This is a genomic window from Thalassospira lohafexi, assembly GCF_002844275.1.
GTDB classification, from domain to species: Bacteria; Pseudomonadota; Alphaproteobacteria; order Rhodospirillales; family Thalassospiraceae; genus Thalassospira; species Thalassospira lohafexi.
The window spans coordinates 403,701-519,043 of sequence record NZ_NXGX01000005.1 but is presented as its reverse complement, the minus strand read 5'-3'; the positions used below and the strand labels follow the sequence as shown (position 1 = coordinate 519,043).

The following is a 115,343-nucleotide window of genomic DNA, read 5'->3' as shown; positions in this document are numbered from 1 at the left end:
AAATCCGTCAAACAGGACGAAAACAAATTTATGAAACTTATTTGGCATAAAATGCAAAATAAGTGACGGAATAAGCAAAATCAAATGGGATGTGGTTCGATAAGCTAAATTCATCATTTTGATCAGCAAGAGAGACCGTCATGCCCCTTACCATGAACCGCGAGGTTTTCATCACTGCTGCCGTTACCGGATCGGGTGCGACACAGGACAAATCCCACCATGTGCCAAGATCGCCGGCACAAATCGCCGCCAGCGCGATTGATGCTGCCAAGGCGGGGGCGGCTGTTGTGCATTGTCATGTGCGCGATCCTGAAACGGGCGCGCCGTCGCGTGATCTGGGGCATTATCGTGAATTGACCGAACGTGTCAGGGCGGCGGACGTTGATGTTGTCCTGAACCTGACGGCAGGTATGGGCGGGGATATTGTTTTTGGATCAACTGAGGCACCGCTGCCCGTCAACAAAGATGCCACCGATATGATCGGCGCTACGGAGCGTATGGCCCATATTGCGGACTGTTTGCCGGAAATCTGCACCCTTGATTGCGGGACAATGAACTTTGCCGAAGCCGACTACGTCATGACCAATACACCGGGCATGTTACGTGCCATGGGACAGATGATGACTGATCTTGGTGTCAAACCGGAGATCGAAGCCTTTGATACCGGACATCTGTGGTTTGCCAAACAACTCGTCTCTGAAGGCATCCTGACCAGCCCGGCATTGGTGCAGCTTTGCATGGGGATTCCATGGGGGGCACCAAATGATCTGAATACCTTCATGGCGATGGTCAACAATGTACCGTCTGACTGGGATTGGTCGGCCTTTTCGATTGGCCGTGATCAGATGCCCTATGTTGCGGCATCGGTTCTGGCGGGTGGGAATGTTCGCGTTGGACTGGAGGACAATATCTATTTGTCCAAGGGCGTTCTTGCGAGCAATGCCCAACTGGTTGAACGTGCAGTTGGTATTGTTGAGAGCATGGGCGCAAAGGTGATTGGTCCGGATGCGGTACGCAAAAGGCTTGGTCTGACCAAGCGGGAGCCACGCTAATGTCCAGTACCAATCTAAATCCCAAAAAAGCAGCAGTTGTTGGCGGCGGCGTTATCGGCGGCGGCTGGGTCGCGCGTTTCCTTTTGAATGGCTGGAACGTGTCTGTGTTTGACCCGGATCCGCAAGCAGAACGCAAAATCGGCGAAGTTATTGAAAATGCGCGCCGTAGCTTGCCCGCACTTTATGACCGCGCGCTGCCAGCAGAAGGTATTCTTACCTTTCATGATGACATGGCGAGTGCTGTCGCAGATGCGGATTGGATTCAGGAAAGTGCGCCGGAACAACTGGTGCTAAAACACAAAATTCTGGCGGATATACAGGCCCATGCGCCAAAGGATTGCCTGATCGGTTCGTCGACATCTGGTTTTAAACCAAGCGAACTACAGGAAGAATCAGATAATCCCGGTCAGATCGTTGTCGCCCATCCGTTTAACCCGGTTTATCTGTTGCCGTTGATCGAAGTTGTACCGTCCAAGGCGACGGATGCCGCAGCCGTTGATGCCGGGTGTGAAATACTGCGATCCGTTGGCTTGAAGCCGCTTGTCGTGCGCAAGGAGATTGATGCGCATATTGCCGACCGATTGCTTGAAGCGGTTTGGCGCGAAGGTCTTTGGTTGGTGCATGACGGAGTGGCAACCACGCAGGAAATTGATGATGCCATCCGGTTTGGCTTTGGTTTGCGTTGGGCGCAGATGGGGCTTTTTGAAACCTATCGCATTGCCGGAGGTGAAGCCGGTATGGAACATTTCATTGGGCAGTTTGGCCCGGCATTGAAATGGCCCTGGACTAAACTGATGGATGTGCCTGAACTGACCCCTGAGCTGACCGCCCGGATTGCCCAGCAATCGGACGATCAGTCCGGTCATATGACGATCCGCGAGCTTGAACGTCTGCGCGATGACAATCTTGTAGGCATGATGCGTGCGCTTAAGAAATCTGGCAGCGGTGCGGGTGGTACGATTAATAATCACGAAGCATCCCTGCACAATCATGGGTCAATTGATCACCTTCCTGTCACAGTAGATCGCCAAATCCCACAAAGCTGGACCGATTATAACGGGCATATGAACGAAGCCCATTATGTTGAAATCAGTGCACAGGCAAGCGACCGTTTCATGGAGCTCATTGGTGCAGATGCCGAGTATATAACCTCGGGAAGCAGCTATTTCACGGTTGAAAACCATGTTTGCTATGTGCAGGAAATCACTGCTGGGGATCGTATCTCTGTGACGACGCAGTTGATTAAGGGGCTGGGCAAAAAATTACATCTGTTCCATCGCCTGATGACAGTAGATGGACGGATTGCTGCAACGGTTGAGACCATGTTGCTGCATGTTGATCTTAAAACGCGCCGGACGTCTGAGCCGGGTGGGATTGTTGCGACAAATCTGGCTGAAATCGCGGCCGAGCACGATGGTTTGCCCAAGCCTGAAGAGCTTGGTCGTGCCATTGGGTAACCTTAAAACGGTTTAAGACGGGCAACAATAATGTCGTCACGGCCCCTGCAGTCTTTAACTGCGGGGGCATACGCGTTACGCTGTTGCAACTTATCCCCAAAGAGGTCCCGGTGATGTCGAATTCTGATCAGGTTTCTTCAGGCGTTATGTACGACCCAATGCCCGAAGAAGAAGGCATTCGTTCGTTTATCGCCAAATGCGATGGCTTCTTTCCCCCTGATGCGGTTGCGGCAGGCATTGATCAACAACGCAAATGGTACGATGCCCTTTGTGCGCAATTTTCCTTTCCGCATCCTGCCGGAATGCAGGGCCATGACGATGCGATTGCCGGTGTCCCGGTGCGTCATTATCGTCCCGCAGAAATGAAATCCACGAATAAGATCGTTTATATGCATGGTGGTGGTTTTGTCGTCGGATCACGCGACAGCCATGATTCAATCTGTGCTGAAATTGCCCAAGTTGCCGGGGCGGAACTGATCGCAATCGATTATCGACTGGCCCCGGAACATGTCTGGCCCGCACAGCATGATGATTGCTTTAACGTGGCGCAAAGCTTTTTGTCAGATGGCCATAAGTTGGTTTTGGTCGGCGATAGTGCTGGGGGCATGTTGGCAGCGGGTCTTGCGGTACGTGCCCGGGAAGAAGGATTTGGTGATCAGATTTTAGGGCAGGTGTTAATATACCCCGCCCTTGGCGGCGATTTGAACTGGCCAAGTTATGGTCAGATGGCGAATGCGCCGGGATTAAGTACGGATGACGTGATTTATTACCGGGATGTGCTTAAGGCCCCAATGGATGATCCATTTGCGCATGCGCTGTCAGTCGATGATTTACGCGGTCTTCCGCCAACCTATATTACCACGGCTTATTTTGATCCGTTGCGCGATGATGGGCGTGAATTTACCGCCCAACTGGCCCGTGCAGGGATCGATGTGCAATACCGCGAAGAACCGCAAATGATCCATGGCTGGCTGCGTGCCCGGCATATGAGCCCGGGGGCGAAAACAGCGTTCGGGCATCTGTGCAAAGCCATTTCGGACATGCTGTAGATCGCATAGAATACCGGTTAATTCACCTTGGGTTGAACATACACTCCCAACCAAAAAAGCGACAGAGGGCCTAAAGTCTGCGCGTGGTCGAACCGCGCGTTGTTCTTTGTTTCGCATAAAATGTTGATCTCAATTAAAATTTTAGCTATTGAGGTCACCATTCAACTCATAGTTGCTTGTGGTTAAGCCGCCTTGGTGCGGAATGGTTCGGGGGGACCTTTATGATCAATATCGCTAAATTGCCATCGTCGCTGCTTTTGGCGACGATCATCTTTTGTGGCTTTATGATCGGTGATGGGCGTGACGCATTTGCGGTAACGACGACAATCACCTGCACCAACCTCGCAGGAGCCAATGCAGCGATCGCTCATGTGACCTATGACGACAGTGCTGGCACCTGCGCCGCGGGAAACGGTAGTGACTCCAGCAACGCATTGCGCGACATCGTCTTCGAAAGCAACCTCAACACCGTCGCGATGCTATTCAGGATCGGAACCGGCGCTGCGGCGAGCAACACGGCGCATAGAGGATGTCGTATTGAAGAATTTAACGCCGCAGCTGGTGTTGCTTGCTCAAGTACCCGCAGTTTCAACGTCACTGAAACCGCGACGGTCACCATTGATGGGGAGAACGGGGCGACGATCCGAATGACCGTCAATTATGCGATTTCCGCTGGCGGACTTTCTCTGACCTACAGTAGTGCATCGGTAACCATCACGACCGTTGACGCGGCGTCTTCCGGGAGCTCGACCGCCGCGCTGCGCGCGGTTCAGGGTTCGGTGACACGGTCGCAATCCGTGATCCTCGGCCAGAATTTTGGGGCGCGCGTGGCCAATGTGTCGGCCGGTCCAGATCTCGGAACAGTGCCAGATACCACGACACAGACACAGAAATTCGGTTTTGCTTCGGCGGGCTTGCTTGATGATCCCATGGCTAAGAAAACGCGCACGGAGAGCACAACCCTAGGCGGGCTGGCGGTGCTTGCGTCTTTCGATACGTCGCGTGTGCTTGCGGCGGCGCAAACCGCTGATAGTGCAACGGATGGGCCGGAACAACGCACGCTGCTGTCTCGCGAAAGTCCGATTACGATCTGGGGGCACGGCTCCTTTACCGATATCGAGAATACGCGCAACCGGACGGGTGAGGACAGCCGTTATGACGGCAGCGTCTGGGGGTACAACCTCGGTGCGGACTATCGTTTTTCGCCTGCACTCGTGGCGGGTATGTCCGTTGGCTACGCTCAAACCGACATTACGACCACCTTTGATGGCGGCACGTATGACGAGGATACGTGGAACCTCTCGCCCTATGTGATCTATAGACCGTCGGACATGCTGACCTTCTCGGCTATCGCGGGATATGCGTTCGGGGCTGTTGCCAGAAGCCGCAATAGCACTGTGACGGGAAACACCGACAGCCAGACATGGTATCTGCAGGTCGATGCACGCCAGACTTTCCAGCCAATTGCAGATCGCCCGTTTCGGGTGACGGGCGGGCTGGGTGTATTGACGTCGCGCAATACGCTTGATGCCTACACCGAAAGTGACGGTAGCGAGGTTGCTGAATCCTCGGTCAATACCGTTCAGTTAAAGCCGAATGCCGAGCTGGCTTATTCTTTCCAGATAAGCCAGACATCTCTGACGCCATATGTGAAGGCGGGCTATATCCACGATTTTACCGACCAGACCAATGGTGATGCCGGGGCCTTTGATCTTGGCGGTGGCCTGCGGTTTGCCTCGGGCGGGACAGGTCTGTCGGGCTCAATCGAAGGCACGCGCATGGTCGGGCGTGATGACTACAGCGAATACACGCTGAGCGGTTTGGTTGCTTATGGTATTTCGTTTACGGGTCGGGATGGAAACTTTGCCGGAACTGCGTCGCCTTATGTCCGTACCAGCCTGTCTGATAGCGGCACGCCTGAAATTTCCGCTGGCGCAACGCTGACCGACCTTGATGAAAGATTTTCCAGCAAACTGAATGTCACCGGTGATCCGGCCACACGCAGCGCTGATATTCTGATCACGCTGGATCTGAAGTTCTGAAACTTGCGCAAAGTTATTGGTGTGGTGATTGATCAGGCATAAAAAAGGGCTGGATAACCGGCCCTTTTTTTTAGTTGGCGTTTGGGGATCACATGAAATTACGGGGAATGGTTTTTTCCCATTTCTTTTCAAATATTTGCTGATCATCCTCGTAGGCGATGACCCATGCGCTGACAAACCAGTTGTCACGATCACAACTGAGTTCGGCATGGCAATCTGTGCGTACCGACCATTCATCACGCTTCAAATCGCATGTCCATGCCGCCTCGCCGCGCATGCTATTGGGATCAAGCGGATTGATGGTCCAAGTTTCGCTGCGTACTGAACGGGTGGCAAGACGGGAATCTGGATGTTCGAATAAACCGGTATCTTCATAGATGCGGTATCGTGTTTCGTTCTGTGTGAGGTTGCGCTGCACACTGCGTTCAGTGCGGCTTGGCTTATGTTCGATATAGGTCGGTAACGGATCGGGGTTGTCGGGTTGCTTAACCGTAATTTTTTCATGATCGCCCAAAAGCGGCAGATCAAATTTGATTGATGATGGTGCAATGGTAAGCCCGGCATCAAAGGGCGGCGGCAAAATCATCGGCCAGTAGGATGTCGAAAGTGCCATACGAATACGATGGCCGGGTTTGAAACGATACCCACATGCATCGAGTGTCAGCGTGATTGTGACTTTCTTATCGCGCGGCATCGGTTGCGGATTGTCGTAATTCGCGGCTGGATCGCGATGCGCCAAGTTTAACACGCCAAACGAAACCCGGGTTGCCGTGCCGTCAGGATGAACATCAACAAGACGCGCGCAGAGGTTTGACCAATCTGCGTCGCATTCAAGATCAACGTTCAGCACCGGGCGCCCCAAAAGGTCGACCTCAACGTCCAGCGGGGTGGTTTCAAACACCAGCGATCCGGCATCATCGCCGCGTTGGTCAATGGCCATTTCAACGTCAGGCTTTAGGGTGAAATATTCCCCAGCAGCCGTGCCGGTATCAAGCGGTGATTTCAAATAGACATCGGCAGCGGGTATTTCATCGTCACCGGCCTCAAACGATAGTTTGCCGTTTTCAACATACATTGAACGGGTTTCAGGCGTGCTCCAGCTGTCTTTGGCAATCCAGAAGCCCGGGTCAAAATCGCGGCGTGGTGCCGGTTTGATGCCTTCAAGGATATAGGCGCGCATTTGCGGTAGGGCATCTGCACCATTATCCTCGTCACGCAGCCACTTGTTCCACCAGTTGATTGCTTCACCGGTAAAGTCGGCGCGCGGCTTGGGCCATGCGAAATGCGGGTATTTGTGCACCCACGGACCAATCAGTGCTTTGGAGCGATCAGGCATGCCTTCAATGGCGCGCATCGGCGTATTGCGATAGCCATCGGCCCATCCGGCTAACACCATGGACGGGATTTTGACCGCGTCGAAATCTTCGCAGATTGACGCATGTTTCCAGAATTCATCACGGGTCTGATGGGCCAGCCATTCTTCAAGGAAAAACGGTTCTTGCTCAAGCCGGTGTAACCACATGTTTCGCCAGTCATCACCGACCAGTGCGGGGTCAGGTGTGCGTGATTGATAGGCCAGCATGGTCGCAGCCCATGAAAGTTGCACAGCCAGATGACAACCGTTTTTATAGTGAATATCGTCGTTATATCGATCAACGGTAGAGGCAATAGAAATCACGGCCTTAAGCGCCGGAGGATTAAGGGCTGCGACCTGAAGGCAGTTAAACCCACCCCATGAAATCCCCATCATGCCGACCGATCCATTGCACCAGGATTGTTTGGTAATCCATGCAATCAGCTCAACCGCGTTGGCCAGTTCAAGTTCGGTATACTCGCCGTCGATGACGCCATCTGATTCACCCGATCCACGGATATCAACCCGGACGCCGGCGATCCCGGCCTTGGCGAATTCGGGATATGTGGACTCGTCGCGTGAACAGGTGCCATCGCCCTTGCGATAAGGCAGGAATTCAAAAACGGCTGGAACCGGATCGCTATCTGCACCATCTGGCATCCACATGCGCGCGGCAAGGCGGGTGCCGTCATTTAGGGTGACAAAGGTGTTTTCAATAACGGTAAAACTACGTTCGGACATTGTGGGGCGTCCTTTGGGGCTTAAATGTTGTCGTTCAGGGTGACTTATTAGAAAAGGCGGCCCGTTGGCATGGGCCGCCTTGTTATGAGTGTTTGGGCCGGTTCATCAGTGACCGGCACTTTCCATTTTACGTGTGGCAAGGACATTTTCCAGCCAACCCAGCTTCATTTCCGGAACCGACTTCAACAGGAGGTCGGTGTAATCATCAAATGGTGGGTTCAGGACCTCGGACCGTGGCCCGAAATCGACCAGCTTGCCTTGCAGCATGACGGCAACGGAATCGGCAATCGCGCGTACAATCGCAATGTCATGGGTGATGAACAGATAGGATACCTGGCGTTCTTTCTGCAAACGCATCAGAAGATCCAAAATCCCCTCGGCTACCAGTGGATCAAGGGCCGAGGTTGGCTCATCACACAAGATCAATTCCGGTTTGGCCGCAAGCGCGCGCGCAATTGCAACGCGCTGTTTCTGGCCGCCGGAAAGTTCCGCTGGATAACGATCATAGAACGTTTCGCCCATCTCAATTTCATCAAGAAGTTCGATGACTTTTGCCTTGCGTGCGGCACCGCGCATGCCGAAATAGAATTGCAGTGGACGGCCGATAATCTGCCCCACTGTCTGGCGCGGGTTCATTGCCGTATCGGCCATTTGATAGATCAGCTGAATGCGGCGTAAATGATCACGTGACCGTTTCTTTTGTTCGGCAGAAAGTTCTTCGTCGACGAAGGTGACCTTCCCTTTAAACGGGGGCAAAAGGCCGGTGATGACACGTGCCAGTGTCGATTTTCCAGAGCCAGATTCCCCGACGACGGCCAGGGTTTGGCCACGTGGCACATGCAGTGACACATCGTGGAGAACCTGCACGCCATTTCCATACGCCGCCGAGATGTTTTCAACCTTTAGCAACGCATCGGATTGATCGCGGGCTTCGGCCAGTTTGGTCTGACGCACATTGACCAGCGCCTTGGTATAGTCCTGACGCGGGTTTTCAATGATCTGTTTGACCGGGCCGTATTCAACCGTATCGCCATTGCGCAAGACCATGATGTCATCAGAAATCTGCGCGACGACGGCAAGATCATGCGTGATGTAAAGTGCTGCTGTTCCGGTTTTCTCAATCGCGTTTTTAATCGCAGCCAGAACGTCAATCTGGGTTGTGACATCAAGGGCTGTTGTCGGTTCGTCAAAGACGATTAGTTCCGGGTTGGAACAAAGTGCCATCGCCGTCATGGCACGTTGGAGCTGACCACCAGAAACCTGATGGGGATACCGGTCCCCAAAGTTATGGGGATCAGGAAGTCCAAGAATTTCAAACAGGTAATCAGCGCGCTTTCGTGCTTCTTCGCGCGTCATCAACCCATGTTCAATCGAACTTTCAATCACCTGATCACCCAGCTTATGCGCCGGGTTAAAGGATGCCGCAGCCGATTGCGCAACGTAGCAAACACGTGCGCCACGGATGCTGCGAATGCCTTTTTTGTTCATCGACAGGATGTCTTTGCCATCAAGCAAAACTTCCCCGCCAGTGATGCGGACACCACCGCGGCCATAGGCAAGGGCAGCCAGACCAATGGTGGATTTACCTGCACCAGATTCCCCGATCAGACCAAGGACTTTGCCCTTTTGCAGGTCAAAGGAAATCCCGTGAACAATGTCGATATCCTGCGGGTCTTCACCCGGTGGAAAAATGGTCGCGCCAATGCGCAGATCGCGTACCGATAAAAGATCAGGCATCACCGCGTCCTCCTTTCAGGCTGGACGTACGTTTTAACAACCAGTCGACGACCATGTTCACACAGACGGCCAGTGCTGCAATTGCCCCGCCGGGAATAAGGGCGGCCTGAATGCCGAAAATGATACCGTCTTTGTTGTCTTTGACCATGCCGCCCCAGTCCGCCGCAGGCGGTTGGATGCCGAGGCCCAGAAATGACAGGGTCGACAGGAACAGGATCGAGAAGGCGAAGCGAAGACCAAATTCCGCAAGTAATGGAGAGAGCGCATTAGGCAGAATTTCGCGGAAAATGATCCACATCCGGCCTTCACCGCGCAGCTTGGCGGCTTCGACAAATTCCATGACCGCGATATCAAGTGCCACGGCACGGCCCAGACGATAGACCCGCGTGGAATCCAAAATGGCCATAACAGCAATCAGGATAAAGATATTTTGCGGCAGGACCGCCAAAACCACCAGTGCAAAGATCAATGTCGGGATCGACATCATCAAATCGTTCAGGCGTGAGAGCCCCTGATCAATCGGACCGCCCGATACGGCGGCTGTGAAGCTCAGGAAAATACCGATCGAAAACGACAGGATTGATGCCGCAAGCGATACAAACAGCGTTGTTTGTGCACCGTAAATCAAGCGCGATAACAGATCACGTCCGAGGTTATCTGTGCCCAGAAGGTAAAGCTCATTGGCGGGTTCCCAAACGCCGGCAACAATTTCACGTTCGCCAAAGGGTGCAATAAGGGATGCAAAAACAGCACAGAAAAATGCAAACAGAATGCCCAGAATACCGATCCAGGCGGTCAGCGGGATTTCACGTAATCTCATCGCGGATGCCTCAGTCTCGGATTGGCGATAATGGCGACAAGATCGGCCACCATGTTCAAAAGGATATAAACCGCAGCAAAGATCAGGCCGCAGGCCTGTACCACGGGCATGTCGCGTACCGTAACGGCATCGACCATATATTGCCCCATGCCGGGATAGACAAAGACAACCTCGACCACGACAACACCGACAACCAGGTAAGCCAGGTTCAGTGCAACCACGTTGACGATTGGGGCAATGGCGTTTGGTGCTGCATGTTTGACAATTGCCTTAAAGGCGCCAAGGCCCTTGAGTTCGGCGGTTTCCATATATGCCGATGACATCACACTAATGATGGCCGCACGGGTCATACGCATCATATGGGCCAAGACCACCATAACCAGTGTTGCCGTTGGCAAAGCTATGGCCGCCATGCGTTCAGACCACGGCATGCCGTCATAGACGGTTGATGGAAATGTCGCGACACCCAGCTGAACAGCAAAGAAGACAATCAGCAGATAGCCGATAAAGAATTCAGGCAATGAAATTGCCGCCAGTGAGAGGATGTTAATCACACGGTCGGGAATACGGTTGCGATAATGGACTGCAACCATGCCAAGGCCAACGGCCAGCGGTACGGAAATGGCCGCCGCAAAGAACGCCAAGAATAACGAGTTACCAAGGCGTTTGGTGATTTGTTCGGTTACTGGGGCGCCACTGGCCCAGCTGTTGCCAAAATCCCCCTGCACAACCCCGCCAAGCCATTCGAAATAGCGCGTGGTGATCGGGCGGTCGAGACCAAGATCGGCCCGGATATTTGCAATGGACTGTGGTGTGGCCGATTGACCAAGGTAAGTTTGGGCGAAATCACCCGGCAAGGCTTCGATCCCTGCAAAGATCAGGACTGAAACAGCCCAAAGCAACAGCAAACTCAAACCCAGCCGTTCGACGATCAAGACCGTCAAAGGATGGCTTTCTTTTAGTCGGTGTCGCGCGGCGTACACGCCGGCCAAGGGATTGGCCATAAACACATTCTCCCTGTATGGGCCTGAGCGGAAATTCAAGACGGGTGGGACAACGAAGAATCATCTTCGTAACCAATCTGGAATTTTCGATCAGACCGTCATTCAATCACGTGAGCCAACAACGAGATGGGGATCACGGTGAAAACCGTGATCCCGCATAATCGTAATTGGGATAAATCCCGATCTCGATCTTAGCTATTGAGCCACAGACGTGTTGCGACATAGCCGTTTGACATGTCGTTACCAATGTCCTGAACAAAACCAGAAACATTCGTCGTCGTCGCATTCACAAAGTCGTTAAACATCGGCAGGATTAAACCGCCGGTATCACGGACCATCAGTGCCATGTCGTGGTACATTTCTTTACGCTTGTTCTGATCCAGTTCGGCACGCGCTTCGAGCAACACTTTATCGAAATCAGTGTTGAAGAAACGGGTATCATTCCAGTCAGCGGACGACAGATATGCGGTTGAATACATCTGATCCTGGGTCGGACGACCACCCCAGTAAGAGGTGCTGAACGGTTGAACGTTCCAGACGTTTGACCAGTAACCGTCACCCGGCTCACGTTTGATTTCGATGTCGATACCGGCTTTTTTCGCACTTTCCTGATAGAGAACGGCTGCATCAACAGCGCCCGGGAATGCAACGTCGGATGTGCGCAAGAGAACCGATCCGTCATGACCGGATTTCTTGAAGTGGAATGCGGCCTTATCCGGATCGTACGAACGCTGTTCGATGCCTTCCGGGAACAGGGCATATGTTTCGTTGATCGGGAAATCGTTACCGACTTTGCCATAACCGCCAAGAATCTTTTCGACCATGGTTTCACGGTCCATCGCATGTTTCAGCGCCAGACGCAGATCGTTATTATCGAACGGTGCGGTGTTGCAATGCATGATGAAGACATAGTGACCCCGACCGGATGTGGTCTGGATATCAACATTCGGTGCACGCTTGAGCAGGCTGACGGTTTTTGGATCAACGCGGTTGATGAAGTGAACCTGACCCGATGACAGGGCTGCCATACGGGCGGTGGCATCGTTCATCACGATCATTTCGACGGAATCAACATAGCCGCGGTCACTGCGCCAGTCGTTTTCGTTTTTAACAAATGTCGCGCGGACACCGGCTTCGAAGTTGTCGACTTTGAACGGACCGGTACCGATGCCTGAGCTTGGATCATCATACCCGCCGTCCGGCTGGATCACGAGGTGATAATCGCTCAGCAGCAGTGGAAGATCAGCGTTGCCTTCAGAAAGGGTGATGACCAAGTCGCCACCTTTGTTTTCGATACCTTTGATCGAACCGAGAACACCCAAAGCACCGGATTCCGATTTTTCATCGGTGTGACGGTTCAGGGTTTTGATAACGTCATCAATGGTCAGTTCGGAACCATTGTGGAATTCAACGCCCTTGCGGATTTTAAAAGTCCACACCGATGCGTCGGCATTCGGTTCCCAGGATTCAGCAAGTGCCGGTACAGCCAAGCCGCTTGTCGGGTGCGATTCGACAAGCGTGTCGCCCCAGTTACGGTTCATGGCAAAAGTGAACTGCGAAGAAGATTTCGCCGGATCAATGACGTCGGTTGAAGAACCGCCCTGCAGGCCGAGCTTCAGGTGACCGCCGCGCTTGGGTTCCTGTGCCATGGCAGATTTGCCATAAAGGCTGGTCGCTGCCGCAAGGGTCAGGCCTGCGGCCATGGAACGGCCAATGAATTCACGACGGTTCATTTCGTGTGCACTGACACGTGACGCAAAATACTTGATAGGATCAGTCATCCCAGTTCCTTCTCTGATATGTCATAAACTTGTTGAATTATGTATTGCTGTGGCAGTACCGGCGTAGCGATTGGTCTTGGTTCTTCAAAGCCGGTCTTGGTACCGTTTCGGCACATCGGGCATGGTGCAGTTTTCATTTCTGCTTGTTTGTCATGCCTCTGCTTTTGTGCAGTTGATGAGCCCCCCTTTGGCCACAAAATTGATCCCCTACGGGTGTGTGCACTACCAAGGATGCAACTCCTAAAAGGAAAAACACCCAACAGGTCAACCTCACCGAAACCAATTAATGTCTCGGCGTGGCAGCACGTGTTGTGTGGGACAGACAGTGCACAAATCTGCCGCATGGTGACATGGGTGCCTTGTATGCATCAAGCCGTGGCAGGATGTGTCAGAGGATTTTCGCACCTGAAAATAGATGTTCGACCAATAATCTTCGCGAAAAAATAGCATAGAAAACCGATATGTTTTTCTTTGAAACACCTTGCAGAATAAGGGGTTGATGCCGTGCGAATGCCAATTGGTATATGCGTGAATTATCGGATTAAAAAAAATTGAAATTTTCATGTTCCAACAGGAAAAAGACCAGAACCAACCGACAAAAGTCAGTTGGGTTGATCAAAAAATATTCGAAATTGCGATTCGAAATGGATTGCAGAGATCCAATCCTATCCAGACAGGTTTCATGAACAACTACTGTCAAACGACAGGTTCCTAAATTTCCTCGACTATTTTGCGAATGCGAAAGACAGACTTTGTAAATGGTGATTTTGATTTAGATGCCTGTCGGTGTTACGCTTTCGAAACTGTCCTGCTAATCGTAACGGATCTGATTGTAAGGGTGGTGCACATAACGGAGGAATAGATGTATCAAAAGATGCTCGTGCCTGTCGATTTGGCCCACGTCGACAAATTGGAAAAGGCAATTCAAACGGCCGTCGATCTAGCTCTGCATTACAAGGCGGAAATCTGTTTCCTCGGGGTGGGGGTAAATACACCTTCGGATGTGGCGCATACGCCCAAGGAATTTGAACAGAAATTATCTGAGTTTGCCAAGGATTGCCGTACGAAATTTGGCGTTACTGCAACAGCAATTGCACATATCTCGCACGATCCGGCTGTTGACCTGAGTAAGGCACTTGTTGCAAAGGCCGATGAACTCAAAGCCGATCTGATTGTGATGGCAACGCATGTTCCCGGTATAGCTGATCATGTTTTTACCTCGCACGGAGGATATGTTGCTTCTCACTCGGATCTTTCTGTGATGCTCGTGCGTTAAGCAACTGCCTTATCGAATTTTCGGCTAGGGGTAGCTGTAAATCAAATAAACTTAGGGAGTTTAAAATGGGGTCAGAAGCTGACACGGGCATTGAAAGCCCGGATGGTGCGGCAAACCCGATTCAGACAGATTATGAAATCGGGCAGGACAATATCCAAAAAGAAATCGGGCCCTTTGGTCTTGATGTACATAACCCGGTCTTTTTGATTTCGGGTTTGGCGATTGTTGCCTTCGTCTTTCTCACACTGGCCTTTCAGGAAAGTGTCGGGCCGATGTTTAACGACCTCCGCGGTTGGCTGACATCGACTTTTGACTGGTTCTTCCTGTCGGTTGCCAATGTCTTTGTCGTTTTGTGCCTGTTCTTAATTGTTTCACCGCTTGGCCGCGTGCGTCTTGGTGGGGCAGATGCGACCCCTGATTACTCTTATTCGGGCTGGTTCGCGATGCTGTTTGCCGCGGGCATGGGCATCGGTCTGATGTTCTATGGGGTGTCTGAACCGATTTCGCATTTCACGTCCTCGTTCGGCGGAACTGCGTTTGGCGATGATGGCATGCGGACAGATTGGGCTCCGCTTGGTGGTGCGGCCGGTGACGCAGATGGCGCATTTGATCTTGGCATGGCAGCAACGATTTTCCATTGGGGCCTTCATCCGTGGGCAATTTATGCGACTGTGGCACTGGCACTTGCGCTGTTTTCCTTTAACAAGGGATTGCCGCTTACCATGCGGTCGGTTTTCTATCCGATCTTTGGCGAACGCGTTTGGGGCTGGACTGGTCATTGCATCGATATTTTGGCGGTTTTTGCCACGCTGTTTGGCTTGGCGACCTCCCTTGGTTTCGGGGCAGAGCAGGCCAATGCCGGTCTTAACTTCCTGTTTGATATTCCGGTTAGCGATGGATCAAAGATCTTCCTGATCATTGCGATCACAGGCGTTGCCCTGATTTCGGTTCTGGCCGGGCTTGATGCGGGGGTTAAACGCCTTTCGGAAATCAATATGGTGCTGGCCGCATTGCTGTTGCTGTTTGTTGTGCTGGTCGGGCCGACGATGGATATCATCAAGGGATTCTTCACCAGTCTGGTGGCCTATGTTGAATATCTGCCCGCACTTTCCAATCCGGTTGGCCGTGCCGATACCAACTTCAGCCAAGGTTGGACATCGTTCTATTGGGCGTGGTGGATTTCATGGTCACCGTTTGTCGGCATGTTCATTGCGCGTGTTTCGCGTGGTCGGACCGTGCGTGAGTTCATCACTTGCGTCCTGATCATCCCGTCACTGGTCTGCATTCTGTGGATGACCGCATTTGGCGGGACTGCCGTTCACATGGTTACTGATGGTGTTACCGCAATTGCCGAAGCTGGCCTTCCGATCAAGCTGTTTACGATGCTTGAACAGATGCCATTGCAGGCAATTACATCCTTCCTTGGTATCGTTCTGGTGATTGTATTCTTTGTCACCTCGTCGGATTCCGGTTCGCTTGTGATCGATACAATCACGGCCGGTGGCAAGGTGGATGCACCAGTGCCGCAGCGCGTGTTCTGGTGCACGTTCGAAGGACTGGTGGCCATTGCACTGCTTCTGGGTGGTGGTCTCGGGTCATTACAGGCGATGGCGGTTTCAACCGGCTTCCCGTTTGCAATTGTGCTGCTACTGGCGTGTTACTCAATCATTCAAGGATTGCGTACAGAGCCCAAGGCAGTTGGTGCAAATTCCGAGGCGACCGATAGCACCAAGTGATATCGAGCCCTGCTGAAAACAGGCAGAAATATATGGTGAAAAAGGGGTGCAAATTTGCACCCCTTTTTCTATTTGGCGCTGTTGAAGTGCACTTGTCTCTAATGTCGTCTTCACGGGGTAATCGGGACAAATTCCATGATTGGTTTTCCGTTGGTGTCGCTTAGCACCAGCGCATCTTTGGCAAGCTGCCAATCGGTGACCTTTTCCATCGCATTGTTAAATGCGTTTTCAATCTCCATGGCATCTTCAACGCACATCATTTGCGTGGCGCCAAGTGGCGATAATTTCAGTTTGCCATCGTTTTCTTCATATGTACCAAAGTAACGGTTGCAGCCGGTTGATCCGACAACTTTGCTGTCTTTGGTGAAATTTGCAGTTGCCAGAACGGGTGACATTGGGGTCAGGGTTTTGCTTCCGTCCATGACCATTGAAAGTTGCCAATCCTTGCCTGTTATTGCCGACCAGTTACTTGCCATTCCTGGGTTTTCCGATCTGCTGGTGGTGGTGCAGGCTGCCAGCAACAGGGCACTTGCCAAAGCAATGGAAGAAAGCGTCGTCGATTTGACAGTAAGCATGTTGATTTTCCGTTTTTATCTCCGTCGCGATCCATACCGCACAAGTATGGCCCGACTGTTCCCTATTCTCAGGGACACTGTTGCATATGTTTAAGGCAACATTTTAGCGGAAGGCCTGATCCTAATCATTATCCATATACTGGAATGAAAACGCCTTTGCGCACTGTGGGTGGATTTGGCTATGGTATAGCTCCTGCCAATCATGACAAAATGTCCAAGCCCAAGGTCACCTCATTATGAAAATCTCCTTATCCGATGCGCATGCGCTCGTCAGTGATACATTGATCCGATCAAAGGTCAGTAAAGACAACGCGACATCCGTGGCAACGGCGCTGGTAACGGCTGAGGCATCCGGGCAGGGTGGGCATGGATTTCGTCGTGTACCTGCCTATTGTGCTCAGGCACGTGCAGGCAAAGTCGATGGCTTTGCCACGCCGACAATGCAAAAGCCGACACCGGGCGTTTTGCAGATTGATGCGCAATTTGGTTTTGCCTATCCGGCGTTGGATTTGATGGTTAAACATCTGCCCGAAATGGCACGTCGTCAGGGTATCGCGATTGCATCTATCCATAAATCACATCATGCGGGTGTTATGGGGCTGACGGTTGAACGACTGGCCGAGCAGGGACTGGCGGCCATGATGTTTGCCAATGCACCGGCTGCGATGGCGGCATGGGGTGGGCGTCGCCCAATGTTTGGAACCAATCCGATTGCCTTTGGTGTGCCGGTTGGAAATGCCGGTGACCCGATTGTGATTGACCTTGCCTTGTCCAAGGTCGCGCGCGGCAAGATCATGGCGGCCAAACAAAAAGGTGTTTCCATACCCGATGACTGGGCGGTCGATACAGATGGCAATCCGACAACCGATGCGGCGAAGGCCCTTGAGGGCACCATGGTTCCTGCTGGCGGGGTAAAGGGTGCGGCACTTGCCATGATGGTTGAACTTTTGGCAGCGGGTCTTACCGGCGCACAGTTTGGTCATCAGTCATCATCGCTGTTTGATGATAAGGGCAAGCCACCTGCATTGGGACAAATGATCATTGCCATTGATCCAGTAGCAACCGGTGGGCCCGATATTGCAGATCACCTTGCCAGCATTGCCAATGAAATTGCCGCCGAAGAAGGTGTACGACTTCCGGGGCGGCGCGGTAAGTCCATTAGACTGAAAGCCGAAGTCGACGGCATAGAAATTGAAGAAGACGTCATGGATGCAATCAATAGATTATAGAAGTCAGTCATGTTTGCAGCAGGAATGTAAATTTTATTTATGCTTACGGGGTTTGTTCCTGTCATTGTTTTTGTACTCTGCAATATTCTATGTTCACATTCGCGCAGAGATATGAATATGACAGTTTCCATTTTTTAATGGCTGATTTTTAATTTCAAAATTACTTGATGTATAGACAAGTTTAATTGTTGTTGGGGGAATTGGCCCCCCGTAATCATCGAACTGTAACATCAGTGTCACCATAGAGTCGCCGTTCATGCGTAGGTTCAGCTTCCAGCGAAACATATGCAGGCGAATCTTTGATGCTGGTTGTAGATATATCCGGACTGAACAAAAGCTTTTCCCGTGACAAGCGTGCGCTGAATAATGTCAGGCTCCAGGTTCGGGAAGGTGAAATGGTGGCGCTGATTGGCGCATCCGGTTCGGGAAAATCCACTCTTATTCGCCATATTGCCGGTTTGCTGCGCGGGGACCGTGACGGTGGAAAGATTTCCGTCTTTGGCGAGACCATTCAGGAAAATGGCAAGATTTCCCGTGGTGCACGCAAGGTGCGCGCCGACATCGGTGTGATCTTCCAGCAATTCAACCTTGTGAGCCGCTTGACGGTTCTGACCAACGTTCTGATGGGGATGCTGGGACGTGTGCCAGCATGGCGCGGGTCGTTGTGCATGTTTACAAAATCCGAACGCATGCGCGCCATGACTGCCTTGGCCCGTGTTGGCATCGATGGTCATGCCACTAAAAAAGCCCGCCATCTTTCCGGTGGTCAGCAACAGCGTGCGGCAATCGCACGCACGATTACACAGGGTGCACGCCTTATTCTGGCTGACGAGCCGATTGCGTCGCTTGATCCGGCATCATCGCGCAAGGTGATGAATACGCTTGATCGCGTAAACCGCGAAGACAACGTGACTGTGATCGTATCTCTTCATCAGGTCGATTACGCCAAGGATTATTGCAAACGCACCATCGCCATGCGCGATGGTGAAGTTGTGTTTGACGGACCGTCAAGCCAACTGACACCGGCGTTCCTCCAAGAACTCTATGGTGAATATTCTTCCGAGCTTTTTGCGGATGGTTCTGATGACACGGCAAAGCCCGTGGCCGAGCCGGTTGCGAAAAAGGATCTGGCTGTGGCGACAAGCTAGCCGGGTCACTGATGTGAACTGCCTTACCTTTTTGAATTCATGTCTAAATTAAATATGACAGGGGACTTCTTATGATCCGTAAAACAATTGCGTCTGTTGCACTTGCAGCAAGCATGCTCGCTTCGGGCTTCGCCCAGGCCGATGTTGATTTCAAACCGCTTGAAAATGATCCCGATACCATTGTGTTTGGTTTTATCTCGACTGAGTCGAGTGCAAACCTTAAAGCTCAGTGGCAGCCGATGATCGACGATATGGAAGAAGCACTTGGCAAAAAAGTCGACGCATTCTTTGCACCTGATTATGCCGGTATCATCGAAGGCATGCGTTTTGGTAAGGTTCACGTTGGTTGGTTTGGCAACAAATCCGCAATGGAAGCCGTTGACCGTGCAGGCGGTGAAGTCTTCGTTCAAACGTCCAAAAGCGATGGCACGAACGGGTATTATTCCCACATCATCACGCAAGCCGATAACGACAAGCTCAACACGCTTGCCGACATGCTTAAATGCGATGGTTCACTGAACTTTGGTATTGGCGATCCGAACTCGACCTCGGGCTTCCTCGTACCGTCTTATTATGTCTTTGCACAGAACGGCGTTGACCCGAAAGATTGCTTTAAAACCGTTCGCAATGCGAACCATGAAACCAATCTGATGGCGACTGCCAACAAACAGGTTGATGTTGCTGCCAACAACTCCGAGCAGCTTGCACGGACCAACATGGTCAAGCCTGAAATCACCGACAAGGTCAAAGTAATCTGGACCTCGCCGCTGATCCCGTCTGACCCGATGGTGTATCGCAAAGACCTGTCGCGTGAACTGAAATCCGAAATCAAGGCCTTCTTCTTGGGCTACGGTCGCCTTGGCAATGTTGAAGAAGCCAACAAGGTTCTTGGTGGCATTCAGGACGGCATGGGCAAATTCATGGAAAGCTCCAACGCGCAGCTTTACCCGATCCGTCAGCTCGCTCTGTTTAAAGACAAGCTGAAAATCCAGAACACCGAAGAACTGTCTGCTGACGAAAAAGCAGAACGTGTTGCTTTCATCGACAAGAAACTCGCTGAACTCGACATTCTGGTTTCTTACGAATAATTGGCCTTTTGGCAGGGAGCGCACCAAAAGTGCGCTCCCTGTTTGCATTTACCATCCGGGATTAATACGATGAACAGCAGCATTTCTTCGACATCACTTGCCGCACCGGACCTGCCGCCGCGCGACCTTAAACGGTCGATGGGAAGTATGCTTCTTTGGGCCTTTATTTTTGGTCTTTTGGCATGGTCGTGGGAAGGGGCGGATATGCGCCCGATGGCCCTGATCGAAAACAGTGGCAACATGGTCGATTTCGCAGATGGATTTTTCCCGCCAGATTTTCTGATGTGGAGAACCTATGTCAGTGAAATGTGGATCACGATCCAGATTGCGATCTGGGGAACCGCGCTTGCGATTGTCTGTTCGATCCCGTTTGGCATTCTGTGTTCTGAAAATATTGTGCCGTTCTGGGTGTATCAGCCGGTGCGCCGCCTGATGGATTCCTTCCGTGCGATCAACGAGATGGTTTTTGCCATGTTATTCGTTGTTGCCGTGGGCCTTGGGCCGTTTGCGGGTGTGTTGGCGCTGTGGATACATACAACCGGTGTGTTGGCAAAACTGTTTTCCGAGGCGGTTGAGGCAATTGATCCTGAACCGGTCGAAGGCATTCGGGCAACCGGTGCCAATGGTTTGCAGGAAGTTATTTTCGGTGTGATCCCGCAGGTTCTTCCGCTTTGGATTTCCTATTCGTTATACCGTTTTGAATCAAATGTGCGGTCTGCCACGGTGCTTGGTATTGTCGGTGCCGGCGGGATCGGGATGGTTCTGTGGGAATATATTCGGGCGTTTTATTACGCCGAAACAGCAGCCGTCATGATCATCATCATTATTTCTGTCAGCCTGCTTGATATCGTATCGCAGCGTCTTCGTAAGCTTGTGACCTGATCAATGGGATACAAGATTACGCAAACCAAACCGGCGATGAAGAAATTATCCGAACAGCCGACCCTTGATGAAACTGCCGTTGTTGTTGATTGCGAACTGGGCGCCTGGACCGAGATTGGCCCGCGGACCAGCATACGCGAAACGGTGATGGGTGATTATTCTTATGTCGTCAATGACAGTGAAATCATCTATTCGGACATCGGAAAATTCGTCAATATAGCGGCTCATACGCGCATCAATCCGGGGCAACACCCTATGGATCGGGCGTCCATGCATCATTTCCAGTATCGATCCAGTGCCTATGAGCTGGGCGATGATGACCCGGCGTTTTTTGACTGGCGTCGTGAAAAGCGGGTCAAACTTGAACATGACGTCTGGATCGGTCATGGCGCCATCGTTCAGGGTGGTGTCACCGTCGGGATCGGGTCTGTTGTCGGATCAGGTGCGGTGGTGACCAAGGATGTGGCACCCTATACGATAGTGACAGGCATACCGGCAAAGCCGCTGCGCCCAAGGTTTGACACAGACATTGTCGATGCCTTAATGCGCATCTGCTGGTGGGACTGGAGCCACGACATGCTGTCGGAGAACCTGAATGATTTCCGGATACTTCCTGTCCGTGATTTTTGCCTGAAATTCGATACAGTCTGATCGCGCCCAACATGACACGCAAAGCCAGCCGATGAATTCTTGTTGGCGGCTGGTAACTTCTTTGTTGCGTAACCCTTACTGCCTTCCCAAGATACTTGTCTGTATCAAGACCGCAGTTCGAAGAGCCCCCATGACCGACTATCAACGCTATGCACTTTATTATGCTCCGTCTGCCCAAAGCGACCTTGGCCAGTTTGGTAATGCGTGGCTTGGTCGGGATCCGGTCACGGATGATGAGCTTCCCCGCCCGGCTGTTTCACGGATTGATGCGGATGACGTGATCGCGGCAACCACATCGCCAACCCGATATGGCTTTCACGGGACGCTGAAACCGCCATTCGCCTTAAAAGATGGGCAAAGTCGTGCTGAGCTTGAGGCCGCGGTGGAAAGTCTTTGTACAGAGGCTGCGCCGATTACATGTGGTCCGCTGACATTGAAATCCATTGGTCAGTTTTTAGCATTGCTACCGACCAAGCCGGTTGCACCACTTGAAAATCTGGCTGGAATGCTGGTGCGTGGTCTTGATGATTTTCGCAAGCCTGAAGATATGGCGGCCATGAACAAACGCCGTGCTGCCGGGCTGACAGAACGTCAGGAAGACTATCTTGTCGCTTGGGGCTATCCCTATGTTATGGAAGAATTTCGCTTCCACCTGACGCTCAGCAACAAACTTGCCCCTGAGCAATTGGCAAGGTTTGAAGAATCCCTCGGGCCAATTGTCGCACCGCTTTGTGATGCGCCGTTTCAGATTGATGATATCTGTCTTTTTGGCGATCCCGGAAACGGAAAGCCGTTTCGTTTGTTAAAGCGTTTCGCTTTGGCCGGATAAGAAAATGCTGCAGAGTTTACTGCAGCATTTCTCATGGAATAGTTTCTTCAATATTGCTTCAGACAGGTTCCGAGTTTAGCTGAGGTGCGCGGATCGCCTCGATAAATCGGCTGATCCCGGTTTGCAAATCTGCGTCGTTATGCACCTGCATGACGTTTGGCCCATTAACTTGGTAGGCCGATGCGCGCGCAAGACGTTTTTCAACTTCATACCGGTCTTCGCGTCCCCGTGCTTCAAGACGTTGACGCAAAACATCTGAATTGGCGCAGATGCTGATGACACGGACATTGTCTTCGCCGACAAGTGCGCGTGCATCGTCAATCACGCTGCGCGACACATTGACGATTACTGTTTTGCCATTGGTTACATCATCTTGCACGTGGCGTGGCACGCCATAACACATATCATGCGCCTGCCAACTCAGAAGGAAGGCGCCCTGTTTTGCCATTGACGGGAAATCATCCGGGCGCACCGGAATATGATTTTCACCGATGGTCCCGGCCGGGCGGGTAATACAGCGTCGTGGAAAGCAGCAATGCGTTTCTTTGGAAAGTCGGTCACGGGCACCGTCAAGAAGGCTGTCTTTTCCAACACCGCTGGGACCGACAACAAGAATCAACAGCCCGCGTTTGGGGGCATCATCCAACGGATGATGCCGGTCGTCATGTTCGGTCATGATACCCGTACACCTTCGCGCCAGACACCGCGCACGATCGGATGATGGGGGGAATGATGCACACGGATCAGGTCACCGCGTTTGCCAACGGCGATTTCACCACGGTCAGTCAGATCGACCTGGGTTGCCGGGTTAAGCGAAACGGTGCGAATGGCACGTGGCAGATCATATTCGTTGAAATCATCAAACAGCTTCATCGCCCCATGCAGCAGGCTGTGCGGGACATAGTCGCTGGAAATAATATCAAGATAACCATTCTTGGCGAGATCACCCGCGGCGACATTGCCGTTATGCGATCCGCCGCGCACAAGGTTGGGGCCACCCATCATCACGCCAAGTCCGGCCTCATGTGATGCCTTGGCGGCCGCAAGCGTGGTCGGGAATTCAGCCACCGTCATTTTGTCCGCGACGGCTTCGGCCACATGGGCATTGGTGGCGTCATCGTGGCTTGCCAGCGCAAGCCCCTTAGCATGCGCCGTTTCGACCACATGGCGGCGATGCTTTGCGGAATAGAGTTCGGAATCGCGTCTGCGCGTTGCGACAAATTTGCGCATTTCCTCGTCATTCAGGCCATATTTCCCCTGATAATAGGTGTAATAGGCCTCGAGACTAACGAATTGGCGCTGGCCCGGGGTATGATCCATGACCGACAACATTTTCACCAGTGGCATCTCAACCAAGGTGCCAAGAGCCTCAATCATGCCGGGGAAGGAGGTCTCACAGCGCAGATGCAATTTGTGATCAGCACGCAAAAGATCGTTATCCTGCGCATGGGCAAGGGCCTCGACCGATTCAACCAGCCGGACAATACGTTCTGACCCTTCATTGACATCGCCAATCGATACGGCGTCAAAAACAGTCGTAATCCCGGCACTTGCAACCTGATTGTCATGCGCAATAACCGCAGCAGTGGCTGGCCAGCGGGTTTTCGGGCGTGGGGTCAGATGTTTGTCGAGATTGTCTGTGTGCAGTTCGACAAGACCGGGCATCAGGTAGTCCCCGCCCATATCTTCGGCGCCGGGCAAGTTGGATGCCCGATCCGACACATCGGTAATGATCCCGTCCTTTATCTGCACGGCGCCATCAATGACATCGTTCGCCAACACAATTTTGGCGTTTGTAAAAATCTGTTCAGTCATTGGCCCCAACTTTAAACGATGTCACATCAAATGACCCGGTGCAGACTGCATCACGGGTTTCATGGTCGTGGAAAATACCGGCAATTGCCGCCCCACGGGATTTGGCTTCTTCGATCAATGCCAGAACCGTTGCACGATTGTCGACATCAAGCGATGCGGTCGGTTCATCAAGCAACATGACCGGATAATCGGCAATAAAGCCACGTGCAATATTCACTCTTTGCTGTTCACCGCCTGAAAAGGTCAATGGCGAAAGCTGCCAAAGACGTTCAGGAATACGCAGGCGGGTCAAAAGACCCCGCGCCTTGGCTGTTGCATCGGCGCGTGATGTGCCTAGTGCGACCAGTGGTTCGGCAACAATTTCCAGCGTCGGCACACGCGGAATAACACGTAAAAACTGGCTGACATAGCCCATCGTGCGTTTGCGCATGTCAAGGATCGCATGCGGGCTGGCCGTCGTGATGTCGAGCCATCCGCCATCGTGTCTGACGTTGATTGATCCGTTTGAACATGTGTAATTGGCGTAAAGCATGCGCATGAATGTACTTTTCCCTGATCCGGACTCGCCGGTCAGCGCAATACAGTCCCCTGCCGATAAACTAAACTCTATGTCATTAAAAACCGGGATCGTTACGCTGCCCTGCGTGTGCAAGGTAAAGCTTTTTGAAACGTTTTGAGCATGAAGCATTTCAGACATTTTTTTGCCCCGGGTTCAGTTCTGAAGGATGGAAGAAACAAGCAGCTGGGTATAGGCATGCTGCGGATCATCAAGAACCTGATCAGTCAGGCCGCTTTCAATTACCTTGCCCTGTTGCATCACCATCAAACGGTGAGACAGCAAACGGGCCACTGCGAGATCGTGGGTGACGATAATCACCGCAAGGTTAAGGTCGTGAACCAGCCCGCGCAGCAGATCGAGCAAACGCGCCTGAACCGAAACGTCCAGACCACCCGTGGGTTCGTCCATAAAGACGAGGCGCGGGCTGGTTACGAGGTTGCGGGCAATCTGCAAGCGTTGCTGCATGCCGCCCGAAAAGGTTGATGGCAAATCATCAAGGCGCTCGGACGCAATTTCGACCTTGCCCAGCCAGTTGTCGGCAGAACTGCGAATATTGCCATAATGGCGATCCCCAACCGCCATCAGGCGTTCGCCAATGTTCGCCCCGGCACTGACATTCATGCGCAGGCCATCACGTGGGTTCTGATGGACAAACGCCCAGTCGGTACGCATCAACAACCGGCGTTGGGCTTCTGACATTTCATAAACGTCGCGGGTGCCGTCAATCCGGGTTTGATACTCAACGCGGCCTTTGGTTGGTTCTTGTTGTGCGGAAATGCTGCGCAGCAAAGTGGACTTTCCCGAGCCGGATTCACCAACGATGCCAAGAACCTCGCCTGGGCGGAGTTCAAAACTGACACCCTTGCAGCCAATCCGGTCGCCATACATCATGGTCAGGTTATCAACGCGCAGAAGCGGATCATTCATCTTGGTCATTACTCTGCTGCCTTTTCGCTGCTTGGGCTGCTTTTGGGGCCGCCAAGCGGCTGGTCATGATGTTGCTGGCCACGATGGCCGGCGTCCTGTCGTTCGCTGCAATAATCGGTGTCAGAGCAAACAAACATCCGGTTGCCCTTGTCATCGAGGATGACTTCATCAAGGTAACTGTCACGCGCACCGCACATGCCGCATTCGTCGTCCCATGATTGCACTTCAAACGGGTGATCTTCAAAATCAAGGCTCTTGACCTTGGTGTAGGGTGGCAGGGCATAGATACGTTTCTCACGACCGGCTCCGAAAAGCTGTAACGCCGCCATATTATGCATTTTTGGATTGTCGAACTTTGGCGTCGGTGATGGATCCATCACATAGCGATCATCGACCATCACCGGATAGGCATAGGTGGTTGCAATATGGCCATGACGTGCGATGTCTTCATACAGCTTCACATGCATCAGGCCGTATTCTTCAAGCGCGTGCATTTTCCGGGTTTCGGTTTCACGCGGTTCAAGGAAACGAAGCGGCTCAGGAATGGGCACCTGATAGACAAGCACCTGATCTTCGCGCAGTTCCTTTTCGGGAATGCGGTGCCGAGTTTGAATGATCGATGCCTCGGCGGTTTTTTCAGTGGTCGCCACATTGGCGGTCTTGGCAAAGAACTGTCGAATGGAGACCGCATTGGTGGTGTCATCCGCTCCCTGATCAATGACCTTCAGGGTATCTTTGGGGCCAATGACAGCGGCCGTTACCTGAACCCCGCCGGTGCCCCAGCCATAGGGCATTGGCATTTCACGTCCGGCAAAGGGCACCTGATACCCCGGAATCGCAACGGCCTTAAGCAAGGTACGGCGGATCATGCGCTTGGTTTGTTCATCCAAGTAGGCAAAATTATAGGCCGAGGTGTTATCTGCCGGATTATTAACAGTCTGTTCCATGGCGATTACTCCGCAGCTTTGGATTGGGATTTAGCTTCGTCGGCATCTCGCTTGGAAAGGCGGGCTTCGACTTCGGCCCGCATGCGGCGGACCAGTTCCAATTCACCCTGGAAATCGACGTAATGGGGTAGTTTGATATGTTCGACAAAGCCGGTGGATTGCACATTGTCGCTATGTTCCATCACGAACTCGCTATCCTGTGCTGGGCCCATGATCTGTTCGCCCATTTCGTTGGCGCGCATGGCCCGATCAACCAAAGCCATTGAAATGGATTTGCGTTCGTTTTGACCAAACACCAAGCCATATCCACGAGTGAATTGCGGCAGTTTGGTTTTCGATCCTTTGAACTTATTAACCGTTTCACATTCGGTCAGTTCGATATCGCCAATATCAATAGCAAAGCCAAGTTCTTCGGGCTCTATTTCAACCGAGACCGTGCCATAGCGGATTTCACCGACAAAAGCATGGCTGTTGGCATAGCCGCGCTGTGTGGAATACCCAAGGGCCAGAACAAAGCCTTCATCCCCGCGTGACAGGTTTTGTAAACGTAAGTCACGCCCGGCCGGGAATTTGATCGGCTCGCGGGTTAAATCGGCAACCGGGGCATTTTCATCGACCGGTGTTGGTTCATCTTGAATAAGTCCTTCGTAGTTCAGGATATCATCCAAAACACGCGGCATATGCTCATCAACCGGGTTTTCACCGCTTGGTGCTTCGGCGGGATCTTCGTCATTGGCCATCAGGGTGAAGTCCAAAAGTCGGTGCGTATAGTCAAACGTCGGGCCAAGAATTTGCCCGCCCGGAAGGTCTTTGAACGTTGCGGAAATACGGCGCGACACGTCCATTTCAGCCGTTTTGATCGGTTTGGAAAAGGCAAAGCGTGGCAAGGTCGTGCGATAGGCGCGCATCAGGAAAATGGCTTCGATCAAATCACCGCGCGCCTGCTTGATCGCAAGGGCGGCCAGATCGCGGTCATAAAGCGATCCTTCGGCCATAACCCGGGTGACCGACAGCGACAATTGCTGCTCGATCTGGTCGGTTTCGATTTCGGCGATGTCTTTGTTGCCACGGCGCTGTTCTGCCAGAAGCCGGTGGGCATTGTTGATGGCGCGTTCGCCACCTTTTACAGCAACATACATGGTTACTTGACCTCAATCCGGGTGGTGCGTGAAAGGGCGGCGATTTTGGTGCTGGACGCGAAAATGACATCCACTCCGCATGGGAAAAGATGATGGTTCTCGGTCCGCCACGTATGAAACGCCACCGGAAGACCTTTGATATCCAAGCTATGGGTATCCTTGATCCCCGGACCGCGCAGGCGCATGTTTGGCCCGTCGGTAATGTCATCGACCATCAGGATCAATGTTGCCGACTGGTCGGGGTATTCGGCTGTGCCAACCGGAAGCTGTGCGATAAAGGACAGGTCTTCATCGCTGCGCGCAACGGCAAAATCGGCCTGCGAGACGTCGGGTGTGATAGGGCTGCCGCAATGAAATTTCAAATGCGTGGTGGCCAGGTTGGTCGCACAAGTGGGAGACAACCATACCGTGGTGTCCATATCCGCCATTGCAAGGAGTGCTGCGGTGGCGGATGTGTTTAGGCCATCTGGTGCCGTGATATTAATCGGCAGGTCGTAAATGCGGCCGGGACGGGACATGGCATCAAGCAGCACACGGAAAACAGCGTTTGAATCGAATGCTGCGTGCTCGAAACCGGGCAGTAAGTTACTTGTCTGGGGCTGCAGGGTCATTCGTCTTCTCCGCGGACAAGGGTAAAGAAATCGACTTTGGTTGCGGCAACCTTATGGGCATGGGCGCGTTTGGCTGCGGCCTGTTGTTGAGCAAGGGTATCGATAAAATCACTGGCGGCACCATCACGCAGCATGACAGCGTCAAACAGGGCCGCATATTGCGCCTGAACCCGGTCGCGCCCCTTGATATAGGAATGACCGACCGTGCCGTCCGAAAGCGTTACCGCACAGCGGGTGACGGTCATTTCCCCAAGATTAAACCGCTGGCCTGCCCCCCCAGCGCGTCCGCGGACCATCACCATGCCGATTTGGGGTTCACGCAAATTGTTCCAGATAATGTCGCCGTATTTATTGGACCATTCGGTTTCAAGAACGCTGCGCTCGGTACGGGCAAGAACAGCCATCCAGCGTTGACGCGCCTGTATGGCTTCTTCTGTATTCTGACTTTGGTCTGTTGCGGTGGCGTTGGCGGTATGGGCCGTCATCTTTCTGATCCTTCTTTCCTGCGCATCGACAAATTCAAAATTTGTCTAGACGTCTATACATATTTACGTTATAAGCCGATCCATCGACCTTGGCAAAGGTCTTGCGGTGAAAGTTTTGTGAACGGGGAAAGTTATGGATTGGGAGCCGGGGCTATCTATCTGGAAGCAAATCGAAAAACAGCTTCTGAGCGATATTGCCGAAGGGGTCTTTGCCCCGGGCGATAAGATGCCGACGGAAATGGAGCTGGTGCGTCGTTTTGGGGTGAATCGGCACACGGTGCGTCGCGCGATGGCAGCACTTGTCGATACCAACGTGGTGCGGGTCGAACAGGGACGTGGGGCCTTTGTTCAGGAACAGATTCTTGATTACCCGCTGGGCGCTAAAACCCGGTTTTCCCAGATTGTATCCGGGCGTCACCGCTTGCCGGACAAACGCTTGGTATCGTCCGAGGTGCTCAAGGCAAATGCATTGGTTGCGCAATGTCTGGACGTAAAGCTGGGTACACGGGTGATTGAGCTGTTTTCAGTGTCCGAAGCCGACGGGGTGCCTCTGGCGGTGGCGACAAGCTATCTTCCTGCAGCCCGGTTTGACGGCATTGTCGAGATTTTCATACAAACGAAATCCCTGACCGAAGCACTCAAACGGTTCGGAATTGACGATTATACCCGCAAAACCACCCGTATTTCAGCAGCACTGCCCTCGTCACGTGTGGCAAGCCTGCTAAAGCAGGCCAAAAACCGTCCGGTAATCTCGACCGAAAGCATCGATGTCGATTCGGCCGGTGTCCCAATCGAGTTCGGCGTTACCGCCTTTTCCAGTGACCGGGTGCAGTTGATTGTCGAATAGTGCAGATGCGTTTACTGGGCAGGCTTTCGACACCAGAACTGATACATTGCTCTGAATGTGTCGGGGTTATCAATTTCGTACGCGTGCCATTTATCAAGACGTTTTCCAGCAGAAAATCCACTTAGTTCCTTCCGGAAATTGCCAAGTTGACCTGCGAAATTCATTTCGAAATCGAGAAATTCCAGATTAAGGGTTTTCAAATATTCTTTGATTTCTGGCAAGGTGAAGCGGTGTTCCTGAATATGAAAGATCAGGTCGCGACAAGCACTTAAACTATGAAAGTCTGATCGGCGGCATAATTGAGCTAAGGTCGGATCACCTTTGGCGGCGGCGTTGATAATATATTGTCGGCATGCACGAATGCCATCCGCTGTTGGCTTGAAATTTTGTTCGGCAACAATTTTGCGCCCTGCCAGAACGTCCTGTCGGGCTGCCTCGCTATACAAACCAATTTTCATGAGGCCGCCGGGCTTTACGCGTCGTACAAGTGTTTTCCATCCCGCAAGCGGGTCTTCGAGATGGTGTAAAACGCCGACGCATTCAACAACATCAAACTGCTTCTCTATTTCATCAAGCTGCAGAATGTCGGCTTGGAAAAAGGAAATGTTGTCTATGTTGAGTTTTGCAGATTGCCGTTTGGCATAAGCTAGGCTGGTAAGACTAAGGTCAACTGCGGTTACCTTCGATGCTTTGTAGCGTGTTGCAGGTTGGATGGAATGTTGCCCGGTCCCACAGCCCGCAACCAGTATTTCTGGTGCGTTTGGCGCAACATAATCGCCAAGTTCAAGTAAAATAGGGGGGGATGTCAGGACGTCGGCGATTGACAGATCGTATCTGCGAACTGCTGCGTTTATCCACCTTGGGTATGGGTTCTGCTCATACATGTCGCGTACAGAAGAAGACACGCCATCTGAGATTTTTGTCAGGTGCCCAACAGTAGATTTAATCTCGTTTTCTTCCAGCGGCTCTTTTATCTGCCTTTCTATAACCGGCAGGAGCGAACTGGGCCAATCTTGTGCGGCCAGTTTGCGCGACCACGCATAATAAGATAGTGGCGCGTAGGCGCCTAGAATAGCCAATTCCAAAGGTTCCGGACTTTTGCCATCCGCGACAATTTTCGCCAGTTTGCTTTCAAGTTGGCTTATGGCCTGCTTTTCTGCTTCGGAAACGACATAAGCATGCTCGTTATTAAAGCACTGCAGAGCAAGGCTGATCGCAAGGGGTAGTATTTCATCATCACGTGGCGTTTCCGATGTAAGTATTTCCCTGCGGCACCGTGTCAGAATTCTCTCAAAAGCAATGTTGTCGATTGGGGTCGCAGACATCAGCATCATCAGGGATGTGCATTTGGCCAATGTGGTCATGTCTAACCAAGGCTCTGAAATGCTAACTGCGTCCGTCTTGGCCCAACGGCTGAGTATTTCGGCGACTTGCGTATCGTGCTCTGCTGCGACAATCACGGTTTGCACAAGATCCTGCATCGGTAGAGTTTCGGAGCGAATCAGATGTTGTAACCTAATTTCGACGCCCGCAGAGGAGGGTGCCGACGCGGTCAATATTTTCAGACAGTCAGAAAATAGTTGCCAGTGGCGATTTTTGCCGGGTCGGCGGCTAATGGCGAGGCTGTGAAACTTTAAGGCCTCATTGTACTGGTTTTGTTTTTCAAGTGCGGTTGCGATATCAGACAATACGTCGGGATCTGATGATCTCTGCATCAGTGCCTGTTCTAGATGGGTTAACGCCTGATCCGTGTTCCCAAGAAGCAAGTGCGTTTGGCCGAGAAGTTTATGTCTACTGAACGCGCCTTTGGGTGTGCTTGGGGCATTTTCGAGTATCGCAAGCGCGCGCGAATAGTGTTTCTGCTTTATCAAAAGCGCGCCCAAATTATGATAGGCATCAACATAGCTTGGTTGAATAGCAATAGCGTTTTTGAAGCTGGCCTCCGCGTGTATAAAATCGTTTAAGGCAACCAAAACAACGCCGAGATGGTCGTGAGCTACCGCATTGTTTTGCTGAATAGAAACGGATTCGAATATCAGGTTTCTTGCCTGTTCGTGCGAACCCGTCCGATAGCAACATAGTCCGAGATGATGCAAGGCAACTGGGTGATCAGATTGTATGCGCAACACCTCAAGATATTTTCTTGAAGCCTCGCGAAAGTCGCCTTTCGCAAAAAAACCGTCTGCTGCTTGCAATATAGCCTGAACCGGATCGGACACTTTTTTGCCTGTTTTGAATGATTTCGAAGATAAGTTTATTTTCCAACGTCTTTCGTTTGGGTTTACAAAGCGCATATTTCGTAAAAACCAAAATGATGCTGATCAATACTCCCGTCCCGGACGCGCCTTATATACTGGGAACCCCAGTTTGAACTTGATTGCGCTGGCGCGCAGGATAAAGGCGGCAAAGAATGCGATGAAGGCAATCGGGCCGCGGGGAAGTTCAAGAATATCCGTGCCAACCACATAAATGCTGGCACCTAAAAGAGCACAACTGATGTAAATCTCAGGGCGCAGGATAAGCGGGATTTCATTACAAACCACGTCGCGTACCATGCCGCCAAATGTTGCCGTGATCATGCCAAGGATGATGGCAACAAGTGGTGACACACCAAGGTTTAATCCAATCGCCGCCCCGGTTACGCCAAAAAGTGCAAGTCCGAGTGCATCAAGCCAGATCAGCGCGACATAGCGGCGCTCGACAAGATGGGCGGTAAAATAGGTAAAGATCGCCGCGCCGATACAGGTAATAATCCATGACGGGTCCTTGATCCAGAATACCGGCGTTTCTCCTGTAATCACATCACGCACTGTCCCGCCACCAATGCCGGTAAAGGTCGCGATTAGGACAAAGCCGACAACATCCATCTGGCGTCGGGATGCTTCAAGTGCGCCTGTGATCGCAAAGACCGCAACACCTGCCAGTTCAAGCCAATAAATAATCTGGGTAATGGTCATAGCACCCTGTCAGGTTGTCGGTTGCGTTCGGTAGTGGTTATGTGATTTGGCCCGCGCGGGGCGACCTTTTCCATTTTGATCTCACCACGTGATGGTACGATTAATACGCTGATTTTCAAGCATATCATCAAATACAAAGGTGCGATTATTTCCTTGTCAAAGGCAGGTGTTTTGAATCGAGAGTTCTGGGTTGGCTCTTATCTGGAGAGTACTAAAGTTCGTGGCTTTATTCGGGTTTTCAGTGAAACAGCTGCAGTTTAATTTTGTTTGTAGCGCTTCTAAAAAAATGCTTTGAGGATCCCTACATCTACGATCAAATAAGCGGAAATTATAAAAAGCCGTGACCTGTTGGCCACCAAAATTAAAAAACAATGGCTGACAGTATTGGAGAGTGAGAGGACTAACCTTGAAAAAGTTTCTGCAGGTCGGAATCCGCGTGCAGATTGCTTTGGCGACGGCATTGCTTGTTGTCGGGCTGGCGGTTTTGATGAGTTTTGTGATTGGCAAGCGGTCCGGTGCCGACCTGCGACAGCAGATCGGTATTGGGGTTTCCGACATTGCGCTTCAGATGGCCGATGAACTTGATCGCACGATGTGGACCCATCGGGGCGAAGTTTCTGTTCTCAGTACGCTTACGGCTTTTCAGGATTTTTCCAATACGCAGCAAATGAGTTCGATCATCAACCGGTTGCGTAAGGAAATTCCAATTTTCACCTGGATCGGAATTCTGGATCGCGAAGGTACAGTTGTCGCCTCGACCGGGGATATTCTTCTGGGTGCGAATATTGCTCAGCGACCGGTGTTTCAGTATGGTCGGGTCGGGCAATTTATTGGTGATGTGCATGAGGCAAAATTGCTTGCCGACAAGTTTCCATCCTCAACAGGCGAACCTATCCAGTTTGTTGATATCGCCGTACCGCTGACCAGCGAGAATGATGAACTGAACGGAGTGTTTGCAGCGCACCTGAGTTGGGAATGGGCAAATACGGTTCGGCGCACGTTATTTAGCGGTCAGGGCGTGCATCACAATGTCGATATTTTCGTGATCGCAGAGAACGGTACAATCCTTCTGGGTGCGGATCAGGAAATGGTGGGGGAAACCCTGTCGATTGACGCTCTGGACGAGGCGCGCCGCAATCATATTGGCTGGAAAATCAGCACATGGCCCGATGGGCATGAATATCTGACGGGGTATGCGCCCGCCGACGGGCATCTTGATTATGAGGGGCTCAATTGGTCTGTTCTGGTACGTCAACGGGTCGAGGATGCCCTTCAGCCTGTTTATTTGCTGCGCCGCGATATTTTGATCTGGGGCTTGGTGCTTGCGGTTGTGTTCAGTTCAATTGCTTGGTGGGGGGCCGGTTTCTTTGTTGGGCCAATCACCCGCATGGCAAATTCGATTGAAGCGATGAAACGCGGCGATCTGGATGTTTTGCCTGATATTCGGGGCGCGCGTGAAATCAACATTCTTTCGTCGAACCTGCGCGCCCTTTTGGCCAAGCTGACGGAGAAGGATGTGGCACTTGGTGAAATGGAACGGATTGCTCACCATGACACCCTGACCGGACTTGGTAATCGCATGGCGCTTGATGTTTATTTTGAGCACGCCATTGCACAGGCCGACCGTCAAAAATCCGAACTGGCCGTTCTGATGCTTGATCTCGATGACTTTAAACAGATCAACGACAAACTGGGACATGCGGCGGGTGACGAAGTCCTTTGCGAGGTCGCAAGACGGTTGCGTCGTTGTGTGCGTGGCGGGGATCTTGTCGTGCGTTTGGGCGGGGATGAAATGGTGATTGTGTCTCACGTTGAGGGTGACGGAAAGTCGCAATCAATCACACTGGCCGAAAGAATCCTGCAAGAAATCCTGATGCCCTTTATCACCGGTGGCAGTCGCGTTTCGATCTGTATGAGCATTGGCATCAGCCTTTATCCACGTCATGCCCAAAAACCTGAGCGCCTCCTCAATCAGGCAGATCAGGCGCTTTATGCTGCAAAGGCGCGCGGCAAGAACGGATATGTTCTTTATTCTGATCAAGATATGATTGGCAATGACGCGTCATCACGTGCCTGACGTCTTTGGGAGGCAGGAGGATACAATCCAGTCGGTGGATGGCTGTTATCGCATCGTGGAATGGCAGGTTTTCTTGACTTCGCAGCACAGCATCGCAATAACCATTTAATGACAATTTCATCGGATAAAGAACTCGACCATCTGCGTCGTATTGGCCGCATTTGTGCACGCGCCCGGGACGTTATGGGAGCTGCGGCAGTACCCGGTATCACCACAGCAGAACTTGACCACATCGGGCGAAAGGTCCTTGAAGACGCCGGTGCCGTTTCAGCCCCGGAAAGCGAATATAAGTTCCCCGGTGCGACCTGCATCAGTGTCAACGAAGCTGTTGCCCATGGCATTCCCGGGGATCAGGTTCTTGCGGATGGGGATCTGGTTAACATTGATGTTTCCGCGTCCCTTGATGGGTATTTTTCCGACACTGGAGCCAGCTTTATCTGTGGTGCGGCAAAACCCGAACTGATCAAATTGTGCGACGATGGCAAAAAAGCCATGTGGGCCGGGATCAAGGTTGTCCGCGACAAGGCACCTATCCGCGAAATCGGGCTTAAGGTCGAAAACTTCGCGCGTAAGGGCGGCTATACACTGATCCGTAATCTCGCGAGCCACGGTATTGGTAAATCACTACACGAACATCCTCATACCATCCCGACATGGGATGATCCTAAAGAACGCCGGACCCTTAAAAAAGGGCAGGTGATCACCATCGAGCCGTTCCTGTCGCTTGGCGCAAAATGGGCGGTGGATTGTGATGATGGCTGGACGTTGTTTTCTGATACTGGCGACGCCACGGTGCAATATGAACACACGCTTGTCGTCACCGACAAAGGCTATGAGATCATGACACTGAGTGCGTAGTGATTAAAATGCTGCAATTTATGCTGCAGCACTTTGTGCAATAAAAAGCCGCCCAACGATGTGGGCGGCTTTTGTTTTGGGATCGATTGTAAAGGCGGTGTTTATGCGCCGTATTTCGCTTTGGCTTCGCGGCGACGGGCATGAAGAACCGGCTCGGTGTAGCCATTTGGCTGTTCACGGCCTTTGAAGACCAGATCACAGGCTGCTGCAAAGGCTACACTGTCATCAAAGTTCGGGGCCATATTGCGATAGGTCGGGTCCCCGGCGTTCTGCTTGTCAACGACCGCAGCCATACGTTTGAGGGTTTCCATGACCTGTTCTTTGGTGCACAGCTCATGATGCATCCAGTTGGCGATATGCTGGCTCGAAATACGTAAAGTGGCCCGGTCTTCCATCAGGCCGACATCATTGATGTCAGGCACCTTGGAACAACCAACGCCACTGTCGATCCAGCGAACGACATAGCCCAGAATGCCTTGTGCGTTGTTATCAAGCTCCTCCTGAATTTCGCTTGGCATTGGTTTGATATCGCCAAGACGCGGGATCGCCAGGATATCATCAAGGTGGGCCCGTTCACGTTTGCCGATTTCATCCTGTACTGCCCGAACATCAACCTGATGATAGTGAATGGCGTGCAGGGTGGCGGCGGTCGGTGAAGGAACCCATGCGCATTTTGCACCGGCCTTGGGATGGCCAATTTTGGCATCCATCATTTCGGCCATGCGATCAGGTTTGGCCCACATGCCTTTGCCGATCTGCGCAACGCCTTTCATGCCGCACTGAAGACCAACATCCACGTTCCAGTTTTCATAGGCCGCGATCCAGTATTGATCTTTCATCGCGTCCTTACGAACCATAGGACCAGCTTCCATGCTGGTGTGGATTTCATCACCGGTTCGATCAAGGAAACCGGTATTGATGAAGACAACACGGTCTTTGGCAGCCCGGATGCACTCCTTAAGGTTTACCGTTGTGCGGCGTTCCTCATCCATGATGCCGACCTTAAGCGTGTGCTCGGGCACATCAATCGCATTTTCGACAAAGGCAAACAGGTCGCTGGTCAAGGCGACTTCCTCTGGGCCGTGCATTTTCGGTTTCACGATATAGACACTGCCATGGCGTGAATTGGCCAATTCGTTCTTGCCTTCAACGTCATGCTTGGCAATCAGCCCCGTGATCATGGCATCAAGGAAGCCTTCGGGCACTTCATTGCCGTTGGCATCAAGAACCGCATCTGACGTCATTAGATGGCCTACATTACGCACCAGCATCAAACTACGGCCCGGCAGAACGACTTCGTGACCGTCAACACCCTTATAGGTCCGGTCCGGGTTCAGGCGACGGGTTACGGTCTTGCCACCCTTTTCGAACTTTTCTTCCAGTGTACCCTTCATCAGGCCAAGCCAGTTACGGTAGGCAAGGGTCTTGTCTTCTGCATCAACGGCGGCGACTGAATCTTCGCAATCCTGAATGGTCGTAACGGCCGACTCCATGATCACGTCAGAGACACCCGCGGCATGTTCTTTGCCAATCGGGTGGGTCGGATCAATGCAGATTTCGATGTGCAGGCTGTGCTTGCGCAGCAGAATTTCGGAAAGTGCGCCGTTCTTTTCGTTGTAGCCAATAAACTGGGATGGCTGAGCAAGCGCGCTTTCACTGCCATCAGACAGGGTCACCACCAGCGTCCACCAGCCCGATCCATCATCGCGTACTTCATATTTTGTAACGTCGGCATGATGGCCGGTTGCAAGCGGTGCGGCTTCGTCAAGGAAGTTTGCCGCATAGGCCACCACAGCAGCCCCACGCTTTGGGTTAAAACCCTTGGTCTTTTCTTTGCCATCGGCATCGTCAATGACATCGGTACCATACAGCGCGTCATAAAGGCTGCCCCAACGGGCATTGGCCGCATTAAGCGCATATCGTGCATTCATCACAGGCACAACAAGCTGCGGCCCTGCGACACGGGCGATTTCCGGGTCGACATTGGTGGTGCTGATGTAAAAATCGTCGCCTTCCGGCAGAAGGTAGCCGATGTCGATCAAAAAGTTCTTATAGGCAACCGGATCGCGTGCCTGATCCTGACGCGACACATGCCATTCGTCGATCTTGGCCTGCAGCTCATCACGCTTTGCCAAAAGTGCTTTGTTGCGTGGCCCCAGTTCAGTGACAAGTTTTTCAAACGACGCCCAGAACTGATCAGAACTGATCCCCGTTCCCGGAATGACTTCGTTGGCAACCAGATCATGCAAAACCGATGCGATCTGAAGGCCACCTTTTTGGATGCGTTGGGTCATGTTTACTCTCACCAGACTTGGAACCGTCACGGGAACCGGCATGAAAATCCTGAACCCCGCGATAACGTTTGAGACAACATATGGTCTCAAACCGCAGTGGGTCCACAGCAGGTTTTATTATTTTGGGATGTTTTCCGCATTATGGAATGCTGTCCATAAGATGCGGCAGTGGCGAAAGAACGTTGATTTTCCTGACATTGGCTCAAAAAGGCCGACGTGTTCTCGCGCACAAAGCAGGGGCACGGCCTGTGGCGCGCCATGATCGAACGGCAGCCGGGCACGTATTAAACATGCCATTACATATGGTTGTGTGAACACCAAATAGCGGTGATGCCCCAATTATAATTCAGGCTGCATCCCGATTTGGGACTGCAGCCTGATAAATCTCGTTCTTATTTCGCTTCTGGTTTCGCGCTTTCGTCATCCTCATCGACTGCGACATGCCCATAGTCGTCGGGATGTGCTGTGCCATCCGGCGTCAAAAGGTCGCTGACCTCATCGGTCTCTTGCGAAGAGCCTTTTGTGGAGCCGTCCGCGCCGTCGTCGGGAACTTCATCGGTAATCGATGACAGCTCAAACGCCATAGGGGTTGTGCGCGGAACAGCAACGAACTGACCTTGCTCCTCGAGAGAGATGCGACGACCAAACCCAGCACGGTAAATGGCAAATCCGGCAACCAGAATCCCGATCACGGAAAACAGGAATGGCAGTGCCCAAGGGCCAAAGTACCCGATTGCGCTCGACCCTAGCAATGGACCCGCTGCGGCTGAGCCGCCATAAATAATCAAAAGGCCGCCCGATGCAGGTACGATGTCTTCGGGTTCGAGGTAATCATTCACATAGGCTACAGCCAATCCATAGATCGGCATGATGAAAACCCCGGTGATCCCGCCCCAAAGTGTCAGGTTGTCTTTGATCACGTCGGGGATGACAAGCGGGATCAGCCCGCAAACAGCAAGACCAAGTAAGACAACAATCATCACGTATTGGCGCGGCACAATGTCAGAAAGCTTGCCGATCGGGAACTGCATGATCATGCCGCCCAGAATGACAAAAAACATGAAATAGGCGACGTTTTGCGTGCTTAAACCAAGTTCGGCGGCAAAGACCGGCCCAACACCGTAAATCGCCCCGGACAAGACCCCGGCACCGGATGCTGCGACAAACCCCAGTGGTGAGATTTTGTAAAGACGACGAAACGTCATGCGTTCGCCACTAACCGCGGAAGGCGGTGGCTGACGGGTTAAAGCAAGTGGAACAAGCGACAGCGACAGCAAGACCGAAGCAACGGTAAATAGCTCAAAGCTGCTGATTGGTGACATGTTCAGCAGCAATTGGCCAATTGCCAGACCACCGAGTGACACCGTCATATAAATCGCAATTGTGCTGCCGCGTGACGTGTTGTCGGACTGCGCATTCAACCAGCTTTCCACCACCAGATAGAGGCCGGAAAGACAAAGACCGGTCATGGCACGAAACAGCGACCATGTCAGCGGATCAACATACACAGCATGGAGCAACGTGATCGCCGAACCGGCTGATGCAAGGGCGGCAAAGGTCCGGATGTGACCCACCCGGTTCACAAGGCTGGCACCCCAGACAATCCCGGCGACAAAGCCGATATAGTAGGATGCCATGATGATACCAGTATAAACCGGAGAGAATCCTTCTGCCGAAGCGCGTAGCGCCAACAGGGATGATTGCAAAGATGACCCGCTGTTAAGCGCAAAGGCGGCAAACAGCGTCGCAGACAATGCAATAATCAGGGCAACCGGCGAACGCGGCATGGAATCCTCAACTGAATTCTGGTGATGCAGGAACTACCCTGCGGCAAGGGTGGGAAAGCTGTCAATCATTACAACGTACTGAGCTAAAACGATTTACAACTGTTCCCGAGATCAACGCTGCTCTGTGCGTTATGTTCCCTTGGGAATGCTTGTGTCCCTTTAAGCGTGAAGCCTGGCCGCGAATAGCGTCGGTTTTGCACAACTGCCATGTGAAAACTGACCCGTTTGGCGTAAGGTTTACATCTCTGACAGGCTGTGAAATCGCATAAGCAGCTTGACCTTCATGTACTTCATGCTTTCTATGGCCGTGAATTTGGGTCATTTTTGCCAAAACGCTCCTGAAACGGGGCTGTATTTTGCGCTTATTGCCACCAACGAAAGGTTCGCTGCGAAGTTCGGCATTCAAAGCCGGCACGCGGACTGCTCATACAAGGGGAGGAAGCCTTGAATATTCTGCGTACACTTGGCGTAATTACCGCCGGTATTATGGCACTGTCTGCGGCGTCTGCCGCACAGGCCGAAACCCGTGTCACTCTGAAATCAGCCAAAGCTGCGTCATCCTATTACCAGATGGCCGCACAGCTTTCCGAAGCGATGAAAACCGGCACCAATGGTGACGTGATTATTACGGTTGAAGAAAGCCAGGGTTCGGTCCAGAACGTCATGGAAGCCATGGTCCGTTCGGGCAACTATGTGTTTACCTCCCCGCCCGGTTTGGTCGGACTGGCACAAAACAGCAAAGGCCCGTTTGAGGGGCGCCCGACGGAAAAATTCGAAGCGGTTCGTGCCCTGTTCCCGATCCCGTCCCTGACCATGCATTTTGTGATGCGCAGTGATTCTGGTGCCACCGACTTCGCCGGTCTTGAAGGCAAAACCATCCTTCTGGGCAAGGGGTCCTTCGGGGCAAAAGAAGGTGAAAAATACCTCGATCTGTTTGGTCTGGGCGGCAAAGTTGAACTGGCTGATGCCGAACTTTCCAACGCGGTTGCCGCACTTAAAAACGGTCAGATTGATGGTTTCGTTACCGCGGGATCCTGGCCTGCGCCGAACGTGATCGAAGCAGCGGCCGGAACGGACGTCAATGTCCTGTCACTTTCCGATGAGCAACTTGCACTGACCAAACGTGACAAAACGGTTATTCCAGCGGGCACCTATAGCGGTCAGGACGAAGACATCACAACCGCTTCGCTGTCGGTTGTGGCCTTTGCAACGACCGAGATGGATGACGAAACCGCCTATCAGTTGACCAAGACATTCTGGGAGCAAAAAGCCAAAATGGGTGAAAGCTCGTCTTGGTGGAATGGTGTTTCCCCAGACATGCTGGGCAATATCGGGGGCAAAATTCATCCCGGTGCATTGCGTTATTATGCCGAGGCCGGTTTCCCGGTCCGCGATGATCAGCGCTAACACCTGATTGCTCAAAAACACAACAGGCCCGGCGCACCTGCCGGGCCCTTCTTTATCCAACAAACTGAATAAACATGTCGGCCATTTCTCGCCCCATCTGGATTATGCTTGGTGCAATTTCAATTGCATTTCACCTTTGGCTGATTTTTTCCGGCCTCGTCCCCAATCTTGTCAGCCGTCCGATCCACATGGCGCTGGCTTTGCCATGGGCACTGATCTTTGTTGCCAAAACACGGGCGCAAAATATATCTGGCGCGATCCTTACTGTGATTGGCCTGATCGGGTGTGGCTGGATTGTTTTCAACCATGGCAGTCTTGCTGATCAGTATGGTTTCCTGATGGGCAATGGCCAGATCGCCATTGCCGCCGTCCTTTTAGGGATTGTTCTGGAAATGGCGCGCCGCGCCATTGGCTGGCCCTTGCCGATGGTTGCGGGCATTGCCTTGCTTTATGCGCTGTTTGGCGAATATGTTCCGGGCGAATTTGGCCATGCGGGGCTTCCGGTTGAAAGCATGCTGGGCACATTGACCATTGCCGAAGGTGGCCTTTGGGGCAGCCTGACCGGTGTATCGGTCAGCATTGTTGCGATTTTTGTGATTTTCGGTGCGGTCCTAAATGCTGGCGAAGCCGGGCAGGGATTCATGAATGTTGCCGGTGCGGCTGCAGGGCGTCTTAAGGGCGGTGCGGCAAAAGTATCGGTTATTTCATCTGCTCTGTTTGGCTCAATTTCGGGATCGGCATCGGCCAATGTCGCATCAACTGGTGCGATTACTTTGCCCGCCATGACGCGGCTTGGGTATCCCAAACGCCTTGCGGCTGCGGTTGAGGCGGTGGCGTCTTCTGGCGGGCAGATCATGCCGCCTTTGATGGGCGCTGGCGCCTTTGTCATGGTTGAACTCACCGGGCGACCCTATGTCGATATCATGGTTGCTGCAACCTTGCCGGCATTCCTCTATTTTCTTGCGGTATGGGTTGGAATTAACGCCTTTGCCATGCGGTTTGATCTTCCCGGTGTGCCAAAGGAAGACCGACCAACCATGCGTGCGGTTATCATCACATCGTGCTTTTTCCTTGTTCCCTTCACCATTCTGCTTTGGGGTATGTTTGGTGGGGGCTATACGCCACAATATTCGGCCTGTCTGGCCCTTGTTGTCGGGGCGGCATTGCTGTTCTTGGATGGAAATCTGTCGTTTGATCTGGCGCGCACCAAGGACCGTTTCACCGATGTCTGTCTGAATGCGGGGCGTCAGGTGGCGATGATCGGCTCGATCATTCTATGTGCATCGATTGTGATTGGTGTGCTTGGGCTAACCGGACTTGGGGTGAAAATCACATCGCTGCTTTTATCCGGTTCGGGCGGGATGCTCTGGCCAGCTTTGCTTCTGACCGCATTGGCCTGTTTGATTTTGGGCATGGAAGTGCCAACAACAGCAGCCTATGTGATCTGCGTTTCGGTTGCCGGTCCTGCCTTGATCGAGCTTGGCCTTGATCCTTTGCAGGCACATCTGTTTGTTTTCTGGTTCGCACTTCTCTCGACTATCACACCACCGGTTTGTGGTGCGGTTTTCATTGCTGCGGGCATGGTCGAAGAAAACTGGCTCAAGGTTGCGGGCTCGGCCATGGCGTTGGGTATTGGGCTGTATATCGTGCCGTTGGCGATGGTGGCCAATGCATCCCTGATTGATCTTGGGTCAGACCCCGTATGGGCGATTGCAGCAGGACTTAAGGTGGCCATTGGTTTGACCGCCATATCGTATGGCCTGATATCGCCGCGGCCATTGATTGTGCGGATTGGGCTTGCGCTGGCTGGTGCGATTGCGATTTTCGTGGCAGGTGTTTGAGAATGCACAAAGCCCGACAGAAAACTGTCGGGCTTTGTTGTTTTAGATGCTGGCTTTTGTTTCCAGCTGAAATCTTTCGGGCTTAGGCGCGCCCGCTACGCGGACCGGCAAACAGCCAGATGATCAGGCCCAAGACCGGCAGAACAAGAACAAGTACAATCCAAAGAACTTTTGACCCGGTGCTCGCACCACTGCCCAAAATATTAATGACCGCCCAGATATCGGCGATCAAAATGATTAAACCAAGTATTCCACCATATTCAAACATGTCCAAACCTCATTAATTTGTTGCTGCGGCTATTTGACACCGCGCTTGATCATGAAACGGCCAAGGACTCTATTTGTTCCCGCATGAGGAAACACACACATTATATATGCGCCTAATGGTTGGGGTGTGTAAACGAATTTCGACCTCAGACAACTTGCCCGGCAGACCAGCCAGATGACCAGGCCCACTGGAAATTAAATCCGCCAAGATGTCCTGTCACATCAACAACTTCACCGATGAAATACAGGCCAGGCACACTGCGACATTCCATGGTTTTTGATGACAGCTCGTTGGTATCTACCCCGCCAATGGTGACCTCGGCGGTGCGATATCCTTCGGTTCCGTTTGGCATGACGGCCCATTGATTGACATCCATCGCCAGCTTGCGAAGCGCCTTGTCACCGGTTTCGCCAATCGGGCGTTCAAGGTCATGACGTGCCGTTATCATCTGCGCCAACCGGTTGGGCAGAATGCGTGACAGTACTGTGTGAACGGCTTGTTTTGGGGTTTCGCTTTTGGCCGATTTCAAAAGATCAAAGGCGTCTTCTTCGGGGTTGAGGTTCACCACAATACCGTCGCCTTCATCGCAATAAGATGAAATCTGCAAAATGGATGGGCCTGAAAGACCGCGATGGGTGAACAGCAATCCTTCGCGGAATTGCTTTTTGTTGCATTGAACCACCGCATCAACCGAAATGCCCGATAGCTGGCCCATTTGCGCGCGCAACTCAGGATCAAACGTCAGCGGCACCAAAGCCGCCCGGGTCGGGATGATGTTTAATCCGAACTGACGGGCAATCTGATAGCCAAATCCGGTTGCCCCGATTTTCGGGATTGAAAGCCCGCCACACGCGACCACAAGCGATGCACACGTCCATTGCGCGCCCGTGCGTGTAGTGACGTCAAATCCGCCATCGTCGCGGCGGATAATGTTGGAAATTTCCGTGTTCAGGCGAATGGTGACATCTGCAGCGTCACATTCATCAAGCAACATATCGATGATCTGAAACGAACTTTCATCACAGAACAACTGGCCCAGCGTTTTTTCATGCCAACTGATTTCATGATGGTTCACCATTTCGATGAAATCATGCTGGGTATAGCGTTTCAGGGCGGATACACAGAACCGCTTGTTCTGCGACAGGAAGTTTTCCGGGCTTGTATGGATGTTGGTGAAATTGCACCGTCCCCCGCCGGAAATACGGATTTTCTCGGCGGGTTTGTCGGAATGATCGACCACCACAACAGACCGGCCGCGCTTGCCAGCTTCGATGGCACACATCAGGCCCGCAGCACCCGCACCGATTACAAGAACATCAACATTTTTCACGCAGAACCGACCCGTTTGAATTTTTAAATACCGAACCGCTTATACGGATAAACGTACCCGTTGTCAGTGCGCATACATGCAAGGCTGCAATCATGCTGCAACATAGTTTGGTTGTTTGACTATACCTGTTTGCATTTTTGAAACGCTTTCTATGGGATTCTAAGCGTTACGCGGGTAACGTGACCAAATCATAAAAAGAGGAATACGGGGATGGTGACACTGTCTTTGCGATGGGCTTTACGACGGGCAACTTTTGTTGCATCACTTTTGATATTGGCAGGCATTTTCACCGCACAACCGGGGATTGCCCAAACGTCGGAGCCTGAAACACGTCAGGACACCAAATCGGGCGATGCATTCGATGCAGTACCAGATGTCGATTTCAGCCCCTTGGACGCCAAAGAACGCACCAACATGCCGCCATTGATGGAACGCTATGTTCTTGATGAACTGAAAAGCCTGCGTACTGAAATGCAGGGCATGCGTGCGGAATTGATGCGCGAAGTCGTCAACCGGCAGCTTGAAGCCATCGACAAGGCGATTTCCTATTCATCCAATACTGTGACGTATTTCTTTTATTTCGTGGCCGCTGTTGGTGCGCTTCTGACCATGCTGGGCTGGCAGTCGTTGCGTGAGTTGAAATCAAGCGTGCGCAATCTTGCCAATACGGAATTGCAACGTTTGTCCGAAGAGTTCGAACGACGCCTGACCTCGCTTGAGGATGAATTGCGTTTGAAATCCAAGGTGATCAACGAGCATCAGCACGAAATCGAACGGACTCAGGAAATCCATGCACTGTGGCTGCAAGCCAATCAGGTCACGAACCCGCGTTCAAAAATCGAAACTTATGACAAGATTCTTGAACTGGCACCGGGTGACCCGGAAGTCATGGCCTATAAGGCAGATGCCGCCCTTCAACTTGGTGATCGCGACTGGGCACTGAGCCTGTGCAATCGGTTGCTGGCCGAAGAACCCGGAAGTGCTAATGGTCACTATCAACGGGCCTGCGCAAATGCCGGGCTTGGGTTCCGCGAAGCCGCTCTTGCCGATTTGCAACGTGCGATCGAACTTTCTGAATCCATGCGTCAACCGGCCTGGACAGAAGAAGAATTCGAACCCCTGCGTGACATGCCGGAGTTTAACGAAATTCTTGGCGACAAAAATGACCTGCCGCCTGCTGAATAAGCAAGGGCTTTGGACGGTCATCGGATCGACTAAAATTGCAAAAGCCCCGCAAAGAAAAATTGCGGGGCTTTTGTTTGCTTGCTCTATGAGGCGGTCTTACTGCGCAGGCAGTTCATTCCAAAGCGGGTGGTTTGGTGCGACGTCTTCTTCGATCTTGGTAAAGCGCGCATCACAATCAAAGAAATAGTTATCGGCAAGATCATCATTAACCTGTGAAACTTCGCCGACAATAACCGGACCTTTGCCAACTTCGCCGTAAAAGCGGTGCACAAGGGTCCGCGGCAGGGTTACGCTTTGCCCCGGTTCGAGCACAACCTTGCCGCCCGCGGGCAGGATGTTGAGCTTGCCGTCGGTGCGGACATGTACGTCATTGACCCGGTCCATCTGACCATCTTCGGTCAGGTTGCAAAGCTCAATCACGAGGTTGCCACCGCCGCGCACAATGATGTCTTCCATTTTGACCTTGTGGTAATGCCATGGGCATTCCTGATCCTCACCGACAATCATGATCTTTTCGGCATAGGGTACTTCGCCGGGTTGACGCAGGATGCCATTGCGCAGGCAAAACAGGATCAAACCGCGCTTGGCAAAATTACCTTCGCCATAATCCGTCACGTCCCAGCCCATCTGATGCCCGCGGCACCATTTTGCCAGATCGGGTTCTGCGGCCCACTGGTCCGGGCCGTAATGGCCCCAAACAGGAAGTTTAAAGGAAATGGACGCGTAAAGTTCTTTTGCATGCTCGATGCAGGCGTTGATTTCCGAACGCAGCATGGGGACCTCTTGTGACGTGTGATTGTGACGGGGCAGTATATCCTACCCCTGACGGTATGCGGCGCTTTTATCATGGGCAATCAAAGAATGCGATAGTTTTTGAATGCATTCAAAGTCTGCTTTGATGATGAATTTCCGGCGAATACACTGCCTCTCTGTTGCCGCTTTTTATGTTGATAGATCATAATTAAAGGTATGATTTGCGCAGATATAATTCATTTCGGCGCGCATTGGATTAGGAAGAGGCAAAGTCATGGTTCAGTCGTCTGGTTTGGTCAAGGTCGCCGCCGCCGTAATCGTCGGTGTGGCAATTGCCGGGGCGGGGTGGTTTGTTGGTAACGGTATCGCAAACATGCGATCGCTTGACCGCTATGTCACTGTTAAGGGATTGGCCGAGCAGAATGTGCAGGCAGACCGGGCGGTGTGGCCAATCACCTTTGTTGCAACCGATGATGTATTGCAAACAGCACAGGCCAAAATTGAGTCCGATACCAAAACGCTGCTCGATTTTCTGGCAAGCCACGGCATTTCAAAGGAAATGACCGAACTGCAAAACCTTCAGGTCACCGATCAGCTCGCCCAATCATATCGTTCCGGCCCAATTGAAAGCCGCTATATCGTCAATCAGACCATTCAGGTCCGAACCGACGATGTGAAGGCGGTTGTTGCCGCATCTCAGGATATTGGCAAACTGCTTCAGGGCGGGATCGTTCTGGGTGGGCAGGGCTATAACCCCGGCCCAAGTTATATGTTCACTGGACTGAATGACATCAAACCCGAAATGATTGCTGCCGCGACGGCCAATGCCCGCGAAGCCGCCTTGCAGTTTGCCGCCGACTCTGGTGGTCAGTTGGGCGGGATCCGCCGCGCGACACAAGGACTGTTTCAGATTTTGGCAGCGGACGGTGCACCGAATATGAATGAAGCCAGCCAGATCAATAAAACCGTTCGGGTTGTGACCACCATGGAATATCTGATCCGCGACTGATGTTTGCGAGTTTCGCGGTGGACTGGAACGTGATCCTTTGCCGACAAATTAGCATTTGGCATATGGGGATATGTTGACAGCCGCCGCAAAGCTGGTTTTATGCGCGCCATGGCGCAACTGATCCTTTTTAACAAGCCGTATGGCGTTTTGACCCAGTTTACCGACCGTGAAAACGGTCGGGCGACATTGGCTGACTATATCCAACAGCCCGGTGTCTATGCCGCCGGCCGCCTTGATCGTGACAGCGAAGGGTTACTGTTGCTGACGGACAATGGGCCGCTCAATGCGCAGATTGCCCACCCCAAATACAAAAAACCGAAAACCTATCTGGTGCAGGTCGATGGGGAGCCGACCGATGAGGCGCTTGATGCGCTGCGCGACGGGGTCGAGCTTAAAGATGGCATGACACTTCCGGCAAAGGTGCGCCGGATTGATGAACCGGCAAATCTTTGGGAACGCGATCCACCGGTGCGCTATCGCAAGGAAATCCCGACAAGCTGGATTGAGCTGACCATTACCGAGGGCCGCAACCGGCAAGTGCGCCGCATGACCGCAGCGGTTGGTTTTCCAACCTTGCGCCTGATCAGGCATGCAATTGGCGACTGGACGCTTGAAGGCATTGCGCCGGGCGAACATCGCGTGATCGAAGTTGATGCACCGCCCGCAACCCATCGCCGCCTGTCCCCCGGATCGGCCAAGCCGCCGCGTAAACATCAATCGGGTGGCAAGGCTGATGCGGTGCCAAACAAATCCAAATCCCAGAAACCCGGTCGCCACCGGTCACGTCCGAAGAAAGGATAAGCCGCGATGCTGAGTTATCTGCATGGCTATCACGCCGGAAATTTTGCCGATCTGCACAAGCACGCGGCCCTTTGGTTGATCTTGACGCATCTGCGCAAAAAGAAAAAACCGTTCTGCGTGATTGATACCCATGCCGGTTCGGGATGGTATGACCTTGGCAGCGACCAGGCCGCAAAAACCGGCGAGTGGCATGGTGGTATTGGTGCCGCACAGGCAGGCAAAAACGCGCCTGAAATGCTGCAAGACTACATGGATCATGTCAGCCGCTTTGATCCGATTACCCACGGGCGCGAATACGGTGTGCGCGACACGGATGAATATGCCGGTCCGTTCTATCCGGGGTCACCGTTTATTGTGCGCGAAATGCTGCGTGATGAAGACGAACTGGTTCTGATGGAACTCCATCCGCGTGAAAACGAAACCCTGTATCACCGGGTGAAACGCGATCCGCGCATTCATCTGCATAAACGCGATGGATACGAAGGATTGGTTGCCATGATGCCGCCCGCCATCCGGCGTGGTTTGGTTCTGATGGATCCGAGTTACGACGTAAAACAGGATTATCAACGGGCGGCCCATTCCCTGCAAAGCGCATGGGATAAATGGCCGACGGGCACCTTTATGCTGTGGTACCCGATCCTTGAAGATGGCTTTGATGCAGACCTTCGCAAATCGATTGGCGCGATCAAATCGCAAGGCGGGGTTTTATGTGCCGAACTTGCCGCCGACCATGGTGGGGCCAAAGGACGCATGCGCGGGGCTGGACTTTTGGTGATCAATCCGCCGTGGCAGTTCGATCAGGACCTTGATGTCATCGGAAGCTGGCTGGCAAAAACATGCAAACTGCCGGGACCGGGGCATCACACAACACGCTGGTTGGTGCCCGCGGAATAAAATCGTAAACATGCTTTAAAACAAAAGCCCCGTTGGCAAGTTTGCCAACGGGGCTTTCTGCGTTGGGACGCAGTTGGATTTGGTAATCGTGCCTTAAATGCCAAAGAAAGGTTGTAGCAATTTTGGCAAAAACCCGCTGAATTTCATTGGGGCATCGGTGGCAATCAGGCAAATGCATTCTTCGGCAGTATCGGCAATCGGTTGATGATCAACATCATCATCCAGATCGGCCACATCACCCGCCCGGAACCGCCCGATATCATCGATATAGGACCCTTTAAGCAGCAAAGTCATTTCATGACCGTGATGGCCATGGTCAGGGATCGAAACGCCGGGTGCGATTTTCATCAGGCGTACCGTGCCTTTGCTTTCGACCGACTTCAGCTGAAAATGCTTAACACCCGGTGCAAGCGTCTTCCACGGCACATCTTCAAGCGACAGCACGTTGTCAGGCAAAAATTTGACCAACGGAGTGGGGATGGACGGCATGGCACTGCCGGTGATGCTTTCCCCAACGGCAATCCTGCGCGTCATTGGTAATTCTTGCACTGCCGGGTTTTCATTGGCGGTTTCACGTTCGAGCATTGCCATCACGTGATCAAGCGAATGATCGGCCATTTCCATGCGGGTCACATTTTCAAGAACAGCCCCGCCCATGGTTTCAAATTCGGCAACTTTGTCGCGGCAGTGCGGACACACGGTCATGTGCGTTGCCACAAGAAGTTCCATCGCCTGCGACATCGTGCCACTGGCGTAATCCATCAAGGTTTGGTCTGTTGGATGATGTTTAATATTCATGCGAGATCTTCCAGTCCGCCACGCATCTTGCCAAGAGCCAACCGCAATCGGGATTTTACCGTTCCGAGCGGGATATCAAGGCGTTCAGCAATTTCGCTGTGCGAGCAATCTTCAAAAAACGACAATTCAACAACGATCTTTTGGTCGGTTGGTAATTCTTCCATTGCAGCTTTAACAAGGACCGCGTGCTCATCACGGCTGACAACTTCGTCTGCCAGCGGGTCCGTATCAACAATCAATGCCGTGTCAGAATCATCAACCTCGATATGTTTGCGTTGCCGGAACCTGTCAATGCGAAGGTTCCTGGCGATTGTGAAGATCCATGTACTTGCGGCGGCCTTTGAAGGATCAAACAGGTGTGCTTTACGCCAAACCTGCATCATTGCTTCCTGAGCCAGTTCTTCGGCGGTTTCGGAATTGCCACCAAACCGGAACATGTACGCTTTCACCCGTGGGGCAAAATGCGCGAACAGACGCGCAAACGCCTCCCGGTCACGTATTGCCGCAACGGAAACGATCCAATCGGCACATTTTTTTGCCTCGGCCGGGTCGGCCGGACCGGGGCGTTTGGTAACGGTGCCGCTCATTCTGGTTTCAGGTCCCCCTTGGGGCCGCGCCAAGATCATGTTCATCATGCAAAATCTTACGGCGGCCGCGAACTATCGGATCACTGCGAATTATACGTTTTTTGCCAGTCACTTACAAACTTGGTTGAGGCAAACGAACAAGTGATCCAGAACTTGGTCTCTTGCGTAGTTATATGTAGTTTTAATCATAACACTGCAAGCGGGCCAAACGCATATGAACAACGTCACGTCGGGGAAACTAAATATAGCGGTTGTCGGGTCGGGTATATCCGGGCTTTCCGCCGCGTGGCTGTTAAGCCAGTCCCATAATGTGACGTTATATGAAAAGGATGACCGCCCTGGCGGCCATTCCAACACTGTTGATGCCGGGGATACGCCGGTTGATACCGGTTTCATTGTTTATAACACCCGTTGCTACCCCAATCTTTGCGCATTGTTTGATTATCTTGATGTGAAAACGACAGAAACCGATATGTCGTTTGCCGCCTCCATGGATAATGGCGGCCTTGAATATGGCGGGGCAGATTTGGCCGCGCTATTTGCGCAAAAACGCAACATTCTGCGCCCGCGTTTCTGGAAAATGGTGCGTGACATTTTACGGTTTTACCGTGAAGCCCCGGCCGCACTTGAGGATGGCACCGCAGAAACAACCAGTCTTGGCGATTATCTGCGTGACAATAAGTACTCGCAGTCCTTCATCAACGATCACCTTTTGCCAATGGGGGCCGCGATCTGGTCAACCCCGGTTGATACCATGATGGCCTATCCGCTCGCGGCTTTCGTGCGGTTTTGCCAAAATCATGGGCTTCTGCAAATCAAGGACCGCCCGCAATGGCGCACGGTTGTTGGTGGATCGCGTGAATATGTAAAACGCATGACCGCTGGTATTTCCGGCGGTGTTGTTCTTGATCGTGCAATTGCAAAGGTCGGGCGCACCGCATCGGGCGGGGCATATGTCGAAGACCGATACGGCAAACGTGATGAATATGACCACGTTGTTCTAGCCTGCCACGGTGACCAGGCACTTGCACTGCAAGATGCCCCGGACCCTCGGGTGCGTGGGTTACTGTCGGCCTTCAAGTACGAACGTAATCTGGCGATCCTGCATGATGATGAAAGCCTGATGCCACAAAATCACAAGGTTTGGTCAAGCTGGAACTATCTGGCTGAAGAACAGGATGGTGAACAAAAAGTCTGCGTGACCTATTGGATGAACCGTTTACAGCATCTTGATGATGCAAAACCGCTTTTCGTCACACTGAACCCGGCCCAGCATCCGCGTGACGGAAGTGTCATCCGGTCTTTCCTGTATGATCATCCGTTGTTTGATGCCGGTGCGATGGCCGCCCAGAAAGACCTTTGGTCGATACAGGGGGTGGATAACATCTGGTATTGCGGCAGTTACTTTGGCTATGGCTTCCATGAAGATGGCCTTCAGGCGGGCCTTGCGGTTGCCGAGGCCCTTGGTAACGTGCGCCGCCCCTGGACGGTCGAAAATGAAAGCGGGCGCATTCACGTTACCGAACGCGCCCCTGTGCAAGGCAGCGAGGCCGCATGACACAAAAATTTGCCTCTGCCTTATATGAGGGTGTCGTCACCCATCACCGCCTGCGCCCCAAAAAGCATAAATTGCGGTATCGGGTGTTTTCCTTCCTGCTTGATCTTGATGAAATCGACGATATCGCGGCACGACTTCGATTGTTCAGCCGTAATCGGTTCAACTTGTTTTCATTTCACGATAGCGATCATGGCAGCATCAAAGGCGGCGGCACAGCAGCAGGCGCGAAAACCGATTTGCGCACCCGGCTTGAGACGGTTTTAACCGCCAATGATCTGGGCGGTTGCGCGCACAAGATCGAGTTGCTGTGTTATCCGCGATTGCTGGGGTTCGTGTTTAATCCGCTGTCTGTTTACTTTTGTCACCGGTCTGATGGATCGGTGGGGGCCGTGATCTATGAAGTGTCAAACACCTTTGGTGATCGTCATAGCTATCTGATCCCGGTCGGGGAAAACGATATCGATAAAAAAGGTGTGCTTCGTCAGTCCTGTGCCAAGGGATTTTATGTATCGCCCTTTATCGATATGGAGGCCGATTATCATTTCCGCATTCGTATGCCGGGTGACAATGTTGCCCTTGGTATTCGCGAAACCGATGCCAAGGGGGCGTTTCTAAATGCGGTGTTTGCGGGTGATCGAAATGAATTGTCTGACCGTAAACTATTAGGAGCGTTCATCCGCTATCCGCTGATGACATTAAAAGTTGTCGCGGGAATCCATTGGGAGGCCCTCCTTCTGTGGCGCAAAGGGATGACATTCCACAAACGACCAGCCCCACCATCACATCCGGTGACATACGTGCTGGCAACTGGGACGAAGGCGGCCCAAGCAGGAAAGAGATAACAAGAAATGCCCAACCGCAATCGTACTGCTTCTGTTTTTGGTAATCCCCTGCGTGATCGTCTCGTCCCGATGCTTGGCAGCATGACGGGCAGTCGCAGTATTTTGAAATCGATGCTACGCCATGTTCTTGCGCATCTGCATTACGGTCGACTGACGACCATTTTGCCAGATGGTGAAAGTCTGCATTTTACCGGCGAACAGGAAACCGACCTTCAGGCCGTTATTCAGGTCCACCGTTGGGATGCTCTGCGCCGGTTGGCAACGGGGGGTGACGTTGCCTTTGCCGAGGCTTACATGGATGGTGGCTGGAGCAGCCCGGACATTACCCGTCTGATGCGTGTTGCGATGCTCAATGAGGCCATCGTTCAGGCCCGGCTTGCGGGTGGTTTCTTGTCGCGCACGATTGCCCGCCTAGGCCATTTACGCAACAGCAACACGCTTGAAGGCTCAAAACGCAACATTTCCTATCACTACGATCTGGGCAACCGGTTTTATGAGGCGTGGCTTGATCCGGGCATGACCTATTCGTCTGGCTATTCCACGAAATCCGACATGACGCTTGAAGCATCCCAGGATGCGAAATACGAACGTATTTGCGATTTGGCGCGTCTTCAACCGGGTGAAACTGTACTTGAAGTTGGTTGTGGCTGGGGTGGGTTTGCCGAACTGGCAGCGGCGAAATACCGCTGCAATGTGACCGGTTTGACCTTATCGAACGAACAGCATGCCTATGCCCGCCGCCGTCTTTTGATGCAGGGGCTTAATGACCGCACAAACATTGTCCTGCGCGATTACCGTGAGCAGGAAGGAAAATTCGATAAAATCGTTTCGATTGAGATGTTTGAGGCCGTTGGCGAAGAACACTGGCCAAGCTATTTCGACATGATCCGAAAACGACTGCGCCCCGGCGGCAAGGCGGTTTTGCAGATCATCACAATTGATGATGACCGGTTTGAAACCTACCGCAAGGGGGCTGATTTCATTCAGCGCTATATCTTCCCCGGCGGCATGTTGCCGTCCCCGACCGCACTGGTAAAAGCGGTGAATGATGCCGGTCTGTATTTGCAACATTCTGAATTCTTTGGCCAGTCCTATGCCCGCACCTTGGCAGAATGGCAGCGCCGTTTCCAACACGCATGGCAGGACATCTCCAAACAGGGGTTTGACGAGCGGTTTAAACGCATGTGGGAATATTACCTCGCCTACTGCGAAACCGGGTTCGAGCAGGGTTCGATCAACGTTGGTTTGTTTGTGATTGAGCACCCCAACAATGCCCCATCCTGATACCAGTAGACTTTCATCGGTTTTATATGCACTTCCGGCGATGGCGGCAGCCGTGCCGACAATTCCGGCTTACGTGTTGTTGCCAAGCTACTATGGCGACGATCTTGGTCTTGGGCTTGGCATTACGGGTGCTGTTTTATTGTTGGTGCGCATTATCGACATGATGACAGACCCGCTGGCGGGGTGGCTTTCGGACCGTAGTGGCCAACGCAAAATATGGGTTGGCATCGGTGCGGTGGTTGCGGGCATCGGGCTTTGGTTCCTGTTTACACCGCCGCCAAGCCCGAGTGCGGGTTACTTGTTCTTATGGGCCAGTATCCTGTTTCTCGGCTGGACCTTGTTTCAGGTGCCCTATCTTGCATGGGGGGCAGATCTTTCCGGTGATTATAAAAAACGGACCTCGATAACCGCCATGCGAGAAGGGGCGGGATTGCTGGGCATTGTCCTTGCGGGCGGAATACCCGTTGTGATGACCCATTCCAGTCGGGCGGGTGAAATCGAAACGCTTGCCATCGTGACAATCATTCTTGGGGCGATCTTTATTGCCCTTATGATCTGGCGGGTTCCTGACCGTGTTGCGCAGCATAGAACATCTGATGGCGGCAACCCTGACAGCCTTCAGGTTACAGTGCGCCTTGGAATCAGAAGCCTGCGTCAGAACGGTTTGTTCGTACGTCTTTTGTCTGCATGGATGATCAATGGTCTGGCGGCCGGGTTGCCTGCGGTCTGCTTCCCGCTTTTTGTGCGCTACTACCTCAAACTTGATCAGGAAACCGAAAACCTTCTGATCCTGCTTTATTTTGCTGCCGCCATCTTTGCCATTCCGCTGTGGGTGGTCTTGGCCGCCCGGATGGGGAAACACCGTATCTGGTGTGCCGCAATGGTGCTTGCGATCGTGGCGTTTATGTTTGTCCCTATGCTTGATGCCGGTGATGCGATTGGCTTTGCCGTGATTTGTATTTTTACCGGGGCGGCATTGGGGGCAGATCTTGCCTTGCCACCCGCCATTCAGGCGGATGTTGATGACTGGGATCGCTTCCGGTTTGGTAAGCGTCGCACGGCCCTTTTGTTCGCACTTTGGAACATGACTAACAAGCTTGCCATGGCGTTGGCTGCGGGCATTGCCCTGCCCATTCTGGGGGCGTTTGGTTTGACCGAGGGGCGTTCTGATAATTCTTTGGCATTGATTGTTCTGGTGCTGATCTATGCGGTGATCCCTATCGTATTGAAAGCAGGAGCAATCGGGATGATGTGGGGTTTTCCGTTGGACGCATCACATCAGGTTGCCATTCGTCGGCGCCTGTTACGCCGCAACGTTTGATCTTGGGTCTTTAAAAACAACAGGAGCAAGCTGATGCTGCGAAATTCTATGGTGCTGTTTTTTATCGTGGTGCTAACCGGATGTGGGTCGATGAAACCGCAGGATTTTGCGCAAAAACAACCCCGCTTCGATGTGTTCGACTATTTCGAAGGCGAAAGCCGGGCCTGGGGGATTTTTGAGGATCGGTTTGGGAAATTGCGCCGTCAATTTACCGTCGACATTACCGGGACCATCGAAAACGATGTTCTGACACTCGACGAGCGGTTTCTCTATGACGACGGCGAAAAAGACCAGCGCGTCTGGACCATTCGCAAAACAGGCGATCATTCCTATCAGGGTCAGGCTGACGACATTATTGGCGATGCCATCGGCAGTCAGTATGGCAATGCGCTTAACTGGTCATATGACATGGATTTAAAAGTCGGTGACGGGGCGTGGCGGGTCAGTTTTGATGACTGGATGTTCTTGCAGCCCGACGGCGTTCTGGTGAACCGCGCCCGGGTGAAAAAGTGGGGGTTTGAGATTGGCGAAGTGACGCTGTTCTTTACAAAGCCGCAACCCGCCGTGCAAGCCGCCGAATAAACCAGCCCAGTACCGGGATTTTGGCATAGAAATTTTGCGAAGCATCCCAATGATCGACATGCGATGTTAGTAAGCTCTTGTCTTCATTGAATGTTAGCGCTGTCATCCCGGTGATATCCCACTGACCAATCACCCGCATTCTTGCGCTAAATGTCCAGCGCAGAAAGGCCATGTCGCCGTCAAAGGCCGTGTGTGTGACATCAAATTTCGGGTTTTCGGTTTCGCTAAAGGTTTTGGCCAAATAGGCACAAACCTTGTCGGGGCCGATCACGGTCGTAAATGGATCTGTGAACGCGAAATCGGCCGTCACCATACTTGATAACTGATCGACAGTGTCAGGCGACAGATTTTCATAATAGGCACTATAGGCCGCGATCAGGTGGCGTTGACGGTCGGTTGTGTCGGTCATTTTTTCACCATTTTGCGCATCAGTTTGAAATACATCCGATAGGGCAAAATACGCGCTAGTTTTAACTGACGCACAAAAGCCGGTGGAAAAGCGATTTCAAAATCATTGTTTTCACAGAGCTCACGATACATGAAATCGGCAGCCTGCTGCGGTGTTTGTAAATGGGGCATGTCGAAATCATTCTTTTCGGTCAGGCGCGTTTTGACAAAACCCGGATTGACCAGACGCAATAAAACGCCACTTCCCTCCAGCTCGGCATGCAGTGTTTCACATAAATTGATCAATGCAGCCTTGGTCGGGCCATAGGCCCCGGCATTTGGCAGCCCGCGATATCCGGCAACAGATGCCATAACCGCAATTTCACCCGATTTGCGGGCACGCATTTTGGCCAGTAACGGCTCCAGACAATTCACGATGCCCATATAGTTGGTTTCAACATGATCCCTTATGGTTGCCGCACTAAATGCGTCAACCGCCATAGGCGAATAGATGCCCGCTGCCAGAACGACCAAGTCGGGCAGACCAAACTCATCTTCGATTGCCTCCACGGCCGCTTTGACCGCATCGATGTCTGTGATGTCTAGTGGCACGGCTTTCATGTCAGGTTTGCCGTCGGCCAGTTTTTGCAAGGAGTCTGCATTTCGTGCCGAAACAATGACCTTTTGGTCGGAATCTGTTGGGGAATTCTGGAACTTTTCCGCCAAGGTCGCGCCAATGCCGGCAGATGCGCCGATAATCCAGATGGTTTTGAAGCTTTTTATCATCCCCGATCCTTTTGTCCGGTTCTGGTCATACAATTCATACAGCGATAGATGATGGTCGATCCATCATTTGCCTCAAACTGCAACCCGACCCAGCGCCCGTCCTGATCGTACCACGCGTTGGTGATGAGATCGCCGCTATAGGTGAAATGCGTTGCCATGAGCGTCCCGCTGGTCGTGCGCAATTGTTCGCGGTCTTTGGCCTGAATTGTCACATCGTTGGCATTGCCGGTCAGCGTGTTGAGAACAGATGTGCTGTTTAAAACACCACAGTTCCAGTGATCTGTTGGGAAAATCCCGTCGGGAAGATCCTTTTCACCGTCAGGGCCGGTTACCAGCAACTGTCCGTTGTCTTGTTTCGCGTTGATTGTTGTCTGTTCGCCATCGTCGTCAACCTTGACCGAAAGTGCTGCAAGTTTGCCATCCTGCCACAGGCTTTCAGATCGGTAGCGGAAACTGTATGCGTTAAAGCCAAGGAACGAGATATCGATGTTACTTTGGGCGACGACCTGAATGCCGTCGGTACCGCGATGGAATTGGACGATGTGACTACCGACCGGGGAATCATTACGTCTGATCTGAAACCGCAGTTCATTGCCGTAGCGCTCAATCGGGTCAAAGTTCCGACAGGTCTGTGGACTGTCAAATGCAGACGTCAGTGCCGAGATTTCCGCGACCTTCCCTGTTGCGTTTGGGCCGGCAATGTCATCAGCACGGGCATTGGCGCTGATCAGCAGCCCGGTCAGGAGACTGATCGTGGTAACAGTCAAAGAGGCAGGCAAAGTTTTACGGACCGCAATCATGGCGTTTCCCGACAAATGTTGGTGTCACACGGTATTGGTGATCTGTTCTTGTTACGCACATCAGGGGAGTGTGGATCAAACGTCATGATCATTGCTGCAAATGTCTGGATGGGGTAAAGCAGGGGCAGATATGAAAGGCCACGCCATGCTTCACCCGATCGCCGAAGACCTCATCGCGCATGTATTGCATCGTGATTCAAACATCATTGTGTTGAACAAGCCGCCGGGACTGGCGTCTCATGGTGGGCCGAAGACCTATTTCCATGTCGATGCCTATTTGCCTGATTTGAAATTTGGCATTCAGCCCGAACCAACTTTGGCCCATCGGCTGGACCGTGATACGGCGGGCTGCCTGTTGCTGTGCCGTCATCCAAAATCATCGAAAAAAATCACCCGCCTGTTTACCGAGAAACTGATCGGTAAATCCTATTGGGCGGTGGTGCGTGGTGCGATGGCCGATGATCATGGCTTCATTGATGCACCGATTGGGAAAACCAACGATGAAAGCGGCTGGACCATGCTGGTCCACGAAGACGGTCAGCCGTCCAAGACCGAGTACAAGGTACTTGGGCGTGGCAAGGACGCCGATGGGGCAGATATCACATGGCTGGAACTTGTACCCCATACCGGGCGTACCCATCAGCTGCGCGTCCACCTCGACCACATCGGTCATCCGGTGATTGGCGACCCGTTTTATGGTCGTGGTGATGAACCGCCGATCTTTGGTGAACCCCCAACGCTCATGCTGCTGTCGCGTCAGATCATCGTACCGTTCCATGCCGAACGTGATCCGGTGATTGTCGATGCGCCACCACCGGAATTGATGCGTGCTGGTTTGGCGGCGTGTGGCTATGACGGCGAGTATGCCGCGCATGCCGCCTCAATTGATGCTCAATACACCGGCGATGACAGCGACGCTGAAGGCGGAGAGTAACGTCTCAAGCGTGATGATGGACGCCATGGCATCAGGATCGCCATTCAACTGACGTGCGAGGATATAGGCATTCCCAGCACACGGCATGCCGGCATACAGAACCCCCATGGCCAAAACCATGCCATCGATACCGGCCAGATACAGGCAAACGCCGGTAATCACCGGCAGGACGGCAAGCTTGATGGTGGTGGCCAATGCAATTGCGCCTAACGCCTGCTTGTCCAGCACAAAGCGCAATCCCGCACCAACTGATAACAGGCTAAGCGGCAAGGCTGCGGTCTTGAACAGAGCCGCCGTATTTTCGATTGGAACCGGCACGTGAATATCACTGATATTCAGGACGGCCCCGGCCCCGGCAGCCAGAATGATCGGGTTTTTGACAATCCCGCCCAAGATGCGTTTCAGGTTGCTTTTGCCCCCGCTAAACGCGCTTAGAACCACAACGCCGAGCATATTGGTGGCAATCACCATCACCGCGATAAAGACAATGGCCAGTGCAAGCCCCGCACTGCCGTAAAACGCATCGGCAACGGCGAGCAGCACATAGCTGTTATAGCGAACTGATCCTTGGAAAATCGACGTGAACAGGGGCGTATTGCGTGTAATCACTGGGCGCAACAGCAACAATACTGCTGACAGGCCAAGGGTCGCAAACAGAGTGACGGTAACAGCTGTACCAGCATTACCGCTCGAGAAATCCGCCCGGTAAATCTCGACAATCAAAAGCGACGGCAGCAATAGATAATAGGTCAGCCGATCAATTCCGGCCCAGATATCCGCCCCGGTGATCAGATAGCGTTTTAAGGCGGCCCCGACCAAAATGGCGGCAAAGATCGGAAAGATGGCGGCGATCAGTTCATAGGCGACTTGCATGGGGCGGTCACAGTTGTTTGCTGTTGTGCAGCGGGTGGCGCGGCGCTTTGCGAAAATCTTTTGGGATCAGTCAGACCTTGCGATTGGTGTAATCGGCAAAAGCCTGTTCTGGGGAATGACCGCGATATTGTTCGCAGATTTCTTCAAACTTCGGATTGCTGATCAGAAGGTCGGCTGTACTGCGGTTACACGCAATCGGGACTTCATACATGTTGGCAAGCCGGATCAAGGCGCGCACATCGACATCATGGGGTTGGGGCGTCATCGGGTCAGTGAAAAAGAACATTGCTTGCAATTCGCCATGTGCAATCATTGATCCAAGTTGCTGATCCCCGCCAAAAGGCCCGCTTTTCAAGGCGACAATATCAAGATCGGGAAACCGTTCCTGAAGAACGCGACCCGTGGTGCCGGTTGCAAAAATCCGCGAGCCCGCGAACTGTGTCTTATGAGTTTCCAGCCAATCTGCCATTTCGCGTTTTCGACGGTCGTGGGCAACAAGTCCGATCGATAAAGTCATGGGATGCGATCCTCAGGCTGGAAAAGTTAAATCATCATACAAAATAAGCCGGTGTTTGGCAGGGCCAATTTATCCATCAGACAAAATAAAACGGCCGCCCGCAAGGGCGACCGTTTCGATCATCCGATGACGGATAGATTACATGTGGATTGCGCGTTTGTCCGCGTCCAGCGCCGCTTCCTTGACGGATTCGCCAAGAGCCGGGTGGGCGTGGCAGGTCCGTGCGATGTCTTCGGCGGATGCGCCGTATTCCATCGCCAGAACCACTTCGGCAATCAGGTCACCAGCAGCCGGGCCGACAATATGCGCGCCGACAACGCGGTGCGTTTTCTTGTCTTCGAGGATTTTGACGAAACCTTCCGTGTTTTCCATTGCCTTGGCGCGACCATTGGCGGTGAACGGGAATTTGCCGACTTTATAGTCAACGCCTTCTTCCTTCAGCTGCTCTTCGGTTTTGCCAACAGCGGCCACTTCTGGCCAGGTGTAAACAACACCCGGGACCTTGCCGTAATCGACATGGCCTTCTTCGCCAGCCAGCATTTCGGCAAGGGCTACACCGTCTTCTTCGGCCTTATGGGCCAGCATCGGACCGGCGATTGCATCGCCGATGGCAAAGATGCCACCAACATTGGTCTGGAAGTGTTCGTCGGTTTTAACCCGACCACGTTCGTCAAGCTCGACGCCAGCTTTATCAAGACCAAGGCCAGTGATAAACGGACGGCGACCAATCGCGACCAGAACGACATCGGTTTTGATTTCTTCTGCGTCGCCACCCTTGGATGGTTCAACAGTCAAAGTCACACCAGACTTGGTTGATTTCGCACCGGTAACCTTATGGCCCAGTTTGAATTCAAGACCCTGTTTGGCAAAGATGCGCTGTGTCTGTTTGACCAACTCACCATCCATGCCCGGCAGGATACGATCAAGGAATTCGATCACGGTCACTTCGGTACCAAGACGACGCCAGACAGAACCAAGCTCAAGCCCGATCACGCCAGCACCGATGACAACCATCTTTTTCGGCACTTTCGGAAGAACCAGTGCACCGGTTGACGAAACGATGTTTTTCTCATCGATTTCAACACCCGGCAACGGGGTAACTTCCGAACCCGTGGCGATCACGATGTTCTTGGCGGTGATGGTTTCTTCGCCACCATCGAGAAGAGCAACCTTAACAGTGGTCGGCGACGTAATTTCGCCAGCACCTTTGACATAGGTAATCTTGTTCTTTTTGAACAGGAACTCGATGCCTTTGACATTTCCGTCAACAACCTTGTCCTTACGGGCCATCATCTTTTCGATGTTGACCTTCGGCTTGCTGACTTCGATGCCATGGGTATCGAAATGCTCGGTTGCTTCCTCAAACAGGTGCGAGGAATGCAGCAGGGCTTTGGATGGAATGCACCCGACATTCAAGCAGGTGCCGCCAAGGGTGCCGCGTTTTTCAACGCAGGCAACCTTAAGACCAAGCTGTGCGGCGCGGATGGCGCAAACGTAACCGCCAGGACCGCCACCGATCACGACAACGTCGTAGTTCTCACTCATGAGTTCTTTGATCCTTTTGTCTGATCAGATGTCGAGCAGAATGCGTTCTGGGTTCTCGATGCATTCCTTGACGCGTACCAGGAACGAAACCGCTTCGCGGCCGTCAATGACACGGTGGTCATAGGACAGTGCCAGATACATCATCGGACGAATTTCGACTTTGCCGTCGATTGCGACCGGGCGCATCTGGGTTTTATGCATGCCGAGGATGCCCGACTGCGGTGCATTGAGGATCGGGGACGACAGAAGCGATCCAAACACGCCACCGTTCGAGATGGTGAACGAACCGCCACTCATTTCATCCATGCCGAGTTTTCCGTCACGCGCACGCTTGCCGAAATCGACAATGGTGCTCTCCAGATCAGCAAAGTTCTTTTCTTCTGCCGAACGGATAACCGGAACAACAAGACCCTGCGGGGTGCCGACAGCAACGCCGATATCGCAGTAGTTTTTATAGATGAAGCTGGTGCCATCGATTTCGGCATTAACAGCAGGCCACTCTTTGAGAGCCGTGGTGCAGGCTTTGATGAAGAAGGACATGAAGCCAAGCTTCACACCGTGTTTCTTCTCGAAGCCTTCTTTGTATTTGTTACGGCATGCCAGAAGGTTGGTCATGTCCACTTCGTTATAAGTGGTCAGCATGGCCGCGGTGTTCTGGGCTTCTTTCAAGCGGCGCGCGATGGTCTGGCGCAGCTTGGACATTTTGACACGTTCTTCACCGTCGCGCAGGTCACGCTCAGGCTTCGGTGCTGCCGGGGCAGGAGCCGCCGCCGGGGCAGCAGAACGCGATGCCGATCCGCCGCCTTCAAGGAAGTTCAGAACATCGCCCTTGGTCAGGCGACCGTCTTTACCCGAAGCCGGAATTTTTGACGGATCAAGATTTTTGTCTTCGACCAGTTTACGAACAGCAGGGGCCAACGGGTGGTCGCTGTTTGATGCGGTCGTCGAAGCAGGCGCAGCAGCAGGAGCCGGTTTGGCTTCTTCTTTCTTCGCCGGTGCTTCTTCTTTTTTCTCGGCTGGTGCCTCGTCCTTGGCTGGTTCCGCCGCAGCCGAACCTTCAGCGCCTTCGGTGATCATGGCGATCAGGGCGCCAACTTCAACTTCGTCGCCTTCGCCAACAACCAGTTCGGCAATCGCGCCGGCAACCGGTGAGTTGACTTCAACCGTCACTTTGTCGGTTTCAAGTTCGACAATCGGTTCATCGGCTGCAACAGCATCACCAACTTTTTTGTACCATTTCGCCACTGTGGCTTCGGATACAGACTCGCCCAGTGCGGGAACTTTAACTTCAGTCGCCATTTTTTCCTCGACCGTTTTTTCAATCAGGCAGTGTGGGCCTGCCGTGATGCGAATGAATTCTAAATGAACGTATCGGACGGGCGATTGCTCGCCCGTCCGGTAAAGTTATTTGACGCTTAGTGCCGCATCGACAAGTTCGGCCTGTTCACGCAAGTGAGCCTTAAGAAGACCCGTTGCCGGCGAAGCGGATGCTGCACGACCGACATAGACGGGACGACCCGTCTTGTGTTTGATGCTGGCAAGTGTGCCTTCGATACGACGATCAACGTAGTACCACGAACCCATGTTTTCAGATTCTTCCTGGCACCAGACAACATCAGCATTCGGATATTTAGCCAGTTCCGTGGCAAGTTCTTGTTCCGGCCACGGATAAAGCTGTTCAACACGCACAAGCGCAACATCTTCGATGCCACGGTTTTCACGTTCGGCGAGAAGGTCGTAATAGACCTTACCCGACGACAGAACGACACGTTTGACCTTGCTGTCAGCGACCATTTTTCCGCTTTCGCTGATCACCGGCAGGAATTTGGTCCCCGTGCCGAATTCAGACAGCGAGGATACAGCCAGTTTGTGACGCAGAAGCGATTTCGGCGTCATCAGGATCAACGGTTTACGGAACGAACGGCGGATCTGACGGCGCAGGATGTGGTAATAGTTTGCCGGTGTCGTGACGTTCGCCACCTGCATGTTATTTTCACCACAAAGCTGCAGGTAACGTTCCAGACGTGCGGAACTATGTTCCGGACCCTGGCCCTCGTAACCGTGCGGCAGAAGCATCACCAGACCCGACATACGGAGCCATTTGGCTTCGCCCGAGCTGATGAACTGGTCAATGATGACCTGTGCGCCGTTGGCAAAATCACCGAACTGGGCTTCCCAGAGAACCAATGAATGCGGTTCTGCAAGGGTGATGCCATATTCAAAGCCAAGAACACCTGCTTCGGACAGCGGCGAGTTGAGAACCTCAAGTTCGGCTTGACCGGTGCGGATGTTATTGAGCGGGGTGTATTTTGCTTCGTTGGTCTGATCAATCAGCTTGGCATGACGTTGCGAGAACGTCCCGCGCTGGCAATCCTGACCAGACAGACGAACCGGTGTGCCTTCGCACATCAAAGTTCCGAATGCCATGGCTTCGGCAGTTGCCCAGTCGATACCTTCGCCGGTTTCAAACATCTTGGCTTTGGCCTTCAACTGACGAAGGATTTTGCGGTTGATGTCGTAATCAGCAGGGGCGGTCGACAATGCACGACCAACTTCGGCCAGCAGATCGTCGGCAACACCGGTATCACCGGTCCAGTCCGCATCTTCGCCGTGCGAGGACGCAAGACCCGACCATTTACCTTCAAGCCAGTCAGCCTTGTTCGGACGGTAATTTTCCGACGCCTTGAATTCGTCATCAAGATAATCCTGGAAAGATTTGTCCAGTTCCTTGATGCGATCTTCGGTCAGAAGACCTTCCTTGATCAGCTGTTTGGCATAGATGTCCTTGGTGGTCGGATGTTTGCCGATCACGTCATACATCTTAGGCTGGGTGAATGCCGGTTCGTCACTTTCGTTATGGCCAAAGCGGCGATAGCAGAACATGTCGATGACGACGTCCTGTTTGAACTCCTGACGGAATTCAGTCGCGATACGTGCCGCATGGACCACTGCTTCGGGATCGTCGCCATTGACGTGCAGGATCGGAGCCTGAACGACTTTGGCAATGTCCGAGCAATAAGGCGAAGAACGTGAATCTGTTGGTTTGGTTGTGAAACCGATCTGGTTATTGACCACAAAGTGGATCGTACCACCGGTACGATAGCCTTTGAGGTGCGACAGATCGAAGGTTTCCGCAACAAGCCCCTGACCGGCAAAGGCCGCATCGCCATGCAGGAGGATACCCATAACCTGCTCACGTTCGGTGTCTTTACGCTGGGACTGTTTGGCGCGGACTTTACCAAGGACAACCGTGTTGACCGCCTCAAGGTGTGACGGGTTTGCCGTCAGCGAGAGGTGAACAACATTGCCATCAAATTCGCGGTCGGCAGATGTCCCAAGGTGATATTTAACATCCCCCGAGCCCATCACGTCGTCCGGCTTGGACGGATTGCCCATGAATTCCGAGAAAATCGCACGGAACGGTTTGCTCATAACGTTGGCAAGAACGTTCAGGCGACCACGGTGCGGCATACCGAACACAACCTCGCGGATGCCAAGCTGGCTCCCGCGTTTGAGGATCTGTTCCATTGCCGGCATCAGGGATTCACCACCATCAATACCAAAACGCTTGGTGCCGACATATTTGGTGTGCAGATAGTTTTCGAACCCTTCGGCAGCAATCAGGCGGTCAAGGATGGCTTCCTTGCCACGTGCAGTAAACTGCGTCTGGTTGCCGATGCTTTCGATACGCTGCTGAATCCATGCTTTTTGTTCAGGTTCCTGAATGTGCATGAATTCAATACCGATGGACCCGCAATAGGTTTTGCGTGCCATCGATACGATCTGACGGATGGTCGCGGTCTCAAGGCCAAGTACATTGGCGATGAAGATCGGACGATCCTGATCGGCCTCGGTAAAGCCATAGGTCTTGGGATCAAGTTCCGGATGTGGTTCACGCGGGGCAAGGCCCAGCGGATCAAGATTTGCTTCCAGATGTCCGCGCACACGGTAGGATCGGATCAGCATCAGTGCGCGAATAGAGTCATTGGCAGCCGCACGAATGGCATCGGAATTAACCGACCCACCAGCAGGTGCGGAATAGGATGCCGGCGCATAGGCCGCTTGGACCGGACGTTCGGCATACCCTTGTGAGACGTCGTATCCCTCCATGCCGCCGACAACCGTGGTTTCCCGTGGTTGCCAGCTTGGCCCACGCATTTCTGCGAGGAGTGCGGAGGCGTCGTCCTGCAACCCGTCAAAGAACTCTGCCCAGCTTTGGTCAACCGCAGTCGGGCTTTCCGTGTAGCGCGCATAAAGTTCAGCGATGTAGGTTGCGTTCGACTCGTTCAGAATCGTATCGAGATCTTGAGGTTTCATTTGTGGTCTTGGAAGGCATGGTCCCCAAGAAGGACCACGCCCCCCCTTGCCTTTCCTCTGACTACCCAGATTAGCCCTTCAACGCCTTCAGCATGGTCGAACCGAGGCTCGCAGGCGAATCAGCTACAAGTACGCCAGCACTGCGCATTGCTTCCATTTTCGCATCCGCAGTGCCCTGACCGCCGGAGATGATCGCACCGGCATGGCCCATGCGTTTACCCGGAGGTGCGGTAACACCCGCGATGAAGCCAGCAACCGGTTTCTTGACAGCCGAAGCTTTCAGGAACTCACATGCTTCTTCTTCTGCAGTACCACCGATCTCACCAATCATGATGATGCCTTCGGTTTCCGGATCCCGCAGGAACAGGTCGAGGCAATCAATGAAGTTGGTGCCGTTGACCGGGTCACCACCAATACCGATACAGGTTGACTGACCAAGGCCAGCGGCCGTGGTCTGTGCAACTGCTTCGTAGGTGAGGGTCCCTGAACGCGAAACGATACCGATTTTACCGCGGCGGTGAATGTGACCGGGCATAATGCCGATTTTGCATTCATCCGGGGTGATGACACCCGGGCAGTTCGGACCGATCAGGCGGGTCGAAGAACCTTCGAGCGCACGCTTGACGCGGACCATGTCGGCAACCGGAATGCCTTCGGTGATGCAGACAGCCAGTTCGATTTTCGCATCGATGGCTTCAAGAATTGCATCAGCAGCAAAGGGCGGCGGAACATAGATGACCGAGGCATTTGCTTCGGTAACGTGTTTCGCTTCGGCAACGGTGTTGAAAACCGGCAGGTCAAGGTGCTTGGTGCCGCCTTTACCCGGGGTAACACCGCCAACCATTTTCGTGCCATAGGCAATAGCCTGTTCGCTGTGGAAGGTACCCTGCGAACCAGTGAAACCCTGGCAGATAACTTTGGTGTTTTTATCGACGAGAACAGCCATAGTTACGCGGCCTCCTTCACAGCTTTGACCACCTTCTCGGCGGCATCGGCAAGGTTATCGGCCGAAACAATCGGCAGACCCGATTCTTCGAGGATCTTCTTGCCAAGTTCGACATTGGTACCTTCGAGGCGAACAACCAGCGGAACGTTCAGGCTGACTTCGCGGGCTGCTGCCACAACGCCGTCTGCAATCACGTCACACCGCATGATGCCACCAAAGATGTTGACCAGAATGCCTTCGACATTCGGATCAGACAAGATCAGTTTGAAGGCCGTGGTAACGCGTTCTTTGGTTGCGCCGCCACCAACGTCGAGGAAGTTTGCCGGTGCACCACCATAAAGTTTGATGATGTCCATGGTTGCCATGGCAAGGCCTGCGCCATTGACCATGCAGCCGATGGTGCCATCAAGCTTGATGTAGTTGAGGCTGTGCTTGGCAGCTTCAAGTTCGGCCGGGTTTTCTTCGTCTTCGTCGCGCAGGTCTTCGATGTCCTGATGACGGAACAGCGCGTTGTCGTCGAAGCTCATTTTGCAATCAAGTGCAATGATGTCACCATCGCCGGTCACGACCAGCGGGTTGATTTCAACCATTGCAGCATCGGTGTCGAGGAAGCACTGGTACATTGCTGACATGAATTTGACAGCTTTGGAAACCTGCTTGCCTTCAAGACCAAGCGCGAACGCCAGTTTGCGGCCATGGAAGCCCGAGAAGCCAGCAGCCGGGTCGATGTCAACGGTGACGATCTTTTCCGGGGTTGCTTCTGCAACTTCTTCAATGTCCATGCCACCTTCGGTGGATGCCATGAAGATCACGCGTGAGGAGGCGCGGTCAACGAGAACCGAAAGATACAGTTCGCGTGCGATATCGCAGCCTTCTTCGATGTAAACGCGTTTGACTTCTTTGCCGTCTGGACCGGTCTGGTGGGTAACCAGGGTCGAGCCGAGCATCTGTTCAGCGTTGGTGCCGACTTCTTCGACACTTTTGACAACACGAACACCGCCTTTATCGCCGGCTTTGTCTTCCTTGAAGGTGCCCTTACCGCGGCCACCTGCATGGATCTGGGATTTCACCACATAAACTGGACCAGCCTGTGACTGGGCAGCTTCAATGGCTTCCTCGGCGGTGTAGGCGACTTTGCCGTTCGGCACGGTCACACCGTATTTGCGAAGAATTTCTTTCGCCTGGTACTCATGAATATTCATGTTAGGTCGCTTTCTTGCCTTCCGTACGATTTCCTGTGGGTCAGAAATCGGGATTTCAATGTCCCCGTAACTTGCGGGAGGGACTTTATTGCGAGGCCCGCGATCATTGAAGTTTGAAAAACAACAATGATTGAAAAACGGGCCGGTCAGTGACCAGCCCGCTTCGCGTTCTTAGAGCATGCCCTTGGCAGCTTCGACAAGGCCGCGGACAGCTGCCACGGAATTCTCGAAGTTTGCTTTTTCGGACTCATCGAGATTGATCTCGACGATGCGTTCGACACCGCCAGCGCCCAGAACAACCGGGACACCAACGTAAATACCATCAACGCCGTATTCACCGCTCAGATAAGCAGCAACCGGCATGACGCGTTTCTGATCTTTCAGGTAGCTTTCTGCCATCGCGATTGCCGAAGCAGCCGGGGCATAGAATGCAGAGCCTGTTTTCAGAAGGGCAACGATTTCGGCACCACCATCACGGGTACGCTGAACGATCTCGTCGATCTTTTCCTGCGTGGTCCAACCCATTTTGATCAGGTCAGGAACCGGGATGCCTGCAACGGTCGAATAGCGGATCGACGGGACCATGGTGTCGCCGTGACCGCCAAGAACGAACGCGGTGACGTCCTTGACCGATACTTTGAATTCTTCTGCGAGGAAGTAACGGAAGCGTGCTGAATCCAGAACGCCTGCCATGCCAACAACTTTCTTCGGATCGAAGCCAGTTGCCTGCTGCATCACCCAAACCATCGCATCAAGCGGGTTGGTGATGACAATGACGAATGCGTTTGGAGCATGTTCCTTGATGCCCTGACCAACCTGGGTCATGACTTTGGTGTTGATGCCGATGAGATCATCACGGCTCATGCCCGGCTTGCGGGCGACACCTGCGGTGACGATGACGACATCAGCGCCTGCAATGTCTTTGTAGTCACTGGTACCCTTGAGGTCGGCATCAAACATGTCGACGGGGGAGGATTCAGCAATGTCGAGCGACTTGCCCTGTGGCATGCCATCAACGATGTCGAAAAGGACGACGTCGCCAAGCTCTTTCAGTCCGACGAGGTGAGCAAGCGTGCCACCAATATTGCCAGCACCGACGAGCGCGATCTTGTTGCGGGCCATTCCGTTACCTTCTTCCCTATTGCACTTCCTGGGGGTCGAAACTCAAGTTGGGAGCGCGATTGAAAATTTAAACCTGCGAACGCGAAATATTCGTTCGTAAACATCAAGTGTCGTAAACTGATTTGTCCTGATTTACAAGGGGAAACGCCGCTGTTTTTACGAGGAAAACCGCCGGTTCCCGGTTTGTTGCAACTATGGTCTAAACGCTCAAAAACCGGTCATGCTGCGATTGCGAACAAGTCAGAATATGCAGCAAAACCAAAGCCAGTTTGCGATTGCGCGATGCCTAAAGGAAAGGCAGTGCGGGCTTTTGCCGCGAATTCGGGCGCGAGATGATGTTCTGATCCGCGTAGCATTGCATGAAACTGCTATCTGCCATGCGGTGATGCTGTATTCGAAAAATCGCGCGTTCGGTGAATTTTGCGCATTTGTGCGTTTGTGATCGTGCTCACGCAAGAATCGCCGCCCGAAAAGCTACTGCGTGGCGAATAATTGCAATCGTTTTAAACTCAGGTGGGTGGAGTCGTTTTTCCCATACGAAAATATGGTGTCCGATCATGTCGCGGGGCTGGTTAATCCGTTGTGATTTCCCCGTGAAACTGCCCGATGAAAGTATCCGGTAAAGCAGGGGATGCTGCTCATCAACTTTGCACCTGCGCGCATGTGTGATTGCCAAGCGCGCCAGATCAGGTCAGATGCGCCATATCGAGGTATTCCTGACTGCGCATTTCGGTCATCCGCGACACAGTGCGCTGAAATTCAAACGAATAATCGCCATCGGTATAAATCTCGGTGGGGTCGCATTCAATCGCACAGATCAATTTGGTTTTATGTTCATACATCGCATCGATCAGGGTGCCAAAACGCTTTGCCCAATCACGGCGGGCGTCAGGCAATTTCGGAATGAAGTCGATGACAATGGTATGGAAATGGGTTGCCAGTGCAATGTAGTCGCCCGGCCCAAGCGGCCGCGTACAAAGTTCTTCAAAGCTGAACTTGGCAACACCGGCCCCGACGGCCGAGATTTCGATCTTGCGACCTTTGACGGTCAGACTATCGGGGGCGACGCGTGCGCCTTCGGTCAGGGTGGTGAACATCGCGTCGATTTTGGGCAGGGCATCATCGTGCGATATCGGATAGACGAAAACGTCCGCCGCCGTCAGGTTGCGCATCCGATAATCGGTCGCGCTGGCCAGTTCTAGGACATCAAGCTTTTGCTTGATCATCTCAATGAACGGCAAGAAATTCTGACGCTGCAGGCCATCTTTATAAAGGTCATCAGGTTGCCGGTTTGATGTGGTAACGATCACCACACCATGTTCGAACAGATGTTCAAACAGTCGACCGAGAATCATCGCATCGGTAATATCGGTGACCTGCATTTCATCGAAACACAAAAGCCATGCGTCATTTGCCAGATCTTTTGCGATCGGCGGAATGGGGTCGGCGTCAGCGTCATCTTTTTTCTTTTGCTGACGATACCGGTGCATGCGGTTATGGACGTCTTGCATGAAGTCATGAAAATGAACGCGGCGTTTCTGTTCAATCTCGATGGTTTCATAGAACAGATCCATCAGCATGGATTTGCCCCGCCCGACTTCGCCGTAGATATAAAGCCCGGACGGCGGGGTGGGTTCATCGCGGCGGCGCGTCAGGCCAAACCGTTCGCGCCAGCCGCCTGATCCTGTTGCCGGTTCATAGTTTGACAGGGCGTTTTTCAGGCTCTGTAGCTTTTCCGCGCAGAGTTCCTGCATCGGGTCATGAGACAGCTCATCATTGGTGATTTTGGCGCGGTAACGTGAAAGCGGGCCGTCAGTCATCAACATATCTCGATTGCAGTGAAAAAAACGCGGGCGTTGGCAAAGTCATAGCGCCAAGCAGTGCCGCATTGCAACAAGCTGCTTTGCAAGACTGTTTGGCGTTCTGTGCTTAGCGGCCCTGGTTTTCGTCCTTAAATCAGGCGCATTTTTTTAAACAGCCAGATTTCAAATCCAACAATCGCGGCCAGAATAAGGGCGACTGTCGCAAATCCCCACGGGCTGTCTGCCGCCGGGATGCCGCCAACATTGATGCCCAGCAACCCTGTCACAAAACTGATCGGCAGGAAAAGCCCGGCAATGACCGTCAACCAATACATGGTTCTGTTCATCCGTTCGGTTTCAAGCGCCATCAGGTTTTCATTCACGATCTGAATGCGTTCGCGCAAGGAATCGAAATCTTCGACCAGTCGTATTGTTTTGTCGGTCAGCGCACGCGCACGGCGTTTAAACCGTTTGTCGGCCCAGCTTGGTTTCTGTTCGACAAACATAACGAGCGCATCACGTTGCGGTGCCAGATGTCGTCGCAGTCGGGATAACTGGTTGCGAATGTCTGAGCCGCGCATGCGCAGTGGCAATGTTTTGCCCTCGGTCACACCTTCCTGATCATCCTCAATCGCTTCGACGTTTTCTTCCAAGCCACGTACGACATTCTCAACCCGATACGCCAGCCGTTCGGCAACCGTAAGAATGAAATCATCGGGGCTATGGGGGGCTTTGCCGGCCGCAATTGCAGTGCGGATATCGTCAAAGGCCTTAAGCGACTGGTTGCGCAGTGTGATGACGATGTTTCCCGACAGCCAGAAACGCACCGAAATCATGTCTGCCGGATCATTTTCGGCATTCAGGTTCACCCCGCGCAGGTTCATGGAAAAACCATGATCGTAGAAGAACACAGACGGACGTGTGCCACGTGTGGCCAGGTTGGTGGCAATCGTCGGGTCGATCCCGGCAATATCCATCAGCCAATCGTGAACGCCATCGGTCATCCAGTCGAGATGAACCCAAAGATAATGACCTTCGTCGAGACTGGGAATTCTGGTTGAAATGTTTTCCCAGCCCATCGCCACGCCAGTTCCATTTGAGGCGATATCGAATGCGTTGATCAGGCCCGATGTGGTCATCTTGTTTTCCTTCGCGGGGTATGGCGTGGAACATTGAATGGTGGTTGGTCGTGACCGGGAACGAAACGTTTCGTGATTCGTTATGGGCTTCAGTGTAACCTGTTTACAAATTGGGAAAAACGGTCAAATGCCGTTGGTCAAAAATCATGATGGAACATCAGGCATGAGTTCAATGCGTCGTTTATGTGTCGGGTTTGTTATTTGCATTTTTGCACTTGTGGCAACCGCCGAGTTGCAGGCTCAGAATGCCGGTTCAGGCGAGGCAAACCGTCTGGGACAGGAAGCGGTCCAAAAAGTTGAACTGGAAAATGCCCAGAAACGCATTGCGGAATGGGACAGCCAGCTTGGTGAGCTTGAAGATAACCTTGATAGCAGTGAAGTTGCTGGCCGTGTTATTGCCGATGGCCGAAAAACAACCGAGCAGATGCTCAATGCGACAACGGCGCTACGTGATCTGGCCGCCGACCGCCTGAAACGCTTTCAGGCCGCCAAGGGTAAACTTGGCGATCCCCCTGCCGAAGGGCAGGATGAAGTCCCCGCAGTTGCGCATGAACGCGACCGGCTTAATCAGGATATTGCAAAAGTAAGCGGGCTGATCAAACAGATCGAATTGATCGATTTTCAGGCCGCTGAATTGTCTGATCGTTTGGCAAGTTTGGCGCGTGAACGGTTTACACGCCGAATTCTTGGCCGCGTAGATGTGCCGCTTGATCCGTCGGTTTGGCTGGAATCTGGTGGCGAAGTTCTGGCCTTTCCAAGTATGGTTCAGGCCCGCTATGCCAATCTGGAACTTGACGGCAAAGTTGCCGATGAACTGAGCGAGATTGCACCTGGACTGGTTTTTCTGGCGATGATCGTGCTGGCGGCATTGATCGGCGGGGAAGTGATCGTTCTGCGATACATTCCGTCGCGCTGGAAAGAAACGCCCAAAGAAGACCGAATTGCGCTGGTGTCGGGGACGCGTTTTGTCTTTACCGCACTGGTGCCGGGCATTGCCCTTTTGATTGCCTACAGCATTCTTGATTCTCAGGAGGCCCTGCTTAAAGGCAGCATGGGCGATTTTGTCCATCAATGTTTTGCGGCCGCATTGTTCCTGTTGTTTGTCGGCGCTGCGGTACGCAGTGTGCATTCCCCGTTTGCCCCAACCTTGCGTCGGTCAGGGACGACCAAACGCGGTGCGCGGGTTGTCGGGATTTCATCACTGGCGATTGCATTGATCTTCGCGGTGGACATGATCTTGCTTCAGGGTGCGACCACATTGGGCACCTCGTTAAATGTCGCTTTGATTCAAAGTATTACCAACGTCCTGATCATTTCGATCCTGCTGTATGTTTGCTCGCTTGGTGTGTTTTGGGTGCATGACGAGCGCGTGCGGCATGAATTTTGGGCCAAACTGGAACGGCGCAGTCGCCGGGGCATGAAGGCAATCGCGATCCTTTTGCCCGTGCTGATGGTTCTTGGCTATGTCGCGCTGGCCCGCTTCATCCTTGAAAACCTGATGTTGGCGTCGGCGTTTCTGACCTGTTACTGGCTGCTGCGCGGACTTTTCCGGGCCTTGATGCACACCTATCTGGTTAAGCCGGAAGAAACCGTTGATGACACGGCACCCGATACGGTTCACGGGACGCTTTATTTCTGGCTCCGGGTGATGATTGATGTCGTGATGGTTACCATTGCAATCCCTGCCGCTGTGATGGTCTTTACCGATATTGCCTGGGTTGATTTGCTCAGTGCTGGTGAGCAGGCATTTATCGGCATTCAGGTCGGCGGGATCAACTTCTCGCTGCGTGCCATCCTGCTGGCCGTTCTGATGTTTGTCATCGTGCTGGGGCTGATGCGGTTTTTCCAGCGGATGCTTTCAACACGGGTTTTGCCCAATACCAAGCTTGATCAGGGTTTGCAGCATTCTGTCTCGGCGATCTTTGGCTATGCCGGTATTTGCCTTGCGGTACTGATGGCGATTTCGGCGGCTGGCATGGATTTATCCAACCTTGCGATCATTGCCGGTGCGATTTCCGTCGGTATCGGTTTTGGCATGCAAAGTATCGTAAATAACTTTGTGTCTGGCCTTATCTTGCTGGTCGAACGCCCGATCAAGGTCGGTGACTGGATTGTGGTTGGGGCTGATCAAGGGTTTGTCAAAGACATCCGGGTGCGTGCGACAGAGATCGAAACCTTTGACCGATCCTCCATCGTGATCCCGAACTCTGAACTGATTTCCAACCGTGTTCTGAACTGGACGCTTAAGGAGCGGTCCGGGCGTGGGATCATCAAGATCGGGGTGTCCTATGGCTCGGATGTCGAGAAGGTCCGTGAAATCCTTTTGGAAATGGCCGACAAGCGCCGTGAAATCCTGAGTTATCCGGCACCACAGGTGGTGTTTATGGATTTCGGGCACAGTTCGCTTGATTTCGAACTGCGTTACTTCCTGCGCGATATTGGCGATGTCCTTGCGGTTGCCAGTTCGATCCGCTTTGAACTGGTGCAGCGGTTCCGCGACGAAGGTGTCGAGGTGCCGTTCCCGCAGCGTGATCTTAATCTGCGCGATATCGACAAATTAACCGACGCGATCCGCGAAGCTGGTCAAGGACGCAAGAAGCCCGAACCTGAGGCCCCAAAACGTGATGAGCCTGCGCCGTCGACGCCATCATCGGATGACGGGAATGATGCGGGCGAGATTGGCGAAGGGGCCGAAAAGAAGGCCACCCCACCATCTGCGGCAAAGGATGTTTCGCGCGATGCCGATGCGGCCGGTCGGTCGATCCCCGATGCGGGCGGAGAGCCCGACGGCGATGCGCCGCGTTAGTAGGCGTACTTGGCTTGTGAGGTTGAAAACCTAGATGTCAAACAGTGCAGCGGTGATCTTTTGGCCCATTGGCGCCATGAGGTTCCGCTCGCGCGGGGTGAGCCAGCGCAGCTCGGCAATTTCGCGTGCCGGGGAAAGTGTGCCGCGATAGTCGGCGACAAAGCATGTCATGCGCACAATTGCCCCGTCGGGCTGTTTGTGCCCCTGTCCGGCAAAGGTGCCGAGTTCGCGGATGGTTTCGGGGACCAGATCAACGCCAAGTTCTTCGTTGATTTCGCGCATGATCGCATCCCGTGCGGTTTCTCCCGGATCAATTTTGCCACCCGGCAGGTAAAATCGATCCCGACCATTGCTGCGTACCGACAGGATTTTTGCCCCGTCACGCAAAATCCAGTTTGCCGTTTCAATGACTTTAACGATGTCCGGTTTTGTCATTCCAGCATCTCGCGTGATTTACAGGATCGCGACATCAAGTCCGATATCAACCGCCGGGGCCGATTGGGTGATCCGACCGACCGAGACATAATCAACCCCGGTGGCGGCAATGGCGCCAATGGTCTGAAGGTTTACACCGCCCGATGCCTCGGTTTTGCAACGGCCATCGACGATGGCAACGGCTTTGCGCAGCATATCCGGGCCCATGTTATCAAGAAGGATGATATCTGCCCCGGCACTTGCTGCTTCGTGGACCTGATCAAGCGTGTCGCATTCGACTTCGATTTTCGGCAGGTTGGCGGCCCGTGCGGCCTCAACACATTTGGTGATCGATCCGACAACGCCGATATGGTTGTCCTTGATCATCACTCCGTCATAAAGCCCCATGCGGTGGTTCTGGGCCCCACCCATACGGGTTGCGTATTTTTCAAGCTTGCGCCAGCCTGGTAATGTTTTGCGAGTATCAAGCAGCTTTGTCGTCGTGTCACCCATAGCAGCAACATAGCTGCGCGTGGTGGTGGCAATCCCAGATAGGTGCTGCAGGGTGTTAAGGGCTGTGCGCTCCGCCGTCAGGATGCCACGCGCATTGCCCTCAACCACGGCCAAAACGTCCTTTGCCTTGATGGAATCGCCGTCTTCGCAGTGTTTTGTGATTTTGGCATCCGGAACCAGTTTCCGGAAACAGTCCAGCGCAATATCAAGTCCGGCGACGACGATATCCTCTCGAGTTTCAAGCGCGACACGCAGGCGCGCATTTTCGGGCACGACATTATCAGATGTGATGTCACCGGGGCCGATGTCTTCGGCAAAAGCGCGGTCGATGAATTCTGAAATTTCAGCTTGGGTCAGGACGGTCATGATGGGCAGCCGTTTTGAAGTCGTGTGGGAATGAAAACAGCCCCGCAAAATGTGCGGGGCTGTTAAATGGTTCGGCTTAGGCCGCGTCGTCTTTTTTCAGCGGAATGCCTTTTGACATTTCCAGCATCCGTTCAAGCGGTTTGACGGCTGCGACGCGCAAATCTTCCGGCATGATGATCTGCGGGCCATTGTTGACCAGACACAGATACAGTTTTTCAAGCGTATTGAGCTCCATGAACGGGCAATTGTTGCATGCACACGATCCGTCGGCACCCGGTACGGGAATGAATTCCTTGTGCGGGGCGGCTTTTTCCATCTGGTGGATGATGTGTGGTTCAGTCGCGATCAGATATTTCTGATCCGGACCGTTGATCACATACTCCAGAATGGCACGGGTGGACCCGATATGATCGGCATGTTTGAGAATGCCATCATGGCATTCCGGGTGGGCGGCAACCTTGGCGTCCGGATTTTGCGTTTGCAAACGGATCAGTTCGCGTTCTGAAAACTGTTCATGCACGATGCATGATCCATTCCACAACGTCATGTCACGCCCGGTCTTCTTGGCAAGATATGCCCCAAGATGGCGGTCCGGCGCCCAAAGGATCGGTTTGTCTGCCGGGATTTGATCAATGATCTCGGCGGCATTGGACGATGTTACGATAATGTCCGATGCTGCCTTTACCTCGGCCGAGCAGTTGATATAGGTGATCGATACGTGATCGGGATGCTGTTCGCGGAATTTGCGGAACGGTTCAGGCTGACACGAATCTTCGAGCGAGCAACCCGCTTTGGAATCGGGTAGCAGAACGGTTTTATTCGGGCTCAGAATCTTGGCGACCTCGGCCATGAAGCGCACGCCACAAAACACGATGACATCTGCATCGGTTTCGGCGGCTTTGCGCGACAGATCAAGGCTGTCGCCGACAAAATCGGCAAGATCCTGAATTTCCCCATCCTGATAGTAATGGGCCAGAATAATCGCGTTCTTTTCTTTCTTAAGGCGGGCTATTTCCGCCTCAAGATCCAAAGTCGGATCAATCTGCATTTCCGACATTGCGTCCACCGAAGCTTCGGCAATTGTAATCATTTCATTCATGGCGTCGTCTCATCTCGCCTGTTGCAAGCCGGAGATAAGAAGTGGGGCCCGGCATTGCAAGTTAATGACAGTTTGAAACCTGAATATCGCCATTAGGCCGCGATAGCAAGGAAATGGGGCGTCGCGCACGGATTCCCGAACTTTAAAAGGCGCATGGCCCTGTTTGCATTGTTTTGGTGCTTGGGATGTATTCGGGCTTTTCGGCAGAAACGTTGATAAATTTCGCAACGCAACAAAATATAAAAATATGTTCGTTGTAAAATATCGATAAATATTCATATAGTGAATACTGGATATTTTTTTAGTATTTCACATGTGAGCAGATATTTTTATTTTGATCGTCGCGGAATAAAGCATCCTTTTTAAAGCACCTAAAAGGTGACGCGGACTTGCACATGGCTGAAATGAAATCCCGCCTGATTAATGACGGAAATAATTATTTTCGTTTTTTCTAACCAACGCGCTTTTGCGCGGTAGGAGCTACTTTGACAAACCGTACAACATCTAAAATTCTGAATTTTGTAAGACCGTTTAGCTTGCGCGGTCTGGCCGAAGTTCTGCCTGCCGGGTCTTATAAAGTCATGACCGAAGAAATGCAGGACGAAAAAGTCACATATCCGACGTGGCAGTGGGTTTCCACACAGATGCATTTGAACACCAACTCGGATCGCTCCGACGACGCACGTCTTATGACCGTCGATCCTCGCGATCTGGAAGTGGCGTATTTGCGTGATCAGAAAATGATCGATGCCCGCCCCAAAGTCGCCTTTTCCGCCAGAGGATCAAACACCCGGGCCAAGCGCGTCTTTTAATCGGGTTTCCCGATGATCCTGTTCCCGGTCAGGGTACCCTGACCGGAACGGTGGTCAAATCGTAAAGCCGTAGTATTCCCACTCCCGCCCCAGACTTCAGTTCCCATTTCTCGTTCCCGTGGCCCGACCCTAAGCGGTCATTCCCGAACCAAACACACAGGCCAGAAAGCTGCCTCCTGCTGTTACATGTCAGCGTTGCAGAATGAGAAATACACGTTTGCCCAAGATGAGATCATAACGCATCAAGCTGATGCAAATGAGAGTCTTTAATATGGATTGGGTCCCTATCGTCTTCGGTACGTTTAAAGTTGTCGCACTGCTGACGGCCATGTTCTTCGCCATCAAGTGGCATTACGATCAAGGCGAGAAGGGCGGGACGCGCGCGGTACTGCTCGCGGGGGCCAAAGTTGCCGCAATCTTCGTGCTAGCGCTACTATGCTTGGGGTTCGTTACATTCTTCCTTAGCAGGTCGCTCGGTTTGAACCTGAGCTACTGATGATTGCATCGCAAAGACACCCAAAATGGGAAATGGGGACAGATCTATCTTTCTGGGAACATAGGTTAGATCGAAAATCCGTAATATTCCCATTCTGCGGCTGATACCTTAAGTGCCATATGTTCATATTCCGCCTGCTTGATTTTGGTAAAGGCGGTATGGAAGCGTGGGCCAAGCGTACGCTTGTTGAAGTCAGAGGCGCCAAACTGGTCAATCGCGTCCAGCCAGTGGCGCGGCAGGTCATTTGGGGCTTTGGCCTGACCGATTTCATCGGTACATGGCGTGCCCGGATCGATTTTACTTTCAATACCGTCAAGCGCTGCGCCCAGCGTGACGGCTGCCACCAGATAGGGGTTGGCATCCACACCGGCAATGCGATGTTCAAAATGGCGGGTTTTGCCCGGCGTGCCGGGAACCCGCAATGCCACAGTACGGTTTTCAACACCCCAGTCATCGGATGCCGGTGAATACATCGCCGACGCAAACCGGCGCCATGAATTCATGAACGGGGCCAAAAGCAACATCGTCTCGCCAATCGTGCCGCGAATGCCGCCAATTGCATTCAGCATAAGTGGGCTTAACGATCCATCTGCCTGATCGGCAAACAGGTTGTTGCCCGCATCATCGGCCAGTGACAGATGCAAATGCATGCCCGATCCGGCTTCAGTACCAAACGGTTTTGGCATGAACACGGCTTCTGTGCCAAACCGGCGCGCGACGGTGCGGATCAGGCGTTTGGCAATGATGACGTCATCAGCCGCCCGCATCAGATTGCGGTAACGGATCGTCATTTCATACTGGCCGGGGCCATATTCCGAAATCAGGGTTTCGAGTGTCAGATCAAGATGCTTGGCACCTTCATAGATCGCGTCAAACAGCGGCGACATCTCATCAATTTCATCAACTGACATGGTATTGCGCAAGGTGCTGCGGCGTTTGGTCAGAGCATAGGACGCCGGGTGATAAAGCCCGTCTGCGTCGGCTTCGCGATCGACCAAATAAAATTCAAGCTCAAACGCCCCCATCGGGGTGAAGCCGAGTTTCCGGGCACGGGTTACCTGTGCTGCAAATACATTGCGCGGGTCCACATCATGTGGCGTGCGGTCTTCGTCATACATGCTGATCAAAAGTTGCCCGCGCCCCGTATGAGGCAAATAACCCAGCGTCCCGGGTACAGGCCAGCACCGACCGTCACCGCCCCCACCAGTTTGCACCAACCCGCAATCATCAACGTCCTCGCCGGTCACATCCTGTCCAAAGATCGAACTTGGCAATCCGCGCCCGGATTTATAAATGGATTCAAGTTCATGACGCCGGATTGTCTTGCCCCGGCCAATGCCGTGAAAATCGGTCAGGATGATGTCGATGGCCTCGACATCGGGGTATTTGGCAAGGAAGGCCTCGGCTTCGGAAATTTGTGAACCGCTTGGCGAAAGTGTTTCTGGTGTGCTCATTGTTTGCCTTGAACGCTATGCCCCGTGTCGAGGAAGGGGTTATTCAATTTTTGGGTGGGGTAAATATGTATTTTTCAGCTTCTGACGAAGACAGCGCATCTTTGGCGTAAGTAAAAGTCCCATGGTCTTTTACCTCGCGCGCGGCACGCATGAGGCCGCCAAGTGCCGCTCTGGCAAAGGACCCGCCAACACTGATGCGTTTAACGCCTGCCTGTTCTAATTCGCTGACGCTGTAGGTCGGACCGGACAGCCCCATCACAACATTGACCGGGCGCGTGACAGATGCACAAACCGTGCGTATTGCCGCGATATCAGGCAGACCCGGTGCATAAAGAACATCTGCGCCCGCCTTTTCGAAAGCCTGAAGACGACGAATTGTATCATCCAGATCGTGTTTACCATGTAGGAAGTTTTCTGCGCGCGCGGTTAACATGAAAGGATGTTTACGGGATTCTTCGACGGCGGCGGCAATGCGTTCTACCGCAAGGTTGAAATCAAAAATCGGGTTCTTGGGATCACCTGTTGCGTCTTCGATTGAACCACCGACAAGTCCGGCTTTTGCTGCGAGTGAAATCGTCTTTGCGCAGGATTCTGGATCAGGACCAAAACCGTTTTCCAAGTCGGCGGAAACAGGCAAGTTGGTTGCGTTGACGATATCTTGTGCATTCTGCAAGATGGCTTCGCGTGAAATACATGCCGCAGAATCTTGTTGGCCAATGGAAAAGGCCAGCCCGGCGCTGGAGGTTGCCAATGCCTCATAACCAAGTGCGGCAAGGATGCGGGCGGACCCTGCATCCCATGGGTTGGGGATGACAAACGCCCCGGTACGCAGATGCAATTGCTCAAAGAGCTGATACTTTTCCATTTGATCTGTCATGCCCCCATTAAAGGATTAACCTTGATACCGGCGGAAGAAATAGCGGTCTTTAGGGACCCCTTCGGGCAGCGGTTCTGCGATGGTGTTGGGAACATCAATTTTCTGATCAGACGCAACAATGGCACCAGTCATAAGGGCTGTCGGCAGGGTCTGGCCGATAAAGGCTGCGATCTTGGCGTTCAGGTCTTCATCCCCGGTACCAACATCGGAATGCACAAGGGCAACTTTGCCTTTGAAACGCTCTGCGGCCATTGGCAGGGTTTCGAAAATATCGCCAAGGAACAGATGGTCATCATCGGGAATGCATTTCGGGTGTGCGGCAATCTGCCGGTCAAACACATAGATTTCCCGATCCGGCATGATTTCGCGCAAATGATCGAACGTGCGACCATTGCCAAGGCCAACTTCCAGCACGATCCCGTCCTGATCCTTGATCATTTCAGCCGCTGCATTCAGGCAATCGCGTTGGGCCTGCAGGCGGCGGATAACACTGTTTAGACGTGACATTTAATCGGATCTCCGGGGCTTGTTGGATCAAGATGGTCAATGGGTCGTATGTGGCACTAAAAACGCCGAACGCCATGACGCCCGGCGTTGATTTGCAAAATCAGCCTTTGAACTGGGTCGCATCAAATGCAGGCACACGCGACCGGAATTCATCCAGCCATGTGACGAGGTTGCCGTATGTTTGTCGCCATTTTCCGTCAAATCGCAGGTCAAGATACCCCAATGCGCAGGCAATGCCGACATGGCCGATATGAAGGTCAGCACCAAATGCCGGTGGGTTTGCGTCAATTTGATCCAGTGCACGTTTGACCTTGTCCGCCTGATAGGACATCCAGCCATCATCGCGTTTGTCTTCGGTACGCATGCGGGTTTCATAGACCTGCAGGATTGAGGCATCAATAATGCCGTCGCCCAATGCCTGTAAGGTAAGGGCATCCCAGCGGGCATCACTTTCGGTCGGGTGCAGGGTCACGCCATCGGCCTGCGCATCCAAGTATTCACAAATCACGCGTGAATCAAAAATCTTGCGACCATCATCAAGAATAAGGATCGGGATCTTCCCCAGCGGGTTCTGCGTGCGAAGGCTGTCGGCCGGATCGTTGGTGTTTGACAGTTCGACCGACAATTGGTCGTAAACACCAAGCATCTTGGCAACAATTTTGACTTTCCGGCCAAAAGGCGACGGGTCGCTGGATCGCAGGATCATGATTTTTCTCCGGGTATTTTAACTGTTTGCGCGCAGTGTAAGGGGGAAAGAACGGCAAGACGAAGTGAATTTTTCCCAAATCAGGTCGTTCAGCGTCTTCACCCTTCTACCCGGCGGGGGTGCGGGCCTGATCCGTCGCGGTTTTGGCAGGGACGTTTTTATGGGAGCCTTGGCTTTCATCGTTATCATCAAGCCCGGCAAGATGAAGTTCGCGCGCCAGCCTTACGGCCGGACGTGCCGCAAAAAACACCGAGCCAATGATAAATAGCCACGTGCCTGCGTAAACCGTTGCATCATCCAAAAACAGGATACTGCCAACAATGAATAAAACCGCCGCCAGAAGGTCGATCACTGAATAGGCGATCTCATAGGCGCTGTAGACCGACCGGTGTTTGGGACTGGCATCAAAGCGGCGAGTTCGAAACAGTTTCATCGGGTTTAGGGCCATAAGGTGTCCTTGCTGCTTTGTGTGATGATTGTCCCAACGCATCGGAAGCAGGATGGTTTCCATTCGACGATAATGTGCCGAAATTATCGCCGGGCGCGTGGATGGGTGCCGTTGTACACCGCCATCAATTGTTCACTATCCACGGCCGTATAGCGTTGGGTCGTTGAAAGCGATGCGTGGCCCAAAAGGTCCTGAATGGTGCGTAAATCACCGCCGCCTGCCAAAAGATGGGTGGCAAAGGAATGGCGCAGCGCATGCGGAGTTGCGGTATCAGGCAATTGTAAAAGATCGCGAACCTTGCGCATTTCGCGTTGGGCGACCTGGGCGACCAATCGTTTGCCACGCGCGCCGACAAAAAGTGCGTCATTGCCATGCGGTGCATAGGGACAAGCGCGCAGGTAATCTTCAATCGCATCGCGGATAATCGGCAAAACCGGCACAAGGCGTTGTTTGTTGCCTTTGCCCGTGATGACCATCGAATCCCCTGTTGGGCTTTGATTGGCGTTCAGATCAAGGGCCTCGGATATACGCAGACCACAGCCGTATAAAAGCGTGAAAAGTGCAAGGTTACGCTTGGCAAGCCATGGTTCATCTTGCCAGACACCCGCATTTTCAAGAACGGCCAGCGCATCGACCGGTGACAGTGGTTTGGGGGCTGTTTGGGGCAGGCGTGGATTGCGAATGGAACTGACGGCGGCATTCTGTCCGCGTCCTGACCGATCAAGAAACCGATAGAAATTGCGTAACGATGACAGGGCGCGGGCGGTGGATGTTTTGGCCATGCCATCCATGCTGCGGCGCGCCAGCCAGCTTCGAAAATCGCGCGGGTTTAAGCGCAGAAGCGCGTTCAGGTCCGGGACACCGCCAAGATGACCGCCGATAAAACCGAGAAAAGCATAAAGATCGGCCAGATAGTTTTCGGTCGTGTGATCGGACGCACGTCGCTCATCAGAAAGCCACGTGCACCAATCTGCGATGGCTTCGCGCACATCGCTCGGAACGGTGAGGGCGGTTAAACCGTTTGGGTGAGCCATCGACGCACACCAAATTCAATCACGGATGCCAAAAACATGATCAGGTCATTGGCCTGTGCCGGGCTGAAATATCCCGGCTCCTTAACGCCAAAGGCAACAATGCCAACCGGATCGCCATAAAACGGCGCAAGTCGCACAATGGCAGCCGACCGTATTTCGGATGCTTTCGGGCCAAAAATGGCCTCATCCCCGGCATCGTCGGGCAAAAGCCAGACGTCCTGCTCGTCGCCGAGAACCTGATCAACCGCGCCTTTAACAAGGCGGCGCACGCGGCCATCACAGCTTGGCACCGGCGCTTCGTCGCATTCTTCAAAGCATAATGCGATGGCATCAAGATCAAGCAGTTCGGGCACAAGGTCCTGAAGCGCTTCGACAAAGGTTTCAAACCCGCGTGCATTCAAAATGGCCAAAACAGCGCGGTGGATGCGGCTTTGGGTTTCAAGGTTGGATTTGGAAATATTGATCAGTTCGCTGGTCGCACCGCGCAGCTTTTCGCGTTCATCGCGCAACCGCGCGACGACATATTGCTGCATATCGGCGACACCTGATCCCATTTCCCGGACAGGCAACGCAAGACTTTCAAGCAAGTCGGGGCGCGAAGTGAAGAAATCAGGATGTTCGGCGAGAAAGGTCGCGACATCGTCGGCGCGCAGTGCTGTCTTTTCCATCGGTTCCGGCTTGTACAGTGAGAAATAAAAAACCCGGCTGCCACAATGCGGGCAGCCGGGTTAAATGCATGTTAAAAACCGAACGCAATGTCGGCTTTTATCCGCCCATCAGGACAATGACCTGATAACAGGGGGATGACAGGCCAGATTAAAGAATCGACTGGCCAGTTTTTTCCCAGTCAGCAAGGAACGTTTCAAGGCCCTTGTCGGTCAGCGGATGCTTGGTCAACTGGGTCAGAACCTGCGGCGGGATGGTGACAACATCGGCACCAAGACGGGCCGAGTCGACAACATGCTGCGGGCCACGTGCCGAAGCAACGAGGACTTCGGTGGTCCAGTTCGGGTAGTTGCCATAAACGTCAACGATGTCAGCAATCAGCTGCATACCATCGGACGAAATATCATCCAGACGGCCAACGAACGGCGAAACATAGGTTGCACCGGCTTTGGCCGCCAGAATGGCCTGACCAACCGAGAAGCAAAGTGTGACGTTGGTTTTAATGCCTTCGTCGGTAAAGGTACGGCAAGCTTTAAGGCCATCAGAGGTCAGCGGCAGTTTGACGACGACATTGTCGGCGATCTTTGCCAGCTTGCGGCCTTCTGCGACCATGGTGTCGTAATCGGTCGCAGCAACTTCTGCGCTGACCGGGCCGTCGACGACGTCACAAATTTCCTTGATCAGTTCGAGAAACGGTCGGCCTGTTTTTGCTACCAGCGAGGGGTTGGTGGTGACACCATCCACGAGGCCAGACATGGCGATTTCGCGGATTGCGTCAATGTCAGCAGTATCGATGAAAAACTTCATTGGATTTCCTATTCGGACCTTTTGAAGATCGTCGTTTGAAGATCGTTGTTCGATGATGCGGTTAGCTGCTAGGTTCGGGCTCCATCCAATGGACGGTTCCAGATCCAAGCTGTGGGACCGTTTTCTATTATGCCATGGGCCATCGAGGGTGTTTTTTCGAGCAGCCCGACAGGCATTCCGACGGGGTTTATAATATATGAGCGCGGCAAAGGCCACATCTGGAAATCTGTTTGCTGATGATCCGGCCTTTCAGGTGACTGCCCAGACCATAAGCGTGCTTCCGCCGTTGCCGCTCGCCGGGCCGTATGACTACATCGTGCCTGAAGGCATATCGGTGCAATTTGGCGATTTTGTGGAAATCCCGCTCGGTCGTCAAACCCAGCGCGGGGTGGTCTGGGGCGATGCCAAGGGCGACGTCGAACCAAGTAAGCTGCGCGAAATTTATGGTGTTCTCCCCGCCGAGCCGATGCCCGATGTCACCCGTAAATTCATTGATTGGGTGTCGGCCTATACCATGGCACCCCAAGGCGCGGTGCTGCGCATGGCCATGAGCGTGCCTGACGCGCTTGAGCAACCCAAACCGATTTTCCGTTTTACGCTGAACGCTGATTTCGACGCATCAGGTTTGCGTATGACCCCGCCGCGCAAACGTGTTCTGGCATTTCTGGGCGAAAATCCTGCGATGGAGCAAGGTGATGTCCTGCGCGAAACCGGGGCCGGGGCAAGTGTGATCAAGGGGCTGGTCGAAGCCGGGGCTGTGCGACGCCTGATGGTCAAACCACCATCGCCATTTGATCTGCCTGATTTGACCATCCCGCGCCCGAACCTGTCCGATGAACAAACGATCGCAGCCGATGCATTATGTGATCGGGTCGATACAGGTGGATTTTCCTGCACATTGCTCGATGGCATCACGGGGTCGGGCAAAACCGAAGTTTATTTTGAACCGATCCGTGCGGCCTTGGCCGAAGGTAAGCAGGTGGTTGTTCTGCTGCCGGAAATCGCCCTGTCGGCCCAATGGTTGCAACGTTTCCGCGACCGGTTTGGCGTGGTGCCAGCCCTTTGGCATTCCGAAGTCGGGCAGGCGCGCCGCCGTGATACATGGCGTGCGGTGGCGGATGGCTCTGTGCAACTGGTTGTTGGTGCGCGGTCTGCACTTTTCCTGCCCTTTCGCGATCTTGCGCTGATTGTGGTCGACGAAGAACACGAACATGCATTTAAGCAGGAAGATGGCGTGATTTATCATGCCCGCGACATGGCAGTCACCCGTGCGCATCTGGGCAATATCCCGATTGTTCTGGCATCGGCAACCCCGTCGCTGGAAACCTTGGCCAATGTTGATGCCGGGCGCTATTGCCGGGTCGAACTGGGCAGCCGTCATGGGGCGGCCGTCTTGCCAAGTGTTGAAGTTATCGACATTCGCCAAGACAAACCTGAACGTCTGCGCTGGATTACGCCAACCTTAAAAAAGCGACTGGCGGAAACATTCGCCAATGGCGAACAGGCGATGCTGTTTTTGAACCGGCGTGGCTATGCGCCGCTGACCCTATGCCGGGCTTGTGGGCATCGGTTCCAATGCCCGAACTGCACAGCATGGCTGGTGGAGCATCGTGCATGGGGCAAATTGCAATGTCACCATTGTGGTTATCAGGCAAAGGCACCTGATGCCTGCCCGGCCTGTGGTGCGGAAGGCAAGCTTGCGCCCTGTGGGCCGGGGGTTGAGCGGCTTTATGAAGAAGCGGTCGAAACATTCCCCAATATCCGGATCGAGGTTGCGACATCCGATAATATCATGGGGCCAAAGGCGGCTGCCGAGCTTGTCCAGCGGGTTCATAATCACGAGGTCGATCTTTTGATTGGCACCCAGATTTTGGCCAAGGGGTATCACTTTCCTATGCTGACCCTCGTGGGGGTGGTTGATGCGGACCTTGGCTTGGCGGGTGGGGATTTGCGCGCAGCTGAACGCAGCTATCAGTTGCTAACCCAGGTGGCAGGGCGTGCCGGACGTGGCGATCGTCCGGGTACGGTGATGCTGCAAACCGCCGATCCGGCCAACCGCGTGATCAAGGCAATTGCCGCGGGTGATCGCAATGCCTTTAACGAGGTCGAGCTATCGCAACGCATGACCCATGGCATGCCGCCGCATGGGCGACTGGCAGCCCTTATTATAAGTGGCAAAAAAGAAAACGAAGTCGATGAAGCCGCATGGCGGATCGGGCGGGCGGCCCCGCGCGGGGATGGTTTGATGGTACTTGGGCCTGCCCCCGCCCCGTTATCCTTGTTGCGTGGGCGTTATCGCCGGCGCTTTTTGATACGTGCGGATAAAACGGTGAAAATGCAGGCCTTGATCCATGAGTGGCTGTCGAAGGTCAAAACACCCGGCAGTGTGCGCGTGCAGGTCGACATCGATCCCTATAGCTTCATGTAGCCGGGCTTAATGTGGGGAGATGTCTTCTATTACGGTTGCTTAGTTGCCGTATTGCGATTTCCACCAGTCGACCCCGTCCGGGCCAAGATAGCGACGAAAAATCGTAAGCAGCCTGCCATCATGGCGCATGTCACGCAGGATTTCGTCATACTGGGCCAGAAAGACCTCTTTGTCCGGATAGTCGGATGCGCGCGAAAATGGATTGTAATAGGCAGCCCGCCGAAGTGGGTTGTTCAAAAAGGCGATTTTGGCGCGGGATCCGTTTTGGATCGTCTCATAGACGGTGCTGAGATAATTGACCGGGACAATATCAAACCGGTTCTCGAGCAGCATGGGAATCAAAAGATCATTTCGGGCAACTGTTTCGATATCCAGATCTGAATTCCAAAATGTCGGGGTATATGAATAGCCCGCAGCGGCCCCAACCCGATAGGCGCGCAAATCGGAATATTGATCAAAGTGAATGGTGTGCACGTCGTCGGCGCGAATGGCAAAGCGCCAATCCAGCAGCAGATGATTTTCATCAGGGTACAGCAGATAGGCCGACCTTTCGTCATTCTGTGACAGTGTCAGAACGATGTCGGAGTAACCGAGCCTTGCATTGTGAAGCAGCCGTTTGCCGCTATCGACAAAGCGGAACTCGTAATCCTTGATGTCCATTTCGCGCAAAACTTCGCGCATGATATCGACATCAATGCCGCGCGGGTTCTTACCCGAAAGCCATTTAAGCGGCGGCTCTGATAGTCCTTCAATCAGCAGCGTGCGGGCGTGTGCGGGTGTTTGGGGCATGATCAATCCCGCAATGATGGCAAGCAGCTGCACCGCCCGGCGAAGCGGCCAATGGGTTTTGCTGTCCTGCCTATGGATCATGTGCTTCTCATTAATTATGCTAAAAGCATCGTCAGCCAACTTACTTTATATGGGATGAATTCTTGTGAATAATTACAAAACAAATTCATCGAAGGCAGAAACGCAGCGCAGCATGTGCGACTGGGCCGAAGCAACGTTTGGTTCGGTCAGCGCACCGGTCTCATTGGTTGATCGTGCAATGCTTGAGATGGAAGAGCTAAAAGAAGCCGTTGTCGCGCAAGATCACGCCGAGATTGGCAAGGAAGCTGCCGACGTCTTAATTCTACTCTATCGGCTTGCCGATCAGTTTGGCCTTGATCTTGATCAGGAGGTCGCCGGAAAAATGGCGATCAATCGGTCGCGGACATGGGTGCAAAAGGGCGACGGTACCGGGTCACATATCTGAGCCTAACCTTCCTTATCACTTTCAGGCATACATTATGAGTTACACGCTTTTTTATGCGCCGGGTGCTGCGAGCATGGCAGTGCACTGGATGTTAATTGAGCTGGATGTGCCGTTTGAGGCGGTACTGGTCGACATTGACAGCAATCAGCAACGCAATCAGGACTATCTGCGTCTCAATCCGACGGGTCGAGTACCGACCCTTGTCGTAGATGATACACCATACGGTGAATCCGTTGCTTTGATGATGTTGCTGGCCGAGCGGCATCCGGGGTCGGGCTTGTTGCCAGAACCAGAAACCGCGCAACGCGCTGAATGGCTGCAGCTGACACTTTATATTGCCAATACATTGATGCCAGCGATGCGTGACTGGCTATATGCGGCCAAGGACGGCGACCCCAAAGGTGCGGCTGCGGTCAAGGCATTGGCTGAAAAACGGATCAGTTCGGTGTGGGACGATTTCGAAGCACGGCTTTTGCGGGGCCAAACATATTTGATGGGCCCGACATTTGGCACGGTCGACATGTTCGCGATCATGTTAATGCGGTGGTCGCGTCATATGGGATGTGCCGCGACTGCCCGACCGGTGTTGCGCAGCTACATCAATCGCATCTGCGCGCTGCCGTCTTATATTGAGGTGAATGTACGCGAAGGTCTTTCGGGATGGCCAAGCTAACGGTATTTGCATTTCCGTGGACGCGGTCGGCAACGTCGCAAACCAGTTGGCTTATTCGTCTGGGCGTCTTCATTTTGATCCCAGAGCAAGCGCCTTGATCCGTAAAACAGACGCTTTGCCCGTTAAAATGTGAAGTCGATTACACATTTTTTGGGGAATCTGACCTTTTAAGTGAGGCGGATGTTGGGAGCCCCCATCAGAAAGTCGGGGGAATCGTACCTAAAAAGCGATTTTGCCAAGAGGAAATCCACGGAGTGCGGGAAACAGCTTGTTATAAAATAGTCGTAAGAAGTCGCGAAACGTCAGTGATTAGGCGCGGTTTTGCCACAACTTTAGGCAAGAATGAGAAAGTCCGTCCAAATGGGGTTGCGCGGGGGTTGCCCATGCAAAGGACATGTGATACCAAACGCTCGCTTCTCGGAAGGAAACCCTTTCGTGGAACCATTTTTTTATACGTATCCGAGTCGTTCTCATAACCAGAATTGAGGGCTTTCACCGGTGTCCCAAAATACTGCCGCGACCGGGCTCCAAGGGCGCTATGCCACAGCACTATTTGACTTGGCCAAATCGGCCAAGCAGCTTGATGCTGTCAAAAGTGATCTTGAATTGCTCGACCAAGCCATCGCAACAAGCGATGAGCTCCGGAATGTTCTCCGTAGTCCCGTGATTTCCCGGGATATGCAGGCCAAGGCGATGGCTGCTCTTCTTGATAAGCTCGGTGTTTCCGAGGTGACCAAGAAGACAGTTGGGCTTCTATGTCAGAAGCGTCGTCTGTTTGTCCTGCCGGGCGTAATCAATTCCTACCTTTCCATGCTCTCAGCTCATAATGGCGAAGTGACCGCTCAGGTGACTTCGGCAGCCGAGCTGAAGAAAGAGCAAATCGAAGCCGTTACCGGCGCTCTCAAAGAAGTTGTCGGCGCCACTGTAAAAGTGGACCTTAAAATTGATCCGGCGGTTCTTGGCGGTCTTATCGTCAAGGTCGGCTCCCGGGTTTTTGATGCCTCGCTTCGGACTAAACTTCAGAAGCTCGAGCTCGCTATGAAAGGGGTTGCGTGATGGAAATCCGCGCCGCGGAAATCTCCGCTATTCTTAAGGATCAGATTGCCAATTTTGGTGCTGATGCCGAAGTCGCCGAAGTCGGTCAGGTTCTGTCCGTCGGTGATGGTATTGCCCGTGTTTACGGTCTGGACAATGTTCAGGCTGGTGAGCTTGTTGACTTCCCAGGTGGTATTAAGGGCATGGCCCTTAACCTCGAAGAAGACAACGTTGGTGTCGTGATCTTCGGTTCTGACCGTACGATCAAGGAAGGTGACCAGGTTAAACGTACTGGCGCCATCGTTGACGTTCCGGTTGGGAAAGAACTTCTCGGTCGCGTCGTTGACGCACTGGGTAACCCGATCGACGGCAAAGGTGATCTGGGTGCAAAAGAACGTCGTCTTGCTGACGTCAAAGCACCGGGCATCATCCCGCGTAAATCGGTTCACGAGCCAGTACAGACCGGTATCAAGTCAATTGACTCCCTGATCCCGATTGGCCGTGGCCAGCGTGAGCTGATCATTGGTGACCGTCAGACCGGTAAAACCGCCATCATCATCGACACCATTCTGAACCAGAAGCCGGTGAACGATGCTGCGAAAAACGACAGCGAAAAGATGTTCTGCATCTATGTTGCTGTTGGTCAGAAACGTTCGACCGTTGCACAGGTTGTTAAGGTCCTTGAAGAACGTGGCGCGATGGAAAACACCATCATTGTTGCTGCGACCGCTTCTGATCCGGCACCGATGCAGTTCCTTGCACCGTTTGTTGCTTGCGCAATGGGCGAGTACTTCCGTGACAACGGCATGCACGCAACGATCTTCTACGATGATCTGTCCAAACAGGCAGTCGCATATCGTCAGATGTCGCTCCTGCTTCGCCGTCCGCCGGGACGTGAAGCATTCCCGGGTGACGTTTTCTATCTGCACTCTCGTTTGCTCGAACGTGCTGCGAAAATGAACGACGAAAACGGCGCTGGCTCGCTGACCGCACTTCCGGTTATTGAAACCCAGGGCAACGACGTTTCCGCGTTTATTCCGACCAACGTGATTTCGATCACCGATGGTCAGATCTTCCTTGAAACCGACCTGTTCTATAAGGGTGTACGCCCGGCTGTGAACGTTGGTCTGTCGGTTTCGCGTGTTGGTTCGTCCGCACAGATCAAAGCGATGAAGCAGGTTGCTGGCTCGATCAAGCTGGAACTCGCTCAGTATCGTGAGATGGAAGCATTCGCACAGTTCGCATCGGATCTTGATCCGGCAACCCAGAAACTTCTGGCCCGTGGCGCACGTCTGACCGAGCTGCTCAAGCAGCCGCAGTACTCGCCGCTTAAAGTCGAAGAGCAGGTTGTGGTGATCTACGCTGGTGTTAAAGGCTACCTTGACGGTGTTGCAATCAACAAGATTCGCGCCTTCGAAGAGCAGTTCCTGTCGGACATCCGTTCGAGTGGCGCTGACATCCTTGATGCGATCCGCACCGAGAAGGTTCTGTCTGATGACAGCGAAACCAAGCTTAAAGCGTTCCTCAGCAAGTTCGCGAAAACCTTCGCGTAAGTTTGAACTTTAGGCGAAGGAGGAAACGCAATGGCTAGTTTGAAGGATCTGCGCTCGCGCATTGCCAGCGTCAAATCGACGAAGAAAATTACTTCGGCGATGAAGATGGTGGCTGCCTCCAAGCTCCGCCGTTCGCAGGATGCAGCGGAAGCAGCGCGTCCCTATGCTGATCGCATGGGGACGATGCTGGGCCGCCTCGCAGCTGCGGTAGGTGGAGTGCAAGGGGCACCAAAGCTTCTGGCCGGTACTGGTAAGGATGACGTGCATCTGCTCGTCGTCTTCACCGCGGACCGCGGCCTTTGCGGTGGTTTCAACGCATCGATCGTAAAAGCATCACGTCTTAAAATTCGTGCCCTTAAGGCCGAAGGCAAAACCGTGAAGCTGATCTGTGTTGGCCGTAAAGGCGCAGATGCGCTTAAGCGTGAATTTGGTGGCGACATTGTCGCCCGGTATATCGGCATCGAAGGTAAGAAGGGGATTAATTTCTCTTCGGCTTCCGAAGTTGCTGACAAGGTTCTGGCGCTTTACGAAGAAGGCGAATTTGACGTCTGCACGATCTTCTACAACAAGTTCGTGTCGGCTATTTCGCAAGTTGTTACAGCGCAGCAGCTGGTTCCGTTCGCGGGAGCAGATGTTGAAGAGCAGGAAGAAGAAGTCACTGGTTCTTCTGCGGTTTATGAGTATGAGCCGTCCGAAGAAGCAATCTTGGCTGACTTGCTGCCGCGTAATGTTGGCGTCCAGATTTTCGGTGCCATGCTGGAAAGCAGTGCATCCGAGCACGGTGCGCGTATGTCCGCGATGGATAACGCAACCCGCAATGCCGGCGACATGATCGACCGACTGAGCATCCAATACAACCGCTCACGTCAGGCTCAGATCACCAATGAACTGATTGAAATCATTTCCGGCGCCGAGGCTTTGTAAGCGGGTCGCAGGAAGTTAACGGATAGTTTTGTCCGAGCAGGAGACAATACCTATGGCGAACAAGAAGGCGGGGAAAATTTCCCAGGTAATGGGCGCCGTCGTCGACGTTAAATTCGACGGCGAACTGCCTCCCATTCTGAATGCGCTGCATGTTGACAACAACGGTCAGCGTCTGGTTCTTGAAGTTGCACAGCATCTTGGTGAAAGCGCGGTCCGTACGATCGCGATGGACACCACCGAAGGTCTGCAGCGCGGTCAGGAAGTCATCGATACCGGTGACGCGATCTCGGTTCCGGTTGGTCCGGAAACCCTTGGTCGTATCCTGAACGTGATCGGCGAGCCGGTCGATGAACGTGGTCCGGTCAAAACCGAAAAACGCTCACCGATCCACCGCGAAGCTCCGGCTTTCATCGATCAGTCAACCGACACCGAAATCCTGGTTACCGGCATTAAGGTCATCGACCTTATCGCACCGTACACCAAGGGTGGTAAAATTGGTCTGTTCGGTGGTGCGGGCGTTGGTAAAACCGTCCTTATCATGGAACTGATCAACAACGTGGCCAAAGGCCATGGTGGTTATTCGGTCTTTGCCGGTGTTGGCGAACGTACCCGTGAAGGTAACGACCTCTATCACGAGATGATGGAATCAGGCGTTATCAATCTCGAAGGCGATTCAAAAGCTGCACTGGTCTATGGCCAGATGAACGAACCCCCGGGAGCACGTGCACGTGTTGCTCTGACCGGTCTGACTTTGGCGGAATACTTCCGTGACGAAGAAGGCCAGGACGTTCTGTTCTTCGTCGATAACATCTTCCGCTTTACCCAGGCTGGTTCGGAAGTGTCAGCTCTTCTCGGTCGTATCCCGTCTGCTGTGGGTTATCAGCCGACGCTGGCAACCGACATGGGCGCGCTGCAGGAACGTATTACCTCGACCAAAAAAGGTTCTATTACCTCGGTTCAGGCAATTTACGTACCGGCCGATGACTTGACCGATCCGGCACCTGCAACTTCGTTTGCTCACCTTGACGCGACCACGACGCTCAACCGTCAGATTGCCGAGCTCGGCATCTATCCGGCAGTTGATCCGCTCGATTCTACCTCGCGTGCACTCGACCCGGGTGTCATCGGCAAGGAACACTACGAAACCGCACGTGAAGTTCAGCGTATTCTGCAGACCTACAAAGGTCTTCAGGACATCATCGCCATCCTCGGCATGGACGAGCTTTCGGAAGAAGACAAACTGGTCGTGGCACGTGCCCGTAAAATCCAGCGTTTCCTTTCGCAGCCTTTCCACGTTGCAGAAGTCTTTACTGGTAGCCCGGGCGTGTTCGTTCAGCTCGAAGACACCATCAAAGCTTTCGCGGCGATCTGCGCTGGTGAATACGATCATATGCCTGAACAGGCATTCTACATGGTCGGCACCATCGAAGAAGCCATCGAAAAAGCCAAGAAGATGGCCGAAGCTGCCTAAGGCAGTTTCGGTCCCCCTCCGGCTAAGGAGCGAGGATTGTCATGACTGATACGACTGTACTGGAACTTGTTTCGCCGTCTGCCCTGCTCAAATCCGAGCCGGTCGAGATGGTCGTTGTTCCGGGCATGGAAGGGAATTTTGGTGTGCTGCCAAAGCATGCACCAATGATCTCGACCATTCGTCCGGGTGTCATCGACATCTATGCAGGTGGTAAGGTTTCCGAGCGTATCTTCGTCGCCGGTGGTGTTGCAGAGGTTAATCCCGAGCGTTGCACCATTCTGGCGGAAGAAGCGGTTGCGGTTTCCGATTTGAAAGCCGACGACGCGCAGGCACGTCTTGAAGCAGCAGATGCTGCTCTTAAGGCCGCCAGCACGGCACACGACAAAGCCAATGCCGAGCGTGAGCTCGAAATTGCGCGGGCACAGATTTCCGCCCTGTCGAACTAAGCGTCGGTTCTACGATTTTAAAAAGGCCGCCTGTTTTTGCAGGCGGCCTTTTTGTTTGTTGGTGCTCGGAATGATCATTGCAAGATAAGCGGGCGGTTGGTTAACCGCGCCAACCTTGTTGCCTGCTAAGCGCCACCCGCTGCAAAAGTCCCCCGGCACCAAAGCCGAGCAGCGTGACCATCAGCATAGCACCCCCTGCCGCCATGCCCGGAAACGCAATGACCTCTGCCCCAATGGCATGTGCAGCCAAAGTTGCGATCCCCCCGCCCAGTAAAATGCCGACAAAGCCACTGCCAGCCACCGAAATGCCGGTTTCCCATGCGGCAATACTGTTTATTTGACGCGGTCGCACGCCAAGGGCACGCAGCATTGCAAGTTCCTGTGCCGTGCCTTGGCGTAGCGCAATAAGGCCACTGACCACCACCAGACATGCCCCCGCCGTTACCAGCAGGGTCAACGCCATCATCGCGATGACCACCTGATCAAAAAGCATCTGAAGCTTAACCAGAACGTCTTTCACCCGGATCGTCGGCACATTTGGAAACTGTTGCTGTAGCGCGCTTTGAACAGATGTGACTGTCTTGGCTTTGTCTAGCCCGGTATCGGCGACCTTTCTCAGGTCAAGGGTACTGATCAACCCGTGCGGTATTGGTTCTGTCGGTGGCGACAGGACGATCGGGAAATCAAGCGCAAGGCGTGTCCAGTCGATCTTGCGAAGATTTGCAATCATGACCTGTTGTGGTTTGCCCAGCATATTAAGGGTGATCTGATCGCCGACGGTAATGCCAAGGGCATGCGCTATATCCGCATCCAGTGATGCGAGACGCCCTGCATCATGCCCCGTGCGCCACCACTCACCTGTGACCACGCGATTGTCCTGTGCGGCCTTATGCGGATGATCCGTCCATGAAAGACCACGGTCGCCCCGTACGAACCACTGGTATCGCCGGGGAACATTCATCTGGCTGATCGGGGTTTGATTGATATGGGTGACCCGTCCATGCATAAACGGCATTTGATCAACGCCAGTGACCGCTGCCATGGCTTCTGCCGTCGCGCGAAAAGACGGGCCATCTTCTGGCGGCAGATCAAAAAACACCAGATCAGGTGTGTCACTTGGCAATGTCGACGTCAGATGATGGCCAGCCTGAATAGCAAATAAAACGACCGCCATCAGGCAGGTCACGGACAGCCCGATTGATGTCATGACGGTCAATGTCGGCGCGCCGGGCCTCGCAATATTGCGCAACGCCAAACGAACTGACGGCGGCAGGTTGTAAGATCGGGTCGAAAGATATCGGCAGCCCCGACGTAGCCCGACAGAAATCACCGCAAAAAGTATCAGGCAACAGATCAGTCCAACGATCAGGACAACAGAAAACCAGCCAAACCCGATTAGTTTACTGGAAATCGACAGCAGTGCAGTGAGGATGCCGCCATAAAGCAGTGCGCTAATCGCTGTTTGACGTGGTTTCGTGCTGGTTTGGGGCAATGCCATGTGTCGCGCCAATTGATGGCGAAACAATGCGCTTGGCGATGTGATGCTGGCCTTGGTTAGCGGGCTTATAGATATCAGGGCGATGAGAAGGACAACAAACAACGCCACTGCGCCAAAGCGGCTTAGGGATGCGGGTACAGAAACCGCAATATCAAGCTCCGCCATATTTGCAAAAACAGGCATAGCAAAATATTCAATCATCAGCGAAAGCACGCCGCCAGTGACCAAGGCGAGGAGGGTAACGCACCCGATCTGCGCGGCAATGGCACCTAACACCTGTTGGCGTGTTGCACCCATGCTGCGCAACATGGCAAAGCGCGGCTGGCGTTGGTCAAGATCAGCACGCAGGGCATTTTGCATCGCCGTTGCGCAAATCACAAAGATGGCAATGCCAATCAAACTGACAAACGCCATCGCAAAATCATTGATGCGCTCAATCCCCGGAATTCCATTGGCGGCATTGACAATTCGCCATCCCGCGTCGGGGAATTTTGTTTCTATTGCCTCAATGATCTGACCGCTTTGGGCGCGTTTGTTTGGATCAAGGCGCAGCCGGGCATACCAGTAAACCTGGCTTTGTGTCGTGCCAAGGTTGGTTGTCTGAAAGGCGTTACTTGAAATGATGATCCGTGGGCCGAGTGAGAAAAGCCGGAAGCTGCGTTCAGGTTCGGTTTTGATCACATCGCGAATGATGAAAGCCTGCCCGCCAAGCGTAACCTGATCACCAAGGCGCAGATGCAATGTGTCCAGAAGGCTGCTGGCGACGATCGTACCGGGCATACCATCTCGCACCGCGAGTGCCGTCTTGATTGATGAATTTGACGACAGCACCAGATCACCATACAGCGGATATGTGCCGTCAACTGCCTTCATCTCGGCAAGGATTGACGTGCTTTCGTTTTCGGAGGCAACCATGATCCGTTGTTCTGCCGTCAGGCTAAGCTGACCAAAACGTTCAAGAAAGGCGATTTCTTCCGGGGTTGGGGTGCGGTGAAACAACCGCAGTGAAATATCCCCGCCTATGGTTTGCTGAGCCGATTGCAAGGTGGCATCGCGGATGGTCTGAGTCAGGTTGGTGCAAACAGCAAGAACCGTGATGGCAAAGACCAATGTCGCGAATAACGACCAAAGCCCGATGCCGGGTTGGCGCAACTCGCGAAAGCAAAAGCGTAAGCTTGCCGGGATATGTCTGGAATATCGAGAAGTCTGCAGGGACAAGGCAGTCTCGCTGGCACGCGTGGTTTACGGCGTGGGGGTTAAGGCAAGTCCCAGCCAGAATGATTCGATCATTTTCATAAGATCAATGAACTCTGTCACATCGACAGGTTTGCGCAAATAGCAGTTTGCCCCGGCAGCATAACATAGGTCGACATCGTGTTCCGCCCCGGATGTTGTGAGTACGATCACAGGGATGGACGCGGAGTTTGGGTCATTGCGGATATCGTGCAGCATTTCGCGCCCGTCTTTACGCGGCATATTCAGATCAAGCAGGATGAGCCGTGGGCGCGGGGCATTGCGGTATGGGCCGTCTTGTTGCAGGAACTGCAGCGCTGTCATTGCATCCTTAACGTGGTGCAATTCGACCGGGTGTTTGAATTCCCTTAGTGCTTCGCGAACAAGCCGTGCGTCGCCCGGATTGTCTTCAATCAGAAGCAGGTTATTTGCCTTACCGCTTGTCGCAGGTGACATTGTCCCGATTATCCTTTTGGAGGGGTTTTTTCAAAGAAAATCCCATCTCTACGGCATATTACGATTGTTTTTTTAGTCAATGAAACAACTAAAAACCACCAGTTTCTGGCAATAATTGGCTCATGTATGTGTGGTTCCTAATTTAGGTTGGGCTGGTGTTAAGTTTCATTCTCACATTTTTACGCAAAAATCAATGCGCTTGGGTGCTGTATGGGTATAAATCCCTATTCGTGAGTATGATACATAATATCCATTAAGGGCGGTTAGAAGGGGGGATTTGAAAATTTTTATGATCAAATTGCACCCCGTCATAAACCCCTAGTTGACGCGAAGACCAAGCTCGTCAGCCAGTGTTGTGAAGCGTGCAACCAGTTCCGAACGGTCCGCAAATTGGGTGGTCGCGCGGGTATAGGCGGCCTGCGCTGCATCCATGTCCCCGATCACGCTATAGGCCCGTATCAGACGCGCCCAGCCTTCCGGATTTTCTGGCTCGGCTTCAAGGCGCTCGGCCAGATTGTTAACCATGGACGCGATCATTTCCTGACGTTCTTGTGGCGTCATTTCCTCGGCAGCTTTGACGTCATCCTCGGTTGGCCCGGCCATCATCGGGGGAGATGGTTTGACATCAAGTCGTCCTTCAATATCAATTCCTTGCGCCAATGCGGCATCTTGTATGCGCGATACCACCATTGGAAGCCATCCCGCATCGGCCGGTGCGTTGTTGGCAAGGACGACCCACCGGTCAATGGCCGCTGGGTAATTGCCGTCCTGAATATCGCCAAGGCCAAGATAATACTGAATTCTGGGGTCGGTACTGTCTGTCTTTGCCGCCTCGGTCAACGCGCCGCGTGCGATGGCATTAATCTGGCCGTTATCGGCGCGAATGACACTTTCGGCATACATCGCCAGATAATCACCATCCCGACCTGACAGCTTGACCGCTTCAAGAAAGGCGGTTTGGGCCTCCGCCGGTCGGCCAAGCGCCATCAGGCTGGCACCAAGCAATTCCCATCCTTGAATGTTGTCGGGGTTTTCCAGAAGCTTTTGCGAAAGATCGCTTACGGCCCGGTTCAGGACGTCATTTCTGTCTTGACCCATGGCTTCGGCCTGACGGACGGCATTGATTTCTGCCGTTCGACTGGCAATCGGGCGATCGGGCAAGGCAGGGCTGCCAAGATCAAGATAAAGTCCAACCCCGCCGATCAAAAACAGCGCGACGAGCCCGGCAATCAATGGGCGCAGGCGGGGCGATCCTTTGATGTTTATCTGGGCGGCCGATTGTTCTTTGATGCGCTGATCTGCGTTCAGGATACGTCGTTGCACTTCGATGCGTGCGGCACTGGCTTGCTCGGTCGTGAGGACACCACGGTCAATATCGCGATCAATTTCAGACAGCTGGTCCTGATAAACTGCCAGGTCGCGCAGAATTTCATCATCAGCCCTGAGTATGTCGGGTGCAGTATCCGGCTTGCTGTCGATGTTCGTATCGCTCGGATTTTCTTTCGCGTCACTGCGAACAGACTGAGCTTGTTTTCTGTTTATCCATATCGGCCACAAGACAAAACCCGCCACCAGCAGGGTAACTGCGCCAAGAACAATTGCGATGGTCATAAATATTTCCTGTCGTGACGCTTATTCTGCGGGGGCTGGTTTGGCGGATGCTTTGTGGGATCGAACCGGCGCACCAATGCGATAGCGCCGATCAGACAATGACATCAATCCGCCAAACACCATGACAAGGCCACCGGCCCACATCCATGGGATCATCGGTTTGACGTAAAAGCGCGTGATCCATTTGCCACTTTCATCCTGATCGCCGATGACGGCATAGATATCACCAGTAAAGCCCGAACGGATTCCTGCCTCGGTGGTTGGCATGCCTTCGACCGTGTAGACACGTTTTTCCGGTGTCAAAACAATGGTGCGTTCGCCCGGCGTGGTAATGGTCACTGTGGCTTCACGGGCAACAAAGTTCGGCCCCTGATATTCGCGAATATCAGACAGTGTAAAGCGATGATCGGCAATATGGGCACTTTCCCCAATGCCAAGCGATTGCACCGATTCTTGCGTCCATGCCTGTGATCCGGTGATCCCCGCAACCACAATCGCGACCCCGGCATGGGCCAGCATGGTGCCATGGGCAGAGCGCGGCAAATCGCGCATGCGGCGCAGGCTGGTGGCAAAAGGCGCCCGGAACAGTTTGATCCGTCCCACCCATTCAAGGATGGAGCCAACAAACAGCCACGCAGCCAACCCCATGCCAAACAGGGCAAAGGCCGGACCACCCGAAAGCCAAAGCGTAACCAGTACGACCACGGCAGCAACCGACAAGGCAATCTTGAGTTTGCCCATCACGGCAAACAGATCGGCCCGTTTCCATGGCATCATCGGACCAAATGCCATGGCAATAATCACCGGCGTCATGATCGGAACGAATGTCGCATTAAAGAACGGCGCGCCAACCGAAATCTTTTCACCCGTAAGGGTTTCGAGCAACAGCGGATACAACGTGCCAAGCAACACCATGGCCGCGGCAATCGACAGCAACACGTTGTTGAAAATCAAGGCCCCTTCGCGCGAAATCGGCTGAAACAGCCCGCCGCCTCTAAGGGTCGGTGCGCGCCACGCATACAATGTTAATGACCCGCCAACAGCGGCAAACAGCAAGAACAGGATAAATACGCCGCGTGTCGGATCGGTGGCAAAGGCATGCACCGATGTCAGCGCACCCGACCGCACAAGGAAGGTGCCAAGCAGCGAGAAGGAAAATGCCAGAATTGCCAGAAAGATCGTCCAGCTTTTCAACGCATCGCGCTTTTCAACAACGATGGCGGAATGCAGCAATGCCGTTCCTGCCAACCAAGGCATGAAGGATGCGTTTTCGACCGGGTCCCAGAACCACCAGCCGCCCCAGCCAAGCTCGTAATAGGCCCACCACGATCCAAGACCAATACCTGCGGTCAGGAAGACCCATGCCGCCAGTGTCCAGGGCCGCACCCAACGTGCCCACGCCGGATCAACCCGGCCTTCAATCAGGGCAGCCACGGCAAAGGCAAAGGCGACAGAAAACCCGACATAGCCGAGATACAGGAAGGGCGGATGGATGGCGATGCCCGGATCTTGCAAAAGCGGGTTCATGCCTTCCCCATCAAGTGGCGGGTTCAAAACGCGCTCAAACGGGTTGGAGGTCAGAACGATGAATAAAATAAACCCGGCCGCGATCAGCCCCATAACGCCCAGAACACGCGCAAGCAATGTCGGCGGTAAATTCCGACCAAAGGCGGCAACCGCCCCACCAAACAGGGTCAAGATCATCACCCAAAGCAACATGGACCCTTCGTGATTGGCCCAGACTCCGGTGATTTTATAGATCATTGGTTTGGACGTGTGACTGTTGGCCAGAACGTTCAAAACAGAAAAGTCGGAGGTCACATAAGCATAGGTCAGCGCAACAAAGCTTGCCGCGACGAGTGCAAAACATGTGATGGCCAAACGCGGCGCAATCATTAACAACACCGGATCACGGCGCGATGCCGCGACAAACGGGATGGTCGACTGGGCAACTGCCATCACAAGGGACAGTATCAGCGCGTAATGTCCGATCTCTACAATCATCAGTTGGCCTATGGTTGTGTTTTATGTGCCTGAACGCGAGATATAATCGCTTGAATGTGGCTTGGAAACCTTGCGGAATATCAAATATGCGCTATTTGCGGCACAGTGAACTCGGAAAATATGGCAATAGACATTACATATTGCTTCCAAACAGGCTATAAAATGGCTGTTAGGCTGCGGAAATTGAATGCTAAAGGTCAGTTTATATGAGTCAATGTCCCGTCATTGACATTGCACAAAAAGAAATGTGGGCGCGTCGTGCAACGACGGCCTCCATTGTCATTGCTGCAACATTGATCCTGATTAAGGCCATTGGCTGGTTCCTAACCGATTCTGTGAGTTTGCTGTCTTCCATGATTGATAGCATGCTTGATGTCGGAACATCTGTGATTAACTTCATGGCCGTGCGGTCCGCATGGCGACCGGCCGACCATGATCACCGTTTTGGTCATGGCAAGGCCGAACCGTTGGCCGGGCTTTTTCAATCGGCCTTTATGACTGGTGCAGCGATTCTTGTTCTGGCCGAGGCCGCATCACGCCTAGCAGAACCCAAGCCGATCTCCTTTGCGGTTGAAGGCGTTTGGATCATGGGTGTGTCACTTGTGATGACGATCGGGCTTGTGCTTTTGCAACGTAAAGCGGTTCGAATGTCTGGATCGCTTGCCGTTGATGCCGATTCTATTCATTACAGCAGCGATATTTTTTCAAACCTTGCGGTGATTGTTGCCCTTTGCGTTGGGGTGGCTGGTTTCCACTGGGCCGATCCCGCGATTGGTGGGTTGGTCGCAGCGTTTTTGCTGTATTCCGCGGTCAAGGTTGGTCGCCGCTCTGTTGAGCTTCTGATGGATGCCGAATTGCCCGAGTCTGACAGCCAGCGCATCATTGAGTTAACGATGAAAAATCCGGCTGTGATCGGTATTCATCGCTTGCGGACTCGTTCTTCGGGGGTGCATCGTTTTGCCGAGATTGAGCTGATCATGGATGGCGGCATGTTGATGCGTGAATCGCACACCATTTGCCATCAGGTGATGGACAGCATCCGTGCTGAATATCCCGACGTTGATATCACCATTCACCCTGAGCCGCCCGAAGACATCCACCTTGATGAGTTCAGCGGCTATACCGAAGACCCCGAATTTTGGCATACTGGCCGCGCTAAACGTGCTGGACAGCACGATATCCCTGTTTCAAACAGCGGCGAAATCGCTGCGATGGGCCGATAGGCCAAACTATCCCGCGCGTCACACAGATCGTTCGGAGCCAAAAACGGCTGACAAGGTAACTTGCCAGCCGTTCTGTCTTTTGGGCCAGTGGGGGTTAATCCCAGCTTAGCGCGCCGCCATTCTGATATTCGATGACACGGGTTTCAAAAAAGTTCTTTTCCTTTTTTAAGTCCATGGCCTCAGACATCCATGGGAACGGATTTTCGACCTCGGCAAAGACCGGGGTCAGACCAAGCTGGCCACAACGGCGATTGGCAATGAAATGCATATATTGCTCGCACAGGGCCGCATTCAGCCCCAAAAAGCCGTTTGGCATGGTATCCCGGCCATAGGCGGCTTCAAGTTCTGCGGCTTCGCGGATCATGCCGCGAATTTCGTCCTGAAATCCTGCGGTCCAGAGATGCGGGTTTTCGGCCTTGATCTGGTTGATGACATCAATGCCGAAATTCAGATGTATGCTCTCGTCGCGCAGGATGTACTGATATTGTTCGGCAATGCCGACCATCTTGTTGCGCCGCCCCAACGACAGGATTTGCGCAAAACCCGTATAGAACCACATGCCTTCGAAAATGACGTAAAAGGCGACCAGATCACGCAGGAAATCCTGATCACGTTCCGGGGTGCCTGTGGCAAAATCCGGGTCATCGAGATGCTTGGTATAGCGTAGCGCCCATGCGGCTTTTTCCGTGATCGACGGCACTTCGCGATACATATTGAAAAGCTCACCCTCATCAAGGCCGAGGCTTTCGACGATATATTGGAACGTATGGCTGTGGACAGCTTCTTCAAAAGCCTGCCGAAGCAGATACTGTCGGCATTCCGGGTTGGTAAGATGGCGGTAAATCGCCAGCACGATGTTATTGGCAACAAGGCTTTCAGACGCGGCAAAGAAACCCAGATTGCGTTTGAGCATTCTGCGTTCATCCTCGGTCAGGCCATCACGCGATTTCCAAAGCGCGATGTCGGCCTGCATGGAAACCTCGGTCGGCATCCAGTGATTGTTACAGCCCGCAAGGTATTTTTCCCACGCCCAGCCGTATTTCAACGGCAAAAGCTGGTTCACATCCGCACGTGAATTAATCATGGCCTTGTCACTGACCGTGACACGGGCCGCCCCGCGATCAATGTCACCAAGGCCGGTGGCATCGGCGGTATGTACGTGATCTGTTGCCCCGACATCATGTGATGCCGGGGAAGCGTTTTGAGCGGTATCGGTGGAGGCGGAAGACGTATCGTTTTCAACCCAGTCAAGCATGGTTCTCGTTCCCGAATTTATACTGTTCACACAGAGGTTTTTTGAGGTGCATTTTGCCTATTGGCAGGCTTCGCATTCCGGGTCGTCGATGGAACACGCCTTGCCCCAGACTTCCCCGCCGACAATCGGATCAACTGCCGGTGCGGTATCGATCACAGCCGACGGTCGGGATGATGTCTGGTTGGGAGACGGCAAAGGCGAAGGAACAGGTGAGGCTGTCTGGGTCGATGGTGTCGGCGCGGATGCAACGGTGGCGTTGGCCACCGCATTCAAGCGTCCATCGGTACCCTTCAGGGTCGATTTTTCAACATGGGTCGCGGCACTGGACCGCAGGTAATAGGTGGTTTTAAGCCCGCGCAACCACGCCAGACGATATAGGTCATTGAGCTTTTTGCCCGACGGATTGGCGATATAAAGGTTAAGCGATTGTGCCTGATCAAGCCATTTTTGACGGCGCGATGCCGCCTCGATCAGCCACGATGAGTCCAGTTCAAACGCGGTAGCATACAGTGTTTTGACCTCATCGGGGATGCGATCAATTTGTCCGACACTGCCGTCGTAGTATTTCAGGTCCGATATCATCACGTCGTCCCACAGACCACGTTCTTTCAGATCAGCGACAAGGGCGGCATTGACCACGGTGAAATCGCCCGACATGTTCGATTTGACAAACAGGTTGCGATAAGCCGGTTCAATCGACTGGCTCACACCGCAAATGTTGGAAATGGTTGCGGTCGGGGCAATTGCCATGGTGTTGGAATTGCGCATCCCAATGGTTTTAACCCGTTCGCGCAACGGTTCCCAATCAAGGCGGGTTGTACGGTCAACGTCAAATTCGGCCCGCGTTTCGGCCAGAAGGTCAAGTGAGTCAATCGGCAGAATCCCGCGTGACCATAGCGACCCGTCAAAGCTTTCATAACGGCCACGTTCGGATGCCAGATCGACCGATGCCGAAATCGCATGGAACGAAATGGCTTCCATGCTTTCATCGGCAAACGCAATCGCCGCATCGGACGCATAGGCAATTTTCATGATCTGCAACGCATCCTGAAACCCCATCAGGCCAAGACCAACCGGACGATGGCGCAGGTTCGAAAAGCGGGCTTCGGGGATGGTATAGAAATTGATGTCGATCACGTTATCAAGCATGCGCATGGCGGTTTTGACCGTTTGTGCAAGCTTGTCGTGATCAAGGCCATTTTTCGTGACATGCGCCGCCAGATTGACCGAGCCAAGGTTACACACCGCAACTTCATCATGTGATGTGTTAAGCGTAATTTCCGTGCACAGATTGGATGAATGGACAACCCCGCGATGGCCCTGTGGGGATCGGATGTTGCACGGATCCTTGAACGTGATCCATGGGTGCCCTGTTTCAAACAGCATGGTCAGCATGCGGCGCCACAGATCAACCGCCCGCACGGTTTTGAAATTGCGGATTTGGCCGCTATTGGCGCGCGCCTCATACGTTTCATAGGCGGTTTTGAAGGCCGGGCCATACAGATCATGCAGGTGGGGTGCATCGTCTGGCGAAAACAGGGTCCAGGGACCGTCTGCCATCACCCGTTCCATGAACAGGTCAGGCACCCAGTTGGCGGTGTTCATGTCATGGGTGCGCCGCCGGTCATCGCCGGTGTTTTTGCGCAGATCAAGGAACTCTTCGATGTCGATATGCCACGTTTCGAGATAGGCACAGACAGCACCCTTGCGCTTGCCGCCCTGATTGACCGCAATGGCGGTATCGTTGGCAACTTTTAAGAACGGGACCACGCCCTGACTTTCGCCGTTGGTGCCTTTGATATGTGCCCCAAGGCCACGCACCGGGGTCCAGTCATTGCCAAGACCGCCGGAATATTTCGCCAAAAGCGCGTTGTCCTTGACCGATTTGAAAATGCCGTCAAGGTCATCGGGCACCGTGGTCAGGAAGCACGATGAAAGCTGCGGACGGCAGGTGCCAGCATTAAACAGGGTCGGGGTCGATGCCATGAAGACGAAGGTCGAAAGCTGATTGTAAAATTCAATCGCCTTGACTTCGCGGTCAATTTCACGGATGGCAAGTCCCATGGCAACCCGCATAAAGAACGCTTGGGGCAGTTCAAACCGAGATCCTTTGACATGCAGGAAATACCGGTCATACAGGGTTTGCAGCCCAAGATACTGAAAGTTTAAATCACGGTCGGGTTTGATCGCGGCGGTGATTTTCTTCAGATCAAATTTTGCCAGTTCCGCGTCAATCAACCCGGCCTCGATCCCGGCTTTGAGGGCGGCTGGGAAATAGGTGGCATAGCGATCCTGCATTTCGGCCTGCGTTGCCTGCTCGGGGCGACCGGAAACAAAACCAAGGGCCTCGGTCCGTAGTTTATCAAGCAACAACCGTGCACTGACAAAGGCGTAATTGGGTTCGCGTTCAATTAGGGTGCGGGCAGCCATGATCGGGGCCAACGCCAATTCACCAAGGGTGACCCCGTCATACAGATTGCGCCGGGTTTCGGCCATGATCGGATCGGGGCTGACATCGGCAAGCGTGCCGCAGGCTTCTTTAATCACCGTTGAAAGACGGTCAAAATCAAGCGGTGTTTTGCGGCCATCGGGCTGGGTGACGGAAAGCTGTGGTGTGTCGGATGGTTTCTTTTTCTTACGTGCATCGGCTTTGGCACGTTCGCGCGCACGGTCTTCGCGGTATAGAACATAGGCGCGTGCGACCTTGTGATGTTCGCTGCGCATCAAGGCCAGTTCGACCTGATCCTGAATGTCTTCGATCTGAAGCGTATGGCCGGGTGCTGCGCGCCGGTGCAGGACGGAAACCACCTGTTCGGTCAGGCCGTCGACACTGTCATGAACGCGGTGTGATCCCGATGCGGTTTCGCCCTCGGCGGCAAGAAACGCCTTGGTCAGGGCTGCCTTGATTTTGGCCGGATCAAATGCGGTGACTGATCCGGTGCGCCGGATCACCTGATAGCCTGTTGTAGAAGAATGTGATGGATCGGAAACGGCTGGTCGTTCCGCGTGCTGAGTAACTGACATCTTAAACCCCGAAATGTTGGGGCAAGGGCCAAGCGGATGCATGCGAGGACGAAAGCAAAATAGCCGGAATCCGGCATGCCGCGTCACAAGCGCTCCACCGGGACACCCCGCCCGAGAACGTTAATTTCCATCACGGCAGGTCTCCTGGCTCGCGGCTATGGCGCTGTCATCCGGCCTTCCCGAAACGCAAATTCGTTTCAGTGACCATCATTGGATGCAAGCTAACCGCTTACAGTTGCGGGGGCAGCTCCGGCATTGTTGCGTAAGGGCAAACGCACCGAATTCCCTCTTAGCCTTCCTCTGATCAGGGATCAAAGTGAAGGACCGTGATGTCTATATATTGGGTGTGGTGGGCAGCATTCGTCAATATATATGTTTTATTGACAGCATTTGGTCATGGCGGCGAAATGCCGCGAAGCCAAGATTTTCTGCGAAACCGGGATGGACAAAAAAAGTGGCGGACCCTTTCGGGCCCGCCTTTTCTTCTTTGGTTTGCTGCGTCGGATCTTGTTAAAGAACGGTCAACATGCTTGCGACCAGTGGGTGACGGACAATGTCCTTGTCACGCAGTCGAACGCAGGCAATGTCTTCGACATTTTCCAGACGGTCTGACATTTCCGACAGGCCCGACATTTCCGGCAAAAGGTCGGTCTGGTCCGGGTCGCCGGTCAGGATCATGGTTGCATTCCAGCCAAGGCGGGTAACCAGCATCTTGAGCTGCCCGTATGTGCAGTTCTGGGCCTCATCAATCACGACAAAGGCGTTATTGAGTGTCCGGCCACGCATGTAGCCGATCGGGGCGATTTCAATTGTGCCGTCCGAGATATAGGTGCGAAGTCGTTTGGTGCCGAGACGATCATTCAGCGCGTCATAAAGCGGGCGCAGATAAGGTGCCATTTTGGCTTCGACATCACCGGGCAGGAACCCGATGTTTTCACCCGCCTCAACCGCCGGGCGGGCCAGAACGATGCGGCCAATTTCGCCTTTATCAAGCGCTTCAACTGCTTTGGATACCGCGATATAGGTTTTGCCCGTTCCTGCAGGGCCAAGTGCCAGCACAAGGTTAAAGTCATCGATTGCCGTCATCAGGGCTGCTTGGTTTTCACTTTTTGGCCGGATGTGACGACGGAAACTTTGGTCGCGTTGTCCTTTCTCTTCGGAAGTTTCGAGAGGGTGCCAATCGGCGTTTTTTTCATCAAACAGGTCATGGACATTGTTGTCTGACTGTTGCGGACGATTACGACGGCGTGCTGCGCGTTTACCCATTACGATCACCTCATCAATTGTGCCAAAAAGCAAAACGCGCCGTTCCATCATGGAAGGGCGCGCAATCAATTTTCATATTCAGATGGAAGTGGCGGTAGGAGTTTCCGCCGGACACATCATGTTGCATGTGCGATCCGGGGGGCGAAAATTCTCGTTTTAAGACGCTTTCTCGCGGCACTCGGGAACTCCTCCTGCGGTCTAGTTCTTGACCGTTAATTGGAATCGTACCCCTATATGCAGTGTCTTGTCACGGGTTTTTGTATGATGAAATTTCGATGAATTTGGAAAATGAGTCTTTTCATATGCTTATCTTGCATCTGCGAAGAAGATTTTTATTCAACTCTGCGGTGCGGGGGGCTGATGGATCGGTAGAGCCACACTGATGATCCAGCTGATGGTTAAAAACGCAATTGAGGTCACAAGACATCCAACCAGCCCGCCATAAAAGTAAGCCACCCCGGAAAGGATCGTTCCGGCAAGGCGTCCCATGGCATTGGACATATAGTAAAACCCGACATTCATCGCGACCTTGTCGCCATCGGCATAGGCGAGAATTAAATAGGAATGCAGCGATGAATTTACCGCAAAGACAACCCCGAAGACCAAGAGCCCGGCCAGAACCGCAAATTCTGGAGCGAAACCTTGTTGAACGGCACTTGCAATCGCGACCGTGACAGCGATCAGGGCAACAATCCACAGCCGTGCGGTTCGGCCATCGGGTTCATGGCTTTGTGCGCGGAGCATCTTGGGGGCAATTGCCTGGATGAAACCATACCCGATCACCCATGCTGCCATATAGGTCCCGACTTCAATGTGGCTCCAGCCAAGTTCAGCCGCCAAAAATACCGGTAAACCGACAACGAACCAGATATCGCGTGAGCCAAACAAAAACAAACGTGCAGCTGAAAGAATGTTGATCTTGCGGTCCGGGGAAAAGACGTCGCGAAATTTAGGTTTGAGAGCGTTGGTCGGACCCGACATTTCCGCGCCAAGAGATAGAGCGACGGCAATCAGCGTGATGCCAAGTCCGGCAGCCATGGCCAAAAGGGCACCCGAAAATCCCAACCACAATAAAAGCGCGCCGCCCAAAAAGAAGCCAACGCCCTTCAACGCGTTTTTCGATCCGGTCAAAAGTGCTACCCAGCGAAACAGCGCACCTTTTGCCTCGGTCGGGACAAGAACCTTGATTGCCGATTTGCTCGACATTTTGGTTAGATCCTTGGCAACACCCGATGCCGCCTGAAGTCCCATGACATAGGCGACTGAAACAGCAGGAAGCCAATCAGGATTGGTAAACGACAGTGCGGTGAGCGATGCGATTTGCAAGATTAATCCGGCAAATAGTGTAAAGCGCAATCCACGCGCCTGTGCCAGCCACCCGCCCACCAGATTGGTGATGATTCCGGCAAATTCATAGAGAACAAACAAAAGCGAGATCTCGAATGCCGAATAGCTCAGTGCGTAAAAATGCAACAGAACCAGCATCCGCAATGCACCGTCGGTTAGGGTGAAACCCCAATAGGCACCCGTAACCAGTGCATAATTTCGGATCGCGGATGACATTTTATGCTCCACTGGTGCTATGGCTGGGCATGCTTTGGGCAACTTTGGCGGCAAGATCGATCATGCGGCAGACATATCCCCATTCATTGTCATACCACGCCAGAACTTTGACCTGACGTTTGTCGATCACCATGGTTGATCCGGCATCAATGATCGAAGACCGCGAATCGTTGAGGTAATCCGCACTGACAAGCGGGCGTTCTTCATAGCCCAGAATACCCGCCAGATAGGTTTCCGATGCGTCGCGCATCAGACGGTTGACCGTTTGGGCATCGGTATCTTGGGCCACTTCAAACACGCAATCGGTAAGCGACGCATTCAAAAGCGGCACGCGCACCGCAATGCCATTCAGTTTTCCGGCGAGTTCTGGGTAAATCATGGTGATGGCGGTTGCTGATCCGGTGCTGGTCGGGATCAGTGACTGCAGGCAGGACCGCGCACGGCGCAAATCCTTGTGCGGTAAATCGACAATGGTTTGGGTGTTGGTGACATCATGAATGGTGGTGATTGAACCATGCACAATGCCAAGATTTTCGTGAATGACCTTGACCACCGGTGCAAGACAGTTGGTCGTGCAACTTGCCGCGGTCAAAAGGTCATGCTGTGCCGGATCATACAGATCGTCATTCACGCCATAGACAATATTAAGCGCACCCTCCTTGACCGGGGCGGCGACGATGACTTTTTTGAGCCCCTGATCAAAATAGGGCTGGATGGTCTCTGGTGTTTTGAACTTTCCGGTGCATTCCAAAACAATGTCACAGCCAGATGCGACCCAGTCGGTGTCGCCCGGTGTCGGGTTGTCGCTAAACGAGATTTTATGCGTCTGGTCAATCACGACCTGATCGTCAATGCATTCAACGCCTTTGGTCCAGCGGCCATGCACGGAATCAAATTCCAAAAGGTGGGCTGCGGTTTTTGCCCCGCCATTGATTTCGTTGATATGGACAAATTCAAGGTCCGGATGCCCGAAACCAGCGCGCAGGGTCAGGCGTCCCATGCGGCCAAATCCATTGATACCAATGCGCATTTTTCCGGTCATTTTGAAACCTCGGAAGTTTGGGATGTGGTGGTTTTTGCATCCGCAAACCAATGACGTGACCGGTTGGCGATGGCGACAAGCGACAGCATCACCGGTACTTCGACAAGCACGCCAACCACGGTTGCCAATGCCGCACCTGATGAGAAGCCGAACAAACCAATGGCGGTGGCAACAGCCAGTTCAAAGAAGTTGGATGCGCCAATCATCGCTGATGGGGCCGCAATTTTATGTTCAACGCCTAAAACCTTGTTGGCGACATAGGCAATGGCGGCAATGAAATAGGTTTGCAGAATGATCGGCACCGCCAGCAGCACAATAATCACCGGCTGGGCAAGGATTTGCTGTCCCTGAAAGGCAAACAGTAGGACCAGTGTCGCAAGCAGGGCAAGCATCGAAACCGGTTTAAGTTTGGCGTCAAATTTCTCGAACGCCGTCATGCCTTTTGACATGACAAATTGTCGCAAAAACTGACCGACGATGACCGGGATCACGATGAAAGCAACGACAGAAATGGTCAGTGTTTCCCACGGAATGGTAATCGCTGAAATCCCCAGCAAAAGTGCGACAATCGGGGCAAAGGCGAAAATCATGATGGTATCGTTCAGCGCAACCTGGCTGAGCGTGAAATTCGCATCCCCCTTGGTCAGGTTTGACCAGATAAATACCATGGCAGTACAGGGGGCCGCCCCCAAAAGGATCAAGCCAGCGATATAACTTTCAATTTCGGCCTCTGGCAGAAGCGGGCGAAACAGGACCCCGATAAATAACCAGCCAAGGGCCGCCATACTAAAGGGCTTGATCAGCCAGTTCACCCCAAGGGTGACGCCAATGCCGCGCCATTGCTTGCCGACTTCATGAAGGGCCTTGAAATCAACCTTCATCAACATCGGCACAATCATCAACCAGATCAGGATGGTGACCGGTAAATTGATTTCATAGGCGGTCAGATTGCCAATGGTCTGAAACAGGTCAGGGAGCATTTCACCAAGGGCAATGCCAACCACGATGCTTGCCGCGACCCAGACGGTTAAGTAGCGTTCAAACAGGTTCATCGGGGCATCTTCTTTGGTGGTCATGCGTCCTCGCTTGATGTGGTCTGGCCGATTTCATCGAGCTTGTGCTGCAATGACAGCCGATCAAGTGACTGGAACGGAAGACTGGTAAAAATCGAAATACGATTGCGCAACATCCGATAGGCATCGGCAAAGGCCAGACGTTTTTCGGCTTCGGTGCCGGTAACGGCTGCCGGGTCAGGAACGCCCCAGTGGGCTGTCATCGGCGATCCCGGAAAAATCGGGCAATCTTCGTTGTTCATGGTGTCACACACGGTAAAAACGAAATCGAATTTGACTTCGTCTTTCTGGGAATAAACTTCCATTTCCTTGGATGAAAATTCTGACGGGTCATGATCAAGCGATTGCAGAAGATCTGCCGTATAGGGATGAATTTCACCGCGCGGGTGGGAACCTGCGCTAAACCCGAAAAAGTGGTCTTGCCCCTCTTTTTTCAGGATGGCTTCGGCCATGATGCTGCGCGCGGAATTGGCTCGGCACAGAAAAAGCACGTTATTGGTTCCACCAGACATGTCGCATTGTCCTTTGCAGGGAAAGAATGAATTAACAGCAGTCCTTGGAGGGGGCGGTCAGTCCACATAATTCCGGACGACCATGGCAGCAATCATCTGTCAGGAACCCAAGAAGACCGCGCATCACTTCGGGCACGATGCGATAGATCATGGATCGACCGTCACGGGTTGCGCTGATTAATCCCGCATTGCTCAATGTTGCCAGATGCGACGACATGGTGTTGTGCGGAATGCCGACCTTGCGGGCAAGTTCGCCTGCAGCCATGCCGGTTTCACCCATTTGGGCTAGCAAGCGAAAAGCCGAAAGTCTGTGTTCCTGTGCCAGAGCCCCAAGGGCGGCAATTGCATTATTTGTGTCCATATGTCGAGAAGTATCGACACAATTGTTGTTTGACAAGTGACAATTCTGTTTCAAAGCGGGTTCTGGGACGTGATCCTTCAGAATGTTCAATATTATCAGCATCTTGATGGAGAGGGAAAACATCTTTAAATAACTAGAAATATAGTTATAATTGGCGACATGAAGGAAACAGACATTGCCCCTATTCTGGCCGCATTGGGCCATTCGGCCCGTCTGGGCATTTTCCGTCTGCTGGTGCGGGCGGGAGAAACCGGATTGAATATCGGTGAAATCGGTCGCCATACTGGTCTTCCGGCCTCGACACTGGCCCACCATTTGGGTGCGCTTGTTCAGGTTGGGCTGGTTCGGCAGGAAAAACACGGTCGCGAGGTCGTTAATCACGCCGAGATCCTGGCGGTGCGCAACGTGCTGGGAACTCTGATTGATGAATGCTGCATCGGGGTTGATGTCGGGCAGGCGGAAGAGGTGGTGTGAGCCATCCCTTTTTTTGCCTAAACATAACTATTATACTAGGGATATGGATATGTCAGATATTGCATTGAAACTTCGCCGGTTTGCCGAAACCGGCAGGGCCCTTGACCGGGTTTGGGTCACCATTGTCGCAATATTGTTGGCACTGGCCGTGGTCGTGCCTGCTCAATTACCCGGCAGTCTGGTCTTTACCGGGCAGCAGCTTGCGTCGGTTGCGCCGTTCCTGCTGTTGTCGGTGATGATTGCCGCCTGGGCCGGGGCAACCGGGGCAGATAGCCTGATTGCGCGCGCTTTCAGTGGTCATCCTGTGAAGATGGTCCTGATGGCGTCTGCATTTGGCGCATTGTCGCCTTTCTGCTCGTGCGGCGTGATCCCGTTGATTGCTGCCCTGTTGTCGATGGGCGTTCCATTGGCGCCGGTGATGGCGTTTTGGTTGGCTTCCCCGGTGATTGATCCGGCAATGTTCATGCTGACTGTCGGCACCATTGGGATGGAATTTGCGGTCGGTAAATTGCTTGCCGCGATTGCACTTGGTTTGATTGGCGGTTTTGCCACGCTTTGGCTGACCCGGCTTGGTTTCCTGACCGAACCCTTGCGCGAAGGGATAGGAAACGGTGGCTGCGGCGGGGGTAAGATGCGGTCCCCGAAGCCGCCGGTATGGCGTTTCTGGCACGACCCGGACCGTACGGACAGATTTCGCCGGGATGCCATCAAAACCACCCTGTTTCTGGGGAAGTGGCTGGCCTTGGCGTTTTTGTTGGAAAGCCTGATGGTTACCTATATTCCGGCTGAAACAGTTTCGGCTGCTGTTGGCGGGGATGGCGTTCTGCCCGTCCTGATCGCGACCCTTGTCGGTGTTCCTGCTTACTTGAACGGGTATGCCGCTCTGCCGCTGGTCGGTGGACTGATCAGTCAGGGTATGCAGGCCGGTGCCGGCATGGCATTTCTGGTTGCGGGGGGTGTATCATCCCTTCCTGCTGCGATTGCGGTCTTCGCACTCGTCAAGAAACCGGTTTTCGCGCTGTATCTTGCCTATGCCCTGATCGGGTCATTCGCTGTCGGGCTGGTGTTCCAGATTGTGCACTGAACCGGTCGTGACGGGCAGAATTCATACCCGTCATGACGATTTCGGGATGGCGCGCACGCAAAAAATCGGTACAGTGCGCGCCAAATCGAAATCAGTATTAGTGGATCAAGAATGTCGACGATTGACCATCAGGTATCGCGTCGCCGTACCTTCGCCATCATTTCGCACCCGGATGCGGGTAAAACGACCCTGACGGAAAAGCTGTTGCTTTTCGGGGGGGCGATTCAGATGGCCGGTGCGGTTAAGGCGAAAAAGGAACAGCGCGGCGCACGTTCGGACTTTATGAAGAT

Annotated in this window: 103 protein-coding genes and 1 riboswitch (2 of these 104 cut by a window edge); of the genes, 42 read left to right on the top strand and 61 right to left on the bottom strand. The window is 53.1% G+C overall.

Going from position 1 to position 115,343, the window contains the following annotated elements; all coding sequences use genetic code 11:
* A protein-coding gene (locus tag COO92_RS14865) for a GlxA family transcriptional regulator (protein WP_276307567.1) crosses the window boundary here: on the bottom strand, window positions 1-48 show its beginning. The gene continues 903 nt to the left of window position 1, outside the view; only the first 48 of its 951 coding nucleotides appear in the window; it begins with the start codon at window positions 46-48; the stop codon falls past the left edge of the window.
* Window positions 49-140: 92 nt separating this feature from the next.
* Here COO92_RS14865 and bcoG point away from each other — a divergent pair, with 92 nt between their 5' ends.
* The 4 genes from bcoG to COO92_RS14845 all read left to right on the top strand — a co-directional run bounded on the left by bcoG (window position 141) and on the right by COO92_RS14845 (window position 5,600).
* Window positions 141-1,052 (top strand): 3-dehydrocarnitine:acetyl-CoA trimethylamine transferase BcoG, encoded by a 912-nt coding sequence (bcoG, locus tag COO92_RS14860; RefSeq protein ID WP_101303313.1) that lies wholly within the window; start codon window positions 141-143, stop codon window positions 1,050-1,052.
* On the top strand, window positions 1,052-2,509 hold the full coding sequence (locus tag COO92_RS14855; protein ID WP_101303311.1) for a carnitine 3-dehydrogenase: 1,458 nt from the start codon (window positions 1,052-1,054) through the stop codon (window positions 2,507-2,509). Before bcoG ends, COO92_RS14855 begins: the two co-directional genes overlap by 1 nt.
* Window positions 2,510-2,622: 113 nt before the next feature.
* Entirely contained in the window at window positions 2,623-3,558 is a 936-nt protein-coding gene (locus tag COO92_RS14850) for an alpha/beta hydrolase (protein WP_101303309.1), read from the top strand.
* Window positions 3,559-3,779: 221 nt separating this feature from the next.
* A complete protein-coding gene (locus tag COO92_RS14845) occupies window positions 3,780-5,600 on the top strand; it encodes an autotransporter outer membrane beta-barrel domain-containing protein (RefSeq protein ID WP_101303307.1) in 1,821 nt (606 codons plus the stop codon).
* Between the two features lie 88 nt (window positions 5,601-5,688).
* Here the strand turns inward: COO92_RS14845 and COO92_RS14840 are convergent, their stop codons facing one another.
* The 5 genes from COO92_RS14840 to COO92_RS14820 form a co-directional block, all read right to left on the bottom strand.
* Entirely contained in the window at window positions 5,689-7,695 is a 2,007-nt protein-coding gene (locus tag COO92_RS14840) for a CocE/NonD family hydrolase (RefSeq protein ID WP_101303305.1), read from the bottom strand.
* A 105-nt stretch (window positions 7,696-7,800) separates the two neighbouring features.
* A complete protein-coding gene (locus COO92_RS14835) occupies window positions 7,801-9,432 on the bottom strand; it encodes an ABC transporter ATP-binding protein (RefSeq protein ID WP_101303303.1) in 1,632 nt (543 codons plus the stop codon).
* Window positions 9,425-10,252, bottom strand: coding sequence for an ABC transporter permease (locus tag COO92_RS14830; protein ID WP_101303301.1), 828 nt, complete (start codon window positions 10,250-10,252; stop codon window positions 9,425-9,427). The genes COO92_RS14835 and COO92_RS14830 overlap by 8 nt, the downstream gene beginning before the upstream one ends.
* On the bottom strand, window positions 10,249-11,256 hold the full coding sequence (locus COO92_RS14825; RefSeq protein ID WP_022731798.1) for an ABC transporter permease: 1,008 nt from the start codon (window positions 11,254-11,256) through the stop codon (window positions 10,249-10,251). The genes COO92_RS14830 and COO92_RS14825 overlap by 4 nt, the downstream gene beginning before the upstream one ends.
* 191 nt (window positions 11,257-11,447) lie before the next feature.
* The gene (locus tag COO92_RS14820) at window positions 11,448-13,037 is read right to left on the bottom strand and encodes an ABC transporter substrate-binding protein (RefSeq protein WP_101303299.1); all 1,590 of its coding nucleotides are present in this window, start codon (window positions 13,035-13,037) and stop codon (window positions 11,448-11,450) included.
* A gap of 862 nt (window positions 13,038-13,899) precedes the next feature.
* On the opposite strand from COO92_RS14820, the gene COO92_RS14815 reads away from it, so the two are divergent.
* Together COO92_RS14815 and COO92_RS14810 are read left to right on the top strand one after the other, a co-directional pair.
* Entirely contained in the window at window positions 13,900-14,313 is a 414-nt protein-coding gene (locus COO92_RS14815; protein WP_101303297.1) for a universal stress protein, read from the top strand.
* Window positions 14,314-14,378: 65 nt separating this feature from the next.
* Window positions 14,379-16,049: a BCCT family transporter gene (locus tag COO92_RS14810; protein ID WP_101303295.1), complete on the top strand. Its 1,671-nt coding sequence runs from the start codon at window positions 14,379-14,381 to the stop codon at window positions 16,047-16,049.
* Window positions 16,050-16,159: 110 nt separating this feature from the next.
* Here COO92_RS14810 and COO92_RS14805 read toward each other — a convergent pair whose 3' ends face one another.
* Window positions 16,160-16,471: an META domain-containing protein gene (locus COO92_RS14805; RefSeq protein ID WP_165792370.1), complete on the bottom strand. Its 312-nt coding sequence runs from the start codon at window positions 16,469-16,471 to the stop codon at window positions 16,160-16,162.
* On the opposite strand from COO92_RS14805, the gene COO92_RS22090 reads away from it, so the two are divergent.
* The 7 genes from COO92_RS22090 to COO92_RS14775 all read left to right on the top strand — a co-directional run bounded on the left by COO92_RS22090 (window position 16,470) and on the right by COO92_RS14775 (window position 22,451).
* Entirely contained in the window at window positions 16,470-16,718 is a 249-nt protein-coding gene (locus COO92_RS22090; RefSeq protein ID WP_165792369.1) for a hypothetical protein, read from the top strand. The genes COO92_RS14805 and COO92_RS22090 overlap by 2 nt on opposite strands.
* 142 nt (window positions 16,719-16,860) lie before the next feature.
* Window positions 16,861-17,853, top strand: a complete 993-nt coding sequence (locus tag COO92_RS14800) for an Ldh family oxidoreductase (RefSeq protein ID WP_101303292.1) — start codon at window positions 16,861-16,863, stop codon at window positions 17,851-17,853.
* A gap of 302 nt (window positions 17,854-18,155) precedes the next feature.
* Complete coding sequence (phnC, locus tag COO92_RS14795; RefSeq protein WP_101303290.1) at window positions 18,156-19,001, top strand: phosphonate ABC transporter ATP-binding protein; 846 nt, start codon at window positions 18,156-18,158, stop codon at window positions 18,999-19,001.
* A gap of 71 nt (window positions 19,002-19,072) precedes the next feature.
* Entirely contained in the window at window positions 19,073-20,089 is a 1,017-nt protein-coding gene (gene phnD, locus COO92_RS14790) for a phosphonate ABC transporter substrate-binding protein (protein ID WP_101303288.1), read from the top strand.
* A gap of 69 nt (window positions 20,090-20,158) precedes the next feature.
* Window positions 20,159-20,971, top strand: coding sequence for a phosphonate ABC transporter, permease protein PhnE (gene phnE, locus COO92_RS14785; protein WP_101303286.1), 813 nt, complete (start codon window positions 20,159-20,161; stop codon window positions 20,969-20,971).
* 3 nt (window positions 20,972-20,974) lie between these two features.
* On the top strand, window positions 20,975-21,622 hold the full coding sequence (locus COO92_RS14780) for an LbetaH domain-containing protein (RefSeq protein ID WP_101303284.1): 648 nt from the start codon (window positions 20,975-20,977) through the stop codon (window positions 21,620-21,622).
* Between the two features lie 130 nt (window positions 21,623-21,752).
* On the top strand, window positions 21,753-22,451 hold the full coding sequence (locus COO92_RS14775) for a DUF1045 domain-containing protein (protein WP_101303282.1): 699 nt from the start codon (window positions 21,753-21,755) through the stop codon (window positions 22,449-22,451).
* Window positions 22,452-22,509: 58 nt separating this feature from the next.
* On the opposite strand, the gene phnN is transcribed toward COO92_RS14775, so the two are convergent.
* From phnN to phnG, 8 genes are read right to left on the bottom strand one after another with little or no spacing between them, the layout of a single operon-like run.
* Window positions 22,510-23,127 carry a phosphonate metabolism protein/1,5-bisphosphokinase (PRPP-forming) PhnN gene (phnN, locus tag COO92_RS14770; RefSeq protein WP_101303280.1) on the bottom strand — a complete coding sequence of 206 codons (618 nt, stop codon included), beginning with the start codon at window positions 23,125-23,127 and terminating at the stop codon, window positions 22,510-22,512.
* Complete coding sequence (locus COO92_RS14765) at window positions 23,124-24,266, bottom strand: alpha-D-ribose 1-methylphosphonate 5-triphosphate diphosphatase (RefSeq protein WP_101303278.1); 1,143 nt, start codon at window positions 24,264-24,266, stop codon at window positions 23,124-23,126. The genes phnN and COO92_RS14765 overlap by 4 nt, the downstream gene beginning before the upstream one ends.
* Window positions 24,259-24,954, bottom strand: a complete 696-nt coding sequence (phnL, locus tag COO92_RS14760) for a phosphonate C-P lyase system protein PhnL (protein WP_101303388.1) — start codon at window positions 24,952-24,954, stop codon at window positions 24,259-24,261. Before phnL ends, COO92_RS14765 begins: the two co-directional genes overlap by 8 nt.
* 24 nt (window positions 24,955-24,978) lie before the next feature.
* Window positions 24,979-25,761, bottom strand: a complete 783-nt coding sequence (gene phnK, locus COO92_RS14755; protein ID WP_420823345.1) for a phosphonate C-P lyase system protein PhnK — start codon at window positions 25,759-25,761, stop codon at window positions 24,979-24,981.
* Window positions 25,761-26,699 (bottom strand): alpha-D-ribose 1-methylphosphonate 5-phosphate C-P-lyase PhnJ, encoded by a 939-nt coding sequence (locus COO92_RS14750; protein ID WP_101303276.1) that lies wholly within the window; start codon window positions 26,697-26,699, stop codon window positions 25,761-25,763. The genes phnK and COO92_RS14750 overlap by 1 nt, the downstream gene beginning before the upstream one ends.
* Before the next feature lie 5 nt (window positions 26,700-26,704).
* Window positions 26,705-27,838, bottom strand: a complete 1,134-nt coding sequence (locus COO92_RS14745) for a carbon-phosphorus lyase complex subunit (RefSeq protein WP_101303274.1) — start codon at window positions 27,836-27,838, stop codon at window positions 26,705-26,707.
* Between the two features lie 2 nt (window positions 27,839-27,840).
* Window positions 27,841-28,449: a phosphonate C-P lyase system protein PhnH gene (gene phnH / locus COO92_RS14740; RefSeq protein ID WP_101303272.1), complete on the bottom strand. Its 609-nt coding sequence runs from the start codon at window positions 28,447-28,449 to the stop codon at window positions 27,841-27,843.
* Window positions 28,446-28,934: a phosphonate C-P lyase system protein PhnG gene (gene phnG / locus COO92_RS14735; protein ID WP_101303270.1), complete on the bottom strand. Its 489-nt coding sequence runs from the start codon at window positions 28,932-28,934 to the stop codon at window positions 28,446-28,448. Before phnG ends, phnH begins: the two co-directional genes overlap by 4 nt.
* A gap of 133 nt (window positions 28,935-29,067) precedes the next feature.
* Here phnG and phnF point away from each other — a divergent pair, with 133 nt between their 5' ends.
* Complete coding sequence (phnF, locus tag COO92_RS14730) at window positions 29,068-29,781, top strand: phosphonate metabolism transcriptional regulator PhnF (protein ID WP_101303269.1); 714 nt, start codon at window positions 29,068-29,070, stop codon at window positions 29,779-29,781.
* A gap of 11 nt (window positions 29,782-29,792) precedes the next feature.
* Here phnF and COO92_RS14725 read toward each other — a convergent pair whose 3' ends face one another.
* Window positions 29,793-32,000: a tetratricopeptide repeat protein gene (locus COO92_RS14725; protein WP_165792368.1), complete on the bottom strand. Its 2,208-nt coding sequence runs from the start codon at window positions 31,998-32,000 to the stop codon at window positions 29,793-29,795.
* A gap of 102 nt (window positions 32,001-32,102) precedes the next feature.
* Complete coding sequence (locus tag COO92_RS14720) at window positions 32,103-32,738, bottom strand: trimeric intracellular cation channel family protein (protein ID WP_101303265.1); 636 nt, start codon at window positions 32,736-32,738, stop codon at window positions 32,103-32,105.
* 406 nt (window positions 32,739-33,144) lie between these two features.
* Here COO92_RS14720 and COO92_RS14715 point away from each other — a divergent pair, with 406 nt between their 5' ends.
* Both COO92_RS14715 and map read left to right on the top strand, forming a co-directional pair.
* A complete protein-coding gene (locus COO92_RS14715; protein WP_101303263.1) occupies window positions 33,145-34,815 on the top strand; it encodes a GGDEF domain-containing protein in 1,671 nt (556 codons plus the stop codon).
* 60 nt (window positions 34,816-34,875) lie between these two features.
* Window positions 34,876-35,673: a type I methionyl aminopeptidase gene (gene map, locus COO92_RS14710; RefSeq protein ID WP_240626453.1), complete on the top strand. Its 798-nt coding sequence runs from the start codon at window positions 34,876-34,878 to the stop codon at window positions 35,671-35,673.
* 101 nt (window positions 35,674-35,774) lie between these two features.
* On the opposite strand, the gene COO92_RS14705 is transcribed toward map, so the two are convergent.
* Window positions 35,775-37,967 (bottom strand): malate synthase G, encoded by a 2,193-nt coding sequence (locus COO92_RS14705; RefSeq protein WP_101303261.1) that lies wholly within the window; start codon window positions 37,965-37,967, stop codon window positions 35,775-35,777.
* A 392-nt stretch (window positions 37,968-38,359) separates the two neighbouring features.
* Window positions 38,360-39,754, bottom strand: a complete 1,395-nt coding sequence (locus COO92_RS14695; protein WP_101303258.1) for an MFS transporter — start codon at window positions 39,752-39,754, stop codon at window positions 38,360-38,362.
* A gap of 444 nt (window positions 39,755-40,198) precedes the next feature.
* Here COO92_RS14695 and COO92_RS14690 point away from each other — a divergent pair, with 444 nt between their 5' ends.
* Both COO92_RS14690 and COO92_RS14685 read left to right on the top strand, forming a co-directional pair.
* Window positions 40,199-41,161, top strand: coding sequence for a TAXI family TRAP transporter solute-binding subunit (locus COO92_RS14690; protein ID WP_101303256.1), 963 nt, complete (start codon window positions 40,199-40,201; stop codon window positions 41,159-41,161).
* 74 nt (window positions 41,162-41,235) lie between these two features.
* A complete protein-coding gene (locus COO92_RS14685) occupies window positions 41,236-43,002 on the top strand; it encodes a TRAP transporter permease (RefSeq protein ID WP_101303254.1) in 1,767 nt (588 codons plus the stop codon).
* An 82-nt stretch (window positions 43,003-43,084) separates the two neighbouring features.
* Here COO92_RS14685 and COO92_RS14680 read toward each other — a convergent pair whose 3' ends face one another.
* The gene (locus COO92_RS14680) at window positions 43,085-43,270 is read right to left on the bottom strand and encodes a PLDc N-terminal domain-containing protein (protein WP_022731766.1); all 186 of its coding nucleotides are present in this window, start codon (window positions 43,268-43,270) and stop codon (window positions 43,085-43,087) included.
* Between the two features lie 145 nt (window positions 43,271-43,415).
* Window positions 43,416-44,600, bottom strand: a complete 1,185-nt coding sequence (locus tag COO92_RS14675; protein WP_101303252.1) for a BaiN/RdsA family NAD(P)/FAD-dependent oxidoreductase — start codon at window positions 44,598-44,600, stop codon at window positions 43,416-43,418.
* 210 nt (window positions 44,601-44,810) lie between these two features.
* Here COO92_RS14675 and COO92_RS14670 point away from each other — a divergent pair, with 210 nt between their 5' ends.
* Complete coding sequence (locus tag COO92_RS14670; protein WP_240626452.1) at window positions 44,811-45,785, top strand: tetratricopeptide repeat protein; 975 nt, start codon at window positions 44,811-44,813, stop codon at window positions 45,783-45,785.
* 96 nt (window positions 45,786-45,881) lie between these two features.
* Here COO92_RS14670 and COO92_RS14665 read toward each other — a convergent pair whose 3' ends face one another.
* Complete coding sequence (locus COO92_RS14665; RefSeq protein WP_101303250.1) at window positions 45,882-46,559, bottom strand: D-lyxose/D-mannose family sugar isomerase; 678 nt, start codon at window positions 46,557-46,559, stop codon at window positions 45,882-45,884.
* A gap of 253 nt (window positions 46,560-46,812) precedes the next feature.
* Here COO92_RS14665 and COO92_RS14660 point away from each other — a divergent pair, with 253 nt between their 5' ends.
* From COO92_RS14660 to COO92_RS14650, 3 genes are all read left to right on the top strand, one after another.
* On the top strand, window positions 46,813-47,547 hold the full coding sequence (locus COO92_RS14660) for an SIMPL domain-containing protein (protein WP_101303248.1): 735 nt from the start codon (window positions 46,813-46,815) through the stop codon (window positions 47,545-47,547).
* 108 nt (window positions 47,548-47,655) lie between these two features.
* On the top strand, window positions 47,656-48,348 hold the full coding sequence (locus COO92_RS14655) for an rRNA large subunit pseudouridine synthase E (RefSeq protein ID WP_101303382.1): 693 nt from the start codon (window positions 47,656-47,658) through the stop codon (window positions 48,346-48,348).
* 6 nt (window positions 48,349-48,354) lie between these two features.
* Window positions 48,355-49,242 carry a 23S rRNA (adenine(2030)-N(6))-methyltransferase RlmJ gene (locus COO92_RS14650; protein ID WP_101303246.1) on the top strand — a complete coding sequence of 296 codons (888 nt, stop codon included), beginning with the start codon at window positions 48,355-48,357 and terminating at the stop codon, window positions 49,240-49,242.
* Window positions 49,243-49,335: 93 nt separating this feature from the next.
* On the opposite strand, the gene COO92_RS14645 is transcribed toward COO92_RS14650, so the two are convergent.
* Both COO92_RS14645 and COO92_RS14640 read right to left on the bottom strand, forming a co-directional pair.
* On the bottom strand, window positions 49,336-50,040 hold the full coding sequence (locus COO92_RS14645; protein ID WP_022731759.1) for a ChrR family anti-sigma-E factor: 705 nt from the start codon (window positions 50,038-50,040) through the stop codon (window positions 49,336-49,338).
* The gene (locus COO92_RS14640; RefSeq protein WP_240626451.1) at window positions 50,037-50,627 is read right to left on the bottom strand and encodes a sigma-70 family RNA polymerase sigma factor; all 591 of its coding nucleotides are present in this window, start codon (window positions 50,625-50,627) and stop codon (window positions 50,037-50,039) included. Before COO92_RS14640 ends, COO92_RS14645 begins: the two co-directional genes overlap by 4 nt.
* Window positions 50,628-50,841: 214 nt before the next feature.
* On the opposite strand from COO92_RS14640, the gene COO92_RS14635 reads away from it, so the two are divergent.
* The 5 genes from COO92_RS14635 to COO92_RS14615 are packed head-to-tail and all read left to right on the top strand — an operon-like array spanning window position 50,842 to window position 56,214.
* Window positions 50,842-52,185, top strand: coding sequence for an NAD(P)/FAD-dependent oxidoreductase (locus COO92_RS14635; RefSeq protein WP_101303242.1), 1,344 nt, complete (start codon window positions 50,842-50,844; stop codon window positions 52,183-52,185).
* Window positions 52,182-53,027 carry a DUF1365 domain-containing protein gene (locus COO92_RS14630; RefSeq protein WP_101303240.1) on the top strand — a complete coding sequence of 282 codons (846 nt, stop codon included), beginning with the start codon at window positions 52,182-52,184 and terminating at the stop codon, window positions 53,025-53,027. The genes COO92_RS14635 and COO92_RS14630 overlap by 4 nt, the downstream gene beginning before the upstream one ends.
* A gap of 6 nt (window positions 53,028-53,033) precedes the next feature.
* The gene (locus COO92_RS14625; protein ID WP_101303238.1) at window positions 53,034-54,311 is read left to right on the top strand and encodes an SAM-dependent methyltransferase; all 1,278 of its coding nucleotides are present in this window, start codon (window positions 53,034-53,036) and stop codon (window positions 54,309-54,311) included.
* Entirely contained in the window at window positions 54,283-55,632 is a 1,350-nt protein-coding gene (locus tag COO92_RS14620; RefSeq protein WP_240626450.1) for an MFS transporter, read from the top strand. Before COO92_RS14625 ends, COO92_RS14620 begins: the two co-directional genes overlap by 29 nt.
* A gap of 33 nt (window positions 55,633-55,665) precedes the next feature.
* Window positions 55,666-56,214: a DUF3833 domain-containing protein gene (locus tag COO92_RS14615; RefSeq protein WP_101303235.1), complete on the top strand. Its 549-nt coding sequence runs from the start codon at window positions 55,666-55,668 to the stop codon at window positions 56,212-56,214.
* Here COO92_RS14615 and COO92_RS14610 read toward each other — a convergent pair.
* The 3 genes from COO92_RS14610 to COO92_RS14600 are packed head-to-tail and all read right to left on the bottom strand — an operon-like array spanning window position 56,177 to window position 58,187.
* Entirely contained in the window at window positions 56,177-56,623 is a 447-nt protein-coding gene (locus tag COO92_RS14610) for a nuclear transport factor 2 family protein (RefSeq protein ID WP_101303233.1), read from the bottom strand. The genes COO92_RS14615 and COO92_RS14610 overlap by 38 nt on opposite strands.
* The gene (locus COO92_RS14605) at window positions 56,620-57,387 is read right to left on the bottom strand and encodes an SDR family NAD(P)-dependent oxidoreductase (RefSeq protein ID WP_101303231.1); all 768 of its coding nucleotides are present in this window, start codon (window positions 57,385-57,387) and stop codon (window positions 56,620-56,622) included. The genes COO92_RS14610 and COO92_RS14605 overlap by 4 nt, the downstream gene beginning before the upstream one ends.
* A complete protein-coding gene (locus COO92_RS14600) occupies window positions 57,384-58,187 on the bottom strand; it encodes a DUF6134 family protein (protein ID WP_101303229.1) in 804 nt (267 codons plus the stop codon). Before COO92_RS14600 ends, COO92_RS14605 begins: the two co-directional genes overlap by 4 nt.
* A 145-nt stretch (window positions 58,188-58,332) precedes the next feature.
* Between COO92_RS14600 and COO92_RS14595 the strand changes: the two genes are divergently transcribed.
* On the top strand, window positions 58,333-59,121 hold the full coding sequence (locus tag COO92_RS14595; protein WP_240626449.1) for an RluA family pseudouridine synthase: 789 nt from the start codon (window positions 58,333-58,335) through the stop codon (window positions 59,119-59,121).
* Here the strand turns inward: COO92_RS14595 and COO92_RS14590 are convergent.
* The 10 genes from COO92_RS14590 to COO92_RS14545 all read right to left on the bottom strand — a co-directional run bounded on the left by COO92_RS14590 (window position 59,068) and on the right by COO92_RS14545 (window position 72,584).
* Window positions 59,068-59,994 carry an AEC family transporter gene (locus COO92_RS14590; RefSeq protein WP_101303225.1) on the bottom strand — a complete coding sequence of 309 codons (927 nt, stop codon included), beginning with the start codon at window positions 59,992-59,994 and terminating at the stop codon, window positions 59,068-59,070. The genes COO92_RS14595 and COO92_RS14590 overlap by 54 nt on opposite strands.
* 70 nt (window positions 59,995-60,064) lie before the next feature.
* Window positions 60,065-60,511, bottom strand: a complete 447-nt coding sequence (locus COO92_RS14585; protein WP_101303223.1) for a methylglyoxal synthase — start codon at window positions 60,509-60,511, stop codon at window positions 60,065-60,067.
* A 138-nt stretch (window positions 60,512-60,649) separates the two neighbouring features.
* The gene (lpdA, locus tag COO92_RS14580; protein ID WP_101303221.1) at window positions 60,650-62,056 is read right to left on the bottom strand and encodes a dihydrolipoyl dehydrogenase; all 1,407 of its coding nucleotides are present in this window, start codon (window positions 62,054-62,056) and stop codon (window positions 60,650-60,652) included.
* Window positions 62,057-62,080: 24 nt separating this feature from the next.
* On the bottom strand, window positions 62,081-63,355 hold the full coding sequence (odhB, locus tag COO92_RS14575; protein ID WP_022731743.1) for a 2-oxoglutarate dehydrogenase complex dihydrolipoyllysine-residue succinyltransferase: 1,275 nt from the start codon (window positions 63,353-63,355) through the stop codon (window positions 62,081-62,083).
* A 105-nt stretch (window positions 63,356-63,460) separates the two neighbouring features.
* Complete coding sequence (locus COO92_RS14570; protein WP_101303219.1) at window positions 63,461-66,373, bottom strand: 2-oxoglutarate dehydrogenase E1 component; 2,913 nt, start codon at window positions 66,371-66,373, stop codon at window positions 63,461-63,463.
* 70 nt (window positions 66,374-66,443) lie between these two features.
* Window positions 66,444-67,319 carry a succinate--CoA ligase subunit alpha gene (sucD, locus tag COO92_RS14565; protein WP_022731741.1) on the bottom strand — a complete coding sequence of 292 codons (876 nt, stop codon included), beginning with the start codon at window positions 67,317-67,319 and terminating at the stop codon, window positions 66,444-66,446.
* Between the two features lie 2 nt (window positions 67,320-67,321).
* Window positions 67,322-68,551: an ADP-forming succinate--CoA ligase subunit beta gene (gene sucC, locus COO92_RS14560; protein ID WP_258548867.1), complete on the bottom strand. Its 1,230-nt coding sequence runs from the start codon at window positions 68,549-68,551 to the stop codon at window positions 67,322-67,324.
* Between the two features lie 141 nt (window positions 68,552-68,692).
* Window positions 68,693-69,643 (bottom strand): malate dehydrogenase, encoded by a 951-nt coding sequence (gene mdh / locus COO92_RS14555; RefSeq protein WP_101303217.1) that lies wholly within the window; start codon window positions 69,641-69,643, stop codon window positions 68,693-68,695.
* A gap of 686 nt (window positions 69,644-70,329) precedes the next feature.
* A complete protein-coding gene (gene zapE / locus COO92_RS14550; RefSeq protein WP_101303380.1) occupies window positions 70,330-71,463 on the bottom strand; it encodes a cell division protein ZapE in 1,134 nt (377 codons plus the stop codon).
* A 131-nt stretch (window positions 71,464-71,594) separates the two neighbouring features.
* Complete coding sequence (locus tag COO92_RS14545; protein WP_101303215.1) at window positions 71,595-72,584, bottom strand: zinc transporter ZntB; 990 nt, start codon at window positions 72,582-72,584, stop codon at window positions 71,595-71,597.
* A 163-nt stretch (window positions 72,585-72,747) separates the two neighbouring features.
* Between COO92_RS14545 and COO92_RS14540 the strand changes: the two genes are divergently transcribed.
* Entirely contained in the window at window positions 72,748-75,390 is a 2,643-nt protein-coding gene (locus tag COO92_RS14540; protein WP_101303378.1) for a DUF3772 domain-containing protein, read from the top strand.
* Window positions 75,391-75,420: 30 nt separating this feature from the next.
* Here COO92_RS14540 and COO92_RS14535 read toward each other — a convergent pair whose 3' ends face one another.
* The 3 genes from COO92_RS14535 to nadA all read right to left on the bottom strand — a co-directional run bounded on the left by COO92_RS14535 (window position 75,421) and on the right by nadA (window position 77,782).
* The gene (locus tag COO92_RS14535; RefSeq protein ID WP_165792367.1) at window positions 75,421-75,825 is read right to left on the bottom strand and encodes an NUDIX hydrolase; all 405 of its coding nucleotides are present in this window, start codon (window positions 75,823-75,825) and stop codon (window positions 75,421-75,423) included.
* Between the two features lie 18 nt (window positions 75,826-75,843).
* Complete coding sequence (gene nadC, locus COO92_RS14530) at window positions 75,844-76,683, bottom strand: carboxylating nicotinate-nucleotide diphosphorylase (protein ID WP_101303213.1); 840 nt, start codon at window positions 76,681-76,683, stop codon at window positions 75,844-75,846.
* A gap of 76 nt (window positions 76,684-76,759) precedes the next feature.
* A complete protein-coding gene (nadA, locus tag COO92_RS14525; protein ID WP_101303211.1) occupies window positions 76,760-77,782 on the bottom strand; it encodes a quinolinate synthase NadA in 1,023 nt (340 codons plus the stop codon).
* A 485-nt stretch (window positions 77,783-78,267) separates the two neighbouring features.
* Here nadA and COO92_RS14520 point away from each other — a divergent pair, with 485 nt between their 5' ends.
* Window positions 78,268-78,594: a hypothetical protein gene (locus COO92_RS14520; protein WP_022731731.1), complete on the top strand. Its 327-nt coding sequence runs from the start codon at window positions 78,268-78,270 to the stop codon at window positions 78,592-78,594.
* Window positions 78,595-79,155: 561 nt separating this feature from the next.
* On the opposite strand, the gene COO92_RS14510 is transcribed toward COO92_RS14520, so the two are convergent.
* The 8 genes from COO92_RS14510 to fsa form a co-directional block, all read right to left on the bottom strand.
* The gene (locus COO92_RS14510) at window positions 79,156-80,544 is read right to left on the bottom strand and encodes a glutamine synthetase family protein (protein ID WP_101303209.1); all 1,389 of its coding nucleotides are present in this window, start codon (window positions 80,542-80,544) and stop codon (window positions 79,156-79,158) included.
* 43 nt (window positions 80,545-80,587) lie between these two features.
* A complete protein-coding gene (locus COO92_RS14505; protein ID WP_240626448.1) occupies window positions 80,588-81,409 on the bottom strand; it encodes an isocitrate lyase/PEP mutase family protein in 822 nt (273 codons plus the stop codon).
* Between the two features lie 27 nt (window positions 81,410-81,436).
* The gene (locus COO92_RS14500; RefSeq protein ID WP_022731727.1) at window positions 81,437-81,928 is read right to left on the bottom strand and encodes a class I SAM-dependent methyltransferase; all 492 of its coding nucleotides are present in this window, start codon (window positions 81,926-81,928) and stop codon (window positions 81,437-81,439) included.
* 100 nt (window positions 81,929-82,028) lie between these two features.
* Window positions 82,029-82,634, bottom strand: a complete 606-nt coding sequence (locus COO92_RS14495; RefSeq protein WP_022731726.1) for a glutathione S-transferase family protein — start codon at window positions 82,632-82,634, stop codon at window positions 82,029-82,031.
* 106 nt (window positions 82,635-82,740) lie between these two features.
* Window positions 82,741-83,082 (bottom strand): YrhK family protein, encoded by a 342-nt coding sequence (locus COO92_RS14490; RefSeq protein WP_240626447.1) that lies wholly within the window; start codon window positions 83,080-83,082, stop codon window positions 82,741-82,743.
* A gap of 83 nt (window positions 83,083-83,165) precedes the next feature.
* Window positions 83,166-84,116, bottom strand: a complete 951-nt coding sequence (locus tag COO92_RS14485) for a tyrosine recombinase XerC (RefSeq protein WP_101303205.1) — start codon at window positions 84,114-84,116, stop codon at window positions 83,166-83,168.
* Window positions 84,095-84,784 (bottom strand): DUF484 family protein, encoded by a 690-nt coding sequence (locus COO92_RS14480; RefSeq protein ID WP_022731723.1) that lies wholly within the window; start codon window positions 84,782-84,784, stop codon window positions 84,095-84,097. The genes COO92_RS14485 and COO92_RS14480 overlap by 22 nt, the downstream gene beginning before the upstream one ends.
* A gap of 148 nt (window positions 84,785-84,932) precedes the next feature.
* Complete coding sequence (gene fsa, locus COO92_RS14475; protein WP_022731722.1) at window positions 84,933-85,589, bottom strand: fructose-6-phosphate aldolase; 657 nt, start codon at window positions 85,587-85,589, stop codon at window positions 84,933-84,935.
* 196 nt (window positions 85,590-85,785) lie between these two features.
* Between fsa and COO92_RS14470 the strand changes: the two genes are divergently transcribed.
* Window positions 85,786-88,017: a primosomal protein N' gene (locus tag COO92_RS14470; protein WP_101303203.1), complete on the top strand. Its 2,232-nt coding sequence runs from the start codon at window positions 85,786-85,788 to the stop codon at window positions 88,015-88,017.
* A gap of 39 nt (window positions 88,018-88,056) precedes the next feature.
* On the opposite strand, the gene COO92_RS14465 is transcribed toward COO92_RS14470, so the two are convergent.
* Window positions 88,057-88,887 (bottom strand): substrate-binding periplasmic protein, encoded by an 831-nt coding sequence (locus tag COO92_RS14465; RefSeq protein ID WP_101303201.1) that lies wholly within the window; start codon window positions 88,885-88,887, stop codon window positions 88,057-88,059.
* A 64-nt stretch (window positions 88,888-88,951) separates the two neighbouring features.
* Here COO92_RS14465 and COO92_RS14460 point away from each other — a divergent pair, with 64 nt between their 5' ends.
* From COO92_RS14460 to atpC, 7 genes are all read left to right on the top strand, one after another.
* The gene (locus COO92_RS14460; RefSeq protein ID WP_240626446.1) at window positions 88,952-89,272 is read left to right on the top strand and encodes a dATP/dGTP pyrophosphohydrolase domain-containing protein; all 321 of its coding nucleotides are present in this window, start codon (window positions 88,952-88,954) and stop codon (window positions 89,270-89,272) included.
* A 34-nt stretch (window positions 89,273-89,306) separates the two neighbouring features.
* A complete protein-coding gene (locus COO92_RS14455; protein ID WP_101303199.1) occupies window positions 89,307-89,945 on the top strand; it encodes a glutathione S-transferase family protein in 639 nt (212 codons plus the stop codon).
* A 498-nt stretch (window positions 89,946-90,443) separates the two neighbouring features.
* A complete protein-coding gene (locus tag COO92_RS14450; protein WP_022731717.1) occupies window positions 90,444-91,001 on the top strand; it encodes a F0F1 ATP synthase subunit delta in 558 nt (185 codons plus the stop codon).
* Entirely contained in the window at window positions 91,001-92,533 is a 1,533-nt protein-coding gene (gene atpA / locus COO92_RS14445; protein ID WP_101303197.1) for a F0F1 ATP synthase subunit alpha, read from the top strand. The genes COO92_RS14450 and atpA overlap by 1 nt, the downstream gene beginning before the upstream one ends.
* Window positions 92,534-92,563: 30 nt before the next feature.
* Complete coding sequence (locus COO92_RS14440) at window positions 92,564-93,457, top strand: F0F1 ATP synthase subunit gamma (RefSeq protein WP_022731715.1); 894 nt, start codon at window positions 92,564-92,566, stop codon at window positions 93,455-93,457.
* A 52-nt stretch (window positions 93,458-93,509) separates the two neighbouring features.
* Window positions 93,510-94,928 (top strand): F0F1 ATP synthase subunit beta, encoded by a 1,419-nt coding sequence (gene atpD, locus COO92_RS14435; protein WP_022731714.1) that lies wholly within the window; start codon window positions 93,510-93,512, stop codon window positions 94,926-94,928.
* A 41-nt stretch (window positions 94,929-94,969) separates the two neighbouring features.
* Window positions 94,970-95,374 (top strand): ATP synthase F1 subunit epsilon, encoded by a 405-nt coding sequence (gene atpC, locus COO92_RS14430; protein WP_022731713.1) that lies wholly within the window; start codon window positions 94,970-94,972, stop codon window positions 95,372-95,374.
* A 100-nt stretch (window positions 95,375-95,474) separates the two neighbouring features.
* Here the strand turns inward: atpC and COO92_RS14425 are convergent, their stop codons facing one another.
* The 4 genes from COO92_RS14425 to COO92_RS14410 form a co-directional block, all read right to left on the bottom strand.
* Window positions 95,475-98,090, bottom strand: coding sequence for an ABC transporter permease (locus COO92_RS14425; protein WP_133125071.1), 2,616 nt, complete (start codon window positions 98,088-98,090; stop codon window positions 95,475-95,477).
* A 24-nt stretch (window positions 98,091-98,114) separates the two neighbouring features.
* Window positions 98,115-98,561: a response regulator gene (locus COO92_RS14420; RefSeq protein ID WP_022731711.1), complete on the bottom strand. Its 447-nt coding sequence runs from the start codon at window positions 98,559-98,561 to the stop codon at window positions 98,115-98,117.
* Window positions 98,562-98,879: 318 nt separating this feature from the next.
* On the bottom strand, window positions 98,880-100,172 hold the full coding sequence (gene ccmI / locus COO92_RS14415) for a c-type cytochrome biogenesis protein CcmI (protein WP_101303193.1): 1,293 nt from the start codon (window positions 100,170-100,172) through the stop codon (window positions 98,880-98,882).
* Window positions 100,173-100,193: 21 nt separating this feature from the next.
* Window positions 100,194-102,176, bottom strand: a complete 1,983-nt coding sequence (locus tag COO92_RS14410; protein ID WP_101303191.1) for a heme lyase CcmF/NrfE family subunit — start codon at window positions 102,174-102,176, stop codon at window positions 100,194-100,196.
* A gap of 206 nt (window positions 102,177-102,382) precedes the next feature.
* Between COO92_RS14410 and COO92_RS14405 the strand changes: the two genes are divergently transcribed.
* Window positions 102,383-103,399: a cation diffusion facilitator family transporter gene (locus tag COO92_RS14405; protein ID WP_101303189.1), complete on the top strand. Its 1,017-nt coding sequence runs from the start codon at window positions 102,383-102,385 to the stop codon at window positions 103,397-103,399.
* Between the two features lie 94 nt (window positions 103,400-103,493).
* Here the strand turns inward: COO92_RS14405 and COO92_RS14400 are convergent, their stop codons facing one another.
* From COO92_RS14400 to COO92_RS14365, 8 genes are all read right to left on the bottom strand, one after another.
* Window positions 103,494-104,654: a ribonucleotide-diphosphate reductase subunit beta gene (locus COO92_RS14400; RefSeq protein ID WP_101303187.1), complete on the bottom strand. Its 1,161-nt coding sequence runs from the start codon at window positions 104,652-104,654 to the stop codon at window positions 103,494-103,496.
* A 57-nt stretch (window positions 104,655-104,711) separates the two neighbouring features.
* Window positions 104,712-107,678 (bottom strand): ribonucleoside-diphosphate reductase subunit alpha, encoded by a 2,967-nt coding sequence (locus tag COO92_RS14395; protein ID WP_101303371.1) that lies wholly within the window; start codon window positions 107,676-107,678, stop codon window positions 104,712-104,714.
* Between the two features lie 117 nt (window positions 107,679-107,795).
* Window positions 107,796-108,022, bottom strand: a riboswitch (cobalamin riboswitch).
* Window positions 108,023-108,188: 166 nt separating this feature from the next.
* On the bottom strand, window positions 108,189-108,944 hold the full coding sequence (locus COO92_RS14390; RefSeq protein WP_022731705.1) for a PhoH family protein: 756 nt from the start codon (window positions 108,942-108,944) through the stop codon (window positions 108,189-108,191).
* 336 nt (window positions 108,945-109,280) lie between these two features.
* Window positions 109,281-110,507, bottom strand: coding sequence for an organoarsenical effux MFS transporter ArsJ (gene arsJ / locus COO92_RS14385; protein ID WP_101303185.1), 1,227 nt, complete (start codon window positions 110,505-110,507; stop codon window positions 109,281-109,283).
* A 1-nt stretch (window position 110,508) separates the two neighbouring features.
* Window positions 110,509-111,549, bottom strand: a complete 1,041-nt coding sequence (locus COO92_RS14380) for an ArsJ-associated glyceraldehyde-3-phosphate dehydrogenase (RefSeq protein WP_101303183.1) — start codon at window positions 111,547-111,549, stop codon at window positions 110,509-110,511.
* Window positions 111,546-112,601 (bottom strand): ACR3 family arsenite efflux transporter, encoded by a 1,056-nt coding sequence (gene arsB / locus COO92_RS14375; RefSeq protein WP_101303369.1) that lies wholly within the window; start codon window positions 112,599-112,601, stop codon window positions 111,546-111,548. The genes COO92_RS14380 and arsB overlap by 4 nt, the downstream gene beginning before the upstream one ends.
* Window positions 112,602-112,621: 20 nt before the next feature.
* The gene (locus COO92_RS14370; RefSeq protein WP_101303181.1) at window positions 112,622-113,134 is read right to left on the bottom strand and encodes an arsenate reductase ArsC; all 513 of its coding nucleotides are present in this window, start codon (window positions 113,132-113,134) and stop codon (window positions 112,622-112,624) included.
* A gap of 31 nt (window positions 113,135-113,165) precedes the next feature.
* Window positions 113,166-113,597 carry an ArsR/SmtB family transcription factor gene (locus tag COO92_RS14365; RefSeq protein WP_420823346.1) on the bottom strand — a complete coding sequence of 144 codons (432 nt, stop codon included), beginning with the start codon at window positions 113,595-113,597 and terminating at the stop codon, window positions 113,166-113,168.
* A 57-nt stretch (window positions 113,598-113,654) separates the two neighbouring features.
* Between COO92_RS14365 and COO92_RS14360 the strand changes: the two genes are divergently transcribed.
* The 3 genes from COO92_RS14360 to COO92_RS14350 form a co-directional block, all read left to right on the top strand.
* Entirely contained in the window at window positions 113,655-113,969 is a 315-nt protein-coding gene (locus tag COO92_RS14360) for an ArsR/SmtB family transcription factor (protein ID WP_101303179.1), read from the top strand.
* Window positions 113,970-114,018: 49 nt separating this feature from the next.
* The gene (locus COO92_RS14355; RefSeq protein WP_101303177.1) at window positions 114,019-115,053 is read left to right on the top strand and encodes a permease; all 1,035 of its coding nucleotides are present in this window, start codon (window positions 114,019-114,021) and stop codon (window positions 115,051-115,053) included.
* A 111-nt stretch (window positions 115,054-115,164) separates the two neighbouring features.
* Window positions 115,165-115,343, top strand: the 5' portion of a protein-coding gene (locus COO92_RS14350) for a peptide chain release factor 3 (protein WP_101303175.1). Its footprint extends 1,417 nt past the window's final position; the window shows 179 of its 1,596 coding nt (coding positions 1-179); it begins with the start codon at window positions 115,165-115,167; its stop codon lies beyond the right edge, outside the window.

Coding starts and splice junctions, on each gene's coding strand:
- bcoG (WP_101303313.1), top strand. CDS start 141: ATGCCCCTTACCATGAACCGCGAGGTTTTCATCACTGCTGCCGTTACC.
- COO92_RS14855 (WP_101303311.1), top strand. CDS start 1,052: ATGTCCAGTACCAATCTAAATCCCAAAAAAGCAGCAGTTGTTGGCGGC.
- COO92_RS14850 (WP_101303309.1), top strand. CDS start 2,623: ATGTCGAATTCTGATCAGGTTTCTTCAGGCGTTATGTACGACCCAATG.
- COO92_RS14845 (WP_101303307.1), top strand. CDS start 3,780: ATGATCAATATCGCTAAATTGCCATCGTCGCTGCTTTTGGCGACGATC.
- COO92_RS14840 (WP_101303305.1), bottom strand. CDS start 7,695: ATGTCCGAACGTAGTTTTACCGTTATTGAAAACACCTTTGTCACCCTA.
- COO92_RS14835 (WP_101303303.1), bottom strand. CDS start 9,432: ATGCCTGATCTTTTATCGGTACGCGATCTGCGCATTGGCGCGACCATT.
- COO92_RS14830 (WP_101303301.1), bottom strand. CDS start 10,252: ATGAGATTACGTGAAATCCCGCTGACCGCCTGGATCGGTATTCTGGGC.
- COO92_RS14825 (WP_022731798.1), bottom strand. CDS start 11,256: ATGGCCAATCCCTTGGCCGGCGTGTACGCCGCGCGACACCGACTAAAA.
- COO92_RS14820 (WP_101303299.1), bottom strand. CDS start 13,037: ATGACTGATCCTATCAAGTATTTTGCGTCACGTGTCAGTGCACACGAA.
- COO92_RS14815 (WP_101303297.1), top strand. CDS start 13,900: ATGTATCAAAAGATGCTCGTGCCTGTCGATTTGGCCCACGTCGACAAA.
- COO92_RS14810 (WP_101303295.1), top strand. CDS start 14,379: ATGGGGTCAGAAGCTGACACGGGCATTGAAAGCCCGGATGGTGCGGCA.
- COO92_RS22090 (WP_165792369.1), top strand. CDS start 16,470: ATGACCATTGAAAGTTGCCAATCCTTGCCTGTTATTGCCGACCAGTTA.
- COO92_RS14805 (WP_165792370.1), bottom strand. CDS start 16,471: ATGGACGGAAGCAAAACCCTGACCCCAATGTCACCCGTTCTGGCAACT.
- COO92_RS14800 (WP_101303292.1), top strand. CDS start 16,861: ATGAAAATCTCCTTATCCGATGCGCATGCGCTCGTCAGTGATACATTG.
- phnC (WP_101303290.1), top strand. CDS start 18,156: ATGCTGGTTGTAGATATATCCGGACTGAACAAAAGCTTTTCCCGTGAC.
- phnD (WP_101303288.1), top strand. CDS start 19,073: ATGATCCGTAAAACAATTGCGTCTGTTGCACTTGCAGCAAGCATGCTC.
- phnE (WP_101303286.1), top strand. CDS start 20,159: ATGAACAGCAGCATTTCTTCGACATCACTTGCCGCACCGGACCTGCCG.
- COO92_RS14780 (WP_101303284.1), top strand. CDS start 20,975: ATGGGATACAAGATTACGCAAACCAAACCGGCGATGAAGAAATTATCC.
- COO92_RS14775 (WP_101303282.1), top strand. CDS start 21,753: ATGACCGACTATCAACGCTATGCACTTTATTATGCTCCGTCTGCCCAA.
- phnN (WP_101303280.1), bottom strand. CDS start 23,127: ATGACCGAACATGACGACCGGCATCATCCGTTGGATGATGCCCCCAAA.
- COO92_RS14765 (WP_101303278.1), bottom strand. CDS start 24,266: ATGACTGAACAGATTTTTACAAACGCCAAAATTGTGTTGGCGAACGAT.
- phnL (WP_101303388.1), bottom strand. CDS start 24,954: ATGCTTCATGCTCAAAACGTTTCAAAAAGCTTTACCTTGCACACGCAG.
- phnK (WP_420823345.1), bottom strand. CDS start 25,761: ATGACCAAGATGAATGATCCGCTTCTGCGCGTTGATAACCTGACCATG.
- COO92_RS14750 (WP_101303276.1), bottom strand. CDS start 26,699: ATGGAACAGACTGTTAATAATCCGGCAGATAACACCTCGGCCTATAAT.
- COO92_RS14745 (WP_101303274.1), bottom strand. CDS start 27,838: ATGTATGTTGCTGTAAAAGGTGGCGAACGCGCCATCAACAATGCCCAC.
- phnH (WP_101303272.1), bottom strand. CDS start 28,449: ATGACCCTGCAGCCCCAGACAAGTAACTTACTGCCCGGTTTCGAGCAC.
- phnG (WP_101303270.1), bottom strand. CDS start 28,934: ATGACGGCCCATACCGCCAACGCCACCGCAACAGACCAAAGTCAGAAT.
- phnF (WP_101303269.1), top strand. CDS start 29,068: ATGGATTGGGAGCCGGGGCTATCTATCTGGAAGCAAATCGAAAAACAG.
- COO92_RS14720 (WP_101303265.1), bottom strand. CDS start 32,738: ATGACCATTACCCAGATTATTTATTGGCTTGAACTGGCAGGTGTTGCG.
- map (WP_240626453.1), top strand. CDS start 34,876: ATGGCAGGTTTTCTTGACTTCGCAGCACAGCATCGCAATAACCATTTA.
- COO92_RS14705 (WP_101303261.1), bottom strand. CDS start 37,967: ATGACCCAACGCATCCAAAAAGGTGGCCTTCAGATCGCATCGGTTTTG.
- COO92_RS14695 (WP_101303258.1), bottom strand. CDS start 39,754: ATGCCGCGTTCGCCGGTTGCCCTGATTATTGCATTGTCTGCGACGCTG.
- COO92_RS14685 (WP_101303254.1), top strand. CDS start 41,236: ATGTCGGCCATTTCTCGCCCCATCTGGATTATGCTTGGTGCAATTTCA.
- COO92_RS14680 (WP_022731766.1), bottom strand. CDS start 43,270: ATGTTTGAATATGGTGGAATACTTGGTTTAATCATTTTGATCGCCGAT.
- COO92_RS14670 (WP_240626452.1), top strand. CDS start 44,811: ATGGTGACACTGTCTTTGCGATGGGCTTTACGACGGGCAACTTTTGTT.
- COO92_RS14665 (WP_101303250.1), bottom strand. CDS start 46,559: ATGCTGCGTTCGGAAATCAACGCCTGCATCGAGCATGCAAAAGAACTT.
- COO92_RS14660 (WP_101303248.1), top strand. CDS start 46,813: ATGGTTCAGTCGTCTGGTTTGGTCAAGGTCGCCGCCGCCGTAATCGTC.
- COO92_RS14655 (WP_101303382.1), top strand. CDS start 47,656: ATGGCGCAACTGATCCTTTTTAACAAGCCGTATGGCGTTTTGACCCAG.
- COO92_RS14650 (WP_101303246.1), top strand. CDS start 48,355: ATGCTGAGTTATCTGCATGGCTATCACGCCGGAAATTTTGCCGATCTG.
- COO92_RS14645 (WP_022731759.1), bottom strand. CDS start 50,040: ATGAATATTAAACATCATCCAACAGACCAAACCTTGATGGATTACGCC.
- COO92_RS14640 (WP_240626451.1), bottom strand. CDS start 50,627: ATGAGCGGCACCGTTACCAAACGCCCCGGTCCGGCCGACCCGGCCGAG.
- COO92_RS14635 (WP_101303242.1), top strand. CDS start 50,842: ATGAACAACGTCACGTCGGGGAAACTAAATATAGCGGTTGTCGGGTCG.
- COO92_RS14630 (WP_101303240.1), top strand. CDS start 52,182: ATGACACAAAAATTTGCCTCTGCCTTATATGAGGGTGTCGTCACCCAT.
- COO92_RS14625 (WP_101303238.1), top strand. CDS start 53,034: ATGCCCAACCGCAATCGTACTGCTTCTGTTTTTGGTAATCCCCTGCGT.
- COO92_RS14615 (WP_101303235.1), top strand. CDS start 55,666: ATGCTGCGAAATTCTATGGTGCTGTTTTTTATCGTGGTGCTAACCGGA.
- COO92_RS14610 (WP_101303233.1), bottom strand. CDS start 56,623: ATGACCGACACAACCGACCGTCAACGCCACCTGATCGCGGCCTATAGT.
- COO92_RS14605 (WP_101303231.1), bottom strand. CDS start 57,387: ATGATAAAAAGCTTCAAAACCATCTGGATTATCGGCGCATCTGCCGGC.
- COO92_RS14600 (WP_101303229.1), bottom strand. CDS start 58,187: ATGATTGCGGTCCGTAAAACTTTGCCTGCCTCTTTGACTGTTACCACG.
- COO92_RS14595 (WP_240626449.1), top strand. CDS start 58,333: ATGCTTCACCCGATCGCCGAAGACCTCATCGCGCATGTATTGCATCGT.
- COO92_RS14590 (WP_101303225.1), bottom strand. CDS start 59,994: ATGCAAGTCGCCTATGAACTGATCGCCGCCATCTTTCCGATCTTTGCC.
- COO92_RS14585 (WP_101303223.1), bottom strand. CDS start 60,511: ATGACTTTATCGATCGGACTTGTTGCCCACGACCGTCGAAAACGCGAA.
- lpdA (WP_101303221.1), bottom strand. CDS start 62,056: ATGAGTGAGAACTACGACGTTGTCGTGATCGGTGGCGGTCCTGGCGGT.
- odhB (WP_022731743.1), bottom strand. CDS start 63,355: ATGGCGACTGAAGTTAAAGTTCCCGCACTGGGCGAGTCTGTATCCGAA.
- COO92_RS14570 (WP_101303219.1), bottom strand. CDS start 66,373: ATGAAACCTCAAGATCTCGATACGATTCTGAACGAGTCGAACGCAACC.
- sucD (WP_022731741.1), bottom strand. CDS start 67,319: ATGGCTGTTCTCGTCGATAAAAACACCAAAGTTATCTGCCAGGGTTTC.
- mdh (WP_101303217.1), bottom strand. CDS start 69,643: ATGGCCCGCAACAAGATCGCGCTCGTCGGTGCTGGCAATATTGGTGGC.
- zapE (WP_101303380.1), bottom strand. CDS start 71,463: ATGACTGACGGCCCGCTTTCACGTTACCGCGCCAAAATCACCAATGAT.
- COO92_RS14545 (WP_101303215.1), bottom strand. CDS start 72,584: ATGACCACATCGGGCCTGATCAACGCATTCGATATCGCCTCAAATGGA.
- COO92_RS14540 (WP_101303378.1), top strand. CDS start 72,748: ATGAGTTCAATGCGTCGTTTATGTGTCGGGTTTGTTATTTGCATTTTT.
- COO92_RS14535 (WP_165792367.1), bottom strand. CDS start 75,825: ATGACAAAACCGGACATCGTTAAAGTCATTGAAACGGCAAACTGGATT.
- nadC (WP_101303213.1), bottom strand. CDS start 76,683: ATGACCGTCCTGACCCAAGCTGAAATTTCAGAATTCATCGACCGCGCT.
- nadA (WP_101303211.1), bottom strand. CDS start 77,782: ATGAATGAAATGATTACAATTGCCGAAGCTTCGGTGGACGCAATGTCG.
- COO92_RS14510 (WP_101303209.1), bottom strand. CDS start 80,544: ATGAGCACACCAGAAACACTTTCGCCAAGCGGTTCACAAATTTCCGAA.
- COO92_RS14505 (WP_240626448.1), bottom strand. CDS start 81,409: ATGGAAAAGTATCAGCTCTTTGAGCAATTGCATCTGCGTACCGGGGCG.
- COO92_RS14500 (WP_022731727.1), bottom strand. CDS start 81,928: ATGTCACGTCTAAACAGTGTTATCCGCCGCCTGCAGGCCCAACGCGAT.
- COO92_RS14495 (WP_022731726.1), bottom strand. CDS start 82,634: ATGATCCTGCGATCCAGCGACCCGTCGCCTTTTGGCCGGAAAGTCAAA.
- COO92_RS14490 (WP_240626447.1), bottom strand. CDS start 83,082: ATGGCCCTAAACCCGATGAAACTGTTTCGAACTCGCCGCTTTGATGCC.
- COO92_RS14485 (WP_101303205.1), bottom strand. CDS start 84,116: ATGGCTCACCCAAACGGTTTAACCGCCCTCACCGTTCCGAGCGATGTG.
- COO92_RS14480 (WP_022731723.1), bottom strand. CDS start 84,784: ATGGAAAAGACAGCACTGCGCGCCGACGATGTCGCGACCTTTCTCGCC.
- fsa (WP_022731722.1), bottom strand. CDS start 85,589: ATGAAGTTTTTCATCGATACTGCTGACATTGACGCAATCCGCGAAATC.
- COO92_RS14470 (WP_101303203.1), top strand. CDS start 85,786: ATGAGCGCGGCAAAGGCCACATCTGGAAATCTGTTTGCTGATGATCCG.
- COO92_RS14465 (WP_101303201.1), bottom strand. CDS start 88,887: ATGATCCATAGGCAGGACAGCAAAACCCATTGGCCGCTTCGCCGGGCG.
- COO92_RS14455 (WP_101303199.1), top strand. CDS start 89,307: ATGAGTTACACGCTTTTTTATGCGCCGGGTGCTGCGAGCATGGCAGTG.
- atpA (WP_101303197.1), top strand. CDS start 91,001: ATGGAAATCCGCGCCGCGGAAATCTCCGCTATTCTTAAGGATCAGATT.
- COO92_RS14440 (WP_022731715.1), top strand. CDS start 92,564: ATGGCTAGTTTGAAGGATCTGCGCTCGCGCATTGCCAGCGTCAAATCG.
- atpD (WP_022731714.1), top strand. CDS start 93,510: ATGGCGAACAAGAAGGCGGGGAAAATTTCCCAGGTAATGGGCGCCGTC.
- atpC (WP_022731713.1), top strand. CDS start 94,970: ATGACTGATACGACTGTACTGGAACTTGTTTCGCCGTCTGCCCTGCTC.
- COO92_RS14420 (WP_022731711.1), bottom strand. CDS start 98,561: ATGTCACCTGCGACAAGCGGTAAGGCAAATAACCTGCTTCTGATTGAA.
- ccmI (WP_101303193.1), bottom strand. CDS start 100,172: ATGACCATCGCAATTGTTCTTGGCGCAGTTACCCTGCTGGTGGCGGGT.
- COO92_RS14410 (WP_101303191.1), bottom strand. CDS start 102,176: ATGATTGTAGAGATCGGACATTACGCGCTGATACTGTCCCTTGTGATG.
- COO92_RS14405 (WP_101303189.1), top strand. CDS start 102,383: ATGAGTCAATGTCCCGTCATTGACATTGCACAAAAAGAAATGTGGGCG.
- COO92_RS14400 (WP_101303187.1), bottom strand. CDS start 104,654: ATGCTTGACTGGGTTGAAAACGATACGTCTTCCGCCTCCACCGATACC.
- COO92_RS14395 (WP_101303371.1), bottom strand. CDS start 107,678: ATGTCAGTTACTCAGCACGCGGAACGACCAGCCGTTTCCGATCCATCA.
- COO92_RS14390 (WP_022731705.1), bottom strand. CDS start 108,944: ATGGGTAAACGCGCAGCACGCCGTCGTAATCGTCCGCAACAGTCAGAC.
- arsJ (WP_101303185.1), bottom strand. CDS start 110,507: ATGTCATCCGCGATCCGAAATTATGCACTGGTTACGGGTGCCTATTGG.
- COO92_RS14380 (WP_101303183.1), bottom strand. CDS start 111,549: ATGACCGGAAAAATGCGCATTGGTATCAATGGATTTGGCCGCATGGGA.
- arsB (WP_101303369.1), bottom strand. CDS start 112,601: ATGAACCTGTTTGAACGCTACTTAACCGTCTGGGTCGCGGCAAGCATC.
- COO92_RS14370 (WP_101303181.1), bottom strand. CDS start 113,134: ATGTCTGGTGGAACCAATAACGTGCTTTTTCTGTGCCGAGCCAATTCC.
- COO92_RS14365 (WP_420823346.1), bottom strand. CDS start 113,597: ATGCTGATAATATTGAACATTCTGAAGGATCACGTCCCAGAACCCGCT.
- COO92_RS14360 (WP_101303179.1), top strand. CDS start 113,655: ATGAAGGAAACAGACATTGCCCCTATTCTGGCCGCATTGGGCCATTCG.
- COO92_RS14355 (WP_101303177.1), top strand. CDS start 114,019: ATGTCAGATATTGCATTGAAACTTCGCCGGTTTGCCGAAACCGGCAGG.